Source organism: uncultured Roseibium sp. (genome assembly GCF_963675095.2).
Taxonomy (GTDB): domain Bacteria; phylum Pseudomonadota; class Alphaproteobacteria; order Rhizobiales; family Stappiaceae; genus Roseibium.
Genome location: NZ_CAXXSJ010000002.1, coordinates 112,567 through 203,814, shown reverse-complemented (window position 1 = coordinate 203,814; position 91,248 = coordinate 112,567). Strand labels below are relative to the sequence as shown.

94 protein-coding genes, 2 tRNA genes and 10 pseudogenes (1 of these 106 only partly in view) are annotated in these 91,248 nt (G+C 61.9%); 48 read left to right on the top strand and 58 right to left on the bottom strand.

The window, feature by feature from the left end:
* On the top strand, window positions 1-581 hold a 581-nt coding region (locus ABIN98_RS01290; RefSeq protein ID WP_346906672.1), incomplete at its 5' end, for a hybrid sensor histidine kinase/response regulator.
* Window positions 582-609: 28 nt separating this feature from the next.
* Here the strand turns inward: ABIN98_RS01290 and ABIN98_RS01285 are convergent.
* Together ABIN98_RS01285 and ABIN98_RS01280 are read right to left on the bottom strand one after the other, a co-directional pair.
* Window positions 610-906, bottom strand: a complete 297-nt coding sequence (locus tag ABIN98_RS01285; protein ID WP_346906670.1) for a DUF6958 family protein — start codon at window positions 904-906, stop codon at window positions 610-612.
* A gap of 29 nt (window positions 907-935) precedes the next feature.
* Complete coding sequence (locus ABIN98_RS01280; RefSeq protein WP_346906668.1) at window positions 936-1,610, bottom strand: response regulator transcription factor; 675 nt, start codon at window positions 1,608-1,610, stop codon at window positions 936-938.
* A 196-nt stretch (window positions 1,611-1,806) separates the two neighbouring features.
* On the opposite strand from ABIN98_RS01280, the gene ABIN98_RS01275 reads away from it, so the two are divergent.
* The gene (locus tag ABIN98_RS01275) at window positions 1,807-2,814 is read left to right on the top strand and encodes an alpha/beta hydrolase (protein ID WP_346906666.1); all 1,008 of its coding nucleotides are present in this window, start codon (window positions 1,807-1,809) and stop codon (window positions 2,812-2,814) included.
* On the opposite strand, the gene ABIN98_RS01270 is transcribed toward ABIN98_RS01275, so the two are convergent.
* The 3 genes from ABIN98_RS01270 to ABIN98_RS01260 all read right to left on the bottom strand — a co-directional run bounded on the left by ABIN98_RS01270 (window position 2,789) and on the right by ABIN98_RS01260 (window position 4,967).
* The gene (locus ABIN98_RS01270) at window positions 2,789-3,556 is read right to left on the bottom strand and encodes an N-acetylmuramoyl-L-alanine amidase (RefSeq protein ID WP_346906664.1); all 768 of its coding nucleotides are present in this window, start codon (window positions 3,554-3,556) and stop codon (window positions 2,789-2,791) included. The two genes, ABIN98_RS01275 and ABIN98_RS01270, sit on opposite strands and share 26 nt — an antisense overlap.
* A complete protein-coding gene (locus tag ABIN98_RS01265; RefSeq protein ID WP_346906663.1) occupies window positions 3,553-4,263 on the bottom strand; it encodes a DnaJ family molecular chaperone in 711 nt (236 codons plus the stop codon). Before ABIN98_RS01265 ends, ABIN98_RS01270 begins: the two co-directional genes overlap by 4 nt.
* Before the next feature lie 122 nt (window positions 4,264-4,385).
* A complete protein-coding gene (locus tag ABIN98_RS01260; RefSeq protein WP_346906661.1) occupies window positions 4,386-4,967 on the bottom strand; it encodes a hypothetical protein in 582 nt (193 codons plus the stop codon).
* A gap of 184 nt (window positions 4,968-5,151) precedes the next feature.
* Between ABIN98_RS01260 and ABIN98_RS01255 the strand changes: the two genes are divergently transcribed.
* Both ABIN98_RS01255 and ABIN98_RS01250 read left to right on the top strand, forming a co-directional pair.
* On the top strand, window positions 5,152-8,889 hold the full coding sequence (locus ABIN98_RS01255) for a hydantoinase B/oxoprolinase family protein (RefSeq protein WP_346906659.1): 3,738 nt from the start codon (window positions 5,152-5,154) through the stop codon (window positions 8,887-8,889).
* Window positions 8,890-8,985: 96 nt separating this feature from the next.
* On the top strand, window positions 8,986-9,564 hold the full coding sequence (locus ABIN98_RS01250) for a lytic transglycosylase domain-containing protein (RefSeq protein WP_346906657.1): 579 nt from the start codon (window positions 8,986-8,988) through the stop codon (window positions 9,562-9,564).
* A gap of 2 nt (window positions 9,565-9,566) precedes the next feature.
* Here ABIN98_RS01250 and ABIN98_RS01245 read toward each other — a convergent pair whose 3' ends face one another.
* Window positions 9,567-10,949 (bottom strand): serine hydrolase, encoded by a 1,383-nt coding sequence (locus tag ABIN98_RS01245; protein WP_346906655.1) that lies wholly within the window; start codon window positions 10,947-10,949, stop codon window positions 9,567-9,569.
* A gap of 190 nt (window positions 10,950-11,139) precedes the next feature.
* Between ABIN98_RS01245 and ABIN98_RS01240 the strand changes: the two genes are divergently transcribed.
* A complete protein-coding gene (locus tag ABIN98_RS01240; protein WP_346906653.1) occupies window positions 11,140-11,934 on the top strand; it encodes a GH25 family lysozyme in 795 nt (264 codons plus the stop codon).
* Window positions 11,935-11,965: 31 nt separating this feature from the next.
* Window positions 11,966-13,174: a lytic murein transglycosylase gene (locus ABIN98_RS01235; RefSeq protein WP_346906651.1), complete on the top strand. Its 1,209-nt coding sequence runs from the start codon at window positions 11,966-11,968 to the stop codon at window positions 13,172-13,174.
* Window positions 13,175-13,325: 151 nt separating this feature from the next.
* Here ABIN98_RS01235 and ABIN98_RS01230 read toward each other — a convergent pair whose 3' ends face one another.
* From ABIN98_RS01230 to ABIN98_RS01220, 3 genes are all read right to left on the bottom strand, one after another.
* Window positions 13,326-13,571 carry a hypothetical protein gene (locus tag ABIN98_RS01230; RefSeq protein WP_346906650.1) on the bottom strand — a complete coding sequence of 82 codons (246 nt, stop codon included), beginning with the start codon at window positions 13,569-13,571 and terminating at the stop codon, window positions 13,326-13,328.
* Window positions 13,572-13,663: 92 nt separating this feature from the next.
* Window positions 13,664-14,842, bottom strand: coding sequence for an MFS transporter (locus ABIN98_RS01225; protein ID WP_346906648.1), 1,179 nt, complete (start codon window positions 14,840-14,842; stop codon window positions 13,664-13,666).
* Between the two features lie 3 nt (window positions 14,843-14,845).
* Window positions 14,846-16,066 (bottom strand): alanine racemase, encoded by a 1,221-nt coding sequence (locus tag ABIN98_RS01220; protein ID WP_346906646.1) that lies wholly within the window; start codon window positions 16,064-16,066, stop codon window positions 14,846-14,848.
* An 82-nt stretch (window positions 16,067-16,148) separates the two neighbouring features.
* On the opposite strand from ABIN98_RS01220, the gene ABIN98_RS01215 reads away from it, so the two are divergent.
* Window positions 16,149-17,402, top strand: a complete 1,254-nt coding sequence (locus tag ABIN98_RS01215) for an amidase (RefSeq protein ID WP_346906644.1) — start codon at window positions 16,149-16,151, stop codon at window positions 17,400-17,402.
* Window positions 17,403-17,809: 407 nt separating this feature from the next.
* On the opposite strand, the gene metF is transcribed toward ABIN98_RS01215, so the two are convergent.
* Complete coding sequence (metF, locus tag ABIN98_RS01210) at window positions 17,810-18,736, bottom strand: methylenetetrahydrofolate reductase [NAD(P)H] (RefSeq protein WP_346906642.1); 927 nt, start codon at window positions 18,734-18,736, stop codon at window positions 17,810-17,812.
* Window positions 18,733-19,752 carry a metalloregulator ArsR/SmtB family transcription factor gene (locus ABIN98_RS01205; RefSeq protein WP_346906641.1) on the bottom strand — a complete coding sequence of 340 codons (1,020 nt, stop codon included), beginning with the start codon at window positions 19,750-19,752 and terminating at the stop codon, window positions 18,733-18,735. The genes metF and ABIN98_RS01205 overlap by 4 nt, the downstream gene beginning before the upstream one ends.
* Before the next feature lie 92 nt (window positions 19,753-19,844).
* On the opposite strand from ABIN98_RS01205, the gene ABIN98_RS01200 reads away from it, so the two are divergent.
* A complete protein-coding gene (locus tag ABIN98_RS01200) occupies window positions 19,845-20,249 on the top strand; it encodes a DUF2293 domain-containing protein (RefSeq protein WP_346906640.1) in 405 nt (134 codons plus the stop codon).
* Here ABIN98_RS01200 and ABIN98_RS01195 read toward each other — a convergent pair.
* Window positions 20,188-20,784 (bottom strand): MOSC domain-containing protein, encoded by a 597-nt coding sequence (locus ABIN98_RS01195; RefSeq protein WP_346906639.1) that lies wholly within the window; start codon window positions 20,782-20,784, stop codon window positions 20,188-20,190. The genes ABIN98_RS01200 and ABIN98_RS01195 overlap by 62 nt on opposite strands.
* 125 nt (window positions 20,785-20,909) lie before the next feature.
* Here ABIN98_RS01195 and ABIN98_RS01190 point away from each other — a divergent pair, with 125 nt between their 5' ends.
* A complete protein-coding gene (locus ABIN98_RS01190) occupies window positions 20,910-22,088 on the top strand; it encodes a hypothetical protein (RefSeq protein WP_346906638.1) in 1,179 nt (392 codons plus the stop codon).
* A gap of 38 nt (window positions 22,089-22,126) precedes the next feature.
* On the opposite strand, the gene ABIN98_RS01185 is transcribed toward ABIN98_RS01190, so the two are convergent.
* The gene (locus ABIN98_RS01185) at window positions 22,127-22,732 is read right to left on the bottom strand and encodes a hypothetical protein (protein ID WP_346906637.1); all 606 of its coding nucleotides are present in this window, start codon (window positions 22,730-22,732) and stop codon (window positions 22,127-22,129) included.
* Window positions 22,733-22,757: 25 nt separating this feature from the next.
* Window positions 22,758-24,545 carry an aspartate--tRNA ligase gene (gene aspS / locus ABIN98_RS01180; RefSeq protein WP_346906636.1) on the bottom strand — a complete coding sequence of 596 codons (1,788 nt, stop codon included), beginning with the start codon at window positions 24,543-24,545 and terminating at the stop codon, window positions 22,758-22,760.
* A gap of 164 nt (window positions 24,546-24,709) precedes the next feature.
* On the opposite strand from aspS, the gene rnd reads away from it, so the two are divergent.
* Together rnd and ABIN98_RS01170 are read left to right on the top strand one after the other, a co-directional pair.
* On the top strand, window positions 24,710-25,870 hold the full coding sequence (rnd, locus tag ABIN98_RS01175; protein WP_346906634.1) for a ribonuclease D: 1,161 nt from the start codon (window positions 24,710-24,712) through the stop codon (window positions 25,868-25,870).
* Between the two features lie 20 nt (window positions 25,871-25,890).
* Window positions 25,891-26,769 carry a glycosyltransferase family 25 protein gene (locus tag ABIN98_RS01170; protein ID WP_346906632.1) on the top strand — a complete coding sequence of 293 codons (879 nt, stop codon included), beginning with the start codon at window positions 25,891-25,893 and terminating at the stop codon, window positions 26,767-26,769.
* Here ABIN98_RS01170 and ABIN98_RS01165 read toward each other — a convergent pair.
* The 12 genes and pseudogenes from ABIN98_RS01165 to ABIN98_RS01110 form a co-directional block, all read right to left on the bottom strand.
* Window positions 26,684-28,240 (bottom strand): annotated as a pseudogene (locus tag ABIN98_RS01165) (Ppx/GppA family phosphatase). The gene ABIN98_RS01170 and the pseudogene ABIN98_RS01165 overlap by 86 nt on opposite strands.
* Window positions 28,241-28,331: 91 nt before the next feature.
* Window positions 28,332-28,703: a hypothetical protein gene (locus tag ABIN98_RS01160; RefSeq protein ID WP_346906696.1), complete on the bottom strand. Its 372-nt coding sequence runs from the start codon at window positions 28,701-28,703 to the stop codon at window positions 28,332-28,334.
* The gene (locus tag ABIN98_RS01155; protein ID WP_346906694.1) at window positions 28,684-28,833 is read right to left on the bottom strand and encodes a hypothetical protein; all 150 of its coding nucleotides are present in this window, start codon (window positions 28,831-28,833) and stop codon (window positions 28,684-28,686) included. Before ABIN98_RS01155 ends, ABIN98_RS01160 begins: the two co-directional genes overlap by 20 nt.
* Window positions 28,773-28,931, bottom strand: a complete 159-nt coding sequence (locus ABIN98_RS01150; RefSeq protein WP_346906692.1) for a hypothetical protein — start codon at window positions 28,929-28,931, stop codon at window positions 28,773-28,775. Before ABIN98_RS01150 ends, ABIN98_RS01155 begins: the two co-directional genes overlap by 61 nt.
* A gap of 118 nt (window positions 28,932-29,049) precedes the next feature.
* A pseudogene (locus tag ABIN98_RS01145) lies at window positions 29,050-29,403 on the bottom strand (RNA degradosome polyphosphate kinase); the annotation flags it as partial.
* A gap of 71 nt (window positions 29,404-29,474) precedes the next feature.
* A complete protein-coding gene (locus ABIN98_RS01140; protein ID WP_346906630.1) occupies window positions 29,475-30,179 on the bottom strand; it encodes a hypothetical protein in 705 nt (234 codons plus the stop codon).
* 58 nt (window positions 30,180-30,237) lie between these two features.
* Window positions 30,238-30,324: pseudogene (locus ABIN98_RS01135) on the bottom strand (hypothetical protein); the annotation flags it as partial.
* A 114-nt stretch (window positions 30,325-30,438) separates the two neighbouring features.
* Entirely contained in the window at window positions 30,439-30,612 is a 174-nt protein-coding gene (locus ABIN98_RS01130; RefSeq protein ID WP_346906629.1) for a hypothetical protein, read from the bottom strand.
* A gap of 22 nt (window positions 30,613-30,634) precedes the next feature.
* Window positions 30,635-31,377: pseudogene (locus ABIN98_RS01125) on the bottom strand (hypothetical protein).
* Window positions 31,370-32,498, bottom strand: a pseudogene (locus ABIN98_RS01120) (AI-2E family transporter). The pseudogenes ABIN98_RS01125 and ABIN98_RS01120 overlap by 8 nt, the downstream one beginning before the upstream one ends.
* Window positions 32,498-32,626, bottom strand: coding sequence for a hypothetical protein (locus tag ABIN98_RS01115; protein ID WP_346906625.1), 129 nt, complete (start codon window positions 32,624-32,626; stop codon window positions 32,498-32,500). Before ABIN98_RS01115 ends, ABIN98_RS01120 begins: the two are co-directional and overlap by 1 nt.
* Entirely contained in the window at window positions 32,623-32,928 is a 306-nt protein-coding gene (locus ABIN98_RS01110) for a CDP-alcohol phosphatidyltransferase family protein (protein ID WP_346906690.1), read from the bottom strand. The genes ABIN98_RS01115 and ABIN98_RS01110 overlap by 4 nt, the downstream gene beginning before the upstream one ends.
* Window positions 32,929-33,314: 386 nt before the next feature.
* Here ABIN98_RS01110 and purM point away from each other — a divergent pair.
* The 3 genes and pseudogenes from purM (at window position 33,315) to ABIN98_RS01095 (ending at window position 35,815) form a co-directional block, all read left to right on the top strand.
* Window positions 33,315-34,335 (top strand): annotated as a pseudogene (purM, locus tag ABIN98_RS01105) (phosphoribosylformylglycinamidine cyclo-ligase).
* A pseudogene (gene purN, locus ABIN98_RS01100) lies at window positions 34,332-34,915 on the top strand (phosphoribosylglycinamide formyltransferase). The pseudogenes purM and purN overlap by 4 nt, the downstream one beginning before the upstream one ends.
* Window positions 34,916-35,095: 180 nt before the next feature.
* The gene (locus ABIN98_RS01095; protein WP_346906624.1) at window positions 35,096-35,815 is read left to right on the top strand and encodes a hypothetical protein; all 720 of its coding nucleotides are present in this window, start codon (window positions 35,096-35,098) and stop codon (window positions 35,813-35,815) included.
* On the opposite strand, the gene ABIN98_RS01090 is transcribed toward ABIN98_RS01095, so the two are convergent.
* Window positions 35,812-36,000, bottom strand: a complete 189-nt coding sequence (locus ABIN98_RS01090; RefSeq protein WP_346906698.1) for a hypothetical protein — start codon at window positions 35,998-36,000, stop codon at window positions 35,812-35,814. The genes ABIN98_RS01095 and ABIN98_RS01090 overlap by 4 nt on opposite strands.
* On the opposite strand from ABIN98_RS01090, the gene ABIN98_RS01085 reads away from it, so the two are divergent.
* Entirely contained in the window at window positions 35,948-36,058 is a 111-nt protein-coding gene (locus ABIN98_RS01085) for a hypothetical protein (RefSeq protein WP_346906622.1), read from the top strand. The two genes, ABIN98_RS01090 and ABIN98_RS01085, sit on opposite strands and share 53 nt — an antisense overlap.
* A 259-nt stretch (window positions 36,059-36,317) precedes the next feature.
* Here the strand turns inward: ABIN98_RS01085 and ABIN98_RS01080 are convergent.
* Window positions 36,318-38,423 (bottom strand): annotated as a pseudogene (locus tag ABIN98_RS01080) (molybdopterin-dependent oxidoreductase).
* A 46-nt stretch (window positions 38,424-38,469) separates the two neighbouring features.
* Here ABIN98_RS01080 and ABIN98_RS01075 point away from each other — a divergent pair.
* From ABIN98_RS01075 to ABIN98_RS01065, 3 genes are all read left to right on the top strand, one after another.
* Window positions 38,470-39,327 carry a 23S rRNA (adenine(2030)-N(6))-methyltransferase RlmJ gene (locus tag ABIN98_RS01075; protein ID WP_346906620.1) on the top strand — a complete coding sequence of 286 codons (858 nt, stop codon included), beginning with the start codon at window positions 38,470-38,472 and terminating at the stop codon, window positions 39,325-39,327.
* 107 nt (window positions 39,328-39,434) lie between these two features.
* Window positions 39,435-39,779, top strand: a complete 345-nt coding sequence (locus ABIN98_RS01070) for a hypothetical protein (RefSeq protein ID WP_346906618.1) — start codon at window positions 39,435-39,437, stop codon at window positions 39,777-39,779.
* A gap of 134 nt (window positions 39,780-39,913) precedes the next feature.
* Complete coding sequence (locus ABIN98_RS01065; protein WP_346906616.1) at window positions 39,914-40,603, top strand: ribonuclease T; 690 nt, start codon at window positions 39,914-39,916, stop codon at window positions 40,601-40,603.
* A gap of 20 nt (window positions 40,604-40,623) precedes the next feature.
* Here ABIN98_RS01065 and ABIN98_RS01060 read toward each other — a convergent pair whose 3' ends face one another.
* Complete coding sequence (locus ABIN98_RS01060) at window positions 40,624-40,758, bottom strand: hypothetical protein (RefSeq protein WP_346906614.1); 135 nt, start codon at window positions 40,756-40,758, stop codon at window positions 40,624-40,626.
* A gap of 166 nt (window positions 40,759-40,924) precedes the next feature.
* On the opposite strand from ABIN98_RS01060, the gene ABIN98_RS01055 reads away from it, so the two are divergent.
* On the top strand, window positions 40,925-41,527 hold the full coding sequence (locus ABIN98_RS01055) for a glutathione S-transferase (RefSeq protein WP_346906612.1): 603 nt from the start codon (window positions 40,925-40,927) through the stop codon (window positions 41,525-41,527).
* A 55-nt stretch (window positions 41,528-41,582) separates the two neighbouring features.
* Here the strand turns inward: ABIN98_RS01055 and ABIN98_RS01050 are convergent, their stop codons facing one another.
* Window positions 41,583-42,227 (bottom strand): outer membrane protein, encoded by a 645-nt coding sequence (locus ABIN98_RS01050; RefSeq protein WP_394701390.1) that lies wholly within the window; start codon window positions 42,225-42,227, stop codon window positions 41,583-41,585.
* Between the two features lie 251 nt (window positions 42,228-42,478).
* Here ABIN98_RS01050 and ABIN98_RS01045 point away from each other — a divergent pair, with 251 nt between their 5' ends.
* The 6 genes from ABIN98_RS01045 (at window position 42,479) to ABIN98_RS01020 (ending at window position 47,668) form a co-directional block, all read left to right on the top strand.
* On the top strand, window positions 42,479-43,423 hold the full coding sequence (locus ABIN98_RS01045; protein WP_346906610.1) for a calcium/sodium antiporter: 945 nt from the start codon (window positions 42,479-42,481) through the stop codon (window positions 43,421-43,423).
* Window positions 43,424-43,442: 19 nt separating this feature from the next.
* The gene (locus ABIN98_RS01040; RefSeq protein ID WP_346906609.1) at window positions 43,443-44,207 is read left to right on the top strand and encodes an SDR family oxidoreductase; all 765 of its coding nucleotides are present in this window, start codon (window positions 43,443-43,445) and stop codon (window positions 44,205-44,207) included.
* A gap of 65 nt (window positions 44,208-44,272) precedes the next feature.
* Window positions 44,273-46,303, top strand: coding sequence for an excinuclease ABC subunit UvrC (gene uvrC, locus ABIN98_RS01035; protein ID WP_346906607.1), 2,031 nt, complete (start codon window positions 44,273-44,275; stop codon window positions 46,301-46,303).
* Window positions 46,304-46,360: 57 nt separating this feature from the next.
* Complete coding sequence (pgsA, locus tag ABIN98_RS01030) at window positions 46,361-46,948, top strand: CDP-diacylglycerol--glycerol-3-phosphate 3-phosphatidyltransferase (protein WP_346906605.1); 588 nt, start codon at window positions 46,361-46,363, stop codon at window positions 46,946-46,948.
* A gap of 5 nt (window positions 46,949-46,953) precedes the next feature.
* Complete coding sequence (moaD, locus tag ABIN98_RS01025) at window positions 46,954-47,208, top strand: molybdopterin converting factor subunit 1 (protein ID WP_346906603.1); 255 nt, start codon at window positions 46,954-46,956, stop codon at window positions 47,206-47,208.
* Window position 47,209: 1 nt separating this feature from the next.
* Window positions 47,210-47,668 (top strand): molybdenum cofactor biosynthesis protein MoaE, encoded by a 459-nt coding sequence (locus ABIN98_RS01020; RefSeq protein WP_346906601.1) that lies wholly within the window; start codon window positions 47,210-47,212, stop codon window positions 47,666-47,668.
* A 237-nt stretch (window positions 47,669-47,905) separates the two neighbouring features.
* Here the strand turns inward: ABIN98_RS01020 and ABIN98_RS01015 are convergent.
* From ABIN98_RS01015 to ABIN98_RS01005, 3 genes are all read right to left on the bottom strand, one after another.
* A tRNA-Ala gene (locus ABIN98_RS01015) sits at window positions 47,906-47,981 on the bottom strand.
* Window positions 47,982-48,073: 92 nt separating this feature from the next.
* Entirely contained in the window at window positions 48,074-49,006 is a 933-nt protein-coding gene (locus ABIN98_RS01010) for a glycosyltransferase family 10 domain-containing protein (protein WP_346906599.1), read from the bottom strand.
* A 137-nt stretch (window positions 49,007-49,143) separates the two neighbouring features.
* Window positions 49,144-49,785 (bottom strand): hemolysin III family protein, encoded by a 642-nt coding sequence (locus tag ABIN98_RS01005; protein ID WP_346906597.1) that lies wholly within the window; start codon window positions 49,783-49,785, stop codon window positions 49,144-49,146.
* Window positions 49,786-49,917: 132 nt separating this feature from the next.
* Between ABIN98_RS01005 and ABIN98_RS01000 the strand changes: the two genes are divergently transcribed.
* Entirely contained in the window at window positions 49,918-50,358 is a 441-nt protein-coding gene (locus ABIN98_RS01000; protein ID WP_346906596.1) for a thioesterase family protein, read from the top strand.
* Between the two features lie 54 nt (window positions 50,359-50,412).
* Here the strand turns inward: ABIN98_RS01000 and ndk are convergent, their stop codons facing one another.
* A complete protein-coding gene (gene ndk / locus ABIN98_RS00995) occupies window positions 50,413-50,835 on the bottom strand; it encodes a nucleoside-diphosphate kinase (RefSeq protein WP_346906686.1) in 423 nt (140 codons plus the stop codon).
* 124 nt (window positions 50,836-50,959) lie between these two features.
* On the opposite strand from ndk, the gene ABIN98_RS00990 reads away from it, so the two are divergent.
* The 3 genes and pseudogenes from ABIN98_RS00990 to ABIN98_RS00980 all read left to right on the top strand — a co-directional run bounded on the left by ABIN98_RS00990 (window position 50,960) and on the right by ABIN98_RS00980 (window position 54,012).
* The gene (locus tag ABIN98_RS00990; RefSeq protein WP_346906594.1) at window positions 50,960-51,478 is read left to right on the top strand and encodes a DinB family protein; all 519 of its coding nucleotides are present in this window, start codon (window positions 50,960-50,962) and stop codon (window positions 51,476-51,478) included.
* A 125-nt stretch (window positions 51,479-51,603) separates the two neighbouring features.
* The gene (locus ABIN98_RS00985; RefSeq protein WP_346906592.1) at window positions 51,604-52,035 is read left to right on the top strand and encodes a YchJ family metal-binding protein; all 432 of its coding nucleotides are present in this window, start codon (window positions 51,604-51,606) and stop codon (window positions 52,033-52,035) included.
* Between the two features lie 80 nt (window positions 52,036-52,115).
* Window positions 52,116-54,012, top strand: a pseudogene (locus tag ABIN98_RS00980) (ABC-F family ATP-binding cassette domain-containing protein).
* A 7-nt stretch (window positions 54,013-54,019) separates the two neighbouring features.
* On the opposite strand, the gene ABIN98_RS00975 reads toward ABIN98_RS00980, so the two are convergent.
* The 5 genes from ABIN98_RS00975 to ABIN98_RS00955 form a co-directional block, all read right to left on the bottom strand.
* Window positions 54,020-55,375: a neutral/alkaline non-lysosomal ceramidase N-terminal domain-containing protein gene (locus ABIN98_RS00975; RefSeq protein ID WP_346906590.1), complete on the bottom strand. Its 1,356-nt coding sequence runs from the start codon at window positions 55,373-55,375 to the stop codon at window positions 54,020-54,022.
* Window positions 55,376-55,460: 85 nt separating this feature from the next.
* Window positions 55,461-56,135 (bottom strand): hypothetical protein, encoded by a 675-nt coding sequence (locus ABIN98_RS00970; RefSeq protein ID WP_346906588.1) that lies wholly within the window; start codon window positions 56,133-56,135, stop codon window positions 55,461-55,463.
* 14 nt (window positions 56,136-56,149) lie between these two features.
* Window positions 56,150-56,854 carry a class I SAM-dependent methyltransferase gene (locus ABIN98_RS00965; protein ID WP_346906586.1) on the bottom strand — a complete coding sequence of 235 codons (705 nt, stop codon included), beginning with the start codon at window positions 56,852-56,854 and terminating at the stop codon, window positions 56,150-56,152.
* Complete coding sequence (locus tag ABIN98_RS00960) at window positions 56,851-57,303, bottom strand: DNA polymerase III subunit chi (protein ID WP_346906584.1); 453 nt, start codon at window positions 57,301-57,303, stop codon at window positions 56,851-56,853. Before ABIN98_RS00960 ends, ABIN98_RS00965 begins: the two co-directional genes overlap by 4 nt.
* An 11-nt stretch (window positions 57,304-57,314) precedes the next feature.
* A complete protein-coding gene (locus ABIN98_RS00955) occupies window positions 57,315-58,811 on the bottom strand; it encodes a leucyl aminopeptidase (RefSeq protein WP_346906582.1) in 1,497 nt (498 codons plus the stop codon).
* A gap of 279 nt (window positions 58,812-59,090) precedes the next feature.
* Between ABIN98_RS00955 and ABIN98_RS00950 the strand changes: the two genes are divergently transcribed.
* The 6 genes and pseudogenes from ABIN98_RS00950 to ABIN98_RS00925 form a co-directional block, all read left to right on the top strand.
* Window positions 59,091-60,269 (top strand): LptF/LptG family permease, encoded by a 1,179-nt coding sequence (locus ABIN98_RS00950; RefSeq protein WP_346906580.1) that lies wholly within the window; start codon window positions 59,091-59,093, stop codon window positions 60,267-60,269.
* Window positions 60,270-60,273: 4 nt separating this feature from the next.
* The gene (gene lptG / locus ABIN98_RS00945) at window positions 60,274-61,362 is read left to right on the top strand and encodes an LPS export ABC transporter permease LptG (protein ID WP_346906579.1); all 1,089 of its coding nucleotides are present in this window, start codon (window positions 60,274-60,276) and stop codon (window positions 61,360-61,362) included.
* Window positions 61,362-63,719: an LPS-assembly protein LptD gene (locus ABIN98_RS00940; protein ID WP_346906577.1), complete on the top strand. Its 2,358-nt coding sequence runs from the start codon at window positions 61,362-61,364 to the stop codon at window positions 63,717-63,719. The genes lptG and ABIN98_RS00940 overlap by 1 nt, the downstream gene beginning before the upstream one ends.
* Before the next feature lie 102 nt (window positions 63,720-63,821).
* Window positions 63,822-64,772 carry a peptidylprolyl isomerase gene (locus tag ABIN98_RS00935; protein ID WP_346906575.1) on the top strand — a complete coding sequence of 317 codons (951 nt, stop codon included), beginning with the start codon at window positions 63,822-63,824 and terminating at the stop codon, window positions 64,770-64,772.
* 22 nt (window positions 64,773-64,794) lie between these two features.
* Window positions 64,795-65,826, top strand: a complete 1,032-nt coding sequence (gene pdxA, locus ABIN98_RS00930; protein ID WP_346906573.1) for a 4-hydroxythreonine-4-phosphate dehydrogenase PdxA — start codon at window positions 64,795-64,797, stop codon at window positions 65,824-65,826.
* A pseudogene (locus tag ABIN98_RS00925) lies at window positions 65,823-66,362 on the top strand (ribosomal RNA small subunit methyltransferase A); the annotation flags it as partial. The gene pdxA and the pseudogene ABIN98_RS00925, both read left to right, overlap by 4 nt.
* Here ABIN98_RS00925 and ABIN98_RS00920 read toward each other — a convergent pair.
* Genes ABIN98_RS00920 through ispG form a run of 3 tightly spaced genes read right to left on the bottom strand, consistent with a single transcriptional unit; the run spans window position 66,244 to window position 68,712 of the window.
* Window positions 66,244-66,537, bottom strand: a complete 294-nt coding sequence (locus ABIN98_RS00920; RefSeq protein ID WP_346906571.1) for a DUF429 domain-containing protein — start codon at window positions 66,535-66,537, stop codon at window positions 66,244-66,246. The pseudogene ABIN98_RS00925 and the gene ABIN98_RS00920 sit on opposite strands and share 119 nt — an antisense overlap.
* Window positions 66,530-67,432 carry a pyridoxal kinase gene (pdxY, locus tag ABIN98_RS00915; protein ID WP_346906569.1) on the bottom strand — a complete coding sequence of 301 codons (903 nt, stop codon included), beginning with the start codon at window positions 67,430-67,432 and terminating at the stop codon, window positions 66,530-66,532. The genes ABIN98_RS00920 and pdxY overlap by 8 nt, the downstream gene beginning before the upstream one ends.
* A gap of 14 nt (window positions 67,433-67,446) precedes the next feature.
* Window positions 67,447-68,712 carry a flavodoxin-dependent (E)-4-hydroxy-3-methylbut-2-enyl-diphosphate synthase gene (ispG, locus tag ABIN98_RS00910; RefSeq protein WP_346906567.1) on the bottom strand — a complete coding sequence of 422 codons (1,266 nt, stop codon included), beginning with the start codon at window positions 68,710-68,712 and terminating at the stop codon, window positions 67,447-67,449.
* 454 nt (window positions 68,713-69,166) lie between these two features.
* Here ispG and ABIN98_RS00905 point away from each other — a divergent pair, with 454 nt between their 5' ends.
* The 5 genes from ABIN98_RS00905 (at window position 69,167) to ABIN98_RS00885 (ending at window position 72,698) form a co-directional block, all read left to right on the top strand.
* Complete coding sequence (locus tag ABIN98_RS00905) at window positions 69,167-69,985, top strand: hypothetical protein (RefSeq protein ID WP_346906565.1); 819 nt, start codon at window positions 69,167-69,169, stop codon at window positions 69,983-69,985.
* A 54-nt stretch (window positions 69,986-70,039) separates the two neighbouring features.
* The gene (locus ABIN98_RS00900; RefSeq protein WP_346906563.1) at window positions 70,040-70,927 is read left to right on the top strand and encodes a 4-hydroxy-3-methylbut-2-en-1-yl diphosphate synthase; all 888 of its coding nucleotides are present in this window, start codon (window positions 70,040-70,042) and stop codon (window positions 70,925-70,927) included.
* A 32-nt stretch (window positions 70,928-70,959) separates the two neighbouring features.
* Window positions 70,960-71,184 (top strand): hypothetical protein, encoded by a 225-nt coding sequence (locus ABIN98_RS00895; protein ID WP_346906561.1) that lies wholly within the window; start codon window positions 70,960-70,962, stop codon window positions 71,182-71,184.
* A 2-nt stretch (window positions 71,185-71,186) separates the two neighbouring features.
* Window positions 71,187-71,969: a 3-hydroxybutyrate dehydrogenase gene (locus ABIN98_RS00890; RefSeq protein ID WP_346906560.1), complete on the top strand. Its 783-nt coding sequence runs from the start codon at window positions 71,187-71,189 to the stop codon at window positions 71,967-71,969.
* 153 nt (window positions 71,970-72,122) lie between these two features.
* Window positions 72,123-72,698, top strand: coding sequence for a hypothetical protein (locus ABIN98_RS00885; protein WP_346906558.1), 576 nt, complete (start codon window positions 72,123-72,125; stop codon window positions 72,696-72,698).
* Between the two features lie 378 nt (window positions 72,699-73,076).
* Here the strand turns inward: ABIN98_RS00885 and ABIN98_RS00880 are convergent, their stop codons facing one another.
* A complete protein-coding gene (locus ABIN98_RS00880) occupies window positions 73,077-73,466 on the bottom strand; it encodes a L,D-transpeptidase (protein ID WP_346906684.1) in 390 nt (129 codons plus the stop codon).
* Between the two features lie 270 nt (window positions 73,467-73,736).
* Here ABIN98_RS00880 and ABIN98_RS00875 point away from each other — a divergent pair, with 270 nt between their 5' ends.
* Entirely contained in the window at window positions 73,737-74,564 is an 828-nt protein-coding gene (locus ABIN98_RS00875) for a pentapeptide repeat-containing protein (RefSeq protein ID WP_346906557.1), read from the top strand.
* 69 nt (window positions 74,565-74,633) lie between these two features.
* Here ABIN98_RS00875 and ABIN98_RS00870 read toward each other — a convergent pair whose 3' ends face one another.
* Window positions 74,634-75,440 (bottom strand): MipA/OmpV family protein, encoded by an 807-nt coding sequence (locus tag ABIN98_RS00870; protein WP_346906555.1) that lies wholly within the window; start codon window positions 75,438-75,440, stop codon window positions 74,634-74,636.
* 260 nt (window positions 75,441-75,700) lie between these two features.
* Here ABIN98_RS00870 and ABIN98_RS00865 point away from each other — a divergent pair, with 260 nt between their 5' ends.
* Together ABIN98_RS00865 and ABIN98_RS00860 are read left to right on the top strand one after the other, a co-directional pair.
* Window positions 75,701-75,991 (top strand): YggT family protein, encoded by a 291-nt coding sequence (locus ABIN98_RS00865; RefSeq protein ID WP_346906553.1) that lies wholly within the window; start codon window positions 75,701-75,703, stop codon window positions 75,989-75,991.
* 20 nt (window positions 75,992-76,011) lie between these two features.
* A complete protein-coding gene (locus ABIN98_RS00860; RefSeq protein WP_346906551.1) occupies window positions 76,012-76,329 on the top strand; it encodes a DUF167 family protein in 318 nt (105 codons plus the stop codon).
* A 91-nt stretch (window positions 76,330-76,420) separates the two neighbouring features.
* On the opposite strand, the gene ABIN98_RS00855 is transcribed toward ABIN98_RS00860, so the two are convergent.
* The 4 genes from ABIN98_RS00855 to ABIN98_RS00840 all read right to left on the bottom strand — a co-directional run bounded on the left by ABIN98_RS00855 (window position 76,421) and on the right by ABIN98_RS00840 (window position 79,028).
* Window positions 76,421-76,612, bottom strand: a complete 192-nt coding sequence (locus tag ABIN98_RS00855) for a Trm112 family protein (RefSeq protein ID WP_346906549.1) — start codon at window positions 76,610-76,612, stop codon at window positions 76,421-76,423.
* Between the two features lie 23 nt (window positions 76,613-76,635).
* Window positions 76,636-77,319 (bottom strand): LON peptidase substrate-binding domain-containing protein, encoded by a 684-nt coding sequence (locus tag ABIN98_RS00850; protein WP_346906547.1) that lies wholly within the window; start codon window positions 77,317-77,319, stop codon window positions 76,636-76,638.
* Window positions 77,320-77,405: 86 nt separating this feature from the next.
* Complete coding sequence (gene trxA / locus ABIN98_RS00845; RefSeq protein ID WP_346906545.1) at window positions 77,406-78,398, bottom strand: thioredoxin; 993 nt, start codon at window positions 78,396-78,398, stop codon at window positions 77,406-77,408.
* Between the two features lie 108 nt (window positions 78,399-78,506).
* Window positions 78,507-79,028, bottom strand: a complete 522-nt coding sequence (locus ABIN98_RS00840; RefSeq protein WP_346906543.1) for a prolyl-tRNA synthetase associated domain-containing protein — start codon at window positions 79,026-79,028, stop codon at window positions 78,507-78,509.
* A gap of 251 nt (window positions 79,029-79,279) precedes the next feature.
* Between ABIN98_RS00840 and ABIN98_RS00835 the strand changes: the two genes are divergently transcribed.
* Window positions 79,280-79,354 (top strand) — tRNA-Gly (locus ABIN98_RS00835).
* Window positions 79,355-79,547: 193 nt separating this feature from the next.
* On the opposite strand, the gene ABIN98_RS00830 is transcribed toward ABIN98_RS00835, so the two are convergent.
* From ABIN98_RS00830 to ABIN98_RS00805, 6 genes are all read right to left on the bottom strand, one after another.
* The gene (locus ABIN98_RS00830) at window positions 79,548-79,928 is read right to left on the bottom strand and encodes a hypothetical protein (protein WP_346906541.1); all 381 of its coding nucleotides are present in this window, start codon (window positions 79,926-79,928) and stop codon (window positions 79,548-79,550) included.
* Between the two features lie 2 nt (window positions 79,929-79,930).
* Window positions 79,931-80,305, bottom strand: coding sequence for a hypothetical protein (locus tag ABIN98_RS00825; RefSeq protein WP_346906539.1), 375 nt, complete (start codon window positions 80,303-80,305; stop codon window positions 79,931-79,933).
* A 187-nt stretch (window positions 80,306-80,492) separates the two neighbouring features.
* Window positions 80,493-80,819 (bottom strand): hypothetical protein, encoded by a 327-nt coding sequence (locus tag ABIN98_RS00820; protein WP_346906537.1) that lies wholly within the window; start codon window positions 80,817-80,819, stop codon window positions 80,493-80,495.
* A 199-nt stretch (window positions 80,820-81,018) separates the two neighbouring features.
* Entirely contained in the window at window positions 81,019-82,824 is a 1,806-nt protein-coding gene (locus ABIN98_RS00815) for a DEAD/DEAH box helicase family protein (RefSeq protein ID WP_346906536.1), read from the bottom strand.
* 262 nt (window positions 82,825-83,086) lie between these two features.
* Entirely contained in the window at window positions 83,087-83,635 is a 549-nt protein-coding gene (locus tag ABIN98_RS00810) for a recombinase family protein (RefSeq protein ID WP_346906534.1), read from the bottom strand.
* A 1,327-nt stretch (window positions 83,636-84,962) separates the two neighbouring features.
* A complete protein-coding gene (locus ABIN98_RS00805) occupies window positions 84,963-85,670 on the bottom strand; it encodes a site-specific integrase (protein ID WP_346906532.1) in 708 nt (235 codons plus the stop codon).
* Between the two features lie 528 nt (window positions 85,671-86,198).
* Between ABIN98_RS00805 and ABIN98_RS00800 the strand changes: the two genes are divergently transcribed.
* Window positions 86,199-86,762, top strand: coding sequence for a chalcone isomerase family protein (locus ABIN98_RS00800; RefSeq protein ID WP_394701389.1), 564 nt, complete (start codon window positions 86,199-86,201; stop codon window positions 86,760-86,762).
* A 264-nt stretch (window positions 86,763-87,026) separates the two neighbouring features.
* Window positions 87,027-87,353: a c-type cytochrome gene (locus ABIN98_RS00795; RefSeq protein ID WP_346906528.1), complete on the top strand. Its 327-nt coding sequence runs from the start codon at window positions 87,027-87,029 to the stop codon at window positions 87,351-87,353.
* A gap of 3 nt (window positions 87,354-87,356) precedes the next feature.
* Here the strand turns inward: ABIN98_RS00795 and ABIN98_RS00790 are convergent, their stop codons facing one another.
* Window positions 87,357-88,331, bottom strand: coding sequence for an endonuclease/exonuclease/phosphatase family protein (locus ABIN98_RS00790; RefSeq protein WP_346906526.1), 975 nt, complete (start codon window positions 88,329-88,331; stop codon window positions 87,357-87,359).
* 112 nt (window positions 88,332-88,443) lie between these two features.
* On the opposite strand from ABIN98_RS00790, the gene ABIN98_RS00785 reads away from it, so the two are divergent.
* The gene (locus ABIN98_RS00785; protein WP_346906524.1) at window positions 88,444-88,845 is read left to right on the top strand and encodes a YchJ family protein; all 402 of its coding nucleotides are present in this window, start codon (window positions 88,444-88,446) and stop codon (window positions 88,843-88,845) included.
* Between the two features lie 39 nt (window positions 88,846-88,884).
* Window positions 88,885-89,637: an SDR family oxidoreductase gene (locus ABIN98_RS00780; protein WP_346906522.1), complete on the top strand. Its 753-nt coding sequence runs from the start codon at window positions 88,885-88,887 to the stop codon at window positions 89,635-89,637.
* A 10-nt stretch (window positions 89,638-89,647) separates the two neighbouring features.
* On the opposite strand, the gene ABIN98_RS00775 is transcribed toward ABIN98_RS00780, so the two are convergent.
* The 3 genes in view from ABIN98_RS00775 to ABIN98_RS00765 are tightly spaced (at most 39 nt apart) and all read right to left on the bottom strand, a layout consistent with a single transcriptional unit that may run on beyond the window.
* Window positions 89,648-90,067: a hypothetical protein gene (locus ABIN98_RS00775; RefSeq protein ID WP_346906520.1), complete on the bottom strand. Its 420-nt coding sequence runs from the start codon at window positions 90,065-90,067 to the stop codon at window positions 89,648-89,650.
* The gene (locus tag ABIN98_RS00770; RefSeq protein ID WP_346906518.1) at window positions 90,064-90,765 is read right to left on the bottom strand and encodes a helix-turn-helix domain-containing protein; all 702 of its coding nucleotides are present in this window, start codon (window positions 90,763-90,765) and stop codon (window positions 90,064-90,066) included. Before ABIN98_RS00770 ends, ABIN98_RS00775 begins: the two co-directional genes overlap by 4 nt.
* 39 nt (window positions 90,766-90,804) lie before the next feature.
* Window positions 90,805-91,248, bottom strand: partial view of an error-prone DNA polymerase gene (locus ABIN98_RS00765; protein WP_346906516.1) — the 3' portion only. 2,904 nt of this gene lie beyond the right edge of the window; the window shows 444 of its 3,348 coding nt (coding positions 2,905-3,348); its start codon lies beyond the right edge, outside the window — the gene reads right to left on this strand; it ends in the stop codon at window positions 90,805-90,807.

The following is a 91,248-nucleotide window of genomic DNA, read 5'->3' as shown; positions in this document are numbered from 1 at the left end:
CGCGCATCGCCAGCGGGCTGGGCCTCGGTCTTTCGATCGTCGACCGCATCTCGCGCGTGCTGGACCTGACCATCGAGATGAAGTCGCAGCAGAACAGGGGCACGATGTTCTCGGTGCGCATCCCGCGCTCGCAAGCCGAACTGACCGTCAAGCCGGCCCGCGCCGCCCGCGCTGCGGCCTCGCGCCAGGTGCTCGCCGGCATGGTCGTCGCCTGCATCGACAACGAGGAGACGATCCTGTCCGGCATGCGCGTGCTGCTGGAGGGATGGGGCGCCAAGGTTGTCGCCGCGCCGACGCAGAAGAGCCTGCTGAAGGAAATCTCCAAGGCCGGCGCGGTCCCCGACGTGATCATTGCCGACTACCATCTCGATGACGGCCATAACGGGCTCGACGTGATCGCCGCGGTGCGGTCGCGGCTCGCGCCGCACATGTTCGCGATCCTCGCGACGGCCGACCGCTCTGCGCCGCTGCGCGCGGCGGCCGCCAATGCGGAGATCCATATCCTCAACAAGCCGCTCAAGCCGGCGGCGCTCAGGGCGCTTCTCTCGAATGTGTCGCAGGAGCGCGCAGCCGCCGAATAGGGCATCGAAGCCGGCGGAAGCTCTTTTCCTAGGCCAGATGAAACCGCAACGGCTTTGTATCCTGCCTGACGACCCGGCCCTTTGCTTCTAGGTTCAGTTGGGCCGCCTTCAACCACCAGCCCGCTTTTGCACCGCCTGGAAACAGGTCCTGAGGCAACAGGGGAAGAAGCCGCTGCTTGGCTTCCGCCGAGGTGATTCCCGGCGCCGCCTTCGGCAGGACCGACAGATAGGCCGTCTCCATCGCGAGATACTTCGCCTTGTCGACGCGGGTGACCCGGCCGGGCGACGTGATGTTCTCGATCTCGATCTTTTCGGACTCAGACATCTGCAATCCTCGAATGCGAGCGCCGGCGCTCAGTCTTCGTCGGCGTCGTCGCGCAGCATGTCGGAGCCGATCTTCGACAGGAGGATGACCGCCTGGGTGCGGCTGTCGACGTTCAGCTTCTGAAGGACCGCCGAGACATGCGCCTTGATGGTCGCTTCCGAGACGCCGAGCTCGTAGGCGATCTGCTTGTTCAACAGCCCCTCGCCCAGCATGCCGAGCACGCGCGCCTGTTGCGGCGTCAGCGTACGGATGCGGCGGATCAGATCCTCGATTTCCGGATCGTGTTCGGAGCCGAGATTCATGCCCTCGGGCAGCGCGATTTCGCCGGCCAGCACGTCAGCGACGCCCTGCCGGATCACGTCGGTGCGCGCGGATTTGGAGATGAAGCCCGATGCGCCGAGATCGATCGAGCGGCGGACGGTGGAGACATCGTCGGTGCCCGAGATAACGACTACTGGCACTGCCGGATAGGTGGCGCGCACGGAAACCAGGGCAGAGAGGCCGCTCGAACCGGGCATGGAGAGATCGAGCAGGACCAGATCGGTGTCGGGATTGTCGTTGAGGGCCGCCATGGCGGAGCCGAAATCCTCGGCCTCGCTGATCACCGGCGGCGCGAGGTCGTCACCCATCGGTATGTTGATGGCAGACTTGATTGCGTCCCTGAACAAGGGATGATCGTCCGCAACCAGAATATGTACCGCCATTTCATGCTCCCCCGAATCGTCCGAAATCCTCCAGCCGATCTAAACCGATTATGACGGCGGCAGGACATGTGCTGTCAAGGCAATGGCCGCCATCTCGGGCAAGGAGAGACGAAATTTCGGCCAAACGGGGCGGGAAAAGTTCAGGAAAGCCTGTATAGGTGCCGCATCTGCTTCTTCCGCCGACGGAGACAACTGCATGACCGAGTTTGCCGATCCGAAATGGCCGGGGGCGGCGGTTTTCTCCGAGGACAGCATCCCGGAAGAGGCGCGCGCGCTCAACGCCCGCATCGTCGATACACTGTCCGCCGTTCCCGACCGCCGGGCAACGCCGCCGGCAGTGGCGCGCATGCGGCGGGCGGCCGGACAAAGCATTTTTCCGCTCTGCGCGCCTGATCCCGACGCCGAAATATTCCTCGCCGCCGGACCCGGCGGGCACGATATCCCGCTTCGCGTCCTGCGACCCCGCAACCGCCCCGCGCGCGGTACCTATCTGCATATCCATGGCGGCGGCTGGGTCATGGGTTCGCCATCCGAAAACGACGGGAGGCTGAGGCGGATCGCCGAGAATACCGGGCTGGTCACGGTCTCGGTCGACTACAGGCTGGCGCCGGAACACCCTTATCCCGAACCGGCGGACGATTGCGAGGCGGCGGCGCTCTGGCTGCTGACGGATAGCGGTCACGGCCTGCCGCACGAATTCCTCGCAATCGGCGGGGAATCGGCGGGCGGACATCTTGCCGCGGTGACGCTTCTGCGGCTGCGCGACCGGCACGGGTTGTGGCCTTTCCACGCGGCCAACCTCGTTGCCGGCTGCTACGATCTCGGCGGCACGCCGAGCGTGCGGAACTGGGGCGAAGAACCGCTCGTTCTCGCCACGGCAGACGTCATCCACAGCACGGGGCTTCTCCTCGGGGACGCGCCTGACCGGCGGCACCCGGATATCTCGCCGCTCTATGCGAAGCTCGACCGCATGCCACCGGCCCTCTTCACCTGCGGCACGAAGGATTTGCTGATCGACGACACGATGATGATGGCGCAGCGCTGGCACGCCGCCGGAAACGGCGTCGAACTCGCGATCTATCCGGGCGGCTGCCACGTCTTCCAGTGCTGGCCCACGGCGCAGGCCGAAGCGAGCCTTGCGCAGATGGATGCTTTCCTGAACAGCAGGATCGACGCGGTCACGACCAGGCGGGAAGCGCGGTAAGCAACCGGTGCAGCGTTTCGATTGTCGAGGCATCCGCGACGCCGTCGACGCGGGCGGGGCGGAAATGGCGCTGGAACGCCGCGATCACCGCAGCGGTGTTTTCGTCGAAGACGCCGGTGATGGCTGCATTGTAGCCATACATCGCCAGCATGGATTGCAGCGCCTCGACCGGCTGGCCGGAATCGCCGGTCGAGAAGAACCGTCCGCCGCCAATCTGCACCGGCTCCACCCAGTGACCGACACCGACGGCGGCGAGCCGGTCCCACGGGAACAATTCGCCCGGATCGCGCTTGCGGCCCGGAGCCACATCGGAATGCGCCAGTACCCGCTCCGGCGGGATCGTGTTGCGGGCGAGGATGTCGTGGGACAGCAAGATCACCGCTTCGACCTGCCTGTCGGGAAAGGCCGGAAGCCCGAATTCGTGGCCGCCATTGACGATCTCGATGCCGACGGAGCGGGAATTGATGTCGGTCTCGCCCTTCCAGTGGCTGCGGCCGGCATGCCACGCCCGAAGCGCTTCCGGCACCATCTGGACCACGCGCCCGTCCTCATGGACGATGTAGTGACAGGAAACTTCGCTTTGCGGATCGCAGAGCCAGTCCTCGGCGCCCTGCCCCGTCTCCATGCCGGTATAATGCAGTAGCAGGATATCGACCGGCCCGACACCCTTGCGCTCGTTGATATTGGGCGAAGGGCGGACTGTGGCATCGACATAATCCGGCGCGAAGGGCGCGTCGTTCATGCGCGTTTGAGCTCCGGCTCCAGGACTTCCCACGCATCGTTGATGGCCGCGATGCGGTCATTGGCGATCTTGAGGAACTCCTCCGGCAGGCCGCGCGCCACAAGCTGGTCGGGATGGTTCTCGCGTACCAGCTGCAAATAACGCCGCCGCGCCTCGGCATGGCCGACGCCGGGCTCCAGACCCAGAATGCGCCAGGGATCGCGATGGCCCTTGTCGACATGACGGGCGACGACGCGCTCGAACGCGGTGCCCGAGATGCCGAAAATGCCGGCGACTTCGGTGAGGAAATCCAGTTCCTTGGAGTGGATGACGCCGTCCGCCTTGGCGATGTGGAAGAGGCCGTCGAGGACGTCGATCAAGAGCGGACAGTCCGGCGAACCGGTGCCACAAAGCGAGGCGACCTGTTCGGCATAGGCGCGGTAGCCGGCAACATCCTGCTTGGCGAGGTTGTAAAGGCCGGCGACGCGTCTCGCGTCATCGGCGGGGATTTCGAAGATTTCACGGAAGGCGTCGACCTCCGAATTGGTGACGACGCCGTCGGCCTTCGCCATCTTCGCGGACAGCGCGATCATGGCGATGGAAAAGGCGACTCGGCGACGGGTCGCCGGATCGCCGGCAAAGGCCGTGCGCACGGTTTCCACCAGCCCGGACAGCGCGGTGGTCGCCTTTGTGGAGACGAAATCGGAGATTCGGACCCAGATCGACATGGTTTCTCATAGCCGATGGGCGATGGCGATGTAAGGGCGTTTGCGCCGACAGAGTGTCGCCTGGAAACGCAAAAACGCCCGGGTTTCGGACCCGGGCGTTTCTCAAACAAACAGCCTTGTTGTTATTCAGTCGTGCTGGCCGTCGTTTCGTCTGTTACCGACGCGCCGGCGGATGCCTGTGCGCTGGCGTCGATCGCCATCTCGACATCGCTGAGCGAAGCGAGCGCGGCTTCGAAATTGCCCTCGATGACCTGGTTGCGGGTCTCGTCGACGGCCTGCTGCGCTTCGGCCGGACCGTCGAGATTGTCGATCGCGCGCTCGACCTCGATCAGGGCCTGGACGGCAGCCGATTCGGACTGGCTCTGGATGGCGTCGCGAGCGTCCGCCACGGCCTGTTTGGCTTCCTCGACATCGGCGGTCGAAGAGGCGTCGGCAGTCGCGGTCATATCGCCCGACGTCATCGTGTCACTGCCGGTCTCGGCGCCGGCCTGCATCTGCGTGTCGCCGCCGGACATGGTCTCGTCGGTCATGCCGTTGTCGGCAGTGGTTTCCTGCTCATCGACGGTCGGAACGGTGGTGTCGACTTCGGCAGTCTGTTCGACGGCGGTCGGATTGCCTTCGGTGTTTTCGGCGGTCTCGTCGCTGCAGGCGGCAAGCGTGGCCAGAGCGGCGACGGAAACGGTGGAGAGAAGCAGTTTACGCATTTTTTCATACCTCGCTGTTTTGTCGTTATCGCCTAGCCAACGGCAGTCGGGCACATGCGTTCCTGCGACGGTTTCAAAGAATTTCACGGGCTGTAACAAACGGCCGGCAGCAATCGGTCCGGGGCAAGGGTTGCCCGTTCCGTCAATCTCCTCCACAAAACCGCGAGCACAACAGGAGCGACGAATGAGCGACAGGTGGGATTTCTGGATCGACCGCGGCGGCACCTTTACCGATGTCCTCGGCGTGGACCCGGCCGGCACCATCCATCCCTACAAGCTGCTCTCCGAAAATCCGGAAGCCTATCGCGACGCCGCCGTGCAGGGCATTCGCGACCTGCTCGGTGTTCCGAAAGGCCAGCCGGTGCCGGCGGTCCGGATCGGCACGGTGCGCATGGGAACGACCGTCGCCACCAATGCGCTGCTGGAACGCAAAGGCGACCGCACGCTGCTGCTGATCACCAAGGGATTTCGCGATGCGCTGCGCATCGCCTACCAGGCGCGGCCCGACATCTTCGCCAAGGATATCATCCTGCCCGAACAGCTCTATGAGCGGGTGATCGAGGTGCCGGAACGCGTGCTGGCCGACGGAACGGTCGAGACGCCGGTGGACCTCGCCTCCGTCGAGATCGCCGTCAGAACGGCCTATGACGAAGGCATCAACGCCGTCGCCATCGCCTTCATGCATGCCTGGGCGCATCCGGCGCACGAATTGGCGGCGGAGGAGATGGTGGAATTGATGGGGTTCTCGCAGATCTCCGTCAGCCACAAGGTGTCGCCGCTGGCCAAGCTGGTCGGGCGCGGCGACACGACGGTGGTCGACGCCTATCTGTCGCCGATCCTCAGGCGCTATGTCGATCAGGTGGCGAGCGAGCTTGGCGTGTCCGACCATCCCGGCGGCACGCGGTTGCAATTCATGATGTCGTCAGGCGGGCTGACGGCGGCCGACCTGTTCCAGGGGAAAGATGCGATCCTGTCCGGTCCGGCCGGCGGCGTGGTCGGCATGGTGGAGACGGCGAAGGCCGAGGGTTACCATGACGTGATCGGCTTCGACATGGGCGGCACGTCCACGGATGTCGCGCATTATGCGGGAAGCTATGAGCGCGCCTTCGACACCGAGGTGGCGGGCGTGCGCATCCGCGCGCCGATGATGCGGATCCACACGGTGGCCGCGGGCGGCGGCTCGATCCTGCATTACGAGGCCGGGCGCTTTCAGGTCGGCCCGGATTCGGCGGGCGCCAATCCCGGCCCCGCCGCCTACAGGCGCGGCGGGCCGCTGACGGTCACCGACGCGAATGTGATGACCGGCAAGCTGGACCCGATGCACTTCCCCGCGATCTTCGGACCGGAACAGAACGAACGCCTCGACGCCGAGACCGTGCGCGAACGGTTCCGGACGCTGGCGCAAAAGGTCGGCGACGGGCGGACGCCGGAGGAAGTCGCGGAAGGGTTCATCACCATCGCGGTCGAAAACATGGCCAACGCGATCAAGAAGATCTCGGTGCAGCGCGGCTATGATGTGACCGGCTATGCGCTGAACTGTTTCGGCGGTGCCGGTGGCCAGCATGCCTGCCTCGTCGCCGATGCGCTCGGCATGAAGGCGGTGCTGATCCACCCCTATTCCGGCCTGCTGTCGGCCTATGGGATCGGGCTGTCGAAGACCTATGCCTCGCGCCAGCATGCGCTGGTCGAACCGCTGGAGGAAAACAGCCGGGCGGCGATCGACGGGCTGATCGGGGACTTGACGGCAGATGCGAGCGGCGAACTGGAGGCGCAGGGCATCGCCACCGACGCCATCGAGACGCAGCCGGTCCTGCATCTGCGCTATTCCGGCACGGATACGACCATCGAGGTGCCCTATGACGGCAAGGACCTCGACAAGGCGGCGAAGGATTTCGAGGCGGCGCATATGGCGCAGTTCGGCTTCACCGACCCGTCGCGCGGGCTGATCGTCGAGGCGGTCGGCATCGAGGCATCCGAGGCGGTGCCGGAACACGCCGAGGCAGAGGCCGATACGCCGCCGGAGGCGCGCGAGCGCGAGGCCGGGTACGGGCAGAAAGCCTTCATGGGCGGCGCCTGGCGGGATGCGAGCCTGTTCCTTCGCACGGCCGACGCCGACGATCCGCTGGTTCCCGGCGATCGGGTGAAGGGCCCTGCCATCATCGTCGAGGACAACCAGACCATCGTGGTCGAGCCGGGCTGGCAGGCGGAAGTGACCGGCAACAACCAGTTGCTGCTGACGCGCTTCGAGGCGAAGGACCGCGTCGCGCCAATCGGCACGCAGGCCGATCCGGTCATGCTGGAAGTGTTCAACAACCTGTTCATGTCGATCGCCGAGCAGATGGGCGTGACGCTGCAGAACACCGCCTCGTCGGTGAACATCAAGGAACGGCTCGATTTCTCCTGCGCGGTGTTCGACCACACCGGCGCGCTGGTCGCCAATGCGCCGCACATGCCTGTGCATCTGGGTTCGATGGACCGTTCCGTGGAAGCGATCATCCGTCAGAACCCTCAGATGAAGCCGGGCGACGTCTATGCGCTGAACGCGCCTTACAATGGCGGCACGCACCTGCCGGACATCACGGTGGTGACGCCGGTCTTCGCCTCGCCCTCGCCCTTCGAGGCGCCTCCTGTCGGCGGCGCACCTCAGGATGAGGGCGAAGGTTTGCCTCATTCTGGGGTGCGAGCGGGGCGAGCCTCGAAGGACGAGGAAAACCGCATCCTGTTCTTCGTCGCGTCGCGCGGTCACCATGCCGATATCGGCGGCATGGCCCCGGGCTCGGCGACGCCGCGGGCGACCCATGTCGACGAGGAAGGCGTGCTGATCGACAATTTCAAGCTGGTCGAGGACGGGCGGCTGCGCGGCGAGGCCTTCATCAAGCTGCTGACCGACCACCCATGGCCGGCGCGCAATCCGGAACAGAACCTCGCCGACATGCGCGCCCAGATCGCCGCCAATGAAAAGGGCGTTGCCGAGCTTCGCAGGATGGTCGCCCATTTCACCCTGCCCGTCGTGCAGGCTTACATGAACCACGTGCAGGACAATGCCGAGGAAAGCGTACGCCGGGTGATCGACGCGCTGGCCGATTGCGAGGCGGAATATCCGACCGACAACGGGCAGACGATCAAGGTGAAGATCACCGTCGACAAGGAAAAGCGCGAGGCGACGGTCGACTTCGCCGGCACGTCGCCGATGGAAAAGAACAATTTCAACGCGCCGGAGCCGGTGGCCCGCGCCGCCACGCTCTATGTGTTCCGTCTGATGGTCGAGGGCAATATCCCCATGAATGCGGGATGCCTGCGGCCGCTCAACATCGTCATCCCGGATGGCTGCATGCTGAAGCCGAGCTACCCGGCCGCCGTCGTCGCCGGCAACACCGAGACGAGCCAGCATGTGACGAACTGCCTGCTCTATGCGCTCGATGCCCTGGCGAATGCGCAGGGCACGATGAACAACCTCACCTATGGCAATGCGCGTTACCAGAATTACGAGACGATCTGTTCAGGCTCACCGGCGGGCAGGATGAATTCGGGCCGCGGTTTCGCAGGCGCGTCGGGCGTGCATACGCATATGACGAATACGCGCATGACCGACCCGGAAATCCTCGAGATGCGCTACCCGATCGTGGTCGAGGAATTCTCGATCCGGAAAGGCTCCGGCGGGGGCGGCAAGTTCCATGGCGGAGACGGAACGCGGCGGGTGCTGCGGTTCCGCGAAGACATGGAATGCGCGATCCTGTCGTCACACCGCATCAACCCGCCGAAGGGTCTCGACGGCGGCGGTGACGGAGAATGCGGCAAGACGGAAATCCGCCGACTGGACGGGAGGCTGGAACAGTTGAAGCACTGCGATCAGACGAGCGTGAAGGCCGGCGAGGCGGTTATCGTGACGACGCCGACGCCGGGAGGGTATCTGCCGGAGTAGGAATCCACAGCCTTTGCCCTGATTCCGCCCATTTTGCCCTGAAAGAGCCCAAAAGGGCCGACAGGCTCACGAGACGGACAATTCCAGGTTCAGCGTATGCCGACTGCCAATCCCATTTTCAATCGCTTGCCCGCGATCGCCGCTGTGCTTTGCATGACGGGTCTCGCCGGATGCACGGCGAATGGCGTCGTCGATACGCTTTCGATCGCGCCGGCCGCCATGGCCGCGCCCTCGCTTGCCGAGGAGCAGGCGATGGATGTCGAAAAATTCAGCGAGATGGCCTATGCGGCGCCGGCCTCCTTTTCCGGGCCGAAGACCCGCCAGCCCATCGATTCCATGATCAGCCGTTATTCGCACGAATATGACGTGCCGGAGGCGCTGGTGCATCGCGTGGTCAAGCGCGAGAGCACCTACAATCCGCAGGCGCGCAATGGCGGCCATTACGGGCTGATGCAGATCAAGCCGGAGACCGCGCGCACAATGGGCTATCGCGGCGACGCGGCCGGGCTCTACGACGCCGAGACCAATCTCAAATATGGCGTCAAATATCTGCGGGGCGCATGGCTGCTGGCCGACGGCTCGCATGACCGCGCCGTGCAGCTCTATTCCGCCGGATATTACTACGTCGCGAAAAGCCGCGGCATGCTGGTCGAAACCGGCCTGCGCGCGCAATAGTCCTACTCCGCGCGATCCAGCGTATCGATCAGCGCCTGCACCAGAAAGGCCGGCTTGTAGTTCAGCCGGCTCGGCGTCAGGCCGAGGCGCACGACCACCAGATTTTCCGAGGGTACGATCGAAACCGACTGGCCGTCATGGCCGGACATGAAGAAGGCATCCTCTGGCAGATCCGGATTGTCGCCCGGCAGCCAGGCATTCGGCGCGCGGCGCCAGACATGGCCTCGGCCATATTCGCCACCGGACGCCGGATGCGGCTCGACCATCCAGTCGACGAAGCCGACCGGAAGCAGCGAGTGGCCGTTCCAGACGCCGCGCTGCAACAGGAACTGGCCCATCCGAGCCCAGTCACGCGCCGTCGCGTAGAGATAGGACGATCCGACAAAGGTGCCGCGCGCATCCGTCTCCAGCACGGCTGAGGTCATGCCGAGCGGCCCGAACAGGGCGTCGCGCGGGAAGGCGAGCGCTTCGGTCGGGCTGTCGAAGACATTTTCCCAGATCCGCGACAGCATCACGGTCGTTCCGGAGGAGTACTCGAACACCTCGCCGATTCCGCCTTGCGTTTCGGCGTCCAGCGGCATGGAGGCGGCGAAGCCGGCCATGTCGGGTTCGAGATAGAGCATGCGGGTGACGTCGGAGACGTCGCCATAGTCCTCGTTCCAGGTCAGGTCGCTTGCCATGCCGAGCATGTCGGCAACAGAAATCTTGCTCCGCTCGTCCGTCCAGTTGGCGAAGAGCCCGGTTTCCTCGACCGAGATGCGGCCTTCGCGCACCAGCCGGCCGATCAGCGCCGCGGTGACGGATTTGGTCATCGACCAGCCGAGCAGGCGCGTCTTCTCGTCGAAGCCCTCGCCATAACGTTCCCCGACGATGCGGCCGTCACGAACGACCACGACGGCGCGCATGCCCGGGCCGACCAGCGCCTCGTCATTGAGCACCGCATAGAGTTCGATGTCCTCAAGCGGCTCGACCGTTCCGCCCTCTGGCCAGACGCCGTCGCCCGGCGCGGCCACTTGCGAGGGCGGCGGCGCCGACTGGGCGCGAACCGCATCGAGATCGCCGTCCGGGACGGCCGCACAGCCCTGCCCCTCGCGATAGACCGACAGGCCGCCGCCGAAGACGCCCAGCAGGCCGGCGCGCACGACGCCGGCGGTCCGGTCGACGGACACATTCATCAGCCGCAGGAGCCAGTGGCCGGGCGCCTGGACATCGGTTTCGAGCGTCGCCTGCGGGTCGCGCTCGGCCAGGAAGACGTTGGAGCAGACGATTTTCGCCGAATATTGCGAGCCGACGCGGATCAGGTCCGGTGGCGCGAAATAGAGCCATCCGGCAAATCCGATAATGACGGCCGCCAGCAAAGCGACGACCCCCTTGACAATGCGCATGTCCTGCCACCCCGTTCTTCTTGTTGTTGGCCGGAGTAAGTCGCGCCGAGCCGCGTTCGTCAACCGGTTCCGTGCCGACCCGCGAAATGTCGCGGGGGCCGTCACGGAAGAACCATAATTGTTGCCTTGAAGCCATGACGGCACAGCCAATTTACGCTAGAAGAGCTTGGGGCAGAAAGGGGACGAATCGGTGCTTTCGCACTTGTGGCGCATTCTCGCAGTCGCCGCTGTACTGACCGTTTCGGGCTGCTCGCAGATTTCCTACGACTTCACCGATTCCGTTCTGCCGCTGGCTGCGCCCAAATTCTCCGACAACGATCCGGTCCACGCCTTCGAGGGTGGTGCGCCGCATGGCTATGCCGTGCATGGCATCGACGTGTCGAAATACCAGGGCGAGATCGACTGGCGCAAGGTCAAGCGCGGCGGCGTTGCCTTCGCCTATATCAAGGCGACCGAGGGCGGCGACCGCGTCGACGACGGCTACAAGAGCCACTGGCGCGGAGCCAAGGCCGCCGGCATTGCGCGCGGCGCCTATCATTTCTACTATTTCTGCCGTCCGGCGATCGAACAGGCCCGCTGGTTCATCAGACATGTTCCGAAGGAACGCGGCATGCTGCCGCCCGTTCTCGACATGGAATGGAACCACGCCTCGCCGAGCTGCAAGAAACGCCCCGCCCCTGCCGTCGTGCGCTCGGAGATGACAATCTTCCTCGACGCGCTGGAACGGCATTACGGCAAGCGGCCGGTAATCTACACGACGCCGGATTTCTACGAGCACAATATCGCCGGCCATTTCCGCGGCGAGACCTTCTGGCTGCGCACGGTCAAGGCGCATCCGCGCGTCACCTATCCGGGCCGCAACTGGTCGTTCTGGCAATATACGGGCACCGGCGTGGTGCCGGGCGTGGCGGGCGATACCGACATCAACGCATTTGCCGGCAGCGCATCCGAATGGCGGGACTGGATTTCCGCCAACAGCATCTGATTTCATCGACTTTCGCGAGGAGACGTCCACCATGAGAACCCATGCCGTGAAAACCCGTGCCATGAGAAACCATGCACGCCTCCTGCTGGCCGGGCTTGCGCTCCTGCTTCCGGCAAGCGGCGCGCTCGCGCAGGCGTCGTGCGGCGGCGATTTCGGCGCATGGCGCAACGCCGTGGTGGAGGAAGCGCGCGCGGCGGGGGTCGGACAGGCCGGCCTCAACGCCATCGCGTCCGCGCAGAACAATCCCGAGGTCTTGAAACGCGACCGGGCGCAGGGCGTCTTCACGCTGGATTTCGCCACGTTCGCGCGCCGGCTGATCTCGCAGAACCGGCTGGATGTCGGGGCCGCCAAGCTGAAGCAATATGCATCGACCTTCGACCGCGCACGCTCGGAATATGGCGTCGCGCCGGAGGTGATCACCGCATTCTGGGGGCTGGAGACCGATTTCGGCGGCTATCAGGGCGATTTCAACACGCTCAACTCGATCGCCACGCTGGCGCATGACTGCCGCCGCCCGGAACTGTTCCGGCCGCAGCTGATCGCGCTTGCCCGGCTGATCGATCTCGGCGTCGTGCCGCGCGACATCACCGGGGCATGGGCCGGCGAGATCGGCATGGTGCAGGTGCTGCCGGAAGACTACCTGACCAAGGGCCGCGACGGCGACGGCGACGGCGCCATCAAGCTCAAGACCTCGGCGCCTGACGCGATCATGACCGCCGCGAATTTTCTGCAGTCGCTCGGATGGCGGGCCAACGAGCCGTGGCTGATCGAGGTGCAGGTGCCGGCGGAAATGGAATGGTACGATACCGGCCTGCATGAAGCCCTGCCCGTTTCCGAATGGAAGGCGCGCGGCGTAACCGCGCGCAACGGCGATCTGCCCGACAACGCGGCGACGCATCTGCTGATCCCGATGGGACGCAAGGGGCCGGCCTTCCTCGCCTATCCGAATTTCAACGTGTTCCTCGAATGGAACCAGTCGCTGACCTATGTGCTGACGGCGGCCTATTTTTCCACCCGGCTCGGCGGCGCCCCGATCTTCACCGAAGGCAATCCGGAGCCCGGACTGAACCAGGCGCAAATGAAGCAGTTGCAGGCCAAGCTCAATGCGGACGGGTTCGATGTCGGCGAGATCGACGGCATTCTCGGCGCCGGCACGCGCGACGCGGTGCGCGAGGAACAGCGCCGCCTCGGCATGCCCGCCGATGCATGGCCGACGGCGACGCTTCTGAACGCGCTCTAGACCTTCCGGTATTCACGCCTGGACGGGCTGCAAACAGCGTCTTCCTGCGCTTCCGGTGCTCACGTACCTTATGTACGCTCCGCTCCGGTTCTCGAAAGACACTGTTTTCGCCACGTCCAAACGCGAATCTCGAAAGGCCAAGCTGACCAGCCTAAAGCTTGTCGAAGTCGTCCTTGCTGGTCGGGATCAGCATGACGGCGGTCGCCAGATAGGCGAAGCCGAAGGTGATGCCGAAGGTCAGGCCGAGCAGCGCCACGGCCGCCACCTTGTGGTCGGTGTGGCTGATCAATTCGCCCAGATTGCCGATGTTGAAATGTACCATCGCGGCGGCAATCAGCCAGCCGAGAACGATGCCGATAATGCTGTTGATCAGGACGAAACGAACGAGTTTCGGCATGGGAATTTTCCCGTGTTGATACAGCCGAGTCTATGCCCGTACGCGCGGCAGACAATGGGACAAGTTGAAGCGACCGGATTGGTTCCCTCGCGTCATGGCGTCGCAGTCAGCCGCGCCATCGCGTAGATGCCGAAGGCCGGCCCAAGCGCCATGATGGCGATGACCGGCGGCCAGCCCCACCATTCGGCGAGAACCGGGGTCGCCTGCACGGTGAAGAATGTCAGGGCAAATCCAAGCGCAGTTTGCAGCGTCATCAGGCTGCCGGCCTGGTGTGATGGCGCATTGTCGGCGACGAGCGCAGAGAACTGAGGCGAATCCGGACTGATCGAGGCACCCCAAAGGACAACGATCAGGAAGAAAAGCCAAACCGGTCCGCCGAAGGCGATGGCGGTGAACACGGCGCAAGCGCCGCTGACCACCATGGCGTAAAGCGCGACATCGGCCTTGCCGACGCGATCGGCAATTCGGCCGCCAATGACGCTCGTGACCGTTCCCGAAGCAATCGAGACAAAGGCCGTTACGGAGGCCAGTGTCGCGGCCCGTTCCTCCGGCATGTGGCGGGCGTAGGAGAGCGCCGCGATCACGGCGATCCAGGCCCACATGGAATAGAGTTCCCACATGTGGCCGAAATAGCCGGCATAGGCGAGCCGGATCTTGCGGTTGGTCCAGGCGGTGACGACAACGCTTGGATCGAAGCGCGCGGCGCGGGCATGATGCGGTCCGAGCGAGGCAAGTTGCCCGACCAATCCCGCAAAGATTGCGGCGATGGAAGCGATCAAGACGGTGAGACGCCAGTCTCCGCTGCCTGTCAGGGCAAACAGATGCGGCAAGGCGCTCCCCAGAATCAGCGCGCCGAGAAGCGTACCGACCAGGAAGCCGCGATCCTTCTCGCCCCAGCCGACCGCGATCTTCATGCCGACGGGATAGACGCCGGCAAGCATGGCACCTGTCATGAACCGGGCGGCAATGGCGGCCGTACTTCCCGGCACCGAGACCAGGAGCGTCAAGTTGATGACGCCGGCCGATACGGCCGCAATGCCCATGACCCGGCGAGGATCAAAGCGATCCGGCAGGCCGAGGACCGCAGAGACCAGCGCGCCCGCGACGAAGCCCAATTGCACGCCGCTCGACAGGGCCGCCTGCCGGAACGGCGTGATCTCGGTTTCCGCCATCATGCCAGGCAGGATCGCCGCGGACACGAACCAGAGCGAAAGGGCAAAGCACTCGACGACGAGCAGGATGCCGACCGAGGCCCACTTGCCGGCGGCCATGGGTCAGTCCGCCATCGTCTCGAGGCTGGCGAAGCCTTCGGGGGCGTCACCCGCATCGAAAGGCTGGTCGACCTCGACGAATGTGTCCGGATAGAAACCGTTGAATCGGGTCCTGAGCGCCATGGAATAGGCGCCGATATGGCCAATCTCGATCCAGTCGCCGGTGTCGACCGTCTCCGGCAGATAGAAGGGCCGGGTCAGGATATCGACGGAATCGCAGGTCGCGCCGCAGACCTTGAAGGGCACGATCTTCTCCGCATCGCCATTGCGACGGCGGATGGTCGGGTCGGGGATGAAGCGGGCCGGCAGGGTTATCTTGCCGGTCCAGCTGTCCGACAGGGACGCCCAGATGCCGTCATTGATATAGAGCCGCTTGCCCTTTCGCAGCAGCACGCGGACGATCAGCGAGAAGGCCCGGGCGACGATGACGCGGCCGGGCTCGGCGACGAGCGGCAGTTCGTCGAATTCCCAGTATTCCAGTGAGCTGCGCAAATTGGCCATCAGTTCTTCGAGCGGCGGCTGTCGCGGGGCGCGGCTCTTCGGATCGTGGCCATATTCGGCGGGAAAGCCGCCGCCGACATCGAGGCCGGCAAGCGGAACGGCGGCGCGGTTGCGCACCCAGTCGGCAGAGGCCAGCGCGCGCTCATAGGTGTCGGACTCCTCCACCTGGCTGCCGACATGGAAGCACAGGCCGGTCTTGAACCCGATGCCGTGCAGGCGCTGCAACAGTTCCACGGCGTGGCCAGGCGCGGCGCCGAATTTCTTCGACAGCTCATAGGCCGCGTGGCCCTTTGTAGCGAGGCGGACGAAGACCGTCATGGTCGTGTGGTCGATGTCGAGCGCCCGGGCGATGCGCAGGATCTTGGCGACCTCGTCCTCGTGATCGACGACGAGGACGCGGATGCCGTAATGTTCCAGGGCAAGACGGATGTCCGACTGCGCCTTGACCGGATGCATGTAGAGAAGCTCGGCATCGGGCGCGATGCTGCGGACGGTCTGGAACTCGGCGGGCGAAGCGACGTCGAAGACATCGATGCCTGCCTCGACCAGCGTGCGGATGACCATCGGCTCGCCATTGGTCTTGACCGCATAGGCGGTCGTGCCGGGGAACAACGCCTTGAAGTTCTTCGCATCCTCGCGCAGCACATGCGGGCGGAAGCAATAGACCGGCACGTCCGGCCGGAGTTTCAGGGCTGCGTCGCGCGCTGTGGCAAATCGTTCCATGAAAGACTTTCCGCGATTCTTCCGCCAGGCCGTGACTTGTGGTTAGAGCAGAGTACGCCAAACGGCGCAAAGGGGGGAAGCGTTGCAGTCGGTTTCGAAAATCATAGCGGATATCGCCGCCGGGCGCGACACACCGGCGGCAGCCGTGGCGCGCAGCCGCGCCAAGATTGGCGAGCGGGACGGCGACATACACGCCTTCGAGGCGCTGGCGCCCGAAGGTGCCCCGATTGCGAAGGAAGGACCGCTCGCCGGCATCGCCGTCGGCGTGAAGGACATTTTCGACACATACGACATGCCGACGCGCTACGGATCGCCGATCTATGAGGGTTTCCGGCCGCGCGCGGACGCGCCGATCGTCGCCATGGCAAGGGCGCGCGGCGCGCATATCGTCGGCAAGACGGTGACGACCGAACTCGCCTTCCTCGACCCCGCGAAAACCGTCAATCCGCACGATCCGGCGCATTCGCCGGGCGGCTCGTCATCGGGTTCGGCGGCGGCCGTCGCCGCAGGGATGATCCCGGCCGCCATCGGCACGCAGACCGGCGGTTCGGTGATTCGCCCCGCCGCCTTTTGCGGCATCGCCGGCTACAAGCCGAGTTTCCGCCTGTTTCCGACCGGCGGCATGAAGACATTTGCCTGGACGCTGGACACGACCGGCTTCTTTGCCGCGAGCGTCGCGGACGTGGCACTGTTCGCGGCGCTGCTCGGCCGGCGCGATCTTGCCGCCGATCCCGTCGCCACCCCTCCCCGAATCGGACTTTATCGCAGCGGGATCGACAGCGAAGCCTCGGTGGAGATGCGCGACGCCGTCACGCGGGCCGCGGAAATCGCCGAACGCGCGGGCGCGACGGTTTTCGAGGTCGCCGAACCCGACCAGATCCGGCGCGGCCGGGAGGTGCACGCGGCGGTCCAGGGCTATGAGGCGGCGATTTCGCTTGCGCATGACCTCGCCTTTCATGCCAACGAATTGAGCGACATCCTGCGCGAGACGCTGGAAGAAGGCCGTTCCATCCCGCCACATGTCTATGACGAGGCGCGACGCGCGGCGCGGCATGCGCGCAAGGCGGCAACAGGCCTGTTCGACGATATCGACGTGCTGCTGGCCCCGTCAGCCCCGGGCGCCGGGCCCTTGCGCAGCCTCGGAACGACGGGCTCGGCGTTGTTCAACAAGGCCTGGACGCTCACCGGAAACCCCTGCGTCAACGTGCCGGGGCTTGCCGACGCCGCCGGCATGCCGCTCGGTATCCAGCTCATCGGACGGTTCGGGCGGGACAAGCAGACTTTGCAGGCCGGGCACTGGCTCGAGGGCGAAATCGCCGCCCGATTGCAGCCATAGTCAGCTTATGCACACCCGCCAGGCCGGGTGCGGACGATTTTTTTCGGATCATTGCGCACTGCAAAAAGTCCAAACCTGACGCGTGCTTGAGCGGTCTTTCTCGCAAAACGAGTCAACGCGCTTCGCAATGCAGCATGAAATTCTCTTGTACCTTCGTCGGATGCGCTTAGATTCGGAAGCTGTAAAGCAAGGAGGCTTGCTATGGGACTGACACGTTCACTCAACTTCATGATGATTTGTGCCGCGTTCTTATTCTTAGGCGCCCTTGTTTTCGGAGTCCTGCCCTGACAGGGCTCGATGCGGTGTGAAGACCGCCCCCTGAAAACAATCAAGCAAAAGCCCGGGCCGCTGTCGGCGGCCCGGGCTCTTGCATTTCAACACCTTAACTCGCTCGGCGGCCTGCTGCTTCAGGCCGCGTGCAATTCGCGACGGGCCGCCTCCCCGGTCTCGCGAATGCCGATCAGGCGGCAGATCGCGAAGACAAGATCCGGACGATTCATCGTGTAGAAATGGAAATCGTCGACGCCGCGATCGACGAGATCGAAGACCTGCTCGGCCGCAACCGCGGCGGCGACCAGCGAATGCGTATGCGGGTCCTGATCGAGCCCGTCGAAACGGTCCGCCAGCCATGCGGGGATGCCGGTGCCGCATTTCGAGGCGAAATTGCGCACGGCGGAGAAATTGTGGATCGGTACGATGCCCGGAACGATGGGGATATAGATGCCGGCGCGGCGCACCCTTTCGACGTAACGCTCATAGGCGTCATTGTCGAAAAAGAACTGGGTAATGGCACGCGTCGCGCCATTGTCGACCTTGCGTTTGAGCATGTCGAGATCGGTGGCGAGATCGGCGCTCTCGGGATGGCGCTCCGGATAGGCGGCGACGGAGATGTCGAAATCGCCGAAGGCCTTCAGGCCGGCCACCAGATGCGCAGCATTCTGATAGCCGTCGGGATGCGGCTGGTAGCGGGTGCCGACGCCGCCGGACGGGTCGCCGCGCAGAGCAACGAAGCGGCGGATGCCGAGCGCCGCGAAATCGCGGACGACGGCGTCGATCTCGTCGCGGGTCGCGCCCACACAGGTGATATGGGCGGCAGCCGGCGTGTTGCCGGTGGCGAGCACCGTCTGCAGCGTCTTGCGGCTGGTGTCCTTGGTGGAACCCCCAGCACCATAGGTGACCGAGACGAATTCCGGCGATAGCGGGCTCAACCGGTTGATCGTATCGGTCAGCGTCGCTTCCATCTGCGGATTCTTCGGCGGAAAGAACTCGAAGGAAACGCGGATATCCTTTCCGGTTCCGGGGGCGCCTGCGATCCGTTTCACGGAATGTCTCATGCCACATACTCCAGGGGGGATTGAGTTGATTCGTCCTCGTCGGCGATCTCGATACGCGGGTCCTGCGCGACCCAGATCTTGACCGTGAGCTGATCGGCCGCGCTCTTGCCGGCGGCGAGCGCCCGCGACGAGCCCGGTTCCAGTTCGGCTTCCCGGAACCAGCCCTCAATGTCCGTATCGGCGAAGCCGAGGCGCTGATGCGCGTGCTCGTCGCGGAGGTAGTCGAGATGGTGCGGGGCGAAATCGACGATGACCAGCCGGCCGCCGGGGCGCAATGCGCGGGCCGCCTGGCGAACCGCCGCGGCCGGGTCATCGAGGTAATGCAGAACCTGGTGGATGATCACCAGATCGAAGCCGTTGCGGACAACAGGCAGATTGTAGACGTCGCCGAGGCGCACCTCGGCATTGCGCACGCCCGCCGCATCCAGATTGGCGCGGGCCACGTTGAGCATTTCGCGGTTGGCGTCGACGCCGATGCCGTATTGGTAGAGATCAGAGAAGAGTTCGAGCATGCGGCCGGTGCCGGTACCCAGATCGAGCATGTAGCGCACCGGCTTGTCGCCGACGAGCGCGATGAGTTCCTCCTCGACCAGCTTGTCGGCCACATGATGCGAGCGGATCTCGTCCCAGCTTGCCGCGTTTCTGGAAAAGTAGCTGGACGCCTTTTCGCGGCGTTTCTGCTTGACCTCCTCCAGCCGCTCGCTATCGCGGCGAATGGTCTCGTCGCTCTCGTCGATGCGGACGAGAAGTTCCTGCACGAGGACGTCGCTGGCCGCGTCGCGGCTGAGCCTGAACAGCGCCCAGGACCCTTCCTGCTGGCGCTTGATCAGACGGGCGTCGAGCATCAGCTTCAGATGGCGGGAAACGCGCGGCTGCGACTGACCAAGAATGCCGGTCAGTTCCGAAACGGTCAGGTCCGTTTCCGCAAGCAGCTTGAGGACACGCAGGCGCGTCGGCTCGGCTATTGTCTTGAGGACGTCGACAATCGTATCGAGATGGAAAGCGGGTGCGGTCATGCCTACTCCGGAAAAGATATAAAGATATGTTTATGTCATTTTTCCGCGCGATGCAAGTGACCTGATACGATTGACGCCGGAAACGAAAAGCCATGGCAACGAAACGGCAGACGGAAATCGCCAAGGCGCTCAGAAACCTGACGCCGATGATTCCGTTCAACGAAGCGGAGGATGTGAAGCGGCTCGCCGCGCAGCCGCACCTGCGCTCCCTGCCCCCACCGGTCTCGGTGTGGCTGTCGCTGGTCGCCCATATCCGCCACGTTCACACGGATTACGACGAGCTGATGGATGACGGCTACGACCGCGACGCGGCGCGCCATTTCGTCATGGACGACATCAATGCGGTGCTGGAGCGCTGGCAGGCGACACGCCTGCTCGACGGGACCGAGACGGACGCCAACCTGCCCGATCCCGTGGAGGGCGAGGACGGGGACGCTAGCCCGCCGGGTAGATCCACTGCTCCGGGAGCTGGACGCGGACGCTCTCGCCGGTCCTGATCGTGCCGGGCTTTTCGACCCAGGCCAACAGGCCGCGGCGGCGCTTGGCCGCGGGGACGAAAGAGAGCGCCAGTCCGGTATCTCCTTCCCTGCCGATATGACGCGCGATCGATGCGCCGGAAATCCGGCACGGGCCGTTCTGGAAATCGACCTTCAACGTCACCCCGCCCTCGAAGAAGAGGAGCGTTGCGGCCGGCAGCATGGAGAGCATCGGGATGCCGTCCAGCGTGATGTTGCCGCCGATCCATTCGGGCTCGATCGTATCGATGCCCATCTCGGCGGCGGCCTCGGCCAGTTCGGCGCGACTGAGGATCGTCACCTGGCGTTCGTTGCGCATCTCCGTGCCGCGCGGATACCACGGCTCGCGGCTGCCCGACTTGCGCAGCCAACCCGAATGGGTGTCGCCGGGAATGCCTTCGTATGTCAGCTCCAGCTCGTCCACCCGAGCGGTCACGAATTCTTTACCGAGAGCAGAAAACAACCCGCCGACAACGCCGGAAAGCTTGCGGGACGGCACAATCTCGGGAAAGCTCATGGCGATGTTCCGGTTTCGGCTGATTTCGAGGAGGAGGCCGGTGCCGGCCGATGTGCTTTTTGACACACAATGGCCGCCGATTACAGCGTAGATGAACGCGTTTTCGCTTTTCAATGAGGATTTTCATGACCGCTCAACGACTATTGATCTCATCCGCGGCCGCAAGCGCGCTGCTTCTATCCCTTGCCGCAGGCGCACATGCCGAAGTCAGCGCCGACGCCGTGATTGACGGGCTGAAGCGCCAGCTGTCGCTGCAAGGCATGGAATTGACTGCGGAATCGGCCGAGATGCGCGGAAACAATGTCGTCCTGTCCGGCGTCACGGTCTCGCCAACAGGGGCCGACGACAAATTCACGATAGACGAGATACTGCTTGAGGGCGTCGAGGAAGCGGGCAATGGCGCGTTCACCGTCAGCCGCGCCGGGATGCCCGCGTTCAGCAACGTAAAGGACGGCTATACCGTGGCCTTCGAGGGTGCTGTCCTCGAAGGCTGCTACATCGCCGGACCGGAAGAGACCGATCCGATCGCCAAGGGCGGCTTCTGCCGTAACTACGAAATCGGCGGCCTGACCATCGCCAAGAGCAGCACGCCGGTCTTTGAGCTCGAGGGCGTGTCCGTCGCGATGAGCCCCTACGAGGTCGGCGGGACCATGACCTACGACGTCAAGGTCAAGGACTTCACCATCGACTTCGCGCAGGTTGAAGATCCGAAGGCGAAGGCGACGATGGGCGAACTCGGCTACGAGACGCTGACCGGACGCGTCAACGTCACGGGCCAGTGGAACGCCGGCAATGGCGATGCCACGATGAGCCAGTCCATCATCCTCGATGACGCGGCGGCGCTGAATATCGACCTCGCAGTCGGCGGTTACACGCCCGAACTCATCGCTGCGATGCAGGAAATGAACAAGCAGATGCAGGACCAGAGCGACCAGGCCAAGGGGCTTGCGATGATGGGTCTGATGCAGCAGTTGCAGATCGGCAATATCTCGGTCGAACTGGACGACGATTCAGCGACCGGAAAGATCCTCGATTTCGTCGCCAAGCAGCAGGGCAGTACCCGCGAGGGCGTCGTCGCGATGGCCAAGGGCACCCTGCCCTTCGCGCTGGCGCAGTTGCAGAACCCGGATTTCGCCGCCTCCGCTTCGGCCGCCGTCGGCGCGTTTCTCGACAGCCCCGGTTCGCTGAAGATCGCCGCCTTGCCGGCGAATCCCGTGCCGGTCGCCCAGATCGTCGGCGCCGCGATGGCCGCGCCGCAGTCGATCATCGGCGTGTTGAACATCAAGGTCACCGCCAACGACTAGTCCGCCTTCGGACAGAGCCCGGCGGTCAGCCGCCGGGCTCACATTCCGCGCGCTTCGGAAACGCAGATTTCCAGAATCGTTTCCGCGCCTTCCACCATTTTGTTGAAGTCCTCGGCCGCGTTCGCCGGGCCGACATGGACAAAGCCGTTCACGGATGCGGCAAGCCCCCGGCACAGGCCGGCGGCGGAGTGGAAGAAGACGTAATTGCACAGATAGCCGCCCGCATTGTCAGACCATTCCACGGTATGGCCGCGTTCTTCCAGCGCCTCGGCGATGCGCGCAAGCGGCAGGGATGACGGGATATCGTCTGCGTTGCGCAGTATGGGCGACGCTTCGGGAATGTTGCCGGCATTATCCGGCGCGTCAGAGGCAATCGCATTGCGCGCCAGACGTTCCAGGCGAAAGCCTACCGCTGTCTTCGCCAGGCCGAAATGCACGGCGACATGCGGCTCGAAAGTGGATGCGACGTCCTCGAGCGCCGGAATGGTATCGGCGTAATCGACCGGCAGCACCGCGAACCGGCACTCGACGTCCGACCCGACAAAGGGCGGGTTGGCCTCGAAATGGCGGATCAGCCGTTCGGTCGGATTATGCGGCGCACCCGGAAAAGGCGTGAAACCGGTGACGAGAAGGCGGATGGTCATGTCGCAGCCGCCTTCCCTTTTCAGCTCATTCCTTGGTCGGCGGGATCGAGCGAAGGTAGAGTTCGCGCAATTGCGCCGGAGATGCCGGAGCCGGAGCGCCCATCAGAAGGTCTTCGGCCTGCTGGTTCATCGGGAACAGGGTCACCTCGCGCAGGTTCTTCGCGCCGACCAGCAGCATGACGATACGGTCCACACCGGCCGCCATGCCGCCATGCGGCGGCGCACCGTAATGGAAGGCTCGGAACAGGCCGCCGAAGCGCTCCTCGACCGTCTTCGCGTCGAGTCCGACAATGCCGAACGCCTTGACCATCACCTCGGGGAGATGGTTGCGGATGCCGCCCGACGCGATCTCGTAGCCGTTGCAGACAAGGTCGTACTGCCACGCCTTGATGTTGAGCGGATCCTCGTTTTCGAGCGCGCCCAGGCCGCCGCGCGGCATGGTGAAGGGGTTGTGGCCGAAATCGACCTTCTTTTCGTCCTCGTCCCATTCGTAGAACGGGAAGTCGACGATCCAGGCGAGCGCAAAACGGTCGCGGTCGACAAGGTCCAGTTCCTCGCCGGCACGGGTGCGCGCATCGCCGGCAAAACCGGCGAATTTCTTCGGGTCGCCGGCGGCGAAGAAGCAGGCGTCGCCCGGCTTCAGGCCGAGCTGCAGGCGGATCGCCTCGGTGCGCTCCTCGCCAATGTTCTTGGCGATCGGGCCCGCGCCCTCGACCTTGCCGTTTTCCTCGCGCCAGAAGATGTAGCCGAGGCCCGGCTGGCCCTGGCCTTGCGCCCAGGAGTTCATGCGGTCGCAAAAGGCGCGCGAACCGCCGGTCGGCGCGGGAATCGCCCAGACGGCGCCGCGCCGATCGTTGGCGAGGATGTTGGCGAAGACCTTGAAGCCGGAGCCGCGGAAATGTTCCGACACGTCTTGCATGACGATCGGGTTTCTCAGGTCAGGCTTGTCGGTGCCGTATTTCAGGATCGCGTCGTCATAGGCGATGCGCGGGAACTCCCCGGTCACCGGCTTGCCTTCGGCGAATTCCTCGAAGATGCCGCGAACGACCGGCTCCATCGCCTCGAACACGTCGTCCTGTTCGACGAAGCTCATTTCGAGGTCGAGCTGGTAGAACTCGCCCGGCAGGCGGTCGGCGCGCGGATCCTCGTCGCGGAAACAGGGCGCGATCTGGAAATAGCGGTCGAAGCCGGAAACCATCAGCAACTGCTTGTATTGCTGCGGCGCCTGCGGCAGCGCGTAGAACTCGCCCGGATGAATGCGCGACGGCACGAGGAAGTCGCGCGCGCCTTCCGGCGACGACGCGGTCAGGATCGGCGTCTGGTATTCGGTGAACCCCGCCTGCACCATGCGGTTGCGCATGGAGGAGATCACTTTGGTGCGGGTGACGATGTTCTTGTGCAGCGTGTCGCGGCGCAGGTCGAGAAAGCGGTATTTGAGGCGAATGTCCTCGGGATAGTCCGGCTCGCCGAAGACCGGCAGCGGCAACTCGCTCGCCTCGGAGAGGATTTCCATCTCGCGCGCGAAGATTTCAATCTCGCCGGTGGGCAGGTTCGAATTGACGGTCTCGTCCGTGCGCGGCTTGACCTCGCCATCGACACGGATGACCCATTCGCCGCGAACCTTCTCGGCCGTGGCGAAACAGGCGGAATCGGGATCGGCGACGACCTGGGTGACGCCGTAATGGTCGCGAAGGTCGATGAAGAGAACTCCGCCATGGTCGCGCACGCGGTGAACCCATCCCGACAGGCGCACGGTCGATCCGGCGTCCGTTTTGCGGAGGGCTCCGCATGTGTGGCTGCGATAACGGTGCATGAATATTCGCCTTTGTGTGCCCGGGCGCGCGATTGGCACGCCGCAATTTCAGTGGTGCGGGAAATCGCGCGGAAAAGCGCATGGGGCAAGCGATTTGTCAAGGCAAGCGAGAGGTGTCGCGCGGCAATCGACAAACCACGGCGACACCGCTAAAGACCTTTGCCATGAAGCCCATTGATTCAACGGAAGAACTTTCCGCTGCCTGTGCGCGCCTCGCGCATCATCCGTTCATAACGATCGACACGGAATTCATCCGTGAAACCACCTTCTGGCCGGAGCTCTGCCTCGTCCAGGTCGCAAGCGCCGACGAGGCGCTATTGATCGATCCGCTGGCGAAGAGGATCGACCTCGCGCCGCTGTTCGACCTGCTGGCGAACAAGGATGTGCTGAAGGTCTTTCACGCGGCCCGCCAGGACATCGAGATCTTCTTCAATCTGACGGGCACGGTGCCGGAGCCGATCTTCGACACCCAGGTCGCCGCCATGGTCTGCGGCTTTGGCGACGCGATCGCCTATGACCAGCTCGTCAAGCGCATTTCCGGCGCGCATATCGACAAGTCGTCGCGATTCACCGACTGGCGGCAGCGGCCGCTCAGCGACAAGCAGCTTTCCTATGCGCTGGCCGATGTGACGCATCTGCGCGATGTCTACGAGCATCTCGCCGAAACGCTACGGAACGAAAACCGCGCGCACTGGGTCTCCGAGGAGATGGGTGTGCTGACTTCCCACGGCACCTACGACATCCTGCCCGAGGACGCCTGGCAGCGGCTGAAGCTGCGTGTCCGCAAGCCAATCGAATTGCAGATCCTCAAGAATATCGCCGCCTGGCGCGAAAACGAGGCTCGCAACCGGAACCAGCCGCGCCGCCGCATTCTCAAGGACGACGCCATCTACGAGATCGCCCAGCAGCAGCCGCAATCGCCGGAAGCGCTCGGACGGTTGCGTTCGCTCAACAAGGGCATCGAGCGCTCGTCCATGGCCGCGCCGCTGATCAAGGCGGTGACGGATGCGCTCGAGATGGACAAGGCCGACCTGCCGGCAATCCCTCGCCCGCCCGCATCGCCAGAGGGCACGAGCGCCGCCGTCGATCTTCTGCGCGTGCTGCTGAAGCTCACCGCCGAAGAACAGGGCGTCGCCCAGAAGATCATCGCGACGACCGACGATCTCGAGCAGATCGCCATCCATGGCGAAGACGCCGATGTCGGGGCACTGAAGGGCTGGCGCCGCGAGGTCTTCGGCGACAAGGCGCTTCGCGCGACCCGCGGCGAACTGGCCATTCGCTTCAGGGAACGCAAGCTCGACGTGATCGACGTCGGCTCCGGGTAGGCGTCGCGCGGCCGCGGCTCATGAAGTGTTTCTTCATCAATCTCGACCGCGTTCCCGAACGCCGCGCCCACATGGAAAAGGAGTTCGGGAAAGTCGGCCTTGAAGCCGAGCGATTTCCCGCCGTCGATGCGCTCCGCATCGAGGACTATGACAATGTCCGCTACATGCCCGGCGCCGGGGTGCGCTGGGAGATCGTCAAGAGCCAGATCGGCGTTTTCGAAAGCCATCGCAGAATCTGGCAGGCAGTGCTGGCGCGAGACCTCGACATGGCGGCCGTGTTCGAAGACGACATGTTCTTCCTGCCGGACCTCGTCGAACTGCTGGGCCTTCTCGAGGCCGCGGGACCGCAATTCGATGTGGTCAAGCTCGACAGCGCGTTCTATCCGGTGCCGCTTTCCGCGCCCGAACTGACGATCGGCCGGTGGCCCTTGCGGCGAATCCTGTCGGACTCGACCAGCTGCGGCGCCTATGTGCTGACGAGGCGCGCGGCCGAAAAGCTCCTGGAATGGTCCGATCCCTATTGCGACCATATCGATGACTTCACATTCAGGCCGCGCCCCGGCTGGCGCGCTTTGCAGGCGGAACCGGTGGTCGCCAGCCAGTTGTCGATGCTTCCGCGCGACTTCGCCAATCGTTATGTGGATGCGATGCAAACAGTCGCCCAAAGCGAACGGACCGTCGACCCGCGCATCCGGCAAAAGGTCGCGAAAGCGCCGTTCCTGCGCCGGCTCCGCAAGGAAATGAAGCGCAACGTCCGCAACATGCTTTGGCGGGTCCATGGCCGGCGCCGGCATCTCGCCAGCGGCGGCATCATCAGCGCGAGCCGGATAGCGCCCGAGAGACTATACGGTGACGACGAGCGAAATCTCGCGGCCGACCGTCCTTGGCCAGCTGGTTGACCCGGCCGAGCGGCCGTGAGCCGTAGAGGTCCGCCAGGCGCGGCGGCAGCACCAGTTCCATCGAACCGTCGTCCCTGGCGCGCCAGGTGACATCTCCGATGACGCCGGGCATGGCCGCTGTGAACAGATATGCGACACGGAAGAAAGCGCCGAGATAGCGGCTTCGATCCCAGATCCGGTCGCTGGAGATCTTGCGGATTTCCGGAGCGAGCGTCGCGTTCTTCAACCCGTCATGGCGGAAATAATTGGCGAGCGCGATATAGGCGCGGCCCGGATGGTCGATCTGGGTGAAGGAGCCATAGGCGATGACGTTCATCGCCTGGTCGCCGCGATAGTCGGGATGGGCGCGCCAGGAAATGTCCGCCAGCCGGCAGGCCGCCTCGCGGTAACGGCGCTCGTCCTCGGTCTCGTCGATGCCGAAGGCCTTGAAGGCGATTCCCGTCCAGTCCGCCAGTTCGCGCGCATGCTGTGGAGAACGGGAGCGAAGGATCGAGAGCTCTTCCGACGCCTCCATCAGGGCATCGAGCTGCCGGTCCTCTTCGCTGAGCAGGCTGTAGAGATAGCCTTCGCGCACGCCGGCCGAGGAGAATACCACCTTCGCCGGCTTCATGACCCGGATCAGCTCGGCGAGAACAATCGCTCCATAGGGCAGAAGCGCGCGCCGGGAACGCGAGACGTCCTCGATGCCTTTCAGCTTCTCGACATTGTTGCGGCCGACCTTCTTGAGAAAAGGGATCGCGGCCGGGGCGTCCATCTCGTAGTGATGGGTTTACGTGCAGCGGGTAGTTCTTGGCCGCCATGTGCAGCTTGGCGAGGTTTCGCCATGTGCCGCCGACGGCATAGAAGTTACGCCCCTGCCCCTGTTTCAGGAACGGAACCGACGTCAGTTCCTCGCGGGCGATCAGGACGGCCTTCTCGTAATCGCCTTCGGCGCGCTCGGAGAGGCGGATGACGCCGATGGGCAGCGTGCGGCCGTCGCCGATGGCGTGATCCTTCATCTCGACCAGTTCGAGGCTGCCGCCGCCGAGATCTCCGGTCACGCCGTCGATGTTGCGGAAGGCGGATTGAATGCCATAGGCCGAATAGAGCGCTTCCTCGCGCCCGCTCAGCACGGTGACACCTCCTGGCGCAGGATTGCGTTCGGCTTCCTCGATGAAGGGTGGGCCATTGCCGGCCCTCCCGCGCCGCCGCGGTGGCGAGAATGGCCAGCCGCTCGACGCCCGCCTGGTCGGCCAGCCCGCGAAAGCGCCGCAGCGCCGCGAGAGCGTTTTTCTACGGCGTCCGGATCCATGTCGCCGGTTTCGGCGATGCCGCGGCCGAGCCCGCACTGCACCTTCTCGTTGAACAATATGGAAGGCGCGCGCACCAAGCCCTCGTAGATGACGAGGCGGACAGAGTTCGATCCGATGTCGATAACGGCAACCGGATGCCTGTTTCTCAGGCGTCCCTGGGCGTCTTCGGTCTCAATCAATTGTCAGTTCCAACACCGAATTGCAGGGCAGAACGCCCTGACCGGAAGCCCAGGGGCCTGACCCTAGGCCTGCTTGTTCTCTGCCCGTATTTTATGCGCAATCAAACGGGGCGCGGAGGATTTCAACGACTTTCCACGACCGGAAAGGCTCGGGATTGGTCATGAAATATTTCTGCGCGTCGAAAGGTTGCTCATCCTTGCCGGCCGTCATGCGGCGCGACCGTCCGTCCGGCAGAAGCTCGAAGCTCTGCTGGTTGTCGAGGAGATTGGCCAGCATGATCTGGCCGAGCACCTGTTCGTGCACCGTCGGATTTTGAAGCGGCACCAGTGTCTCGACGCGGCGGTCGAGATTGCGCGGCATCAGATCCGCCGAACCGATATAGATGATCGCCTCGTCGGACGGCAGGCCGTGGCCGTTGCCGAAGCAATAGATGCGGCTGTGCTCAAGAAAACGCCCGACGATCGATTTGACGCGGATGTTTTCCGACAGGCCCGGAAACCTGCGGGCGCAGGCAACAAATGCCGCGCACGATCATGTCGACCTGAACGCCGGCGGCGCTGGCGTCGTTAGAGCGCGTCGATGATGGCCGCATCCACAAGCGCATTCCATCTTGAACCAGATCTCGGCGGGGCGCCCCGCCTTCGCATGTTCGATTTCCTGCGCGATGTGATGCAGGATCCGATTGCGCATGAAACGCGGCGACACCGCCAGCTTCATGTCGGAACCGGGGTCGGCATATCCGGTGATTGAAATTGAAGACCTGCGCCACGTCATGGGCAATCACGGGATTGCAGGTGAAGAAGGACAGGTCCGTGTAGATCTTCGCCGTGACCGGGTGGTAGTTGCCGGTGCCGAGATGCACATAGTTGCGCAGGCGCTTGTCCTCGCGGCGGACGACGAGCGACATTTTCGCGTGCGTCTTCATCTCGAAGAAGCCATAGACGACCTGCACGCCGGCGCGTTCGAGGTCGCGCGCCCAGCGGATATTCGCCTCCTCGTCGAAGCGTGCCTTCAGTTCGATCAGAGCGGTGACCGACTTGCCGGCCTCGGCCGCGTCGATCAGGGCGCGGATGATCGGGCTGTCTTCCGAGGTGCGGTAGAGCGTCTGTTTGACGGCGAGTACGTTCGGATCCATCGCCGCCTGGCGGAGAAACTGGACCACCACGTCGAAGGATTCATAGGGGTGGTGGACGATGATGTCCCTTCTCGCGGATCGCCGCGAAGCAGTCGCCGCTATGCTCGCGAATGCGTTCGGGAAAGCGGCCGAATAGGGTTCGAAATTCGATCGTCGCGATCGATCGAGACGATTTCCGAGACGGTGTTGAGCGCGAGAATGCCCGGCTGCACGCTGACGCGCATCTCGGGCACTTCCAGTTCATGCGCCACGAACTCGCGCAGGCCCTGCGGCATTTCGTGATCGAACTCGATACGGACCACCTGGCCGCGGCGGCGGCGTTTCAGCGCTGTCTCGAACAGGCGGACGAGATCCTCGGCCTCCTCCTCGACCTCGATGTCGCTGTCGCGGATGACGCGGAAGGTGCCCTTCCCCTTCACCTCGTAGCCCGGGATTAGAGCTTGGCGATATAGAGGCCGATGACGTCTTCGAGGCTGATGAAGCGATAGCCCGCGCCCTCGGTCGGAATGGAGACGAAGCGGTTCCAGCGAGACCGGGAAGCGCAGCAGCGCGTTCATCTGCTCGCGCCGATGGCGATGGACGAGTTCCAGCGCGATCGAGAAGCCCAGATTGGGGATGAAGGGGAACGGATGCGCCGGGTCGATGGAGAGCGGCGTCAGGACCGGGAAGATCGTCTCGAGGAAGTGCTCCTCCAGCCACTGGAGATCCTGCCGTTCGAGCTGTTCGCTGCGAACGATCTCGATGCCCTGCGCTTCCAGTTCCTCCTGCAGTTCTGCGAGGACGACCTGCTGCTCGGTCTGCAACTTGCCGGATTCCTCGAAGATCGCGTCGGAGTTGTTCCTGCGGCGTCAGGCCGTCGGAGGAGCGTTCGGCGATGCCTTCGCGAACCTGGCCCGCGAGACCCGCGACACGCACCATGAAGAACTCGTCGAGATTGTCGGCGGAAATCGACAGGAAGCGCAGCCTTTCGAGCAGCGGATGCTTGGTGTTGCGCGCCTCGTCGAGAACCCCGCCAGTTGAACTGAAGCCAGGAAAACTCGCGATTGACGAAACGCGAAGGCGTCATCCCGTTGTCGCGATGGGCGCGACCGCATCGGCGTCGCCGCCTTGCGGCTGTTCGGTCGTCGTGTGGACAATATCGGTCATTTCGCGTTTTTTCCGGTCCGATTCCATGCGGGGCTTGTACCAGTTTGATCCCAAGGCGGTCATGGGCGCAATGCCACGCAAGGATGACATGATCGCGACCGTTTGCCGCGACCTAGAAGCCAAACTCGCCCTGATTGTCGTCATACTCGCGCACGAATGCGGCGGCAAACGCACGGGTGATCTTCGCCTTTCGCGCCAGCGAGGCCTTGTCGAGGGCGCTCGACGTTCAGCCGGGCGCTGGCCAGCGACCGCTCGATGCGGCTGGCGATATAGCGGATGACGGAGGCCGTCGACCGCGATCTGCCCGGTCGGCGAAGAGTTTCGTCATGACGCCGATGAGAAGCTCGTCGTCCGGCTCGTCGATCTCGACCGTGGTGGCGGCCTGGATGCGCGAACGCAGATCCGGCGTCCGCACCTGCCAGGCACCGGGCCAGTGGGCCGAGGGTCATCAGCAGGCTTCCGCCAGCCGACCGCACCGCGTTCATGATGTGAAACAGCACCGTCTCGTCGAAAGCGCCGGGCTCCACCCCGTCGAGTCAGGATCGGCTGGCCGGCCTGTGCGGCGCGTCGAGATCGGCGGCCGTCAGATCGGCGGGGATCGCAGGCCCGCGCGACCGCCTCCTCGCGCCAGATGGTCGCCAGATGGGTCTTTCCCGAGCCGGGCGGGCCGGCCACGATGACGAAGGGGCCGGGCCAGTCCGGCCAGCGCTCGACCAGCGTCACCGCCGCGCGGTTGGCGCGGGTGACGATCAGGTCGTCGCGCGACATGGAGCCCGACAGGCCGATATCGAGAAGCAGCTGGGAATCGGTCTTCGTCATGGAGTTTCGGTCCGGCGAACCGGCCGGATCATTCATCATTCGCCGGCATCTTGGCGCCGGCCTCCGATTGCCCGACATAGAGATCGGAATCCAGATATTTCTCCAGCGCGAAGCGAACGAGGACGCCGATGGCCGAAGCGGCGGGTTACCGCGATCAGCAGGCCGGTGAAACCGAACAGCGCGCCAAAGGCAAAGAGCGCGAACATCAGCCAGACCGGGTGCAGGCCGACACTGTCGCCGACCAGCTTGGGCTGCAGGATGTTGCCCTCGACCGCCTGGCCGATGAAGAAGACGGCGGCCACCATCACCACCGAGATCCAGTCGGGCCAGAACTGGACGATGGCGACCCCGACCGACAACACCAGCCCGACCAGCGAGGCCTACATAGGGAATGAAGCTGATCAGGCCGGCGAACAGGCCGATCAGCAAGCCGAAATTGAGCCCCGTGACCGTCAGGCCGATGGCGTAGAAGGTGCCGAGGATTAAGGCAGACCGTGCCCTGGCCGCGGACGAAGCCGGCGATGGTCTTGTTGATGTCGCGGCCAAGCCGGCGGACGCTATCGACATGATCGCGCGGCACCCAGGCGTCGAGTTTGGCGACCATGCGGTCCCAGTCGAGCAGCATGTAGAAGGCGACGACCGGCGTGACGATCAGCAGGCCGGCGACATCGATGACGGCCTTGCCGGACGACCACAGGCCCTGGAAAGAGCGTCGTCAGGAAACCCGCGCCCTGCTTCAGCAGTTCGTTGAACCCGCCCTGAAGATCCTCGGCATTGATGCCGATATAGTTCGCCAGCCAGCCGGTCTCGAGGCTGAGACGGGAAAACAGCGCCTGGGAGCTGCGAGATATATTGCGGGGAAATTGGAGAAGAAATCATTCGCCTGGGTCACCAGGATCGGGACGATGACAGCCAGAGCGATAACCAGCGCGATGACGAATCCGAGCAGGATGACGATGGTCGAGGCCAGCCGCGACAGGCCGCGGCGTTCGAAGAAATCGGCGACGGGATCCATGAAATAGGCAAGCGCAAGGCCCGCCACGAAGGGCAGCAGGACCGAACGGAAGACATAGACGAAGAGGATGAAGACGGGCCGCCGCCGCCAGCCAGAAGAGGGCCTGGCGTTTCAGATAGGCGGTGGAGATGTGCTTGCTCATCAGGTCTCGTCCGGTTGTCCGACTTGCTCCGCGGCGGTCCCGCCAAGACCGCCGATCAGCAAGCGGACATAGGCCGCCGCAGAAACAGCGGTCAGGAAAACGACAAGTGCGATCAGAGCATAATTCACGCCGGGAAGCGACCATTCAAAGGCGTTTGCGGCGAGCAGAGCCAGCCGGCCAAGACGATCAGGATGGCCGTGTTGACCTTCGAGATCGGCAAGGGCCGGATGGCGTACGCCGCGCCGCGCGTCGCCATCAGCATTGCGCCGACGACGATGGCGATGTCGCGCACGAGGATCAGCACGAGCAGCCACACCGGCACGATGCCGTCGGCGGCGAAGGCCGAGAAGACCGCGATGGTCAAAGCCTTGTCGGCCAGCGGGTCGATATAGGTTCCGAAACGGGAACCCTGCTGGAAATAACGGGCAATGAAGCCGTCAACTCCGTCCGACAGGGCCGGCTATCAGGAACAGCACGAAGCCGGTCATCCACGCTTCCTGCAGGATCGCCTGGACGATGAACGGAATCATCGCCCAAGCGCGCAAGCGAGATCGCGTTGGGTATTGTCCAGAAGCGCGAGGTCATTCATTTCCCGTCGTTTTCACTGTCATATAGATATGCGGCCGTGCCGGCGCAAAAGCCTTTCTCGCGCGCCCATGCAAATTGCTGTGGGCAGGTCCGCGCCCGGCACTGGAAACAGCGTCTGTGCCGTGCAATAGAGCGGCCAATCAGGGACATTGCAGGGCAAACGCGCCATGTCGGAAACTTCGCGGGACGGAAAGAAACGGCCTCTCCTATGCCGATGCGGGCGTCGATATCGACGCCGGCAATGCGCTGGTCGAGGCGATCAAGCCGATGGTGAAATCGACCCGGCGTTCCGGCGCGGACGGGACGATCGGCGGGTTCGGCGGATTGTTCGACCTCAAGGCGGCCGGTTTCTCCGATCCGGTCCTCGTCGCCGCCAATGACGGCGTCGGCACCAAGCTGAAGGTGGCGATCGAGGCGGGCATCCACGACACGGTCGGCATCGATCTCGTCGCCATGTGCGTCAACGACCTCGTCGTGCAGGGCGCGGAACCGCTGTTCTTCCTCGACTATTTCGCGACCGGAAAGCTGGACGTCAAACAAGGATCGGATATCGTTTCAGGTATCGCCGAGGGGTGCCGGCAGGCGGGCTGCGCGCTGCTCGGCGGCGAAACGGCGGAAATGCCCGGCGATGTATGCGTCAGGCGATTACGACCCTCGCGGGCTTTGCCGTCGGCGCGGCGGAACGCGGGCAATTGCTGCCGAAAACCGATATCGCCGAGGGCGACGTGATCCTCGGCCTCGCCTCGGCGGGCATCCATTCCAACGGCTATTCGCTGGTGCGCCACATCGTCGGGATGTCGGGGCTTTCCTATGGCGCGTCGGGCGCCGTTCGACAAGGAGCGCACGCTGGGCGAAGCCCTGCTCGACCCGACCCGCATCTATGTGAAATCCGTGCTGGCGGCGATCCGCGAGACCGGTGCGATCAAGGCGCTGGCGCATATCACCGGCGGCGGTTTCCCGGGAGAATATCCCGCGCGTGCTGCCGGACGGCATGACCGCCGAGATCGACCTTTCGGCTATTCATGTGCCGCATGTCTTCGCCTGGCTCGCGGCACAGGGCGGCGTGGCGCGCGACGAGATGCTTCGGACCTTCAATTGCGGCGTCGGCATGATCGCCGTCGTCTCGCCTGAAGACAGCGAAGCGGTTGCCGAAGTGCTGGAGCGCGAGGGCGAGACGGTCACGCGGATCGGCGTGATGGGCTCCAGCGACGGCGCGCGCGTGACCTATCGCGGCGAGCTGGACCTTTGAAGCGCAAGCGCGTCGCCGTGCTCATCTCCGGGCGCGGCTCCAACATGGAGGCGCTTATCCGCGCGACGAAGGCGCCGGACTATCCCGCCGAAATCGTGCTGGTCCTCTCCGACAACCGGGAGGCGAAAGGGCTGGAAACGGCACGGAGTGAAGGTATCGCCGCCCGCGCCGTGGCGCGCTCCTCGCATGGATCGAAACGCGCCCATGAGGAGGCGATCCAGCAGGCGCTGGACGAGGCCGGCGTGGAGATCGTCTGCCTCGCCGGATTCATGCGGCTGCTGTCCGGCGAGTTCCTACGAACCATGGAAGGGCCGGATCATCAACATCCACCCTTCCCTGTTTGCCGAAGCACAAGGGGCTCGACACCCACGCCCGCGCCATCGAGGCGGGCGATGCGACCCATGGCTGCTCGGTGCATCACGTCACCGCCGGAATGGATGAAGGCCCTGTGATCTGCCAGGCCGAAGTGCCCGTCCTGCCGGACGATACGGCGGACAAGCTCGCCGCACGGGTGCTGGAACAGGAGCACCGGCTCTATCCGCTGGCGCTGGCGAAGATCGCCCGCTCAATCGAAGACTGACATATCAAAGCTGCTGCCCGGCGGCCGTCAACGTTGCGTTGGCGCGGTTTCTTGATAATAACGCCGGGCCTTGCGGAGGAATGAAGTACATGGCCCAACCCCTTGTGATGATCGCCGGCGGCGGTATTGGCGGACTAGCGGACCGCGCTGACGCTCAACCAGATCGGCGTGCCCTGCCTCGTGTTCGAAGCCGTGCGCGAATTGCGTCCGCTCGGCGTCGGCATCAACATCCAGCCGAACGCCGTGCGCGAACTTTACGATCTCGGCATCGGACCGGACGAGATGGACAAGGTCGGCTTGCCGGCGAAGGAATGGGCGCTGGTCGGGCTCAACGGCAACGACATCTATTCGGAAAACGCGCGGCCTGCTCGCCGGCTACAACTGGCCGCAATATGCGGTGCATCGCGGCCTCTTCCACATGCTGCTCGCGAACACATTCACGGCCCGCGCCGGCGAGGGACGCCCTTCGTCTGGGTAGCCTGCGTGACCGGGTACGAAAACAATACCGACGGCAGCGTGACGGCGATCGTCGAACACGCCGACGGCTCGACATCGCGCGAGACCGGCACGCTGCTGATCGGCGCGGACGGGATCCATTCCTCGATCCGCGCGCAGATGCATCCGGACCAGCCGCCGATCCACTGGGGCGGCGCGATCATGTGGCGCGGCACCACTATGGCGAAACCGATCCGCACCGGCTCGTCCTTCGTCGGCCTCGGCACGCACAAGCACCGCATGGTGATCTATCCGATCTCGCATCCCGATCCGGAAACCGGTCTCGCCATGATCAACTGGATTGCCGAAGTGACCGTCGACAATTCCGAGGGCTGGAAGAATTCGGGGTGGTTCAAGCCGGTCGAGATTGACGATTTCATCCAGCATTTCGAGGGCTGGACCTAATGACTGTGCTCGACGCGCCGGCGCTGCTGCGCGGCGCCGATGTAGCCTATGAAAACCCGATGATCGACCGCGATCCGATCTCCACATGGCGCGAACGGCAATGTCGCCCTGATCGGCGATGCCGCGCATGCGATGTATCCGACCGGCTCCAACGGCGCGAGCCAGGCAATCATCGATGCGCGCATTCTGGGCACCTGCCTGCTGGACCATGGCGTCACGGCGGGACGCTCTTGCCGCCTATGACGAGAAGCTGTGCGGCCCGATCTCGGAACTGATCCTGCGCAATCGCGGCGCCGGCCCGTTCGGCCTCCTCAACATGGTCGGACGAGCGCTGCGGCGGCGAGTTCGACGATATCGACGACGTGATCCCGGCCGAGGAGCGCGCGGGAGTTCATGGCGAAATACAAGGCGGCCGCCGGCTTCGCGATCGAGAAGCTGAACAATGCGCCTCGGACGATCGAAGAAGGGGCGACGGTCGAGCTGACCGAGAAGGCGTGAGGATCTAAATCGCCCTCACCCGGACCTTCGCGTCATGCACCGCCGCGCCGCCATAGGGGGCGACGCTGTCGGCGCCGGTGAGCGTGTTTGATGCCGCAGCCGTTCAGATGCGCCTTGTTCGGCCACAGACCTTCGGCGATCAGCGTGCCGCGTCGCGGGCGGTCGGAGACTTTCAGATGCAGATGCACCTCGCCGCGTGAATTGGCGAGCGCGACCGCGGCGCCGTCCTCAAGGCCCAGCGAGGCCGCGTCGTCGGGATGGATCATCACTTCCGGCCGCTTTTCGCGTTTCACCGAGCCGAGCGTCTCGGCAAAGGTCGAATTCAGGAAGGAGCGTGACGGCGACGTTGCGAGACGGAAGGGATGGTTCGCGTCCGGCTGCTCTGTCAGGTCGAGATAGTCGGGGAATGCCGGCAGACGGTCGGCCGGCCCCTGCGGGCCGAGCGCCTTCGGCGGCTTGTTCGGAGACGGCCCCGCAAGCCAATCGGGGCTGAAGCGGAATTTTCCGTCGGCATGTCCGAAACCGCCGACATAATGCGCAGTGTCGAAATCGGGCTGGACATCGGCCCAGCCCTTTTCCTTCAGGCTGCCATAGCTCTCGCCGAAGGGAGCGACGATGGTGGTCGATCAGTTCGCTTTCGGTTCTTGCCGAAACCCGGCCTGTCGGCGACGCCGAGGCGCCTGGCCAGTTCCTCGAAGACGAAATGGTTCGGCCGCGTCTCGCCCGGGCCGTCGATAAGCTTGGGGCCGAGCATGATATGCTGGTGGCCGCCGCCCTTGTAGATGTCGTCATGCTCCAGGAACATCGTTGCCGGCAGGACGACATCGGCGATTTCCGCCGTGTCCGTCATGAATTGCTCGTGGACGACAGTGAACAGGTCGAGGCGGGCGAGCCCGGCGCGCACCAGTTCCTGTTCGGGCATGACATTGGCCGGATTGGTGTTCTGGATCAGCATCGCGGTCACCGGCGGACCGCCCGCGAGAGCCTCGATGTCGCCGGTCAGCACGCGGCCGATCTTCGACTGGTCGAGCCAGCGGATGTCCGGGTCGGCATAAGACGCGCCGGTCAGTTCGCGCTTGTCGAGCTTGTAGATGTCGCCATTGTTGTGGAAGGCGCCGCCACCCTCATATTGCCATGAGCCGAGCACGGTCGGCACGCAGGCTGCGGCATGCATCGAGACCGCGCCATTGCGATTGCGGGTGAAGCCGTAGCCGAGGCGGAAGAAGGTCCGTTTCGTCGTGCCGATCAGCCTGGCAAAGGCCTCGATCTCGTCGACCGTCAGCCCGGTGATCGAGGCGGCCCATTCGGGCGTGCGCGTCGCCAGATGCGATTCAAGTTCCGCCGGCTTGTCGCTGTATTTACTCATGAAATCGCGGTCGGCGTAACCGTCCCGGAAGGCGACATGCATCACCGCGCAAGCGAGCGCCGCATCGGTTCCGGGCTTGAGGATAAGCCCGATATCGGCCTGTGCGATGGTGTCGTTGGCATAGATGTCGATGGCGACGATCTTCGCGCCGCGCTCCTTACGCGCCTTGATGGCGTGGGTCATCACATTGACCTGGGTGGACACGGGATTGGTGCCCCAGATGACCACGCAATCGGATTTCGCCATCTCGCGCGGATCCGGCCCGGCAAGGCGGCCGGTGCCCATGACATAGCCGGTCCAGGCCATGTTGGTGCAGATCGTGTCGAACTGGTTGGAATAGCGCTTGGCGTGTTTCAGCCGGTGAATGCCATCCCGTTGCACCTGCCCCATGGTGCCGGCGAAGAAATAGGGCCAGACCGTTTCCGAGCCGTATTTCTCCTCCGCCGCAAGGAACCGTTCCGCAACGAGGTCGAGCGCGACGTCCCACGACGCCTGCTGCCATCCGCCCTCACCCTTTCGCCCCTTGCGGATCAGCGGATGAAGCAGCCTGTCCGGATGGTGGATGCGCTCCGCATAACGGGCCACCTTGGCGCAGATGACGCCGTCGGTATAAGTGTTGTCCTTCGCCCCGCGGATCCGGCCGATATGCGTTCCCCCGATACGTTCGACATCGAGGGCGCAGCAGGACGGGCAATCATGCGGACAGGTTGAACGGAATGTCTCGATTTCAGGCGCTATATTCATGCGGCGGAGACTAGCGTGAAGCCCTAAGGCGCGATAGGAGCGGCAAATGAATTATCGCCATATTTTCCATGCCGGCAACTTCGCCGATGTGTTCAAGCACATCGTGCTCGCCCGCGTTATCGCCTACATGCAGAAGAAGGACGCCGCCTTCCGCGTGCTCGACACCCATGCCGGGCTGGGACTTTATGATCTGTCTTCCGATCAGGCCCAGAAAACCGGCGAATGGAAGACCGGCATCGGCAAGGTCATGGAGGCCGCCGACCGCGCGCCGGCGGATGTCCTCGCCCTGATCGGGCCCTATCTCGATGCGGTGCGCTCCTTCAACCCCGATGGCGGGGTCACGCAATATCCGGGCTCCCCGATGATCGCGCGCCAACTGTTTCGCAAGCAGGACCGGCTGACGGCGCTCGAACTGCATCCGGAGGACTTCGAGGTCCTGCATGCGCAGTTCGAGGGAGATGTCCAGGCGCGCATCACGAAGCTGGACGGCTGGCTCGGCATCAAGTCGCACCTGCCACCGAAGGAACGGCGCGGCATCGTGCTGGTCGACCCGCCTTTCGAGGTCTATCACGAGTTCTTCAACATCCTGACCGCGCTGAAGGAAGGCCACAAGCGTTTCGCGACCGGCACCTTCCTGTTGTGGTACCCGGTCAAGCACCGCAAGGGCGTCGCCGAATTCCGCGAGGAACTGAGGGGGCTGAAGATCCCGCGCATCCTCGACACCTCGCTGGAGGTGCGGTCGTCGGGCGCCGATGTCCGATTCGACGGTTCCGGCATGATCGTGGTCAATCCGCCTTTTACGCTGGAAAGCGAGTTGCGGACGATCCTGCCCTGGCTGTCCTCGGTGCTGGAATTCAAGAAGGGCTCGGGCTCCTACGCCGTCAACTGGCTCGCCGGCGAGTAAAGGCGTCGTTTCGTTTTCACTGTGGCATCATGGCCATAGCAAACGGGGTGACGGGACCGAATTCATGCGGTAATCAGGCTGCATCGGATTGCGCAAAGGAGCACGCGATGTCCAGCCGGATCTCTTCTGTCATTCGCGGAGTATTGGCCGCAGCCCTGTTGTCGGTTCCGGCAACGGTTGTGAATGCGGCCGACCTGATCGCTCCGGGCCCCTATGTCGCCGCCCAGCCCGATTCCTTCTGCGCCCGCAACGGTTATCTCCGCAGCATCGAGCGCCGCTTCGGAATCCAGGCGCGCGAAGTCCATCACAGGCCCGAACTTTCCATCGTCGCAATCTCCGATATCCGGGAGAACCGCTACGAGCCGGCGATGGTAAAGCCGATGGGCATCGACAGGCTCTACTGCAAGGCGACCGCCGCCATGTCGGACGGTCACACGCGCACGCTCTGGTAATCTCGTGGAGTACGATATGGGCTTTGCCGGCATCTTCGGCGACAGCGTGGAGTTCTGCCTTTCCGGGCTGGACCGCTGGAACGTCTATGACAGCTATTGCCGCGTCCTGCGGTAATATTGGCTCCCCGATAGACATGTCCTGGCCTGGACGCGCGGCAGCCCTGCTCGCCGTCGTCCTCGCGCTTGCCGGTTGTGACGACACGGCGCAATCCGCTTCCGTTGCGCCAGAGCCGCCCGCTGCGCCTGTCGGGAGCGGTTTCGACTTCTACGTGCTGGCGCTGTCCTGGTCGCCCAGCTATTGCGCCTCCTATGGGGATCGGGCCAACCGGCAGCAATGCGAAGCGGACGAACCGTTCGGCTTCGTCGTGCACGGGCTTTGGCCGCAATTCTCCAGCGGCTACCCGACAGCCTGCCCGACCGACCTGCCGCTGAGCGTGCCGCGGTCGCTGTCCGATTCGATGCTCGACATCATGCCATCGACCGGCCTGATCCGGCATGAATGGAGCGAGCACGGGACCTGTTCCGGCCTGTCGCAGGAAGACTATTTCACCGCCACGCGCATGGCGTTCGACAAGATCGCCATGCCGCAGTCGTTTGAAGCCGCCACACAGACACGGACCGTCGATCCCGACAGCGTCGAGGAAGCCTTTATCGCAGCCAATCCCGGCTTGCCGAACGACGCCGTCGCGGTGACCTGCGACCGTCGCTATATTCGCGATATCCGCATTTGCCTGTCGCGCGATCTATCCGGCTTCGTATCCTGCCCGGAAGTCGATGCCGATGACTGCCGGAAGGCCGGCGCGGTCATGCCGCCGTTGCGTTAGCGGCGGTTCTCGTCGTTTTCCTATCTCTCGACGATCATATCGGCATTGTCGCGGCCTTTTTCCTCGCGACGCTCCCTGGTCTTTTCGGCGTCCGTTTTCTTGTCGCGGCCGTGATTGCCTTCCACAATCGTTTTGCCGTGTTTCTGCTTATCCATAACAATTCTCCCTGCGCCTTGTTTTGGCGATCTGCATCGCCGCTTTGCGACTGGGGAAGAAACGTGGTTAGGAGAACTCCGTTCCATCCTTGACCGCGCGGCTTCCCGCGCGATCGACTGCCTGGGCCGCCATGTCCCGCCCAACTTTTTGAGGGAAACACTCGTCATGCCACGCCTGCTCTATTCGCCTGCCTCCCCCTATAGCGCCAAGGTCCGCATGGCTGCGGCGTGGCTCGAGTTGCCGATAGAGGCGGAAAAGGTCAACACTTCGGACGAACCGACGGAGCTGATCGGAAACAATCCCCTCGGCAAGATCCCGACGCTGGTTCTGGACGACGGTTCGGCTCTGTTCGACAGCCGCGTGATCATGCAGGAACTCGACCGCATGAGCGGGCACAAGCTCTATCCGCGCAATGCGAAGAAGCGTATCGAGGCCGAGTTCCTGGAAGCGCTGGGCGACGGGATCTGCGACACGCTGATTGCGCAAATCTACGAGAAGCGTTTCCGCCCGGAAGACAAGGTCCATCAGCCCTGGCTCGACACGCAAGCGCGCAAGATGACACGCGGGCTCGACTGGCTGAACGAGAATGCCCCCCGGGTGACCACGAAGCTGACCGGCGGGCAGTTCGCCGTCGCCGCCATGCTCGGCTATCTCGACTTGCGTTTCGGCGATCTGAACTGGCGGCGCGGGCGGCCGAAGCTGAAGCGCTTCGAGGCCCGTTTCGCGGAAGCCTTCCCGGACTACGAGACGTTAAAGCCGCAGGGATGAAAAAGGCCCGCGCGGATCGCTCCGCGCGGGCCTTGTATTGCCGGATTGCGTCCGGTCAGAACTTGACGCCGATACCCGCCGTCACGCTGTGCTCGCTGAAGCCGGACGAGACCGTGCCGGTGTCGAGCGTGTAGTCCTTCGAACCGAAATCGGAATAGCGATACTCCAGGCGGCTGAAGATCTTGTCGGTCAGCAGCGCTTCGGCGCCGGCGCCGACCGTCCAACCGACATGCGTGTTGCTGTCGGAGCTGGTCGCATCGGAAAGCTCGGTATTGGCCAGAGCGAGACCGCCCGTACCGTAGATCAGGAACGGATCGAACGCGTAGCCGAGACGGCCGCGCAGAGACCCGTACATGCCCCGATCAAGACCGTCTGTTCCGGAAGAAGCCGAGCCGGCGGAGTAGCCGAGATCGGCTTCCGCACCGTAGACAACCGAACCGTTTTGCCAGTTGTAGCCCGCGAAGGCGCCCGCGTTCCAATCGTCCACATCGACGTCAGTACCGTCGACGTCGAAATTCGCCCAGTCATAGCCGCCAAATGCACCGACATAGACGCCGGACCAAGTGTCGGCCGGAACGATATTGACCGGAGCGGCCATCGGCGGCGACGGCGGGGCCTCGACGGCGTCCGCAGCCAGGGCCGCATTGCCGGCAAGGGCCGCAATGGCAATTCCGCCGGCCAGTTTAGCAAACATGCGCATGTTACTCTCCTTGCAAGTATCCGTTGCGCGTGCCGAAATCAGTTCTCTGTTTCAGGCACGTCTGTGCCCCAAACTCCCGCCTTCACAAATCGTTCCCGATTGCGGCGAATGCATTGCCGGAATTTGGAGATTCAGTGGCTGAAAAAAGACAGGGGACCGGTGTGTCGGTTTAGCAACATCGTCGGGTCGGCCCTTTTTTCCCGTTCGGTGCGCCTATATAGACGGAGCAATCCTCTTTCCAACAGGTTTCCATGCTCCTCGACATTCTCATGCTTGCCGCCGGTCTCGTACTGCTCGTGTTCGCCGGCGACTATCTGGTCAAGGGCGCAGCCGGTCTGGCGGAAAATCTCGGCATTCCTTCGCTGATCATCGGCCTGACGGTCGTCGCCTTCGGAACGTCGGCGCCCGAACTTGTCGTGTCGCTCCAGTCCGCGCTTTCGGGCGTGCCCGACATCGCCGTCGGCAATGTCGTCGGATCGAATATCGCCAATGTCCTGCTCGTGCTCGGCCTTCCCGCCATCATCGCCGTGGTCCATGCCCAACAGCCCGGCCTGGCGCGCAACGTGGCGGTCATGCTCGTCTTCACCATCGCTTTCATGTGGATGATCAGCGACGACCTGCTGTCGAGGACGGAAGCCGCCTTTTTGTTTGCCGGGCTCCTACTCTTCGTGCTGGTGCAGATCCTGCGGGCCCGCGCGCATGTCGAAGAAGAGCAGACCGGCGACTATCATGACGAACTCGGCGAATTGCCGCATGCGCCGGCCAGGATCGCGATCCATCTGGCGGGCGGGCTGATCGGCTTGCCGATTGCGGCGCATCTGACGGTCTCCGGGGCCTCCGGCATCGCCGAGGCCTATGGTATTTCGCAGGCTGCCATTGGCCTGACCATCGTTGCCGTCGGCACATCGCTGCCGGAACTGGCGACGACCATGGCCGCGGCGTGGCGCAAGAAGGCCGATGTGGCGCTGGGCAATATCATCGGCTCCAACATCTTCAATATCGGCGCGATCATGGGGGTTACCGGCCTGATCATCCCGGTGCCGGTTTCCCACATCATGATCGAGCGCGATATGTGGGTCATGCTGGCCGCCGCAGTGGCCCTGACCGTGATCTGTTTCGCTCGGATCGCCACGGGCAAGATCCTGGGCGCGCTCATGTTCGCGTCCTATCTCGTCTATGTCGCGGTCGTCTTGTGAGTTGCAGGAGAGCCAGGACATGCAGGTGAAAGGTGCGGCCCTCGTGACGGGGGCGGCCAGACGGATCGGCCGCGCCATTGCGGAGGATCTCGCGGCCAACGGCTTCGCGGTGGTGATCCATGCCAACCGGTCCTTCGAAGACGCGGAAGCGCTGGCGGCGGAACTGACAGGCCTCGGCCATGTCGCCCATGCGGTTCAGGCCGACCTCTTCGACACGGCCGCCACGCGCGCGCTAGCCAAAAAGGCGGCGGAACTCGCCGGACAACCGATCGGCCTGCTGGTCAACAATGCGTCCGTCTTCGAAAACGACGCGATCGATACGCTGGACGAAACCATCTGGGACCGGCATTTCGCCGTGCATGCCAAAGCCCCTGCCTTCCTCGCAGAGGCTGTCGCGGCGAACCTGCCCGAAGGTGGCCAGGGACTGATCGTCAACATGATCGACCAACGTGTCTGGCGGCTGACCCCGAACTTCTTTTCCTACACGCTGTCGAAATCGACATTGTGGACTGCGACGCAGACAATGGCGCAGGCGCTGGCGCCCTCCATCCGCGTCAATGCCATCGGCCTCGGACCGACGCTGAAGAGCCCGCGGCAAAGCGACGAGGATTTCGCGAAACAGGCGCAAGCTGTGCCGCTGCAGCATGGCGCGGAGCTTTCCGAAATCGGCGCGACGATCCGCTATCTGTGGGAAAACCGCTCGATCACCGGCCAAATGATCGCGCTCGACGGCGGCCAGCACCTCGCCTGGGAAACACCGGACGTTGCGGACATCGCCGAATAGGACCATGTGTCAGCAGAGTTGCGACCCCACTTGATGTCCCGGCGCGACATCGCCGAAATTGAGACATGAACGCGAAACCGATTCCCGACAACGGCATTGCCGAGACCGAACTGGATGGCGGCGACGATCCCGTCACGGCCGCGCTCGGCAAGAATCTCGTCTGGGACACGGCGGACAATCTGTCGGAGGAATTGCAGGGCGCGGATCTGATCAAGGCCTATGTGAAGCGACTGCCGAACGCACCGGGCGTCTATCGCATGTTCAATGGCGACGGCGACGTGCTCTATGTCGGCAAGGCGGCGAACCTGAAAAAGCGGGTGACCAATTACGCCCAGGGCCGCGGCCATTCCAACCGCATCACCAGGATGATCACGCTGACGGCGGCGATGGAATTCGTCACGACGCGCACCGAGACCGAGGCGCTGCTGCTCGAGGCGAACCTGATCAAGCGGCTTCGCCCGCGCTTCAACGTGCTGATGCGCGACGACAAGTCGTTTCCCTATATCCTGCTGACCGGCGGCCACGAGGCGCCCGGGATCTTCAAGCATCGCGGCGCGCAAACAAAAAAGGGCGATTATTTCGGCCCCTTCGCCTCGGCGACGGCGGTCGGGCGGACGATCAATGCGCTGCAGCGCGCCTTTCTGCTTAGGACATGCACCGACAGCGTCTATGAGAGCCGCACACGGCCCTGCCTGCTCTACCAGATCAAGCGCTGCTCCGGCCCCTGCACCGGCGAAATCTCGGTGGACGGCTATGCCGAACTGGTCCGGGAGGCGAAAGCCTTCCTGTCCGGCCGCAGCCGGGCGGTGCAGGCCGACCTGTCGAAGACCATGCAGGCGGCGGCGGAGAACCTCGATTTCGAACGCGCCGCCGTCTATCGCGACCGGATCTCGGCGCTGACCTCGATCCAGAGCCATCAGGGCATCAATCCGCAATCGGTCGAGGAGGCCGACGTCTTCGCCATCCAGCAGCAGGGCGGCATGACCTGCATCCAGGTGTTCTTCTTCCGCACCGGCCAGAACTGGGGCAACCGCGCCTATTTTCCGAAAGCGGACGCGGCAATCGAGCCGGAGGATGTGCTCGGCGCGTTCATTTCGCAGTTCTACGACAACAAGCCGGTGCCGCGACTGATCCTGACCTCCGAGACGCTGCCCGAGGCGGAGCTTCTGGCCGAGGCGCTGTCGCTGAAGGCGCCGCGCAAGGTGACCGTGACGCGGCCGCAACGCGGCGAACGGCGCGATCTCGTCGAGCATGCGCTGGCGAACGCGAAGGAAGCGCTCGGCCGCAGGCTCGCCGAAACCTCCTCGCAGGCCAAGCTGATGGGAGGAATGGCGGAAGCGCTGCAGCTGTCGCGCGCGCCGCGGCGCGTCGAGGTCTTCGACAACTCGCACATCATGGGCACCAATGCGGTCGGCGCGATGATCGTCGCCGGGCCGGAGGGCTTTGCCAAGAACCAGTACCGCAAGTTCAACATCAAGTCGGAGACGGCAACGCCTGGCGACGATTTCGCGATGATGCGCGAAGTGATGGAGCGGCGCTTCTCGCGGCTGGTCAAGGAAGAAGGCATTCCGGACCGTTCGGCCGAGAATGTCGAAGAGGATGCGGAGGCCAGCGCCGACGCCATCTCCGACACTTTGCCCGCCTGGCCCGACCTGCTGCTGATCGATGGCGGCATCGGCCAGGTCAATGCGGTGATGACGATCCTGAAGGATCTAGGCGTCGATAAAGCGGTCGATGTGGTCGGCGTCGCCAAGGGTGTCGATCGCGATGCGGGGCGCGAGCGCTTCATCATTCCCGGCAAGCCGGATTTCACGCTGCCGCCGCGCGATCCGGTGCTTTATTTCATCCAGCGGCTGCGCGACGAGGCGCACCGTTTTGCCATCGGCTCGCATCGGGCGCGCAGAAAGAAGGAGATGGTCAAGAACCCGCTCGACGAGATCGACGGGATCGGACCGGCGCGCAAACGCGCATTGCTGCACCATTTCGGCACAGCCAAGGGCGTCGGGCGCGCCGCTCTCGAGGATCTGGCGAAGGTCGAGGGCATTTCGGAAGCCATGGCGCGGCAAATCTACGACCATTTCCGCCAGGCCGGTTGAAAAGCGCAGCAACAGGTCGCACTTGACCGGCAGTCCTTCCGGTGGTTGTCACAGATAATGGCCCGCAACGCATATAACCTGCCGAATATCCTGACCTATGCCCGCATTCTCGCGGTGCCGCTGATTGTCGTCTGCTTCTTTCTCGAAGGCCGGCTGCAATCGAGCGATTTCGCACGGTGGCTGTCGTTCGCGATCTTCGTGGTTGCCAGCCTGACAGACTTTCTCGACGGCTATCTGGCGCGCAAATGGAAGCAGACCTCGAATATCGGCCGCATGCTCGATCCGATCGCCGACAAGCTGGTCGTCTCGGTCGTTCTGTTGCTGCTCGCGGCCGAAGGGTCGATCGCCGGCTGGAGCCTGTGGGCGGGCGTCATCATCCTGTGCCGCGAGATCCTAGTCTCGGGCCTGCGCGAATATCTCGCCTCGCTTGAGGTGAGCGTGCCGGTGACGTGGCTCGCCAAATGGAAGACGGCGATCCAGCTCGTCGCCATCGGATTTCTGCTGGCCGGTCCCGCCGGCGACAAGATCGTGCCCTACACCACCGAGATGGGCCATGTGCTGCTGTGGATTTCGGCGATCGTCACGCTCTATACGGGATGGGACTATTTCCGGTCCGGGCTGAAACACGTAATCGAGGACGAGTGAGCGCCATGACGAAACTGGTCTATTTCGCCTGGGTGCGCGAGCGCATCGGCGTTACCGAGGAAGAGGTCGACCTTCCCGCCACCGTGAAGACCGGCGCCGACCTGCTGTCATGGATGAAGACGCGCGGCGAGAATTACGAGGCGGCGCTGGCGATGGACAACGCCATCCGGATCGCCGTCGACCAGGAACAGGTCGAACATGGCGAAGCGCTTGGGAGCCCGCGCGAGATCGCCCTCTTCCCGCCGATGACCGGGGGCTGAGGTGGCCGTCGAGCCCGTCATCCGCGTGCAGGGGCAGGATTTCGACGCCGCCGCCGAGAGTGCACGCCTGACCGAAGGACGGGCGGACGTCGGCGCGGTGGTGACGTTTACGGGGCTTTGCCGCGACGAGAACGGCACGCTCAATGCCCTTGAGCTGGAACACTATCCCGGCATGGCCGAGGCCGAGATCACCCGCATCGCCAGGCAGGCGATCGCGCGCTGGCCGGTGACGGGCCTGACCGTCATCCACCGCCATGGCAAAATCGCGCCGGGCGAAAACATCGTCCTCGTCGTCGCCGCCTCATCGCATCGGCAGGCCGCTTTCGAGGCGGCGGATTTCATGATGGATTTCCTGAAGACGGGGGCACCCTTCTGGAAGAAGGAACACCGCAAGGACGGCAGCGAAGGCGGCTGGGTCGAGGCGAAGGATTCCGACGACGCGGCGGCGGAGCGGTGGTAGCGAAGCGGCGGGGAGACCTTCCACGTGCTGGTAATCCCACACGGATTTGACGACAGCGATCTTGCGACCAAGCTTGTGATCGCTGCTGTCTGCGCGGCACCACTGGTTTTCTACCTTGTCAGATGGCTGAAGCGAAAGCGGTAGCGGCTGAATGATCAGTCGCGGCCAGACTTGAACAACCGGTGCTGTGCAGCAATCAGAGAGCAAAGTCCGAGGGGACAGCTTGAAGCGAGAACTTGGTGGAGCCGAGGGGAATCGAACCCCTGACCTCGTCATTGCGAACGACGCGCTCTCCCAACTGAGCTACGACCCCATCAATCGGCGACGATAACTGATGTAATCGGCCCGATTTGTCCAGAGGGCGGAGACATTTTTTACCGGACCAAGCCGCCCGATGGCAGGCGCTCAGGCCGCTTCGGCGACGCGCGCGGCAACAACCCGGCATAGCCGGCAGAACGGATGTTCCGACGTATCCGACAGCATTTGCCGGAACCCGGCGTTCAGTTCGCGGTTTCGCCAGTTGAAGTAACGGCCATAGGCCTCGTCGTCCCGATCGAGCGAGACGAGGTATTCCGCGAGTTCGCGCGGGCCGGAGAAGTCCGACACATCGATATAGGCGTGATCGCCGGGCGCGAAATCGGCCACATTGGGCGCGCCGAGATAGACCGGTACCGACCCCGCGAGGAATGGCTGGAATAACTTTTCCGTCACGTAATCGACGTCGATCGAGTTCTCGAAGCCGATACAGAACTTGTAGGCGCCGATCATGGCCTGCTTGGTCGCGTGTCCCTGATCCTCGATCGGGATCTGCCGATTGTTGTGAATGCGGCCATAGGAATGGACGTCGATATGCTTCATCAATTCGGCCGCATAGTCGTTTCGCCCGCTCCGGTCGATTGTTGCCGACTGGAACATCACGACCGGCGCATCCGCCGTCTTGGCGGCGACCGGCCCCGAAATCGCCTGTGCGAATTCGGTTGCGCCCGGAAGATAGGGATACCAGATGTCGGAGGATCGCTTGTAGGTCATCGTCAGGTCGAAGCGCCGCATGAAAGCCGGGTCGGCCAACTGGGGATAGTTGACCTCGCTCTCCATCGACCACGCCACCCAGAGCTGGCCGCGGCGCTTGAACAGGGGCATGCGCGGGCGCCGGTTCGGGATATGGAAGACCACGGCGGCGGCCTTCGACAGGGCCCGGCGGTCCGTGGTGAACTCGCATTGATCAGCGCAAGGAGAAGACGGTATGGGCGGAGGCTCTGCGAAGAAGTTATTGTAGAACAGGATCAGGGGCTTTTCGCCGCCTTCCCTGCGAATTTGGGAAACTGGCCAGCTGATCATACCAGAATTCGTCCCCTCGCTTGCTCCGACGCTGCGGGCATATCAGGCCCGATGCGTGAAATCAGGCCCCAATCGGTGAATTCCCGGCAAGAATTGGCGCAGCCGCGGATTGTCAGGGGTCCGGACGACAGGCCTGGTCAGGCGAGCGTGAAGGTTCCCGTCGTCACCGCGATGAAATGGCAACAGGACGCCGCGAGCACGAAGCCGTGCCAGATGGCGTTCTGATATTTCAATCCGTTCCAGACGTGGAAAATGACGCCGATCGAGTAGAGCAATCCGCCGGCGAGGATCAGCATGGAGACGACGACCGGCATGGTGGCGAAGATCGGCCAGGCGAGCGTGACGCTCGCCCATCCGAGCACCAGGAAGATGGCCACCGTGACGCCTTCCAGCCGGTGGCCGAATGCGAACTTGCCGATGGCACCGAAGATCGCGGCCGCCCATACGAAGGCCAGCACGCCATAGGAAAAGGCGCTGCCGATCAGAATCACCAAAGGCGTGTAAGTGCCTGCGATCTTGAAGAAAATGGCTGCCTGATCGCACTTTCGCAGAACCGCCTTCACGTCCGCATGAGAAACCATGTGGTAGGCGGCGGAAACGCTGAACAACGTCACGACCGTGACGCCGTAAATCGCGAGCGCGGTGGTGGAGAAGACATCAAGGGTCGGGATCGCGGCGATCAGGACGGCGATGACGGCTATCACGCTCGCGGTTATGCCGACGACGTGGATGATCCCGTCGGCGATCCGTTCTGCGCGTGTATAGTCCGGGTAGGTCATCTCACTTTTCCGCCAAGCCTCGATAAATCCTACACCGGGAATTGCAGCAGGTGTGTGTTAAAGCTTGATGAAGGCGTTTTGTCGCATCGCACAATCGGCTAAATGGCTAGCGGAGTACAAACGGAGACTTCCATGGCTGATCGCGCCGAACTCCTTCCCTTCGAAGCTTTCCCCGCGCAAGCGGTTCAGACATTGCGTTACGCCGATCACGATCAGGCCGGCCATGTGAACAACGCGGTCTACTCGACAATGTTCGAGGCCGGGCGTGTGCCGATCCTCTACGATACCGCGCTCAATATGCCGCCCGAAGGCTGCCACTTCTCGCTGGTGCGTATCACCATAGACTACCTGACCGAGATGACCTGGCCGGGCGATGTCGTTATCGGCACTGGCGCGGCCCGAATCGGAACGTCCTCCGTGGCTTTTCGCCAGGCAATCTTCAAGGACGGAATTTGCTGTTCGACGGCCGACAGCACCGTCGTTCTGACCAATTCAACGACTCGCAAGTCGCAGCCCCTGCCCGATCAAGCACGGGCCATGTTCGCGGAACTGCTCCTCGTCACGGAGACATGAAAAAACCGGGCACGAAGGCCCGGTTTTCGAAGTCTTGAAACTGCGTCGCGCGGCTTAGCCGACGATATCGCAGCCGGCGAACCAGAAGGCGATTTCTTCGGCCGCGGTTTCCGGGGCGTCGGAGCCGTGCACGGAATTCTCGCCGATGGAGTTGGCGAAGCGCTTGCGGATCGTGCCTTCTGCGGCGTCGGCCGGGTTGGTGGCGCCCATGACTTCTCGGTTCTTCGCGATGGCGTTCTCGCCTTCCAGCACCTGGACGACGGTCGGGCCGGACGACATGAACTCGGTCAGTTCGCCGAAGAAGGGGCGCTCCTTGTGGACGGCGTAGAAGGCTTCCGCCTGGCGCTGGCTCATCCAGACGCGACGGGACGCGACGACGCGCAGGCCGGCCTCCTCAAGCATCTGGGTGATCGCACCGGTCAGGTTGCGCGCGGTGGCGTCCGGCTTGATCATGGAAAAGGTGCGCTCGATGGCCATGGGATAGTCCTCTTGGTCGTGATAGGGGGAGAAAACGGAATTCGGGCGGTCTATAGCCGCCCGCATTGCGCTTGCCAAGGGGCCCTCGGCATCCTGCCGCGGCCCGCCCAAGAGGGGATGACCAATGGACGGAATACGCCACTACCGCATGTTCGCCGCCTATAACCGCTGGGCCAATGGACGGCTCTACGACGCGGCGGAACTGCTCTCAGACGAGGAATGGGAACGCGACGTGCGCGCCTTTTTCGGCTCGATGTGCGGTACGCTCAACCACATCCTCGTCGCCGACCGGATCTGGATGAATCGCTTCACTGGCACCGGCGAAACGCACAAGGTCCTGAGCGATTTGCCGCATCCGCATTTCGGCGATTTGCGCCGCGAGCGCGGCGCCATGGACGATCGTATCGCCGACTGGGTCGACACGCTGGACGAGGAGACGCTGGAGGGGTTGTTCTCCTACGTGCCGGTTACAAATCCGAAGGAAGTGACCCAGCCCCTTGCCCCCGCCCTGGCACACTTCTTCAACCACCAGACCCATCACCGCGGGCACGCGCATATGATCCTGTCGGTGCTGGGCCACGAACCGCCGTCGCTCGACCTGATCTATTTCCTGCGATCGGATGAGGGCAAGGAGTTCGCTTGATCCAGCAATCGCCCGAGACCGCGCATCACCGGCAATCGTTTCGATGGCGCCCGGAATGCGTTGCGATTCCGCCGGGCGTCGGCCACAAGCCCGGCATGACTGTTTAATCGGATCGCAGACCTTCCATGCCCACCTGCCCCTGCCAGTCCGGCAAGACCTTCGAGGCATGTTGCGGGCGCTTCCTGTCGCGCAACGAACAGCCAGAGACGGCTGAAGAGTTGATGCGCTCGCGCTATTCAGCGTTCGTGCGCCGCGACATCGCCTATCTGAAGGAAACCCTGTGGCCGAAGCTGCAGAAGAGCCTCGACGTTACGGGACTGGCCGAATGGGCAGAGACCAAGCAATGGATTGGTCTGGAAATCCTGCGTACCGAGGCCGGTGGCCCGGATGACACGCGCGGCATGGTGCTGTTCATCGCGCGATCGCTGGACGGGGGCAGCGTCGCCGAACACCGCGAAAACAGCGCCTTCCGCAAGAAGAAGGGCCGCTGGTACTATGTCTCTGCAGTTTCGGAAAATCAGGCCCTGGCGCTGCTGAGGTCGGTGAAGGGAGGGTAGTGCCGTTCGATGGGGCGCGGTCCGTTTTTTAGCGGACCCTCCGGCTTGCGATTCCACCGGCTTTCGGCCACAAGCCCGCCATGCTGCAAATCTCCGATCTCACATTCCGCATGATGGGCCGCCCTCTGTTCGAAGGCGCCAGCGCCGTCGTGCCCGAGGGAATGAAAGTCGGTCTCGTCGGCCGCAACGGCACGGGCAAGACGACGCTGTTCAAGATGATGACGGGCGAGCTGGCTCCGGAAAGCGGCTCCATCGAACTGCCGAAGGGATTGCGGATCGGCCAGGTCGCGCAGGAGGCGCCCGGCACCGAGCAGACGCTGCTCGAGGTAGTGCTCGCCGCCGACACGGAGCGCACCGCGCTGCTGGAGGAAGCCGAGACGGCGACCGATCCCGATCGCATCGCCGCAATCCATATCCGGCTCACCGATATCGACGCCCATTCGGCCGAGGCGCGAGCCGGCGCGATCCTCAACGGGCTCGGCTTCGATGCGCAGGCGCAGGCGATGCCCTGCTCGTCGTTTTCCGGCGGATGGCGGATGCGCGTCGCGCTCGCCGCGGTGCTGTTTTCCCAGCCCGACCTGCTGATGCTCGACGAGCCGACCAACTATCTCGATCTCGAAGGCACGCTGTGGCTGGAAAACTACGTGCAGCGCTACCCGCACACCGTCGTCATTATCAGCCATGACCGCGACCTTCTGAATTCGACGACCAATGCGATCCTGCATCTGGAAAACCGCAAGCTGACCTTCTATCGCGGCAATTACGACCAGTTCGCGCGCACCCCGCGCCGAACGGCTGATGCAGGCAACCAAGATGGCGGAGAAGCAGGCCGCCAAGCGCAAGCACATGGAAGCCTTCGTCGAGCGCTTCCGGGCCAAGGCGTCGAAGGCGCGGCAGGCGCAAAGCCGCCTGAAGGCGCTTGAGAAGATGGCGCAGATCGACATCGCGATCGACAGCGACGTGCAGCCGATCCGCCTACCCTCGCCCGAACGCCAGCCGTCCTCGCCGATCATCGCGATGGAAGGCGTTTCCGCAGGCTATGTCGAAGGCAAGCCGATCCTGCAGCATCTCGATCTGCGCATCGACAATGACGACCGGATCGCGTTGCTCGGCGCCAATGGCAACGGCAAGTCAACCTTCGCCAAGCTCGTCGCCAATCGGTTGAAACCGATGGGCGGCAGGGTCACCCGTGCCGACAAGCTGCGTATCGCAATGTTTGCGCAGCACCAACTCGACGATCTCGTGCCGGAACAGACGCCCTATGAGCATGTCCGGGCGCTGATGCCGGACCAACCCGAATCGAAAGTGCGCGCGCGCGTCGCCCAGATCGGCCTCGGCGGCGACCGCATGAACACCAAGGCGAAGGATCTGTCGGGCGGCGAGCGCGCGCGGCTGCTGATCGGTCTTGTCACCTTCGACGCACCGCATCTGCTGATCCTCGACGAACCGACGAACCACCTCGATATCGACAGCCGCTCGGCGCTGGCCGAGGCGCTGAACGACTACAAGGGCGCGGTCATCCTGATCAGCCACGACCGGTACCTGATCGAAGCCTGTGTCGAGCGGCTGTGGCTGGTGCATGGCGGGGGCGTCCAACCCTATGACGATGATCTGGAAGCCTATCGCAAGCTGATCCTGAAAGGGCCGGTCAAATCCGGCTCGGCGGACAATGGCGATGCAACGTCGGGCGGGCCGCAGCTCTCGGGCAAGGAGAAGCGCAAACAGGCCGCCGCGCGGAGGCAGGAATACGCGCCGCTGAAGAAGAAGATCCAGGATTTCGAGTCGCGGATCGACAAGGCCCAGAAAGAGATCAAGGCCATCGAGACGGACATGACCCGTCCGGAGACGCTGGACGATGCCGACAAGGTGATCGAGCTGTCGAAGAAGCGCGGCTATCTCGAAAGCCGCATCGCCGAATGGGAAGAGAGCTGGATGGAACTGTCCGCCGAATATGAAGAGGCGATGGCGGACGCCTGACGCAGCGCTACTGCAGTGTCTCGCGCGCCATCCGTCCGGCGAGGTCATTGAGATAAGGTCCGAGCCAGGGACCGTAGAAATTCATCACCCGTGTCTCGTATTTCGGCGCGTCGTAGAAATCCCGGTTGGAAACGAGATAACCCAGATAGTCGCCATTGAAGCTCGTCGGTATCGCGGTTACGCCTGATCCCGCCAGTTCGCCCGCAAGCCGGATACCGAGCTGGCCAGCATAGTCGCCCGGGAAGCCGATCAGCAGTGCCGGCCCCACCCTCAGCACATGCAGGTGGGACCGCTCCGGCCCGATCCAGCGCGTGGAAACCGGGCTGAGACGCAAGTCTGCCGTCACCGGCACCCGAACTTCCGGCAGGTTCACCGCCAAATAGTCGTTCGCAAGGGTGACGTTCGGTTGAAACCCGGCCGAGGCGATCGGCTCCACCAGCTCATCCGCAAGGCGTTCGCCGAGCTTCACCGCACTTTCCTCCGGTGTTGCCGCTTCCGGCCTTTGCGGCGACGCATCCCCGACCGTCCCGGCTGCGAACATCACATGCTCCGTTCCGGTCGTCTCGCGGAGACGATCGACCAGCCCGCCGGGATAGTCGGCGCTGATCGCGTTGCTGCGATGGCCGGAGACCGTCGCATGGGCGCCGTAGCTGACCAGCGCGGCCAGAGGCGGCGCATCCGGCGCGTCCGCGCGGCGAAACAGCAGCGCCGACAGCTGGTTGAATGTATCGCGGCCGGGGTCGATGCGGTTGACCTGTCCGTCCGGAGCATCGGCCGTCGCGAGCCCCACCTCGACTGGCACCAGTTCCTTGCGCGAAGCGGTGACGGCTGCGGCGATATCGGCGGCGAGCCTGTCTGCATATGCGGCGTCGAAATCGCCGATGATAATCTCCTCGATCGGGTGGCCGCCCCACTGGCCGGGTCCGCCATGGGTGTGGGTGGCGGTGAAGAAGACATCGCCCGCCTTCAGGCCGCTTTTCTCCAGCACCGCGCGGGCGACGGGGTCGTTCACCAGCAGCAGATCGACGGCGAGAATTGTGACCTCGACCTCACCGACCGAAAGCGTCAGCGCCCGGACGAAGCATCGCGATAAAAGCGAATCGGATTCGAAGGGATCGCGGCTGTTGAACCCCGCCAGTTGGTGACCAATTGGCGGGGTGATGTCGATTTCCGCATAGCCTGCGCGCAGTTGCCCGCTTGCCGACGACGGCGGAACAATGCGGGCGGCGGTCTCGGCGAAATAGCCGGCCTCCGCGTAGGGCGTGTTGTCCGCCGGCCACGGGCCGATCGCGACGACGGCCAGTACGACCAGCAAAATCGGAATGACGTAGCGCTTTTTTCGGTACCAAGGCTTGCGCGCCATAGCCGGAATTCCCGCTCGATTTGCAGTCACTGGCCGCCGTCCCCGCTTCCCGTCTTCATGAACAATCCGCCGGCCATCGCTCGCCTCAGTCCCTGTCGCCGTCGCGGCCCCAGGTGATGTCCGGCTGGCGCTTTTGCGGCTCCTGTTCGGGTGCCGTCTGCCGATAACCGATGGAGGAGGTCTTCGAGGGACGGTCATCCTTGGCCTGCTTTCCCTTGCCGCGCCGCCGCCGGCCGCCGATCAGATAGAAAACGCACCCTGCGACGATCAGCGTGTAACCGACAGGCCGCGATTCGAGGGAGAAGGCGCCAGCGTGTCCCTTGAGGGTAAGAACAATCTCGGAAATGCCGAGATCGTCCCGCTCACCGTCGCCGAGTTGAAAAGTGTAGACGCCCGATTTCAACGGATCGACGGTCAGCGAATTCTCCAGCAGCATCGTGCCATCGTCACGCATATAGGCCGTCTTTGGGGAAATCCTCAAAGTCTGGTCCGTCACCTGGCCGTCCGGATCGGACACATGCAGCGTCAGGACGGATTCGCCCCCGGCGTCATACGCGCCGGCGCGGGGCCTCACTTCCAGGGACACACCGAGTGGCGCGTAGTCCTCGCGCATGGTGACAAGGATCGGGTTGAAGTTTCGCGCCGACGATACTGCGTGGTAGCGGCCGATATAGAATTCGCCAAACGGATAGCCCAACGCCCGCTCGCCGAAGGCGACGGCCAGACCGGCAAGCAACAGGATCAACCCGATAAACCGCATCGATGATCCGTCCCCTACCCGGCCCTGCGCCAGACGGCGAAGCTGTGAGGAACCTTGCGGCCGGGCCGGTCGAGGGTGAAAAGGTCTTCGTCCTCCAGCTCGAAACCGAGGCCGGCGAAGACATGCAGACGCGATTTTTCAAGCGGCCATGGCGGGCCGCTGGCTTCCGCGCCGTCCTCGCGCCAGCGCGCATAGACCAGCAACCGGCCGCCCGGCTTCACCAGCGAAGCGACGGCGCCCGCCGTCTCGTCCAGCATGTCGGGCGAAAGCGACTGCAGCGTGTAGCACTCATTGACGAGATCGAAGGCGCCGCGCCATTCCTCCGGCAAATCGAACAGATCGGCCGTCGTGTAGGTCACCGGCGACTCGGGAAAGCGTTTCTGCGCCCAGCGGATGGCGTGGTCGGACAGGTCGAAGGCCGTCGTGACATAGCCGGCCTCGGCGAGCGCTTCGGCGTTATCGCCGAGACCGCAAGCAATATCGATGGCGGTCAGTGTCCCGCCGCCCTTGTGGCGCACCAGCCATTCATGCAGCTTCGCCTTGGCGGCCAGATCGGCCCAAGGCACCATGCCCGGATCGCCTTCGGCGCGGCGATAGACGTCCTTGAAGAAGGCCTTGCGCTCGGGGGCGGTGTGGCTGGAACCTTCCTCGAGCGCATCCACCGCACTGCGGTTTGCCGCCTGGCGGTCACGCAGGGATTTTTCGTCTTCGATCGTCATGCGGCGCGCTCCCAGCCCCCATCATTACGTTGCTGGTAATAGGTGAGCGCGTGGCCTGCCGCCTTCAAGCCCTTCCAGTGGCCGCGCGCCGCCGCGACCGCCTGCTCGTCGAGACCGTCGAACATCAGGACGATGCGCTCGTAAACGGACAGATCTGCCGGCGGCTCCGCGCCGTCGACGATAAAGCGGATCTGCGCGCCGTTCGGATTATCGGGCGACACGGTCAGGAAGACGGGCTGGTCTTCGGGCCGCTCGTCGCCGTCACGGCCATGCGCCAGGAATGTCTCGGTGCGATAGGTCCACAGATGCCCGTCGAGCGCGTCGCGGGTCTCTGTCCGGCCGGTCTGGATCGTCGCCTTCCACCCCCTGCCGACCGACTTCTCGACCAAGGTCGGCAACGCTTCGTCGAGAGTCGATTCGGTCAGGTGATAGAAGAATATCTCGGCCATGGCTCCTTCTGTCAGCTCTCGTAGTAATCGGCGACGAGCCGGTCGAGTAGGCGCACGCCGTAGCCCGAGCCCCAGGACTGGTTGGTGTCGCTGGCGGGCGACGCCATCGCGGTGCCGGCGATGTCGAGGTGGCTCCACGGCACATCGCCGACATAACGCTTCAGGAACTGGGCGGCGGTGATCGAACCGGCATGACGGCCGCCGACGTTCTTCATGTCGGCGAATTTGGAATCGATCATCTTGTCGTATTCCGGTCCCATCGGCATGCGCCACACGCGGTCGCCGGAGGCCTCGCCCGCTTCGTAGAGCTGGCCGGCCAGTTCGTCGTCATTGGAGAAGAGGCCGGCGCGGTTCTGGCCGAGCGCGATCAGGATGGCGCCGGTCAGGGTCGCCAGGTTGATCATGAATTTCGGCTTGAAGGTCTCCTTGCAATACCAGAGCGCGTCGCACAGGACGAGCCGGCCTTCCGCGTCGGTGTTGATCACCTCGATCGTCTGTCCGGACATGGAGGTGACGATGTCGCCGGGTCGCTGTGCATTGCCGTCCGGCATGTTCTCGACGAGGCCGATGATGCCGATGACATTCGCCTTGGCCTTGCGCGCGGCAAGCGCGTGCATCAGCCCGGTGACGGCTGCGGCGCCGCCCATGTCACCCTTCATGTCCTCCATGCCGCCCGCCGGCTTGATCGAGATGCCGCCCGTGTCGAAGACGACGCCCTTGCCGATGAAGGCGACCGGCTGGTCCTTGGCCTTGCCGCCATTCCATTTCATCACGACGAGGCGCGGCGGACGCACCGAACCCTGGGCAACGCCGAGCAGCGCGCCCATGCCGAGCTTCTTCATTTCCTTCTCGGTCAGGATCTCAATCTCGACGCCGAGCGCCGACAGCGCCTCGGCGCGCGCCGCGAACTCCACCGGGCCGAGGATGTTTGCCGGCTCGTTGACGAGGTCGCGGGCGAGCATGATGCCGCGCGCCACGCCCTCGGCGGATGCCCACACCTTCTTGCAGTCCGACGGGCTGTCCACCATCAGCGTCGTCTTCTGCGCGGCCGGCTTGTCGCCGCCGTCCTCGTCGTCCTTCTTCTTCGTCTTGTATTTGTCGAAATCGTAGGCGCGCAGGACCATCCCTTGCGCGAAAGCGGCGGCGGCGTCCGGCGCAATCTCGACGCCGTCGCAGTCCAGGATGACTGTGAGGTTCTTGTCGGATGCGGTTTTCGCCCGCACGGTGCCGCCGAGCGCCGACCAGTCGCCTTCCTTGACCGAATCGCCCTCGCCGACCCCGACGACCAGGATGCGGTCGACCGATGCGCCGGCCGGTGCGACGATATCGACCACCGATTTCGACTTGCCCTTGAACTTCGACACATCCATCGCGCGGGCGATATTGCCGGACGGGTCAATTTCAGCGGCGATCGCCGGCGCTTTGCCGCCTTTTGCGACGAGAATGACGGCTGTGCCTTTCTTCGGCGCGGAGATCTTGGAGAATGAAATGGTTGGAAGAACTGTCATGGATTTCCCGCAGGTTTGCGCCCTGAATTGGGCGGCTCACGAAATGGTTAGGGGCCGATAAGCCTTGCGTCTTGATTTTGGCGTTCGCTGTGGCGATAGCAAGGGGGCAACCCGGCGGCAACGGATGATTAACCAAGTCCCTTCGCAAAAGTTTAGCATGCGCGACGATATTGTTAACGACCGGTTGCGCAGGGCCGGAAATATTTACCGAATCCGCCGCGCGTGGTTGGAAGACGTGCCAGGAAGGGCCGGCAGAGTGACGATACGAGGAACCGCGTATTGAATACGCTGCAGCGTTACATCTTTGGCCGCATTGCCGTTTTGTCCGCCGGAACCTTCGTAGCCGTGGTGGTCGTCGTCTGGGTCACGCAGATCCTGACGCGCATCGACTTCACCACGATTTCCGCGCAGTCGCTGGCTTCATTCGGCCTGGCGATCGTCCTGATGACCCCGCAATTGCTGTCGCTGCTACTGCCGGTCTCCGTGGTTATCGCGCTGGTGCAGGTCTTCACGACGATGAATTCCGATTCGGAAATGGCGGTGATGTCGGCCGCGGGGGTCTCCCGCGGCACGATCGCCAAGCCGGCGCTGATCATCGGCCTGATCGCCGGGCTCTATGTCATCGTCTCCAATCATTTCATCGAACCGCGAACAAGCCGTGCCCTTCGCGACGTGCTCGTATCGCTCCGAAGCGATCTGCTGGCGAATTTCCTGCAAGAGGGTGTGTTCACGCGACTGGACAAGAATCTTGTCATCTATGTCGACAAGCGATTACCCGGCAATGTGCTCGGCGGCATCATGGTTTCGGACACGCGCGACGAGAAGACATCGCTGATCTATTACGCCCAATCCGGCAATGTCGGCAAAATCAACGGCAACGACGTGCTGGTCATGACCAATGGCCAGGTCCAGAACAAGCGTGCCGAGGACGGCTCGATCTCCGTTATCCGCTTCAATTCCTACGCAATCTCGCTGTCGCAGTTCGGATCGGCGGAGTCCGCCAATTTCTACTATCCGCAGGAACGCGATACTGTCGACCTGTTCTATCCCGACCCGAACGACAGGGTGGCAAAAGGCCTGCCCTCCTGGCTGCGCGGCGAGATCCATCGCCGCATGACGGACTGGCTCTATCCGATCCTCTACGTGCTGATCGGCCTCGTCGTCGCCGGGCAGACGCAGTCACACCGCCAGGCGCGGCTCTATGCCTTCGCGCTCGCGTTCGGGGGCGCGCTGGCCTACAAGGGGATCGGCTACACCGTCTACGGGCTAAACCGCCACAATGGCGACCTGTGGTGGCTGTTCTACGCGGTGCCGCTCGGCGGGATCGCGATCAATGCATTCCTTTACTGGCGCGGCATCACGCTCAGGATACCGGACCCGGCCCTGCGGGCCCTCGACCGCTTCGGCGAAACCGTCCGCAAGCTGCGCGTGCGGCAGGCCCGCGCAAGGGCGGCGTGACACGATGGGACGCACGCTGCAATTCTATTTCTTCTTCCAGGCCTTGCGCATGATCCTGATGTTCGTGATCATTCTTGCCGGCCTCGCCTATCTTATCGATTTCACCGAGTTCTCGAACCGGACGGGCGGCCTGTCGCAGTATTCGGTGAGTTGGGCGCTGCTTCTTTCGGCGTTGCGCATTCCCTACATCGTCGAGATCGCGCTTCCGTTCATCATCCTGTTCTCGACGACGGCGATGCTGATGCTGCTGAATCGCAAATACGAACTCGTCGTCGCACGATCGGTTGGCGTTTCCGCCTGGCAGTTCCTGTTTCCCGTGATGGGCGCCGCGCTGATAATGGGCGTGCTGACGATCCTGGTGATCAATCCTCTCGGCACGAAAGGCTATGCCTACGCCACTGCGGTAGAAGGCGAGTGGCGGGCACGGCCGTCGAATTCGCCGCTGGCGCAAGAGCGTCCCTGGTTGCGGCAGGCGCAGGAGGATGGCGGCTCGATGCTGATCGGCGCGTCGCAATCCACAACGGAAGGCATGAAGCTGTTCGGCGTCGTGTTCCTCGACATCGACGCGAAAAACGCCATGCGGCGGCGAATCGATGCGGCCGAAGCGCGGCTCGGCGACCGGGAGTGGCTGCTCAGCGATGTCGAAATCAGCGAAGCCGGCAAGACAACGATCTCGCGCGACAGCATGACCATCCCCACCGCGCTCGATCCCTCCGTTATCCAGCAGGCGCTGATCGCACCGAAAATGATCTCGATTTTCGAGCTCGGCGGGCAGATCGACGCGGCGAAATCCTTCGGCGTATCGGCCACTCCGTTTCGCATGCAATATCATTCTCTTCTGGCGATGCCGGCGCTGTTCGTGGCGATGGCTCTCGTGGCCGCAACCGTATCGATGCGTTTCGTGCGTTCCGGCCAGTCGGCGGGGATGATTTTGGGTGGCATGGGCGCCGGCTTCATGCTTTATGTCGTAACCGCCGTGACGAGTTCTTTTGGGAGCGCCGGAATAATTCCTCCGGTTCTTGCGGCATGGCTTCCGGTAGCGGTTGCGACTCTGTTCGGGGTCGCGTATCTGCTACATCGGGAGGACGGGTAGTGAACGAAGCGGCGGGGCAGAGATTGTCCAAGCATATGAAGACTTTGGCGAGCGGGCTCGCCTTGGCCTCCGTCCTCGCCGGCGTGCCCGTCGGCACGCCCGCATTCGCGCAGATTTCCGAATCCGTAGCCGGCCTGACCGCGGCCCAGGAAGACTCGCCGCTGCTGCTGCAAGCCGACGAACTCGTTTATGACCGCGACCGGCAGACCGTCGCTGCGGTGGGCGGCGTGCAGGTCGATTATGGCGGTTCGCGCATGGTGGCCGACCGCCTGGTCTATAATCAGCTTTCGCGGCGGCTGGTCGCCATCGGCAATGTGGAGATCGTGCAGCCCGACGGGACGCGCGTCTATGCCGACGAATTCGACGTCACCGATGACTTCCGCGACGGTTTCGTCAATGCGCTGAGAATCGTGACGCCGGACGAAACCCGTTTCGCGGCCGAAAGCGCAGTTCGCGAGAATGGCGAAGTGACGACGTTCAACAATGGCGTCTACACCGCCTGCGCGCCCTGCCAGGAAAATCCGGGAAAGCCGCCGATCTGGCAGATCAAGGCGCAGCGCATCATCTGGAACGGCGAGGAAAAGACCATCCGTTTCGAGCGTGCCTCCTTCGAGTTCCTGGGCATGCCGCTGGCCTATCTCCCGGTCTTCACGACAGCGGATCCGACAATAAAGCGCAAGACGGGCTTCCTTTTCCCGAAATTCGGCCATTCCTCGGAACTCGGTTTCGGCGTTTCGATCCCCTATTTCATCGCGCTTGCGCCCAATTACGATCTTCGCCTGACCGGCACCGGCCTGACCCGGCAGGGCTTCCTCGGCGAGGCGGAGTTCCGCCACCGGCTGACGAACGGCATCTACACGCTGAAAGCGGCCGGCATTCACCAGATGTCGCCGAGCGCCTTCGATACGAACACCCAGGACAGCAACAACGTCAATCGCGGCATGATCGCGTCGACTGGCCGCTTCGATCTCAATCCCCGCTGGACATTCGGCTGGGACGTGATGCTGCAAAGCGACAAGAACTTCTCGAACACCTACGATATCGCCGGCTTCTCGGACTATGTGTACCAGAACGAGGTCTATCTGACGGGCCTGAACGACCGGAATTATTTCGATCTGCGCGCAATGAGTTTCGACGTGCAGGAAAAACTGCCCGACGGACACCCCGCGGCACGTGACGAAAGGCAGCCCTGGGTTCTGCCGAGCTTCGACTACAACACCTACGCGCCGACTTCCGTCGCCGGCGGCGAACTGGCGTTCAACGTCAATGCGCGCGGCATATTGCGCGACTGGGAGCACCAGCGCGGCGTGTTCGGCGACAGCAATTTCGCCACGCCGGGCCTCGGCGGCGAAAGCAGCCGCATCACCGCCGACACGGAATGGAAACGCACCATCGTCACACCCGGCGGATTGGCCGTCACGCCGATCCTCGCATTGCAGGGCGACGCGACTTTCCTGAGCACGTCGATGCCCGCCTTCTATTCGGCGACGGGAGCGTCCTTGACATCGGACGATTCCGTGACGCGCTGGATGGCCACGGCCGGGCTCGAGGCGCGCTGGCCTGTCCTGTTCACGACCGCCAATTCCAGCCATGTGATCGAGCCGATCGGGCAGATATTCGTCCGGCCGGACGAGACCGATACCGGCATGCTGCCGAACGAGGACGCCCAGAGCTTCGTCTTCGACACCACAAATCTGTTCGATCGCGACAAGTTCTCCGGATATGACCGCATCGAAGGCGGAACGCGCGCCAATGTGGGCATTCGCTACACCGGCGCCATCGGCGACGATTACGGTCTCTATGGCCTGTTCGGCCAATCCTACCATATCGCCGGAGCCAACTCCTTCGCCAACCCGGACATGACCAATGTCGGCGCCGATTCCGGCCTCGAGACCAACATGTCCGACTTTGTCGGCATGGTGGGCGCCTCCTATGCCGACACGTTCTCGGCGGCATTCCGGGGCCGTTTCGACGACGCGAATTTCGACATACGGCGCGCGGAGGCCGAATTCGGCTACATCTCCCACCCTGTTTCCGCCACGGCCAACTATGCCTATATCGAAGCGCAGCCGACCTACGGATTTGTCACCGACCGTCAGGAAGTCGGCGGCAGCGCGGCGATCCGTTTCGCGGAGTTCTGGAGCGTCTCGGGCAACGTCACCTACGACATCACAAACCGGCGTCTGGCCAAGAACGCAATCGGCTTTGCCTATGACGACGAGTGTTTCGCCTTCGGCCTGCAATGGAATCAGACACGCGACACCTTGAACGCCGTATCGAACACCTTCGGTTTCCGGCTCTCATTCCGTACGCTCGGCGATTTCGGCGGCGATCTCAACGAATTCACCGAGCAATGAGTTGCCTGAACGTCACGCTTTTGCCCAAGATTTAGGGCAACGCGAGCGGACATGGTCTCCCGGGGCGCGAGACCGAACCGGAACACGAAACGGCGAACAATTATGACTGGCTGGATCAAGACACTCCGCATTTCCCGCATGATGGCGACGGCACTGGCGCTTTCGATCGCGGCGCCCGCCCTGCCGATGATGATGCCGTCCGCGGCCCATGCCTCCGACATCAAGGTCGTGGTCAACAACATCGCGATCACCTCCTACGACATCGCCAGACGGAAAGCCTTCCTGCAATTGCAGCGGCGCAAGGGGAACCTGTCCCAGATGGCGACCGACGAAATGATCGAGCAGGCCCTGAAGAACTACGCCATAAAGGCCGCGGGCTACCGCATCCCCGACAGCCGCGTGGACCAGGCCTTCGCGAATTTCGCCAATTCCAACAAGCTGTCTACGAAGCAGATGAGCCAGATCCTCAACCAGGCTGGCGTGACGACCGACCATTTCAAGGAATTCATCCGTACGCAGATCGGATGGGGGCAGTTCGTTTCCGCACAGTCGCGTTCGAGCGGCGGGCTGATGAACGAGCAGGAGATGGTCGCGAAGATGCTCGAGCGCGGCGGGCCGAAGCCGACCTCGACCGAGTACACGCTTCAAAAGGTCATCTTCGTTATCCCGGCTTCCCAGCGCAGCAAGGAACTGGCTCGCCGTCGCAACGAGGCGAACCAGATGCGCGGGCGGATCAACGATTGCTCTCAGACGATCCCCCTCGCCGCGCAACTTCGCGATGTGTCGGTGCAGGATATCGGGCGCGTGCTCGAATTGCGGCTTCCGCCGATGTGGAAGGACGAGGTTACCGGCAAGCAGACCGGGCAGACGACCCGAACCAAGGACACCGACAACGGCGTGGAATTCCTCGTCATTTGCAAGGCCCGTACGGTTTCCGACGACCGCGTCGCACAGCTGGAATTCTCGACGGAAGCCGTGGAAAACGGCAATGACGAAGCCAGCCAGGACCTGCTGAAGAAGATCCGCGAAGGCGCCCGGATCGAGCGGCGCTGATCGCCTGAACGAAAGGCGATCGATGAACGCGGCATCCACCCTTCCGCTTGCGGTTTCGATCGGCGATCCTGCCGGCATCGGTCCCGACGTCATCCTGAAAAGCTGGTTGACGCGGGACGAGACCGGCGCCCCTCCCTTCTATGTCATTGCCGATCCGGACCGGCTGCGCGACCGGGCGGATGAGATGAGGCTCGATGTTTCCGTCCGCACCTGCGACGCGGACGACGCCATCGGACTGTTCGGCGATGCGCTGCCGGTGGTTCCGCTCGAGGCGAAGTTCACCGCGGCCATCGGCGCGCCCGACACGGCGAATGCGGCAGGGATCATCGAATCGATCGACCGCGCCGTCGGCGATGCTATGGCCGGCCGCGCCGGTGCGGTCGTGACAGCGCCGATCGCCAAGAAACCCCTCTACGAAGCCGGTTTCCGATATCCGGGCCATACGGAATATCTCGCCGCGCTCGCCGAACAGCATACGGGACAGGCTATCCGGCCGGTGATGATGCTCGCCGGGCCGAAACTGCGCGCCGTGCCGGTCACCATCCACATCCCGCTTCGCGACGTGTTCGAAGCCCTGACCACCGGCCTGATCGTCGAGACCTGCCGCATCGTCCACGACGACCTCGCGCGGCGCTTCGGAATTACGCGGCCCCGCCTTGCCGTCGCGGGTCTCAACCCGCATGCCGGCGAAGGCGGCGCGCTCGGCCATGAGGACGACGATGTCGTCCGTCCGGCAGTCGAACAGCTGCGCAACCTCGGGATCGACGCGCATGGCCCGCTGCCTGCCGACACGATGTTTCACGACCGCGCGCGTGCCGGCTATGACGCCGCCATCTGCATGTATCACGACCAGGCGTTGATCCCGGCCAAGGCGCTCGGTTTCGACGACAGCGTCAACGTCACGCTCGGCCTGCCCTTCATCCGCACCTCGCCCGATCACGGCACGGCCTTCGACCTCGCCGGAACCGGCAAGGCCCTGCCCGACAGTTTCATCGCGGCGCTGCACATGGCCGCCGAGATGGCAGCGCATAGCCGCCGGGCGAAAGCCGCGTGACCGATCCAGGTCCGGAGAAGACCGCCATCGATGGTCTGCCGCCGCTGCGCGCTGTCATCGACAGGTACGGTCTGGCGACCAAGAAATCGCTCGGCCAGAATTTCCTGCTCGATCTGAACCTGACCGGAAAGATCGCACGCGCCGCGGGCGACCTGTCCGGCGCGACGGTCATCGAGGTGGGCCCCGGCCCCGGCGGCCTGACGCGGGCGCTGCTGATGCATGGCGCAGCCAAGGTCATCGTCATCGAGCGCGACTCGCGGTGCCTGCCGGTGCTGGAGGAAATCTCGGCGCATTATCCCGGCCGCCTCCAGATCATCGAAGGCGACGCGCTGAAGACCGACTTCGCGGCGCTTGCCGCCGGCGATAGGGTGCGGATCGTCGCCAACCTGCCTTACAATGTCGGCACGCAATTGCTGGTCAACTGGCTGGAAGCCGAGCCCTGGCCGCCCTTCTACGACTCGCTGACGCTGATGTTCCAGCGCGAGGTCGCCGAGCGGATCGTCGCCATGCCGGGAGACGGCGCCTATGGCCGTCTCCCGGCATGTCGACGGCGATAATGGAAATCGCCGGGAAATAGTCCAGGACTTCCGAAAAGGAGGAAAAGACCATCAGACGAGCGTCTGCCGCTTCGCCGAGCCTTCGAATGACCGCGACCCAGCCGGCCTTACAGCCATCGACGCCGGCGACCCAATTGGCGCCTTGCTCAGGCACGACTTCGCGTTTCCAGGATCCGGCGGCTCGACACGAGGGCCATCGGCCGTCCGAGCGATTGCTGCTCTTCTGCGAACAGCAGTTCGTCCGCCCCCTTCTTCACGCTGCGGGCAACCAGCTCGAAGGCGGAGCCGGCGGCACGCACCAGCGCATCCTCGTCGGACAGGCCGTCGAGATGCCGCGAGAGGAACAGCCCGGCGATCAGATCGCCGGTACCATGCGGCGCATCAGGCACCATGGCATGCTCGGCAACCACGGCACCGCGCGGGCCGGCCAGAAGATTTGCGATCGCATTGCGCCGAAGCGCTGGCGCGGAGGTTACCAGAACCCGCTCAGACCCGAGCGTTCGTGCTGCGGACAGGGCCTGCAGCTCGCTCTTCACCTCGCGTCCGGTCAGCCAGGACAGCTCAAAACAGTTCGGCGTAACGATGTCTGCCAGTGGCACCAGCGTGTCGCGGATGGCCTCCGCCGTCGCCTGCGGCACGTAGAGACTGCCGTCCGTCTCGTCGGTCCGGTCTCCCATGACGGGATCGCAGACATAGGGCGCATCGGGCGTATGGCGCTTGATCGCTTTCACCAATTCCGCGATCGGCGCCGCCTGCTCCGGATGGCCGAGGTAGCCGGTCAGGATGCCGCCGATCTCGCCGAGCTTGGGCGAAGCCACAAGATCGGCGACGATTGCGGAAAAATCCGTCGGGTTCGGCGTGATCCGCGTACCCTTGCCCTGACCTGGATGCCAGGGTAGCAGGATTGTCGGCAGGAACCAGACGGAATGCCCGAGCCGCTCCAGGGAGAAGACCAGTCCGCGGCCGCTGATCCCGCCGCGTACAACCTGGGAAGTGATGACGAGCAAAGGCTTCTTGGCCGCCGCCGGCTGGCCCTGAGGAATAGTCATGTCCGGTTCTTTCGTCAGGCGCTTTTGGCGGAAGATTCGTGGGAGGCCCCACGACCATAGCGGTTTTCGATGTAGTCGAGAACCATCTGCTTGAACTCGTCGGCAATACCTTCCCCGCGCAGGGTGGTCACCTTCTCGCCGTCGATAAAGACCGGAGCGGACGGGGTTTCGCCGGTGCCGGGAAGCGAAATGCCGATGTCCGCATGCTTGGATTCTCCCGGCCCGTTCACGATGCAGCCCATGACCGCCACGTTGAGGCTTTCCACGCCCGGATACTGTTCCCGCCAGGCCGGCATCGACGCGCGGATATGCTCCTGAATGTCACTGGCAAGCTCCTGGAACACGGTCGAGGTGGTCCGGCCGCAGCCCGGGCAGGCCGCAACCACCGGCACGAAGGCGCGGAAGCCCATGACCTGGAGAAGCTCCTGGGCCACCTGGACCTCCCGGGTCCGGTCGCCGCCCGGTTCCGGCGTCAGAGAGACGCGGATCGTGTCGCCGATGCCCTGTTGCAGCAGGATCCCCATGGAGGCTGCGGAAGACACGATCCCCTTGGTTCCCATGCCCGCCTCGGTCAATCCCAGATGCAGCGCGTAGTCGCAGCGGCGGCCCAGGTCGGCGTAAACGGCAATCAGGTCCTGAACCTGGCTGACCTTGGCCGAAAGAATGATCTTGTCCCGACCCATGCCCAGCGCCTCGGCCCGCTCGGCGGACAGAAGACCGGACTGGATGATCGCCTCGCGCATGACCGCCGCAGCCGAAACCGGGGTGTCGCTTCCCGCATTCTCGTCCATCAGCCGGGTCAGGAGCTCCTGGTCGAGCGAGCCCCAGTTGACGCCGATGCGCACCGCCTTGTCGTGTTTCAACGCCAGATCTATGATCTGCGAGAACTGGGTATCGCGCTTGGCCTTGAAGCCAACGTTGCCCGGATTGATCCGGTACTTGTCGAGCGCGGCCGCGCACTCCGGATAATCGGCAAGCAGCTTGTGGCCGATATAGTGGAAGTCGCCGACCAGCGGCACGTCGATGCCGATCCGGTCGAGGCGTTCCTTGATCCGGGCCACCTGGGCCGCGGCTTCGGGCCGGTCGACGGTGATGCGAACGAGCTCCGATCCGGCGCGCGCAAGGGCCGCCACCTGGGCAACCGTCGCATCCGCGTCCGCCGTATCCGTATTGGTCATGGACTGCACCACGATGGGCGCATCTCCACCGACCGTGACATTGCCGACCCGGACAGGCACCGATACCCGTCGTGGCAGGGGTTTTGCGAAATCGTCGATCATGGGATCAGCCAATTCAGTTTGCCGTCTTTTTCCGTGACAGGGCAGTCATACCGATTGATTAGTGTTCCTCCGGCAAAAGGGCAATGGGCAGAGCATATCAAAGCCTAGGGTCAGGACCCATTAATCAGGTTGAAATGGCGCCGTAACGGCAAAGATCTGCAAGGAGAGACGCGAAAAGCGGGCTCCCTGCCCGGTTGAGCGGTTCGACGCAGCAGATCGAAGCCGTTTCGGCGTCCCTTCGGGATATGGCCGATTTGCCCGGCTACAGCGTTGCAAGTTCTGGAAAACCGGACGGTTTCCTGCGAACTTGCGCCTCGTACCCGAACAAATCGGCTCATACCATTCCAATCTGATTAATGGGTCCTGACCCTAATGACAAATCGCCCCTTCCCGCTAAACTGGTAAAAACGACAATAAAAACAACCCGTATATCGAATCGCACCAAGAGGCCAACGTGTTCCAACGCATTCTCAGAGACGCCTTCGTAATCGTTTTCGGCAACCTGGAAACGGTCTTCAAGGTCTGCGGCGCCTGGTTTGTGTTGCAATCGGTCCTGCTGCTTCTGGTGCAGGCGATGGTTGGCGGCATGCCCGGGGAAACCACCGCGGCAGCGGGAGACCCCGTGCAGGTGTCGCCCGCCCAGATGCTCGCGAGCCTTCTGATGATGGCCGTCGGCATTGTCGCTGCGGCGTCGATCTCCGTCGCGTGGCATCGGTTCGGCCTGCTTGGGGAACGGCCGGGTTTCATTCATTTGCAGCTCGGAGCGATCGAGGGTCGTTTCATCGTGAAGACGCTGCTGATCGCCCTTGTGGCGTTTCTCGTCTTGCTACCGATCAGCATCGCGGCGGCCCTGCTTTCCGCTGTGATCCAGTCACCCGTAATGATCGTCATCCTGTTCCTGATTGCCACCGTTTTCGTCACCCCGCATCTGCTGCGGCTCTATCTCGTCCTGCCGGCAGTCTCCGTCGAACGTCCGATCGGTCTGAAGGAAGCCTACAAGCTTGGATATGGCCTGGGCTGGCCGATGATCGGCGCCGGCATCGTGCTTTTTCTCCCCTTCATCCTTGTCGCCATCCTTCTTCAGTATCTGTCGGTCCTGGCCGGCAGCGGCGGCCTGCTGGCGCTTCTGATCATGATCAAGCTGGCCCTGTTGAACGTGCTCCTGCAGATCATCCTGACGGTGCTGGGCATCTCAGTGATCACCGCCGCTTACCGGATCGCGATGGAACGGCAGAACGCAGCAACACAGGAAACACCTTCAAACCCGGCTTGAAGTTGCTATATCTCCTTCGGTATCAGGCTGGATTGCGATGGGAGACTTCCGCCCGTGTTCCTTACTCTACTCGAACGGACATGGTCGCTTGCCCAGCACAACATCGGCACGCTGGCCAGGACCGGCTGGGCCTATATCCTGGTCCTGCTTGCAGTGAATTTCTCGATCGGCGCCGCCCTTTCGCCGACAGCCGGTTTCTCGACCGTGTCCTATATGACCGAGCCGGTGGCCGCTGCCGACGAAGGCGGACTTCGCCTTCTGGCGGTGCTCGCAAACGCCCTGCTCGGCTTTTCCATTGCCATCGCCTATGTCCGGCGGCTTCTGATCGACACACATGATTTCCCGCTCAGCTTCGGCAAGCGGACCGTCAACGTGATCCTGAACCAGATCCTCCTGACCCTGATCGGCATGGCTGCTCTCGTCCCGCTCATCATCGTTGCATCGCTGCTGGCTGCGGTCACGGGCGGAATCGGGCTGGTTTTCCTGTTCGCGGCACCTTTCGTCGCGCTGATGGTCGTCCAGAAATTTTCCGTCATCCTGCCGGCCGCGGCCGTCGACGACCCCCTCACCTTGAAGGAATCCTGGCGGGCGACGTCCGGACTCGGTTGGGCAATGGCCTTTTCCGCTCTGGTCATGAGCCTGCTGGCAGGGTGCCTAATCGGGCTGTGGATGCTGGCACTGCAGGCGTTCAACGCCGTTCTTCCCGCGGACCCGGTCATGCTCCAGATCCGTTCGGCCCTGTTTCCGACCGGCCTGACGCTGATCGGCGTCTGGATCTTCGCCAGCCTCCACGCCACTTTCTACGGGCTGATCCGCGAGCGCTTTGCCACACGGCTCGGCTTGACCAAAAAGGACTACGAAACCGTGGACTCACGCCGGGTTCAGGCCCGGGAAAAAGCGGCAAAGGCGCTGGAGCGGGTCCGGCACATTCGCAAATCCTGAAACCGAAAGGTCTTCCGCACGGTTACAAAATCATGATGCTGCACCGCAATCCGTCTGTGTTAATGTCACCGAATTCACGATGCGGCGGCTCCAAGGTGCCCTTCACCAAAATAACGAAATATGGCGTGGACGGTGTCGACGATGCAGATTTCGATGTGCGGGAGAACCCGTCAATTTCAGCTGCCCCTTTCGCCGACCCCTTCCGCCCGCGTGCAGAAAACCGGACAAATTTCCGCTTGATTGATCAGGAGATGTAAAAATGCTCGATAAGAAAACCGCTGTCGTCACCGGCTCCACTTCCGGGATCGGACTTGCCTGCGCCCGCGGGTTTGCCGAACAGGGTGCCAATGTGGTGATCAACGGTTTCGGCGATGCGGATGCCATCGAAGCCGAGCGTGCCGGCATCGAGAAGGACTTCGGCGTCCGCTGCATCTATTCGGCGGCCGACATGACCAAGCCGGACGAAATCGCGAACATGATTTCCAATGCCGAAAATGAACTCGGGTCCGTCGACGTCCTGATGAACAACGCCGGTATCCAGCACGTGGCCCCCGTCGACGAATTCCCGATCGACAAGTGGAACGCCATCATCGCCATCAACCTGTCGTCCGCGTTCCACGCCATCCGGGCGGCCGTGCCGGGCATGAAGAAGCGCGGCTGGGGCCGGATCATCAACACCGCCTCCGCCCATGCGCTGGTAGCCTCTCCTTATAAATCCGCCTATGTGGCCGCCAAGCACGGCATTGCCGGCCTCACCAAGACCGTCGCACTCGAAGTCGCCGAACAGGGCGTCACCGTCAATGCGATCTGCCCGGGCTATGTCTGGACCCCCCTGGTGGAAGCCCAGATCCCGGACACCATGAAGGCCCGCAACATGACGGAAGACCAGGTCAAGCGCGAGGTCCTGCTCAAGGCGCAGCCGACCAAGCAATTCATCACCGTGGATCAGGTCGCCGGCTTTGCGGTATTCCTGTGCTCTCCGGCCGCCTCCGCCATCACCGGCAGCATCCTCTCGATGGATGGCGGCTGGACCGCTCAATAACGGCAATCCGGCATCTCCCATATCGACCGGGCGGGGTGTTCCGTCCGGTTTCAGGCCTGCAACCGGCCCTCTTACCTATGCGTGTTACCCCAAATTGTCAGAACTGCACTCCTGGCACATTATAAAGTACCGCTACGGAAGGAGGAGCCGGCCATGTGGTACGGATCGATTGCTGCCGCGTGCATGGGAAGTCTGCTGTTAGCCCTGCCGGCCAAGGCTGAACAAATCTCCGAGCTGACAATCGGAAACTGGAACGGCGGCGCCTATACCCATACGCAGACCGGCGAATTCAGCCACTGCGCCGCATCGGCGAATTATAAAAGCGGGGTCACCCTGGTTTTCGCCATAAACCGCGACCTGACCTGGGCGCTGGGACTGGCCAACGATAGCTGGAAACTCACCGAAGGCGACACATACCCGGTGCAGTACCGGCTCGACCGCGGCAAGACCTATGAGGGTACGGCTACGGCGATCGCCCCCAACCAGGTTAAGATCCAGCTTCCCGGCGACGACAGCCTGTTCAACCGATTCCGCAGGGGCAACATGCTGACGATCGTTGCCGCGAACCAGACCATGCGCTTCAGTCTCAACCAGACGAGCAAGATGCTTTCGTCCCTGTTCAACTGCGCAAAACACTGGCGCAATCGCTACTCCAAACCCACGGACAACCCGTTCGGCAACAGCGGGAGTGACGGCGGGAGTGACGGCGGCGGCAATCCATTCCAATAGAACGGCCGTTCCAACAGATCGGGCACCGCATTCCGGACACTTCGGCCGGCTGGTTAACCTCAGACCTGTCACAGGAAGTTAAGCCGCATTAAGGTTCCGGTCGCATCCTGCCTTGCATTTCGCGAGGCAGGCATCGTTACTTATTTCTTAAAACAATCAACATCTTGAGATGCATGGCCCATAACGCCTCTAGGGCTTGTGACCGACTGGGCAGAAACCAATTGGCAAGGCATTTGCGATAGCAATGGCACGCTGATTGTCAGGTTGTGCGTCGTCAGCGACAATGGATGGAAGAGGCAGGCAACTGCGACCCCGCCTGCTTCTTCCCTCCGTCTTTTTCAGGAAAATCACAAAAATATGATGCCTGACGGCTTCGGCCTACCGGGTCACGATGATCTTTGTGTTCTGCTTGCCGTTTTCAGTAATCAGCGAGAACAGGCGCGCCGCATTGTCGGGATGCAGCCGGATACAGCCATGCGAGGCCGGCCGGCCTAGGTTCTTTATGGCCGTGGTGCCGTGGATGGCGTACCCGCCAAGAAAGAAGACGGAATAGGGCATCGGCGAATTATGGTATTTTTTCGAGAAATACCGAACATGCATGCGCCCGGGACGAAACGTTCCGACCGGCGTGCGATACCCGCGACGGGCGGTCGAGACCGGCCAGGAGTGCCGCGGAATACCGTTGATGTAGACCCGCATCTTCTGATCCGACAAGTCGACTTTGGCGACAACAGTCGCCGCATTCGCTCCGGATCCGGCGCACCACATCGTAAAAACAAAACAAGACACCAAAAGGGCTTTGAAAAAACGCATTACTTACCCCCATCATGAGAACCGGCAACAGATAACACGAATAGCCTTGCTTTTCTATCAACAGCCTGGAGGCACTTCCCTGGATACCTCATCTTAACGTAAACAACAGCGAAGGCCGATAAATCCCTGTCGTTGGGATTAGTCTGGCAATCTCAGCCGGCATGCCTTTAAGGTGCCACAGGGACGACCTATGTGATTGAGGTATAGCAGGATCAGGGAACCGACATGCGATCCACACATTCGTTAAGGCATATCTCCGGACTTCTTTCCGCCGCAGTCATCGGCGTCATGGCCATGGCGGCCGTGCCCGCATCCGCGCAGGACATCGACAAGATCAATGCCGACAAGGGCTGCAAGAAATGCGATCTTCGGCTTGGCGAACTCCGGGAACTGAATACCGATGGCGCGAATTTCGACGGAGCCATTTTGCGCGAAGCCGACATGAAGGGCGCCGTCCTGCCGAACAGCTCTTTCCGGGAGGCCGACCTGCGCCGGACGGAAGCCGAGCGCGCGGAATTGTCGTCCGCCGATTTCACCGGAGCGTCAATGCGCGGTGCCGACCTGGAAAAGGCAAATCTTCCCCGCGCCAACTTCAAGGGTGCGGACCTTAGAAACACCGACCTCAACGAAACGAACCTGGATAGTGCGGATCTCTCCAACACGGACCTGCGGGACAGCACCCTGATCCGGGTCAACGCCGCGAACGCAAGCTTCAAGGGCGCGAAGATGGATGTCGTCGACCTGGAGCGGAGCGACCTGTCCGGCGCGGACTTCTCCGGTGCTCGCCTGAAACACTCCGATCTGGACCGGATCAAGGGCATTGGCACCTCGTTCGAAGGCGCCGACTTGAGCGGCGTTCGACTTTCCAGCGCGGATCTGACAGGCGCGAACCTGAAGGACGCTGATCTGTCCGACGCCCTCTTGCGTCACACGCGTCTTCCTGGCGCCGATCTGACTGGCGTCGAGGGTCTCGACCCGGCACGCATTATCGGGGCCTGCGGCGATGAAAACACAAAGCTGCCGAAGGGAATTACCCTGCAGCCCTGTTCCTGATCAGGCGCCTCAAACAAAAAAGCGCGGCTCACAGTGCCGCGCTTTCTTAAAGGCTGAAACGTTCAGACCTTAGTTGAACAGATCGAACGAAAACCGGTAAGTCGCGCCCAGGCCGACACTGAACTGGTTCTTGTCGCCCGCCTTGGCGATCGGGCTGTCGGCCGCATCCCCGACCAGACGATCGTAGCCACCCTGCAGATGCAGCCGGACATCGTCGGTGACGCTGTAGCTGACGCGGGTAGCAAGCCCGACGGATTTGAACCCTGCGCTGGGATTATAGGCCGTCAGGCGTCCGCCGCTTGCGGCCGCTTCCGCAGCGGTCACACCGAAATAGGTGTCCATGTAATCGCTGGTAGCGAAACTGGTACGCGGACCGATGCTCCATTCGACCTTATCCATGGGATAGAAGATCGCATCCGCGCCAAGCTGGCCCACCTGGCCGTGATGGCCGTTGATGCCCTGACGCAACTCGGCAAAGGCCCGGAAATGATCGGTCCGGAACCCGCCGCCCAGCCCAAGCTCGAGCGCCCAGTTGACGGTGTTGGTCCCGGTCAGGTCCGCACTGTCGCTGGCCTTGCGTTCGCCGATAAAGTTGAACGACGGATAGACGAAGAAGCCGCTCCTTTTCTTTCCGTCGGCAATCTGGCCGAGGCCCGGGAAGTAGAAATTCGACACGGAAATGATCGGGAACGGATAGATCAGATAGGAATCCGCACCTTCGTAACGGGGCTGCACCATGCCGCCGATGCCGAGGTCCATCACGTATTGACGCACCGGCTTCTCAGCCGCCGGATAGGCATCCTGCGCCTGGGCCGGAACAATGAATGCTGTAAGGGCGGTTGCGCCCATAAGGCAGCGTGCGAAATGAGTGGTCATCTGGAATCCCGAGGACTGTGTTCGAATTTGACGGGACATTAGCACAGAAAAAGATTACCGGCGGTATATGGCTGAACCGATTGTCGCGATCTGTTGCATTTGCGCACCGGTAATTACGGTGAAAGCGGTTAGGGCCGTTCCCCAGACCCCTGCCGGGCACACTGTGGCTTGCAGGAACAGCACGGGAAAGCTACATGAGGCAGCGAGACGAACCCAAATTGGCCCCAAATTGGCCCCAAATTGGCAATGGATAAAAACTGATGCAGGCAATTCTCGACGTGGTTCTCCTGGCGCTGAACCTCTACATCTATGTGATTATCGCCAGCGCGATCTTTTCCTGGCTCTATGCATTCAACATTGTCAATTCCAGCAACCAGGTCGTCGCAATGATCGGCCAAGTGCTTTATAACCTGACCGAACCTGCGCTTCGTCCCATCCGCCGTTTCATGCCGAACCTCGGCGGCGTCGACATATCCCCGATCGTCCTGCTGCTCGGCATCTTCCTGATCCAGAGCATCATCATCAAATACATCTACTACAACGTCCCCTGAGGCTATTGCACGGCAGACGGATGTCCGCCCTGGCCTGGCGACACGCAGGCGACGGCCTTCTGGTCGATATCCGCCTGACGCCGAAATCGTCGAAGGACGGGATTGACGGCATCGACCGTCTCGCTGATGGGCGCTGTGTGCTGAAGGCCCGTGTCCGGGCGGTTCCCGAAAAAGGCGCCGCGAACGCGGCGCTGATCAAGCTGATCGCCAAGGCTGTCGGCCTGCCGAAATCGGCTATCGATCTGGAAAGCGGCTCGACCTCTCGGATCAAGACGTTGCGACTGACCGGCGACGGAGACCGGCTCAGTGCCGTTCTTGGCGAAATCTGCTCGGAATAACGGCAAGACCGGCGGCACCGCCGGCTTTCCACCTGCCAGTCCTTCCCTCCCAGCCTTCCCCTCCCAGCCTTCCCCTGTCAGCCTTCCCCCGTTAGCCTTCCAGGTGTCGGGCTTCTTCCGCCAACATGATCGGAATGCCGTTGCGGATCGGATAGGCAAGCTTCGCGGCCCGGGAAATCAGTTCCTGGTTGGCCTCGTCATATTCCAGCGTGGTTTTCGTGACCGGGCAGACCAGCAGTTCCAGGAGCTTGCGGTCGACCTTGCGTTCAGTCTGTTCGTTCATGGTTCACTCCCGAAGCCGTAGCCCTACTGCAGGGTCGTACCGCCGTCGCCGCCGTTGTTCGTCTTGGCGAGATCCATCTCGGTGATGGCGATCAGGGTCTCCGCCCGCGTCTTCAGATCCCGGGCCTCCAGAAGCGCCTGTTTTTCCTGCGCCCCGTAAGGGCACATCATGCAAAGCGCGTTGACGAGCACTTCCGTTTCCGCCTCCGAAACGCTCTGCCAGTCCGCTTCCAGGTTGTTCGCATCGAGGTAATCGCGGAGCACCTTCAACAGGCCGTGCCGGTCCACATCCTCCTCGCCGACACCGGTGGTCAGGTCATGGGAGAAGGCGGCAAAGTCGCATTCCACCTGCCGGAACGACGTGATCGTGTCGAGTTCCCGGCCAAGAGCGAACCGGGTGACCCCCTGCAGGGTGATGAGATAGCGCCCGTCACCCGATTCCTGAAAGCTCGTCAGCCGGCCGACACAGCCGACCGGAGCAAGAACCGGATGGTCCGGGTCCGTCTGGAACAGATCGGGCGAAGGCTGCACCATGCCGATCAGCCGGTTTCCGGCAAGCGCCGCATCGACCATATCGATGTAACGCGGCTCGAAGATATTCAGCGGCAGCTGGGTGCGCGGCAGGAGCAGCGCGCCGGACAACGGAAACACGGGCAGAACCGGCGGCAAATCCGCAATGGTCTCATAGATCGCATTTCCCGCCTGCATCACATCAAGCCTTCCAGGTTATCGTGTCCGGCGCAACAAGATCGCGCCCGTCCCTTCATGGATATCTGTTGCTGCCCGGCTTGAGGTCAAGAAAACAGAACGGCCGACAGCTTGCGCCGCCCGTAATTGGTCGCCGGTTCCTTGGGTCCCCAGGCCTCGAAAAACTGCAGCAGCTGCACGCGGGCCCCGTCCTCGTTCCACTCGCGGTCGCGGCGGACGATCTCGATCAGCTGATCGACGGCGCCGGTCCTGTCGCCATTCCCGTTCAGGCCAAGCGCCAGATCGAAACGGGCCTGATGATCGAGCGGGTCCTTGGCGATACGTTGCTCGAACTCCGAAAGGTCGCCGAGCGCTTCCGCCTGTTCGGCCAGGTCCAGAGCAGCCTTGGCCGCCACATAGGCGGCATCGCCATGTTTTTCGGCCGGCACCATCTCCAGCGCCTGTTTGGCGCGCTCGACCTCGTTCACGCTGAGATAGCACTGCGCCAGTCCGGAAATGGCACGGACATTGTCCGGCTCCGCCTGCATCGCGGCGCCGAAGAACTGTGCCGCCTGTCCGAAATCCTTGGCTTCCAGCAGAGCCTCGGCTTGCTCCAGGAACTGGTCCGCCTGGCTGACCGGGGCCGCGCCGCCGAGCTTCTCGATGAACGCCTTCACCTGGCTTTCCGACTGGGCGCCCATGAAACCGTCGACCGGCTGTCCGTCCTTGAAGGCAATCACGGCCGGGATCGACTGGATGCCCATCTGGCCGGCCACTTCCGGATGCTCGTCGATATTCATCTTGGCAAGCTTGACTGCGCCCCGGGCCGCCGTCACCGCCGCTTCGATCACCGGCGTCAGCTGGCGGCACGGACCGCACCACGGCGCCCAGAAGTCGACCAGCACGGGCTGGGTCTTGGAAGCCTCGATCACGTCCTGCATGAAGCTCTGGGTGGTGACCTCCTTGATCAGGTCGCCGCCGGCATCTCCTGTGCCACCGCCATGACCACCACCGCCGCCATTGCCGCCGAAGCTTCCGCTCATGCCTCCGCCGAAACTGCCGCCGAATTGGCCGCCCACGGAATAATTGCCAGTGTTCATTGTCTATGCCTCAGTTTTTCAGGCTTTTGTCCGCCGATGCGCGACGTGCGGACACATCGTCCCGCACACCCCGCAAGTTGTCCCTAACATGGCCCTGTCAGGCTTGAATTACAAACCCGCCGATTGCGCTTCCTCGCTGACCGCCAGTACCTGCGGTTCGTGGCCGCAGCCCTTTGCGAAAACCAGCAGATCGTCGCGGGAAATCGTTGTCGTCGCGTCGTTGGACAGCGGATGAAAATTCAGGATGTCGTGTTGCATCATCGCCGCGTCGAAAACCGGCGTGACCCGCTGCGCCTCCCGGTCGTTGATCAGGGTAAAGGGCGTCACCGACCCCGGTGTGACACCCAGAACCTCCATCAGGAGATCCGCATTGCCGAAGGAGACCCGCCCCTGGGCCCCGATCAGATGATGGATCTTCTTCAGGTCGATCGTGGCGTCATGCAGCGCAACCACCAGAAACAGCCGGCCCTTCTTGTCCTTCAGGAACAGGTTCTTGGTGTGCCCGCCGGCAATCCGGTCATGCAGATCGCCGGATTCCGCCACAGTGAAGACGGGCTCGTGGTCCATGGTGGTGACCTTGATCCCGAGGCTGTCGAAAAATTCCATCAGGTCGTCGCGACTGGCAGGCATCAGGGTCCCCTAAAAAATTCACTCATATTCTGCGCTGTCTAACCCGAACCGCCGTCCTCCTCAAGAACGCCTTTACGGCGGGAGGCCCCAATTTCCCTTGATATTGCGTGGCAGCATCCACAAAAGATCCACAATGGAGGCCGCAAAAAATTTCTCTGAATTTGCCTGTTGCAATCCGTCTCGGCTTGGTCCATATACTGCGCACCTCGCCGACGGACGGCGCTGATGAAGCGACGTGGTCGGACAAAATTGCGGGTGTAGCTCAGGGGTAGAGCACAACCTTGCCAAGGTTGGGGTCGAGGGTTCGAATCCCTTCGCCCGCTCCAAATTTCAGAAGGGCTTAGGAGAAATCCTAAGCCCTTTTCTGTTCACAAAAAACCCCTCTGTTCACACTGACGTTCACAATTCCCAACGGGCAAGGTGCGCAAAGCAGGCTTTGGCATGCGTGCTCTACCCCTGAGCTACGGCAACCGGTTGAACAAATGTCCGCAGGACAATGGAAGCCGTTCGTGTGTGAAATTAATTTTTCAAGTCGGCCAGCCTGACCGCATCTTGTTCATACTCGTCCAAGATCCGCCTCTGGATAGCTTCCTGATACTCGGGAGACAGGTTTCGTGTGCCCTTGGGCCTTCCGACTGGCCTGCTCATCCCCAGAATGGAACGCAGATGAGTGACGGCAGCAGCATTCCCCTTCATTGCCTGTGTCACCAGTCCGCTGGTCGTGCATTCGAGGATGCGGAAAAGACGCTCCTCTTCCCATTTGTCAATGGCTTCCTTGTTCTCTTCTTCGAAGGCAAGCCAACGCTGGAAATCGGGGAAATGGGATTGGACGAAATCCCATAAATTGTCTGACTGGACATAGGCCGCCTTGAAATCAAACAGGCGCTTATCCCCGGTCACCCTCAGCCCTCTACTCCGTACTTGGAGTGGACATTGGATCTGATGGCTTTCATCAGACTAGTCCGCTCGGTATCGGTCATCAAGGAAGGCTTCTTCGTGAGGGTGATATTGCCCGCTTCATCCTGACGGAAAGCGCCTGACCCATCACCGTAAATGGTGACCATTGCGGCCTTGAGTTCCTCCGTAGGGGACAGGTAGCCCTCTGTGGATACGCCCAGACGCTGATAGGCAACGTCCTTGGACGCCTGAAACGCCCCCTCGATGGTCAGTCCTGTATTGTCAGCAGAGCCTTTCAGCACGTCGTCGTGCGCAGCTTGCTCGTCTTCTCTGGCCGCCTGTGAGGCAGCACGGAAATATCCCAAAATGTCATTGCTCATAATCGTTTATCCTTAGAATTTGTCGGCGGTGCCACTGAAATGGCGCCGGAAAAACTTATGTCGTTTGTAAAATCTGGTGGGTGTGCCATCGCTGTTCACGGCGGCACTCCTGGTATAGCGAGCACCCCGAGCCTGTCGGACGCGTTTGTCCAGTTCTCTCTGCTTCGCTATTTCCCTCTCGATCTGCTCATGCATGCTCGCGCCTACCCCTCTCAGGAACCTCCTTGAGTTGGGCTTTCCGGCGATCGTATTCCGAGAACAGCTGATCTACTGTCAGGCGATACAGACGCACCCCTTTGGGATCTGTCGTTTCCAACACGTCAATGTAGGAATGGCGCTTCAAACGGGCTGTCAGCCCTGCGATAGCCCCGTGAGATACCCCAAGGTAGTCGGCTATCTGGCGGTGGGACAAAACCACTTCACCGCCTTTCGCCCTCAACAGGGCTACAAATCGTTTCGCCAGTTCGTCATTCTTGAGGATGACTGGCAATCCCGTCACGTCATCAATAATCAAATATATTCCTTTCTAAAAAACACCCCTAACAAATCGATTTCGCCAATTAGTTCTTATACCGTATAGATTCTCATTTTACGCAGAAATATATTATAAGTATTATAAATATATCAATAATTATTTTAAATCGACCCATTATTAAAAGATGACATTATTAATATAGGGACGATTATAAGTATTTATCTATCTGCGAGATCGATTAGTTCAGTTTGGCGAAGTGATGCTTCTCCCCTCCTCGCCTACCTCTTACGAAATCCCATCCCATTTCATTCAGGAGAGTGCTGTCTCGGGCCAATGCCTGAACAGCCTTCGAATTAAACCGAACTCCCTTTTCCCGGAACACCGGATCATCCAGCATCACCCTTTCCGCGCGCAATTCACTCAGCACTAGAGCGGCCTTATCGACCGGCTTCTGCCTGTTGTAACGTTCCCTAACCGACCGATCCCAGGAACTCATCAGGGAAATATCGTCAGCATCAACCCGAGCAGCTAACTGTTCAAATCTTGCGTCCGGGAAAAACCGGGTGGCAATGGATCGCGACCGGTTAACATCGTCGTTCACCAGATAGATAACGGCCGCCTTTGCTTTCCCGTTCTCGACTTCGCGAATACAGGTTCGGGCCGCCATCTGGTACATGTGGCGTGCTGCGATATCGTCCTGAATGGATTTCATATCTGCCGAAGTGAGATACTGATGGCCCTCAAGAAATCCCATATCCATTGGGCGCTTCTGGTGCGCTCTTTTATGGGAGATCCCCACCCTTTGCGGAAGCAGGAATAGCCCTGTCACTATCGCGCAGTCACAATGCCGATACGTGTTGACGCCAACGTCCTTGCCCCAATAGGACCAAGTCTGCTGACGGTCTCTGTAAAACGGGCCGATTGGGTCTTCACGAGTTCCCTCAACCCCCTTGTATTTCTCTTCCGCGTCCTTGTGCGTGCAATAGAATGGCGTCTTAAAGCCCCGCTCCTTTGCATCCGCCTCCAAAGCCCTGATCACATCAACGAAGCTCCACACAGTCACCGAGTCCGGTTTTTGGATACCTCGGTTGATCGTCATGAACTTCGGAAGGGAGACATGCACCACAGTGACGTTTGAATAATCCACTGGGACGAACGTCTGTTTTTCCATGAACCGCACCGTCTCGGGATTGGCAAACTGTGCACCTTCTAAGCTTCCCGTTGCCGAAACAATCACCATCCGGTCGGCAAACGGAAGGTTGTAATCGTACGCCACCAGCGTCTTGCTCTTTCCCGCATATTCGGAGAAGGCCCAACCCTTCTTGATCCGATTGCAAATCCACGCCAGATGCTTGTGGTCCTGAGATCCGGTCAGTTTCGAAGCCGGTTCGTAAATCGCCAGATAGCGATCAATCCATGACGCCTCCTCGATCAGCTCAAACTTCTTCCCCGTACTCTCAAGCATCCAGCCAATTGCATCCGCCAGGACGGAGCACAGCTCCTCCTGTTTCGGATCACACGCCTTCAGCATTCTGGAAAGCTGCTCGATATTCAGTTCCTTGATCGTGTCGGGCTTGGGGTCCTCATCCATGATCACGATATCGGGATTGATCCGTTCGATACTATCTCGCTTCAGCTTCCTGATGGCGTTGTGCGTCATGATCACCACTTGCCTGCATTCGGCATCAGGCCGGAACGTATAATGGTCGTCCGCGATTACGACAGTACGGTCGATACCGTTGTCGTCCTTTCTCAGCTTGTCGTGCTCAGTGCTCCACCAGCCGATATGTTCTTCGGGATTCGCCCAATCGTCTGAATGCTCGTCGAGCAATTCGAACAGGCTCTTCCGCACCTGCTCCAAAAGCGCCACGGTAGGGACCCCATACAGCACCCGTACCCCTGTGTTCCTGACGATTTGCGCGATGATCCAAAGGAGTGCACCAGTGGTTTTTCCCGATCCCGGCTGAGCCTCGATATACATCGTCGGCCCCGTCTGAGTGACGCGGCAATCCAATATTCGCCCGACCGCTTCAGCGGTCAGCATTGTGTGTTCCGAATAACTCGGCATTGAAATCTCCAATAAAAATTGCGCCCGGACATGTGCCGGGTCTTGGTTCTGAAATGTCTTGGTGAATTGCTGTCCAGCCGCAGCTAGACAGTGCAGATCAAAAAGAAGAGAGATGGTTTTTCGCCATGCTTGGCCGTGACCCATCCCCCTAGGAAAATCCCGCCTAAAAAGCGGTATATCTATATATACTGCGAAACGAGGTATTTTGTGACTGAAGAGTCGAAAAAAAGATTCTCGGCTAGTCCGCCTTGGCGGTCTTGTGAACCGCCCCAACGCTTACATTCAGGGTCTTGGCTATGTTGTTGAACGACATTCCACCGGCTCTTAGTTTTCTGATTTCGTCCTTGGTATCGTCACTCAAGGGCTTCCGGCCAAATACCTTCCCTTGAGCCTTGGCCTTTGCAATGCCCTCCATCTGGCGTTCTTTGCGGATGGCGTTCTCAAACTCAGCTACAGCCGAAAGCATAGTCAGCATAAGTTTTCCGGCAGGCGTCCCCGTATCAATATGCTGATCAAGGATGCGAACAGCGACACCCTTCCTTTCGAGGAGGTCCATGATGTTTGCGAAATCGAGCGTGGACCGCGCAAGCCGGTCTATCTTGGTGAAGATGAACACATCCCCTTCGCGCACATAATCCAAGGCTGCCTTCAGTTCAGGTCTATTAGCGTCCGTACCCGAACGTTTTTCCTGATAAATCTTTTCGCACCCGGCGTTCTCAAGTTTCTCCAGCTGCACATCCAAACTCTGTCCAGTAGAGCTAACGCGGGCATATCCAACGATAGCCATCAGTCATTCTCCCCTTCCAGCTTGTCTTTGATTTGCCAGACACTCTCTCCAATAGCGTTTACCTGCTTCCTGAGCCCATACATTTGGAAGACCAGGTAGAGCATGCCTCCAACAAGGAGCCATTCACTTACATTGGACATGACGTTACCCCTTTCAATTCACCTGCTACGACCGTGATATTCACTTTATCTATAAGTGCGTGAACATCAGAATAAATGAACAGAAGTGAATGGGCAACAGCTTTCATTCATAAGGGTATAATTAAATGAATGATTGTGTGTAGCCGAAGATGGGATGAAGGCGACCCTCGCTGTTTGGGAATTCGGTTATCCGCTTGCTCCGATTTGCCGCGCAATGCACGGGTCCTGAGCAAGTGGGCCTAGCTCCTTTCTGAGTTCCCAATCGCCTTCTCAAACTTATTCGCTGGGCTTGCGACACCTACCTTCGAGCTGAGGTTGCCGGGTATGAGCCCGATCTCAGTGTCGTCGGTCGCAGATTTCGCGAACCTGATAGGTGGCTCCAACAGGCATCCTATTTGTTCTATCCCTCAGTCCCCCGCTCAGGGAACTCACGAGCTAGAGCCACCTAGCCCGTTGCAAGTCGGGGAATTCAAAAACGCTTCCAATAGGAAACCCCTTTCTATCCCCTCTAATGAGGACTGACTTAACGATAGGAGATGCAACCGGATTCGCAACCGAGTTCTGGCACGCATTGAGAACAAACTGTGAATATCTGAAAAGAGACACCCCACCCCCGGGGGTATGAGGGGTTCTCTATATTCGAATTGCGGCTCGATATTTTCTCAGAGAATTTAATCGGTCGAGATCATTGGGAGTCATTCCTCCAGATCCCTGAACTGCGCACTGTGCAAGTGCAATTCGAGCCCCTTCTTTCTTTCCTCGAACCAATTTGCTTCCACAAATATCCGTATAGCGGTGCTTCTCTCCACAAACCCTTGATCGTTGAGCGTTGGCTTCCTGCCTTCTCCTAACGCCAAATCATAGTCGAAGTATTCGTCGTAAATGCACCATCTAACAGATGAAAACGGCCCTATCTTAGTAGGAATGTATCGATGACTTTTTCCAAGCACATTCTGCGTCACCCCACCCTTCCACGCTTCGAGTTCGAACCTAACTCCCCTTATAGTCGACACGGTATAGTTTGAAATTTCCACCGATATCCAATGTTCGTTGCAAGGCTCCAGTCTTGCATCAATTCTCCGTCCATAGAGAATGGCTGAAACAATGCAAATTCCAGAAATTATTAATAAATACAAATATTTATTTTTCATTCGCTACTTGGGCCTTTGAACTTCAAGCGTCCCCGATCAGTCCAACAGGTCAACAACATCCCTTGCATTCAGATGGGTGTACCGCTGCACGCTTCGAACATCTTTGTGTCCCGTTACCACCATGATCTGAGCTAGATTAAAGCCCTTCTTGGCTGCAATCGTGCAGCGTGTATGCCGAAGCTGATGCAGCCTGACATCGTCGTCAAGCCCTACCTTCTTTCTTGCCCTCCGAACCGCCTGCGTAACGCTGTGAGGAGCAAAAGGAAACAGCCTGGCATCTGAGTGCGTCAAGCCGCTCAACCCCTCTCCCAGAAGCTGACAGGCTCGCTTGGATAGCGGGACACTCCTGTCCCCTTCCTTGCCGTCTATGACGTCCAGAATCCGTTCTGACAGGTGAATATCTTTGACCCGCAATTTGGTGATTTCGGATCGGCGCATGGCTGTCTCGTAAGCCAGTTCCACGACGGGGCGCATCTCAGGAGACAACGCCTCAAGTAGCTGTTTCAATTCTTCTGGAGATATGACCCGCGATCTCGGTGGTCTGGGTTTCGGGATCGTTACGAACTCAGCCGGATTGGTCACGGGGTCGTTCCCCTTTGATCGGGCTTCACGGTCAATCCAGCGATACACGCGCCTGATGAATACGAGATCGTCATGAACAGTGGATGGGCCTGCCTGCTCCAAGCGTTCCAGCTTGAAGGCGTTGATGTCTGCCACGGTGATTTGGTCATAGGGTTTGTCCATCGGAGGATGACGCCCTATCAGGTTCACCCGTCCTACCTTCAAATGTCGGGACGGCTTACCGGTAAGCACCAGATCACAATAGAGGAGGCCCATCTCACGCCACGTGGGACGCAGTCCCTCATTTCCCTTCAGTTCCTTCTCGATTCGGGAAGCCCAAAGGTCCGCCTGTTCCTCTGTGTCGAAGGTCTGGGACAATGGCCTGTGACCCTTCACCCTGACTTGAATATTCCACTTACCGGATTTGAGTTGTCGTTTCGATGGCATCAAGCTTACCCCTTTGATTGGTGTAGGCCCTTGAAATTCTTGCCAAGGTTGGGGTCGAGGGTTCGAATCCCTTCGCCCGCTCCAAATTTCAAAACAAAAGCCGCGGATCACCGCGGCTTTTGTTGTTTTTGGGTCATTGAATCTCAGCCCCCGCAGACTTCCAAAAGCGCCGCGGTTGCCACAGTCACACGCTTCCTAAACGGCATGCCGGCAATCCGACCTCTGTGTTTCTGCGTATCTCCTGTACGTTCACAGGAGGGTTCGATGCAAAAACGCCACTCAGGTCATTGGAATTTTCGATGTCTGCTCGTCGCAGCCATTATATCGGTCGCCTTGATGTCTCCGCCGAGCCTGGTTTCGGCACGGGCGGATCTTGGCGCGGCGGCAAACTCCGTGCCCTCGGCGAGCCTGGTCGGCAAGGGACGCCTCACCTTTCTGGGATTCAAGATTTTTGATGCCGAGCTGTACGCTCCAGATGGAACCTACTCGCCGACACAGCCGTTCGCCTTGAAACTGACCTATCTGCGCAACTTCAAAGGCAGTGCCATTGCCAAGAGATCTGCCGATGAGATGCGCAAGATCGGTGCGTCGGAGGGGCAATTGGCAATATGGTCCCGGCAGATGGAAACGATCTTTCCGAACGTTTCCGCAGGTCAGTCCATCACCGGCGTCAGGACGTCATCCGGCAACGCCGCCTTTTATCTTGGCAACCGGAAAATAGGCACGATTTCCGATGCAGCCTTCACCAAGCACTTCTTTTCCATCTGGCTCGGAAACCGGACGGGAAACCCTGAACTGCGAGCCGAATTGGTTGGCGCGGGTTTGTGAACGCCGACTTCCAGGGTCTGCCGATCGGATGTTTCGGTGACCGGCGCCATGCCCTCAGACCGCCTATTTTATTGACCGGGCCGATGATGGCGGCAGACGGGTGATTGTTACGTGGTCCCTTTTCTCGGGGTGCGGGCCCCGTTTTACACAATCAATTCAGGGGACCTTGACCTGAAACAAGGTGGCTGATCAGGTGCGAATGGCATAGTCTGCCTGAACCCATCCGCAGGACGCCGTTCGAACAGCAACGAGGGAGAGTTTGCTTTGACAGGCTGGAACACGCTCAAACGTACCGGATTTGCAGCCCTCATCACCGCCGCGGCCGTCAGCCCGGGCCTTGCGGCCAACGCAGGCCACGGCAAGGAGCTTGCCCTTCAATGGTGTTCGACCTGCCACCTTGTCTCCAACGATCAGGACACTGTCAGCGGCGCGTCCCTGCCGAGTTTCTTCGACATCGCCAGAGATCCGGGCTTCAGTGAAGATGGGTTGAAAACCTTCCTCGCCGACCCGCACCCGAAGATGCCGAACATGACCCTGTCCAACGGCGAAATCGCGGACATCGCGCGCTACATCAGCTCGCTGGCCGAATAGACACTAGAAATCGAAACTCGCCCGAACCGGGGCATGAAACGACCCGTCTTCCGCGGACGTTCCCTCGTCCAGAACCTCGTCTGCCAGATCGTCATTGAAGACCTCGATATCCCGCATCCGGCTGAAAAGTGCGGGACTTGCCAGAATGTGATCCAGCGCCTGCCCCCGCCCCTTGTGAAGGACGGTCCGGCGCAGCGCCGGCGGCAAGGCCGCGTCGAGCTGATGCAACTGGCGGCCTGCCAGGTCCGGGTTGCCGGTGTCGTCCGGATCGGCCAGCAACAAGCGCAGCGCGGTCGAATCCTCCGTGGCGTTAAAATCCCCGGCAACCGCGATCAGCGGCTCGGGATGGCGGTCGAAAAGAGCGTCAATTTTCACCCGCAGATCGAGCGCCTGCACCGCCCGCTTCATGGACGCCAGGAAATAGCCCTCCGCCCACACGGGAACGTTCTTCCAGACCTTAGGCGCGGTCTTGCCCCCCGGGATCGGGGCCGCGATGGGTGCGCGCAGGTGAACCACAAACAGGTGAAGCGGTTGCTCCAGACCGATATCAAGCTGCAGTTCCAGGACCGGGCGGTCGAAGCCGAGCGGCACCGGCGCCTCCACCGCCGGGCTGGCATGATCCGGCTGCCACAGCGGCACATGCATGGCGGCCTCGTGGTGGATCTGGCTGTCCAGAACGGGAAACCGGCTCACCACTACCAGATTATGCCGGTCGCCCGGGGACGGGGCATCGGACCGTGTCGTGGCAGCCGCGTGAAAACTCTCGTAAGGGGTCCCGGCCAGGAGGGCGTCGAGGGCCAGGAATTTCCGTTCGTTTTCGCCGGGTAGTCGTTGCGCATTGACCTCCTGCAGGCAGAGGATGTCGGCCTCCAGTTCCAGAAGCTTCGGGCGCAACACGGCAATCCTCTGTTCCAGCCGCTCCGGTCTGAACTTGTCGTCGCCGAAGGATTCGATGTTGAACGTGGCCAGCCGGATCAAGGGTCTCTTCCACAAAGCAATGGGTTTCGGTTTCCGGGACGCTGTCCCTGACCATAGCCTTGCCCGAGTGCCGGTGATAGGACAAGGCATTGCTTTAGGAAACAGAGCCCCGATGAGTGAAACAAGCTGTCCCTGCGGCTCCGGCCGGGCCCTGTCCGAGTGCTGCGGTCCCTATCTCTCCGGAGAGCGTGTTCCCGAAACGGCCGAAGCGCTGATGCGCTCGCGCTATTCCGCCTATGTGCGCCAGCAGATCGACTATCTGAAGGAGACGCTCTGGCCGAAGCACCAGGCAAGTTTCGATTTTGCAGGCACTGCCCGATGGGCCGCGGAGAACCACTGGACCGGGTTGACCGTTTTGAAGACGGACAAAGGGACAGCGCAGGACCGGGACGGCACGGTTCTGTTTGAGGCGAAATTCCTCGCCGGCGGCAAGCTCCATACCCACCGCGAACTCAGCCGCTTCCGCAAGAAGGCAGGACGCTGGTATTACGTTGAGGCCCTGCCGGAAAATTGAATCGCCGGAAGACGGCTCTGACAAAGAAGGAGGAAAGCCATGCAATTCGCCCGATATCCAAGCCTGGAAAACTGCAGCGTCTTCGTGACCGGCGGCGCGTCGGGTATCGGCGCGGAGATCGTCCGGGCCTTCGCCGACCAGGGCTCGAAGGTGGGCTTTGTCGATCTGGATGAGACAAACGGTGCGGCTCTGGCCGAAGAGCTTGGCGGCAATGTTCATTTTACCGCCTGCGACCTGCGCGACATCGATGCGCTGAAAGCGGCCTTTGCCGGGCTTGAGGCCGCGATCGGACCTGCGGAAGTGCTGGTCAACAACGCCGCCCGCGATGATCGTCATGGCTGGGAGGACGTGACGCCGGACTATTACGACGAGCGGATCGCGACCAACCTGCGCCACATGTTCTTTGCCATCCAGGCGGTCGCACCGGGCATGATCGCCGCCGGCAAGGGCTCGATCATCAACTTCGGTTCCAATTCCTGGTTCGAGGCGGTCGGCGGCATGCCCGTCTACACCACGGCCAAGGCTGCCGTGCACGGCATGACCCGCTCCTTCGCCCGCGATCTCGGCCGGCATCGCATCCGGGTGAACACGGTGGTGCCCGGCTGGGTCATGACAGACCGCCAGAAGGAGCTGTGGTCCACGCCGGAGAAGCTGGACCGGCAACGCGAGAGCCAGTGCCTGCCGGACCTGATCGAACCGGTTTACCTGGCCCGCATGGTCCTGTTCCTGGCCTCCGACGACGCGGCCATGTGCACGGCCAACAACTACATGGTCGAGGCCGGATCGATCTAGGATGACTTGCTTATAACGGAAGTGGCTTGAGTTTAGCGCCACGTTGGGTGGGAATATCAAAAATTGCTGGTGGGGCAGTAATTTCGACAAGCTTCTCTATTTCGGGCCATTTCCAAATTAAATTTGAAACAACTTGGTTCATTGGCGTTTTTTGGAATGAAGGCGCCAATATAAATCCATGTAGCTTCACCGAACGGAGGGCTTCTCTTTCGGCCTTATTCTTTCTTATGCGTTTGTCACCAGTAACAAATATCCAAAATTCTTTACTTTCACTAAGATATTTGAGCCACTCGATATCAGGAGTAGATCTTCCCAACTTTAAATCAGATACCGAACGAATATGGAGGGCCCTGTGCCCATAATTTTTTATAAATCCATCAAGCGCAGTCGCTAGGATCGGTGACGTACAATTGTCAAAAAAGACATTCACGCAGCAATCTTTTCATCAAGATTTTTCTCAAATTCTAATGCCCTTTTAATTGCCTCATTGCTTACGTCATAAATTTCTGCTGCTGACTTTATTCCGACATCATTCGCCGCTTGGGCAAGAATTGCAGTTGGAACACCACTTTCCTTTTCAATAGGCTGACCAAAAGCCCTCCCAGGATCAACAAGAATATTTTTGTTTTTCCCTAGTGGCCACCATTGAGTTGGAATACGATTCTCATCAAAATCTACCCATTGAAGCGAGCGATCAATTATTCTGGAAAACTCATACTGTCGTTTAAATGTATTTATAATTCTTTCTTCAATTTTTCCGCCGTCATTTTCTTCCATTATCTTGATAAAGATATTTTTCCCGTCTGTCTTAAATTTATCTGCCGTAAGAGGATAAGATTCCTGGAATAATTCTCTAGACAGCTCGATAGCTCTGCGGATTTTATTCGCTGAAACGCCGAGTTTTACAAATTCAATAGCAACTTTTAATTCAATAAGATCCCTGAAACCTAAAAACTTATCACCATCATCTAGAACAACCTCCGCGTCCCATAGCGGCTGATATGATATTCCTTTGAAATTATAACCCTTTAGCCAACGATTTAATTTACTTGGATTTATACCAAGCAACCTCGCTGCTTCTGCAAAGCTATACAGGCCGACGCCGATTAATGTGTCTTTAGCTTTCATTTTTTTATTTAGAATCCAAGGTTGGTAGTGTGTCAACGATCAATGAAAATTCCGCCCGCCCGGCAGGGCCTTCAGGGTCTGCTTCGGCACCTGGGGCTCCAGATCCTGCCGGAGTTCCGGCACCTCGCGGACGAGCTGGGCCAGGCGGCTGGCCGGTTTGATCTTTTCCGACAGTTCGATCACCGGGCGCCTGACCTCGTCCGCGCGGGCAAGGCCGGCATTCTCCAGGCTCATGTCCGACAGGCGGGCAAGCAAGGGCGTTGCGTCCTCCACATGATCCGCGACCACATGGATGACACCGGATTCCGACTGCAGCCTGCCGGTCACCTTCAAGAACCGCGCACCCATGATCAGCGGCCGGTATTTCTCGAAAGCCTTCGGCCAGACGATGATATTGGCGACACCTCCTTCGTCCTCCAGCGTGAGGAAGATGACGCCCTTGGCAGAGCCCGGACGCTGGCGCACCAGAACGAGACCAGCCAC

Coding starts and splice junctions, on each gene's coding strand:
- ABIN98_RS00840 (WP_346906543.1), bottom strand. CDS start 79,028: ATGCCTGCCAGTCGCGACGACCTGATGGAATTTTTCGACAGCCTCGGG.
- ABIN98_RS00990 (WP_346906594.1), top strand. CDS start 50,960: ATGGACGGAATACGCCACTACCGCATGTTCGCCGCCTATAACCGCTGG.
- ABIN98_RS01235 (WP_346906651.1), top strand. CDS start 11,966: ATGAGAACCCATGCCGTGAAAACCCGTGCCATGAGAAACCATGCACGC.
- ABIN98_RS01280 (WP_346906668.1), bottom strand. CDS start 1,610: ATGGCGGTACATATTCTGGTTGCGGACGATCATCCCTTGTTCAGGGAC.
- ABIN98_RS01255 (WP_346906659.1), top strand. CDS start 5,152: ATGAGCGACAGGTGGGATTTCTGGATCGACCGCGGCGGCACCTTTACC.
- ABIN98_RS01195 (WP_346906639.1), bottom strand. CDS start 20,784: ATGAGCTTTCCCGAGATTGTGCCGTCCCGCAAGCTTTCCGGCGTTGTC.
- ABIN98_RS00855 (WP_346906549.1), bottom strand. CDS start 76,612: ATGAACGAACAGACTGAACGCAAGGTCGACCGCAAGCTCCTGGAACTG.
- ABIN98_RS01085 (WP_346906622.1), top strand. CDS start 35,948: ATGTATCCGACCGGCTCCAACGGCGCGAGCCAGGCAATCATCGATGCG.
- ABIN98_RS01190 (WP_346906638.1), top strand. CDS start 20,910: ATGACCGCTCAACGACTATTGATCTCATCCGCGGCCGCAAGCGCGCTG.
- ABIN98_RS01075 (WP_346906620.1), top strand. CDS start 38,470: ATGAATTATCGCCATATTTTCCATGCCGGCAACTTCGCCGATGTGTTC.
- ABIN98_RS01220 (WP_346906646.1), bottom strand. CDS start 16,066: ATGGAACGATTTGCCACAGCGCGCGACGCAGCCCTGAAACTCCGGCCG.
- ABIN98_RS00875 (WP_346906557.1), top strand. CDS start 73,737: ATGCGATCCACACATTCGTTAAGGCATATCTCCGGACTTCTTTCCGCC.
- ABIN98_RS00955 (WP_346906582.1), bottom strand. CDS start 58,811: ATGACAGTTCTTCCAACCATTTCATTCTCCAAGATCTCCGCGCCGAAG.
- ABIN98_RS00800 (WP_394701389.1), top strand. CDS start 86,199: ATGCAAAAACGCCACTCAGGTCATTGGAATTTTCGATGTCTGCTCGTC.
- ABIN98_RS00865 (WP_346906553.1), top strand. CDS start 75,701: ATGCAGGCAATTCTCGACGTGGTTCTCCTGGCGCTGAACCTCTACATC.
- ABIN98_RS01260 (WP_346906661.1), bottom strand. CDS start 4,967: ATGCGTAAACTGCTTCTCTCCACCGTTTCCGTCGCCGCTCTGGCCACG.
- ABIN98_RS00885 (WP_346906558.1), top strand. CDS start 72,123: ATGTGGTACGGATCGATTGCTGCCGCGTGCATGGGAAGTCTGCTGTTA.
- pgsA (WP_346906605.1), top strand. CDS start 46,361: ATGGCCCGCAACGCATATAACCTGCCGAATATCCTGACCTATGCCCGC.
- ABIN98_RS01005 (WP_346906597.1), bottom strand. CDS start 49,785: ATGACCTACCCGGACTATACACGCGCAGAACGGATCGCCGACGGGATC.
- ABIN98_RS00770 (WP_346906518.1), bottom strand. CDS start 90,765: ATGAAAGCTAAAGACACATTAATCGGCGTCGGCCTGTATAGCTTTGCA.
- ABIN98_RS00815 (WP_346906536.1), bottom strand. CDS start 82,824: ATGCTGACCGCTGAAGCGGTCGGGCGAATATTGGATTGCCGCGTCACT.
- ABIN98_RS01150 (WP_346906692.1), bottom strand. CDS start 28,931: ATGCGCAATCGGATCCTGCATCACATCGCGCAGGAAATCGAACATGCG.
- ABIN98_RS00850 (WP_346906547.1), bottom strand. CDS start 77,319: ATGCAGGCGGGAAATGCGATCTATGAGACCATTGCGGATTTGCCGCCG.
- ABIN98_RS01050 (WP_394701390.1), bottom strand. CDS start 42,227: ATGCGCATGTTTGCTAAACTGGCCGGCGGAATTGCCATTGCGGCCCTT.
- ABIN98_RS01230 (WP_346906650.1), bottom strand. CDS start 13,571: ATGCCGAAACTCGTTCGTTTCGTCCTGATCAACAGCATTATCGGCATC.
- ABIN98_RS01205 (WP_346906641.1), bottom strand. CDS start 19,752: ATGACCGCACCCGCTTTCCATCTCGATACGATTGTCGACGTCCTCAAG.
- ABIN98_RS01130 (WP_346906629.1), bottom strand. CDS start 30,612: ATGTCATCCTTGCGTGGCATTGCGCCCATGACCGCCTTGGGATCAAAC.
- ABIN98_RS00970 (WP_346906588.1), bottom strand. CDS start 56,135: ATGCGGTTTATCGGGTTGATCCTGTTGCTTGCCGGTCTGGCCGTCGCC.
- rnd (WP_346906634.1), top strand. CDS start 24,710: ATGAAGCCCATTGATTCAACGGAAGAACTTTCCGCTGCCTGTGCGCGC.
- ABIN98_RS00870 (WP_346906555.1), bottom strand. CDS start 75,440: ATGACCACTCATTTCGCACGCTGCCTTATGGGCGCAACCGCCCTTACA.
- ABIN98_RS01010 (WP_346906599.1), bottom strand. CDS start 49,006: ATGATCAGCTGGCCAGTTTCCCAAATTCGCAGGGAAGGCGGCGAAAAG.
- uvrC (WP_346906607.1), top strand. CDS start 44,273: ATGAACGCGAAACCGATTCCCGACAACGGCATTGCCGAGACCGAACTG.
- ABIN98_RS00825 (WP_346906539.1), bottom strand. CDS start 80,305: ATGAGCAATGACATTTTGGGATATTTCCGTGCTGCCTCACAGGCGGCC.
- ABIN98_RS01270 (WP_346906664.1), bottom strand. CDS start 3,556: ATGAACGACGCGCCCTTCGCGCCGGATTATGTCGATGCCACAGTCCGC.
- ABIN98_RS00965 (WP_346906586.1), bottom strand. CDS start 56,854: ATGACGATCGAAGACGAAAAATCCCTGCGTGACCGCCAGGCGGCAAAC.
- ABIN98_RS00805 (WP_346906532.1), bottom strand. CDS start 85,670: ATGGACAAACCCTATGACCAAATCACCGTGGCAGACATCAACGCCTTC.
- ABIN98_RS00895 (WP_346906561.1), top strand. CDS start 70,960: ATGATGCTGCACCGCAATCCGTCTGTGTTAATGTCACCGAATTCACGA.
- ABIN98_RS01055 (WP_346906612.1), top strand. CDS start 40,925: ATGCCACGCCTGCTCTATTCGCCTGCCTCCCCCTATAGCGCCAAGGTC.
- lptG (WP_346906579.1), top strand. CDS start 60,274: ATGGGACGCACGCTGCAATTCTATTTCTTCTTCCAGGCCTTGCGCATG.
- ABIN98_RS01225 (WP_346906648.1), bottom strand. CDS start 14,842: ATGGCCGCCGGCAAGTGGGCCTCGGTCGGCATCCTGCTCGTCGTCGAG.
- ABIN98_RS00985 (WP_346906592.1), top strand. CDS start 51,604: ATGCCCACCTGCCCCTGCCAGTCCGGCAAGACCTTCGAGGCATGTTGC.
- ABIN98_RS01155 (WP_346906694.1), bottom strand. CDS start 28,833: ATGCGGCCATCATCGACGCGCTCTAACGACGCCAGCGCCGCCGGCGTT.
- ABIN98_RS01275 (WP_346906666.1), top strand. CDS start 1,807: ATGACCGAGTTTGCCGATCCGAAATGGCCGGGGGCGGCGGTTTTCTCC.
- ABIN98_RS01250 (WP_346906657.1), top strand. CDS start 8,986: ATGCCGACTGCCAATCCCATTTTCAATCGCTTGCCCGCGATCGCCGCT.
- ABIN98_RS00810 (WP_346906534.1), bottom strand. CDS start 83,635: ATGGCTATCGTTGGATATGCCCGCGTTAGCTCTACTGGACAGAGTTTG.
- ABIN98_RS01200 (WP_346906640.1), top strand. CDS start 19,845: ATGGCAACGAAACGGCAGACGGAAATCGCCAAGGCGCTCAGAAACCTG.
- ABIN98_RS01245 (WP_346906655.1), bottom strand. CDS start 10,949: ATGCGCATTGTCAAGGGGGTCGTCGCTTTGCTGGCGGCCGTCATTATC.
- ABIN98_RS00975 (WP_346906590.1), bottom strand. CDS start 55,375: ATGGCGCGCAAGCCTTGGTACCGAAAAAAGCGCTACGTCATTCCGATT.
- ABIN98_RS01185 (WP_346906637.1), bottom strand. CDS start 22,732: ATGACCATCCGCCTTCTCGTCACCGGTTTCACGCCTTTTCCGGGTGCG.
- ndk (WP_346906686.1), bottom strand. CDS start 50,835: ATGGCCATCGAGCGCACCTTTTCCATGATCAAGCCGGACGCCACCGCG.
- ABIN98_RS00785 (WP_346906524.1), top strand. CDS start 88,444: ATGAGTGAAACAAGCTGTCCCTGCGGCTCCGGCCGGGCCCTGTCCGAG.
- ispG (WP_346906567.1), bottom strand. CDS start 68,712: ATGATCGACGATTTCGCAAAACCCCTGCCACGACGGGTATCGGTGCCT.
- ABIN98_RS00860 (WP_346906551.1), top strand. CDS start 76,012: ATGTCCGCCCTGGCCTGGCGACACGCAGGCGACGGCCTTCTGGTCGAT.
- aspS (WP_346906636.1), bottom strand. CDS start 24,545: ATGCACCGTTATCGCAGCCACACATGCGGAGCCCTCCGCAAAACGGAC.
- ABIN98_RS00935 (WP_346906575.1), top strand. CDS start 63,822: ATGACTGGCTGGATCAAGACACTCCGCATTTCCCGCATGATGGCGACG.
- pdxA (WP_346906573.1), top strand. CDS start 64,795: ATGAACGCGGCATCCACCCTTCCGCTTGCGGTTTCGATCGGCGATCCT.
- ABIN98_RS01265 (WP_346906663.1), bottom strand. CDS start 4,263: ATGTCGATCTGGGTCCGAATCTCCGATTTCGTCTCCACAAAGGCGACC.
- ABIN98_RS01170 (WP_346906632.1), top strand. CDS start 25,891: ATGAAGTGTTTCTTCATCAATCTCGACCGCGTTCCCGAACGCCGCGCC.
- ABIN98_RS01090 (WP_346906698.1), bottom strand. CDS start 36,000: ATGCGCGCATCGATGATTGCCTGGCTCGCGCCGTTGGAGCCGGTCGGA.
- ABIN98_RS01045 (WP_346906610.1), top strand. CDS start 42,479: ATGCTCCTCGACATTCTCATGCTTGCCGCCGGTCTCGTACTGCTCGTG.
- ABIN98_RS01070 (WP_346906618.1), top strand. CDS start 39,435: ATGTCCAGCCGGATCTCTTCTGTCATTCGCGGAGTATTGGCCGCAGCC.
- ABIN98_RS00880 (WP_346906684.1), bottom strand. CDS start 73,466: ATGTGGTGCGCCGGATCCGGAGCGAATGCGGCGACTGTTGTCGCCAAA.
- moaD (WP_346906603.1), top strand. CDS start 46,954: ATGACGAAACTGGTCTATTTCGCCTGGGTGCGCGAGCGCATCGGCGTT.
- ABIN98_RS00960 (WP_346906584.1), bottom strand. CDS start 57,303: ATGGCCGAGATATTCTTCTATCACCTGACCGAATCGACTCTCGACGAA.
- ABIN98_RS01060 (WP_346906614.1), bottom strand. CDS start 40,758: ATGGATAAGCAGAAACACGGCAAAACGATTGTGGAAGGCAATCACGGC.
- ABIN98_RS01285 (WP_346906670.1), bottom strand. CDS start 906: ATGTCTGAGTCCGAAAAGATCGAGATCGAGAACATCACGTCGCCCGGC.
- ABIN98_RS01000 (WP_346906596.1), top strand. CDS start 49,918: ATGGCTGATCGCGCCGAACTCCTTCCCTTCGAAGCTTTCCCCGCGCAA.
- metF (WP_346906642.1), bottom strand. CDS start 18,736: ATGAGACATTCCGTGAAACGGATCGCAGGCGCCCCCGGAACCGGAAAG.
- ABIN98_RS00780 (WP_346906522.1), top strand. CDS start 88,885: ATGCAATTCGCCCGATATCCAAGCCTGGAAAACTGCAGCGTCTTCGTG.
- ABIN98_RS00890 (WP_346906560.1), top strand. CDS start 71,187: ATGCTCGATAAGAAAACCGCTGTCGTCACCGGCTCCACTTCCGGGATC.
- ABIN98_RS01040 (WP_346906609.1), top strand. CDS start 43,443: ATGCAGGTGAAAGGTGCGGCCCTCGTGACGGGGGCGGCCAGACGGATC.
- ABIN98_RS01065 (WP_346906616.1), top strand. CDS start 39,914: ATGTCCTGGCCTGGACGCGCGGCAGCCCTGCTCGCCGTCGTCCTCGCG.
- pdxY (WP_346906569.1), bottom strand. CDS start 67,432: ATGACTATTCCTCAGGGCCAGCCGGCGGCGGCCAAGAAGCCTTTGCTC.
- trxA (WP_346906545.1), bottom strand. CDS start 78,398: ATGAACACTGGCAATTATTCCGTGGGCGGCCAATTCGGCGGCAGTTTC.